The organism is Pseudomonas umsongensis (genome assembly GCF_002236105.1).
Lineage (GTDB): Bacteria > Pseudomonadota > Gammaproteobacteria > Pseudomonadales > Pseudomonadaceae > Aquipseudomonas > Aquipseudomonas umsongensis.
Genome location: NZ_NIWU01000008.1, coordinates 57,672 through 171,175, shown reverse-complemented (window position 1 = coordinate 171,175; position 113,504 = coordinate 57,672). Strand labels below are relative to the sequence as shown.

The window sequence follows — 113,504 nt, the reverse complement described above, 5'->3', positions numbered from 1 at the left end:
CGGCTTCACGAACCCACGCGCCGTCTTCAATCGCCTTGCGGCGGGTGGCGACGCGTTCGGTGTTGCACGGGCCGTTACCCTTGAGCACTTCGTAGAATTCGTCCCACTGGATTTCGCCGAAGTCGTAGTGACCGCGCTCGGCGTTCCACTTCAAGTCCGGGTCGGGGCAGGTGCAGCCCAGCAGTTCCAGCTGCGGGATGGTCTGGTCGATGAAGCGCTGGCGCAGTTCGTCGTTGCTCTGGCGCTTGATTTTCCAGGCCATGGATTGCGCGCTGTTTGGCGAGTGTTCATCGCTTGGGCCGAACATCATCAGCGACGGCCACCACAGGCGGTTGATCGCATCCTGGACCATGTCTTTTTGCGCCTGAGTGCCGTGACGCATCATGGTCAGGAGGATTTCGTAGCCCTGGCGCTGGTGGAAACTCTCTTCCTTGCAGATGCGGATCATCGCCCGGGAATAGGGGCCGTAGGAGGTGCGCTGCAGCACCACCTGGTTGACGATCGCCGCGCCATCCACCAGCCAGCCCACTGCGCCCATGTCGGCCCAGTTCAGCGTCGGGTAATTGAAGATGCTCGAGTACTTGGCCTTGCCGCTGTGCAGCTTGGCGATCTCTTCATCTCGGTCGGCCCCCAGGGTTTCCATGGCGCTGTACAGGTACAGGCCGTGACCGGCTTCGTCCTGGATCTTGGCCATCAATTGCAATTTGCGTTTGAGCGTCGGCGCGCGGGTGACCCAGTTGCCTTCCGGGAGCATGCCGACGATTTCCGAGTGGGCGTGCTGGGAAATCTGCCGGATAAGGGTTTGCCGGTAGGCATCTGGCATCCAGTTCTTAGCTTCGATCTTGATTTCTGAATCGATTTTTTCCTGGAAGGCACGCTCCTCATCGGACATCTCCGAGAGGTCTTTGATGCGCTTTACGCCTGTTTCTACGAGCTGTGCGTACATGGGGGTCTCCCGCCGTGAATCTGTTCGAGGGCATGGAGAACTTTATAAGCGATACAAAAATTAATATCAAACAGAAAATGACGTGTCGCATTTGTTTTTGTATCGCTTTGGGATGAAAGGTTGGTTTTTTGGGGTGAGCCTCTGTGGCGAGGGGATTTATCCCCGTTGGTCGCGGAGCGGCCCAGGAGAATGGGACTGCTGCGCAGTCCAACGGGGATAAATCCCCTCGCCACAGAGGCTCGCTCCCACAGGTGCATGCAGGGCGGTGAAGGGGCAAAAAAAAGCCCCGCATCAGCGGGGCCTAAAGGGGTGCAGCAGTCATGCTTTAGGGCGTTTATCGACGACGTGGCAGGCTTTGCCCTCGGATCGCTTGATCGAATGGAAAGGCTGCAGGACGATTCGCGAACTGATCCCGATGTACGTCTTGATGTGTTTGCCGAGCTCCCCGCAAACAGCCTTCTGCTGTTCTTCGCTCAGGTGCTGGTGCTCGGCCTTCAACTCGACATGCACATCAACGCTGTCCAGGTTGCCATTGCGATACAGATGGATCTCGTAGCACTCGGAAAGCTGTTTGATTTTCAGTACTTGCTCCTCGATCTGCGTCGGGAACACGTTGACCCCGCGGATGATCAGCATGTCGTCGCTGCGCCCGGTGATCTTGTCGATCCGCCGCATCGGCCGCGCAGTGCCCGGCAGCAGGCGCGTCAGGTCGCGGGTGCGATAGCGGATCATCGGCAGCGCTTCTTTGCTCAGGGACGTGAACACCAGTTCGCCCATCTGCCCGTCCGGCAGCACTTCGCCGGTGACCGGGTCGATGATTTCCGGGTAGAAGTGGTCTTCCCAGATGGTCGGGCCGTCCTTGGTCTCGGCGCATTCCATGGCGACACCGGGCCCCATGATTTCCGAGAGGCCGTAGATGTCGAGCGCGGTGATGCCCAGGCGCTGCTCGATGGCACTGCGCAGCTCGGCGGTCCATGGCTCGGCGCCGAAGATGCCCAGGCGCAGGGCCAGTTTGTGCGGGTCGATGCCCTGGCGCTCGATCTCGTCGGCGATATTGAGCATGTAGGACGGCGTGACCATGATGATGTCCGGCTGGAAATCCTTGATCAGCTGCACTTGTTTTTCGGTCTGGCCGCCGGACATCGGGATCACCGTGCAACCCAGGCGTTCGGCGCCGTAGTGCGCACCGAGGCCGCCGGTAAACAGCCCGTAGCCGTAGGAAATGTGCACCTTGTCGCCACGCCGGCCACCCGCCGCGCGGATCGAACGCGCAACCACGTTGGCCCAGGTGTCGATGTCGTTCTGGGTGTAGCCGACCACGGTCGGTTTGCCGGTGGTGCCGCTGGATGCGTGCAGGCGCACGATGTCATGCATCGGCACGGCAAACATGCCGTAGGGGTAGTTGTCGCGCAGGTCGGACTTGGTGGTGAAGGGGCACTTCGCCAGGTCGTCGAGGGACTTGATGTCGTCCGGGTGCACGCCCAGGGCATCGAAACGCTGACGGTATAGCGGCACATTGTTGTAGGCGTGGTTCAGGCTCCAGCGCAGGCGCTCCAGCTGATGTTGGCGCAGCTCGTCGATGCTGGCGGTTTCCAGCGGGTCCAGCACGGGATCTAGCACGGCTCGGGCAATTGGCATGTTCATGTGTTCACTCGAATTGTTTTTGTGTCCAGTCCCTGCAGGCAGGGGCTTTGAGTGCATGCCCCAAGGATACCTCTCGGCACCCCGGGAATCGCGATTCTTTAGTGGGGTAGACGCTCGATGATCAGCGCGATCCCTTGGCCGACGCCGATGCACATGGTGCACAGGGCATAGCGGCCATTGCGCTCCTCCAGTTCATGCAGGGCGGTGGTGACCAGGCGTGCGCCGCTCATGCCCAACGGGTGGCCCAGGGCGATGGCGCCGCCGTTGGGGTTGACCCGTGGGTCGGTGTCGCTCAGGCCCAGTTCGCGCAGGACGGCCAGGCCCTGGGCGGCAAAGGCTTCGTTGAGCTCGATCACGTCCATGTCCGCCAGGCTCAGGTTTGCAACCTCCAGCACCTTGCGGGTGGCCGGGACCGGACCGATACCCATGATGCGCGGCTCGACGCCAGCGGTCGCCATCGCCACCACCCGGCCACGAGCGATCAGGCCGTGGCGTTTGGCAGCTTCGGGGCTTGCCAGCAACAGCGCGCAGGCACCGTCGTTGACGCCCGAGGCATTGCCGGCGGTAACGCTGCCGCCCTCGCGGAATGGCGTGCCCAGTTTGGCCAACTGCTCAAGGGTTGTGTCGCCGCGTGGGTGCTCGTCGTGCTCGACCACTTTGGCCGGGCCTTTGCGCTGGGGAATTTCCACCGCGACGATTTCTTTCGCCAGGCGTCCGTTGGCCTGGGCAGCGGCGGCGCGTTGCTGGCTGCGCAGGGCGAAGGCGTCCTGATCGGCGCGGGAGATATTGAACTGTTCGGCAACGTTCTCTGCCGTTTCCGGCATGGAGTCGATTCCGTACGTCTTTTTCATCAGCGGATTGACGAAACGCCAGCCGATGGTGGTGTCGAAGATCTCGGCCGCGCGGGAAAACGCCTGTTCGGCCTTGCCCATCACCAGTGGGGCGCGGGACATCGATTCAACGCCACCGACCAGCATCAACCCGGTTTCGCCACTGCGAATCGCCCGCGCTGCGGTGCCGACCGCATCCAGCCCGGAGCCGCACAGGCGATTGAGGGTGGTGCCGGGTACGCTGACCGGCAACCCGGCCAGCAGTGCCGACATGCGTGCGACGTTGCGGTTGTCTTCGCCGGCCTGGTTGGCGCAGCCGTAGATCACATCGTCCACCGTGTTCCAGTCCACTTGCGGGTGACGGCGCAGCAGTTCGCGCAGCGGCACCGCGCCGAGGTCGTCGGCGCGCACGCTGCTCAGCACTCCGGCGTAGCGGCCGATCGGGGTGCGAACGGCGTCGATGATCAGGGCGTCATTCATTGGGGGTCTCCTGCGCCAGCACCGAGCCGCGCACTTTGTAGGACTTGCCGTGGAACAGGGCGATCAACTGGCCCTGCTGGTTTTCAATGCGTACGTCGTAGTTGCCGGTGCGCCCGGAGCGGCTTTGCTCGATGCAGTCGGCATTGAGCGTGTCGCCCAGGCGCGCCGGGGCGATGTAGTCGATGCTGCAGCCGATGGCCACGGTGGCTTCGTTGTAGCTGTTGCAGGCAAAGGCAAATGCCGAGTCGGCGAGGGCGAACAGGTAGCCGCCGTGGCAGGTGCCGTGGCCCTGGACCATGTCTTCGCGCACGGTCATGCCCACGCGAGCGGAGCCTGGGCCGGCGGACAGCAGGCGCATGCCCATGGCCTGGCTGGCGTTGTCGCGCTGGAACAACGCTTGCGCGCAGTCGCTGGCCAGGTTCATCGCTTCGTGGTTAGTCATGGAAGTTTCTCCCTTCGGCTACGCGGCGGCGCAGCAGCAACGATGGCCGGTAGCGTTCTTCGCCATAAGCGGCTTGCAGGTTGTCCAGCGTATTGAGGATGTGCGGCAGACCCACGGCATCGGCCCAGGCCAGCGGGCCTTGGGGATAATTGACCCCGGCGCGCATCGCCAGATCGATGTCGGCGGCCGAGGCCACGCCTTGCAACAAGGCGTCGGCGGCCTCGTTGGCGAGCATCGCCACGGTGCGCAGGACGGCGAGGGCCGGGCTGTCGCTGAGCAGGCTGACCTTGAGCCCGGCCCGTTGCAGCAGTGCAACGCCTTGTTCGAGTGCCAGCGGATCAATGCCGGCTGCATGGCTGATAGCGATACGTTGGGCCTTGGCATAGTCGAACGCCAGATCCAGCAGAATCAGGTTACGCAACCCGTCTTCCCGGGCTCGCTGACAGGCCATGCGTCCGTCGCTCAGGGCCAGCACGGCATCACCTACGCGCAGCAAACCGCGGCCATCTCGCTGGAGGACTTCAACGCCTTGCTCTTGCAGGCGCCCGAGCAGGCCTTGGGCGAACCCCAGGTCACCCTCGACAGCGCAAACATCGACGGTCGCCGCACTGCTGATTTCAGCCGCTTGCGGGCGCTCGGCGCCTTGGGCGTAAGCGTAGAAACCCTGTCCGCTCTTGCGCCCCAGTCGTCCACCGTCTACCAGCTCTTTCTGGATCAGCGACGGCTGAAAGCGCGTGTCCTGGTAATAGGCGTCGAACACCGAGCAAGTCACGGCATAGTTGACGTCATGGCCGATCAGGTCGGTGAGCTCGAAGGCGCCCATGGCAAAGCCCCCGGCCTCGCGCATCAGCGCATCCAGGGTTGGGCAATCGGCGGTGCCTTCCTGCAGCAGGCGCAGGCTTTCGGCGTAGAAAGGCCGGGCCACGCGGTTGACGATGAAACCCGGCGTGGAGCGGGTGTGCACCGGTTTTTTGCCCCAGGCCTTGGCGGTGTCGTACAGGCACTCGGCCAAACCCGGATCGCTGGCCAGGCCCGAGACGATTTCCACCAGCGCCATGACGGGCGCCGGGTTGAAGAAGTGCAGGCCGAGCAGGCGTTGCGGGTGTTGCAGCTGCGCTGCAATGCTGGTGATCGACAGCGACGAAGTGTTGCTCGCCAGGATGCACTGCGCGCTGCAGATGCCTTCCAGCTGGCGGAACAGCGCGCGCTTGACCTCGAGGTTCTCGACGATGGCCTCGATGATCAAATCGCAATCGGCCAGGGCTTCGATGGCTTCCACGGCCTGCAGGCGGGCGATGGTTGCGCTGCGCGACTCGGCGGGCAGCTTGCCGTTCTCGACCCGTTTGCCCAGTTGCCGATCGATGCCTTCAATGGCCTGGGCCGCAGCGCCGGGGCGATTGTCCAGCAGCAACACCGGATGCCCGGCCTGCGCCGCGACCTGGGCAATGCCGGCACCCATGGCGCCGGCGCCGATCACGGCGATGCGTGCAGAAGTGTTCAATGCGCTCATGACTCAACGTCCCTTGAAGCTTGGGGTGCGTTTTTCCATGAAGGCGCCGACGCCTTCGCGGTAGTCCTCGCTGCGCCCGGCCAGGCGTTGCAGGTCACGCTCCAGTTCCAGCTGTTCATCAAAGCTGTTGCTCATGCTGGCGTTCAGGCTGCGTTTGATCAGCGCCAGGCCGTATGTCGGTTGGGTGGCCAAGTGTTGCGCCAGTTTCAACGCTTCGTCGCGCAGTTCGGCGTCTTCCACGCAGCGGTAGATCAGCCCCCATTGCTCGGCCTGTTCGGCGCTCAGGCGATTGCCGAGCAGGGCCAGTGCCTTGGCGCGGGCCATGCCGACCAGGCGCGGCAGGGTCCAGGTACCCCCGGAATCAGGGATCAGGCCGATCTTGCAAAAGGCCTGGATGAAGCTGGCCGAGCGCGCTGCCAGCACCAGGTCGCAAGCCAGTGGGATGTTGGCGCCAGCGCCAGCGGCCACGCCGTTGACCGCGCAAATCACCGGCATCGGCAAGTCACGCAGTTGGCGGATCAGCGGGTTGTAGAACTTCTCGATGGACTCGCCCAGGTCCGGCGCGGCACTGCCCGGCGCGACATTGCGGTCGCTCAGGTCTTGCCCTGCGCAGAAGCCACGGCCTTCGCCGGTCAGCAGCAGCACGCGCACGTCGGGGTTTTGCCGCACCTGCTTGAGCGCCTCCTTCACTTCGCCATGCATCTGGGTGTTGAAGCTGTTGAGCTGATCCGGGCGATTAAGGCTGAGCAGGGCGACGCCGGCCTCGATGGAAAACAGGATGTGTTCGAAGTTCATGGTCTTGGCGCTCTCTTGGAATTCGTAAGGCGGGTAACCGGGTTACTGGCCGGTGAAAGTCGGTGTGCGTTTTTCCTGGAAGGCGGCAATGCCTTCGTCGCGGTCGCGGGTGCCGGCCAGCACGGTGAAGGCATGACGCTCGAAGCGCAGGCCGCTTGCCAAATCGGTGTCCATGGCCTTGAGCAGCGCTTCCTTGGCCAAGCGTACCGCCAGCGGTGCCTTGGCGGCGATCTGGCGGGCAACCTGCAGAGCGCGATCGACAGTGAATTCAGGCTGGGTGACTTCGCTGACCAGGCCGGCGCGCTGGGCCTGGCGAGCGTCAATCGGCTCGCCGGTCAGGACCATCTGCATGGCCATGGATTTGCCGACGGCGCGCAGCAGGCGTTGGGTGCCACCCGCGCCGGGCATGATCCCGAGGTTGATTTCCGGCTGGCCGAAGCGCGCATCTTCGCCGGCAATGATGATGTCGGCGTGCATGGCCAGTTCGCAGCCGCCGCCGAGGGCGAAGCCGTTGACGGCGGCGATCAGCGGTTTGTTGAAGCGGGTGATGGCTTGCCATGAGGCCTGGCGCGGGTCATCGAGGATGCCGACCAGATCGCGCTCGGCCATTTCCTTGATGTCGGCACCGGCGGCGAAGGCCTTGCGGCTGCCGGTCATGACCACGGCACGGGTCTTGGGGTCGGCTTGGGCGATGCTCAACTCATCAGCCAGCTCACCCAGCAGCTGGGTGTTCAGGGCGTTCAGCGCTTGGGGGCGCTGCAGGGTAATCAGGCGTACGCCAGGCTCGATGAATTCGACGGCAAGGGTTTGAGGCATGGCGGATGCCCTCACGGTGAACGCTCGGCGCTGAGGCCGGCTTGTTATTGGATCGGCCGCAGGGGCCGGTTTTGCCGGAGTATACCTATAATGTGATACGTAAAATCAACATAAAAAACGTATTAATGTGTCCTATTGTCAGATTTATGATTTCTGAAGGTGGTCTGCATGAAGCAGAAAATTACGCTATGAGCATTGATTTTATTGGTGCTGTCGCGGGCTGTGGCGATTGAAATGCACCCCGTTGGAACGCCGCTATCAAGTGATACGCTTTTTAGTCTTTGTGCTGGTAAAAGCGATGTGATACAAAATAAGTCAATATTTGCATCGCTTTGCCAAGGAACCTCCCATGACCTGCTACAGCCTTGATGGCCTGACCCCGGTGGTTGACCCGAGCGCCTATGTGCATCCGTCCGCCGTGTTGATCGGTGACGTGATCATTGGCCCCCACTGTTATGTAGGGCCGCTGGCCAGCCTGCGCGGTGATTTCGGGCGGATCGTGCTGGAGGAGGGCGCCAACATTCAGGACACCTGCGTGATGCACGGCTTCCCCGACAGCGACACCGTGGTCGAGCGCAATGGCCACATCGGCCACGGTGCCGTGCTGCACGGTTGCCGGATCGGCGCCGACGCGCTGGTGGGGATGAATGCGGTGGTGATGGACAACGCACGTATCGGCCCGCGGTCTTTCGTGTCGGCGGCGGCGTTCGTCAAGGCCGGGTTCGAATGCCCCGAGCAATCATTGGTCATGGGCGCGCCGGCGAGTGTCAAACGCATGCTTAGCGATCAGGAAGTGGCGTGGAAGCAGGCGGGTACTCGTGAGTATCAGGAACTGGCCAAGCGTTGCCTCACGCAAATGCAGGTGTGCGAGCCGTTGGCGGAGCCAGAGCCGGAGCGGCCGCGAATCAGTGACAGAGGCCTTCGACCGAAAGGCAATACCTTGTGAACACAATCCCCCTGTGGGAGCGAGCCTGCTCGCGAATGCGGTCTGACATTCAATATTGATGGTGACTGGTACACCGCTTTTACGAGCAGGCTCGCTCCCACAAGGGGATTTGCGATTAACAGGCAGGTTTTCGGTATATTCCTTTTCTTTTTTCAGCCCGGTACGCCCATGTCGTCCCTGATACCCTTGAACCATCTGATTACGCGCTTTCAAGAGCAGACACCGATCCGTGCCAGTTCCTTGATCATCACACTGTACGGTGATGCCATCGAACCCCACGGCGGGACCGTCTGGCTGGGCAGCCTGATCCAGTTGCTCGAACCGATCGGCATCAACGAGCGGCTGATCCGCACCTCGATTTTTCGCCTGACCAAGGAAGGCTGGCTGACCGCCGAGAAGGTGGGTCGTCGTAGTTACTACAGCCTGACCGGCACCGGTCGCCGGCGTTTCGACAAGGCGTTCAAACGGGTCTACAGCACCAGTATGCCGGCCTGGGATGGTTCCTGGTGCCTGGTGATGCTGTCGCAACTGACCCAGGACAAGCGCAAACAAGTGCGCGAAGAGCTGGAATGGCAAGGTTTTGGTGCGATTTCGCCGGTGGTGCTGGCCTGTCCGCGCAGCGATCGCACGGATGTCAACGCGACGCTGCTGGACCTCGGCGCCCAGGAAGAAACCATCGTCTTCGAAACCACCGCTCAAGACGTACTCGCCTCCAAGGCCCTGCGCCTGCAAGTGCGCGAGAGCTGGAACATCGAGGAGCTTGCAACCCACTACAGCGAATTCATCCAGCTGTTCCGGCCGCTGTGGCAAGCCCTGCGCGAACAGGAAAACCTGCAGCCAGCCGACTGCTTCCTGGCGCGGATCCTGCTTATTCACGAATACCGAAAACTGCTGCTGCGCGACCCGCAATTGCCGGACGAGTTGTTGCCCGGCGACTGGGAAGGGCGAGCAGCCCGGCAGTTGTGCCGCAACATTTACCGTTTGATCTACGCCAAGGCCGAGGAATGGCTGAACAGCGCACTGGAAACCGCCGACGGACCGCTACCGGATGTGGGCGAGAGTTTTTATCGACGGTTTGGCGGGTTGAAATAACCCGTCGACGGTCAGGGAGAGTCGCTGTTCAGGAGAACCTGTTGATTGACGTAGACAATAAAAATAAGCCTGCGTGAGGCCCGACATGATTTCTACAACCGCACAGCGCCAGGATGGGTTCGATCAGTGGATCCACCAGATCAACCAGATCTGTGGCGCCTTCAACGCCCAACCCCTGGGAACCGGCTTTGCCGGGCAGATTCGCGAACACCGCAGCGATGCCCTCAAGCTCAGCTTCGTCGATGCCTGCCAGGCGCGGCTGTACCGCACGCCGCAGGAAGTCGCGGCGGGCGAGGACGGTAAGTACTTTGCGGTGTTCCAGCTCGATGGCACCGCGGGCATGGCCCAGGGCGACGACAGGGTCCTGCTGTCCGCCGGGGACATCACATTGATCGATGCTGCGCGGCCCAGCGACTTCACCTACAGCGAAAACTCCCGACAATTGTCGCTTATCCTGCCGTACCAACTGGTGGAGCAGACGCTGCGCTTCAATCAGGTCAAGTGCGGCCATCGGATTGCCGCGACATCGCCAATCGCCATGCTTTCGCACCGCTTGATCCTCGATGCCACGCGCCAGCAGAACCTCAGTCGCCAGGAAAGCGAGGCGACCCTGGAGGCGATTGTCAGCCTGCTGCGCCCGGCCATCAGCCAGAGCGACGATTGCACGGATCCGCACGAGCGCACCTTCCGCAAGACCCTGAGCGTCATCGACCAGCACATCCGTTGCGAAGAGCTGTGCCCGGAATGGCTGGCGCGGGAAGTTGGCATGTCGACCCGTGGGTTGTACCGGATGTTCGCCAAGAAAGGCCTGGTGGTGGCGCGCTACATCAAGAACCGTCGGTTGGACCTGTGTGCCGAAACCCTGCGTCAATCGGGCAAGGAACAGAAGTTGTCGGTGCTGGGGTATTCGTGGGGTTTTTCCGATTCGAGCTATTTTTCCACGGCATTCAAATCGCGCTTCGGCATTGCGCCGGGGGAATATCGCAAGCGGCATGCCTGAAGATCGCATAACCCTGTAGGAGCAGCCGGTCGACGCTCCTACAGGGGATGCGTCCTGCATTTTATTTCGGCGAGTTGAGATTCAGCGTCGGCGTTTCATCGAAGAAATTCCACGGTTTCAACAGCACATGCACCCACTCGGTCGGCATGATCGGCCATTCTTCGGCCCGGGCGATGTGGGTGGTGCCGGTGGTCAGCCAGACCACGTCGTCGGTGTTCTCGATGGAATGGTTATCCTGGGTGAATTGCCCCAGTCCCGAGTCCTTGTCCGAGCGGTTCGGGTATTTGCCTTCCGGGTACTTTTCCTCAGGGTTGTATTGCGTCACCCACAGCTGCTTGTCCATGAAGCTCAGGCGGTGGTACAGCCATTCGTCCGTGCCGAAGTTGGCGCCCTTGGCCACCGGGTGCGTGCCGCCGGCATAGGGAATCAGCTGGTACGACACCGGGTTGCCGACCTTGTTTTCCTTGCTCAAGTTGCTCAGCAGGCGCACGGTCGAGGGGTCGAACTTCTGCGCGGCCTGTTGTTCGGTGCTGACCACGCGGGTTTCGGTCTGCATGGTGCTGGTGCGCGGCCCGCCACGGTCGTTGGGCAGTACGACGGGGTTCACTTCCACCAGCGAGTTGCTTTCGCCGTCCACGTCCATGTCCAGGCGGAAGTTGTAGATGTGCTGGTGCGTGGTGCCGACGATGTTGTGATCGAGCAGGGTGCCGTAGCGCGTGTCTTCCTTGGCGGTTTCTTCGTGCATGGTTTTGGATTTCACACCCTTGACCGCTTCGATGCCGGTGGCGCCGGCGTCGATGCCGATGGTGCCGTTCTGCTGGAAGACCCAGTCGAAAATGTAGTCATAGTTGCCGACGGTACTGATCCAGCGCACCACCAGCTCACGCCGTTCGGTGCTGAGGTTGGGCTGGCCCATTTCCTGGTGTTTGTATTCCGGGCCGGCATAGCGCTCGAACACCGCCATGGCGCGCGGAATCGACGTCGGTGCGCCGGTGTAGTCGGCGATGGTGGCGTCCAGCAGCACGGCGTTTTCCGGGGCGTCTTTGCCACGGGCGATAGGCGAGGTCAGGGTGCCCATGCCGTAGTCGCCGGAATCCAGGTATGCCTTGAAGTACCAGCCGACATCCGGGTCGCCGTAAGGCACGATCATCCCGCCCAGGGAGCCTTCGTACATGATCTTGCGCTTCTTGCCCTTGTCGTCGTAGGTGACCGTGGACAGGATCGGGCCGACCCGCGAATCGAGGCGAACGTGGAAGTCCCAGTTCTGCCAGTGAATGCTATTGCCGGTGATGGTGTAGTTCTTGCCTTCGGGTTCGATGATTTCCAGCGGCTTGACCGCCACGCCCTTGCGCCCGCGTCCGTCGTAGGGCGTCGGTTTCATCGGGACCGGAACCAGCGCTTCGTCTTCGATCTTGATCAGTTTTTTCTGCTCCAGATCGACAATCGCCACCAGGCCCTCGATCGGATGCGCCCAGTAGTTGCCGTCATCGACATTGAGGTAGCTGACGATCTTCAGCAGGCGCTTGTCCTGGGCCAGCCCGTCCTTGCCGTCGAAGTAACCGACGGTCAGCGGCGTGGCGACGACTTTCTTCACATCGTTGATGCCGCGCTTGGCCAAGGCTTGCGCGTATTCGGGGCTGGTTTCGACAGCGGTTTGCACCGTGGCGAAATCATCCAGCAGCACCATGCCATGGGCGCCTTCGATGGGCTTCCAGGATTGCAACGCCTTGCCGTCGAGATCCACCAGCGCTTCGATCACGTGCTTGCCGTCCAGCACGACGATATTGGCCTGGCGCGGCTGGGTCACGTTTTGCCCGGTGTAGACGAAGTTCCACACCTGATCCTTCGGCGGCGCCTTGACCGAGACTTCGGTGAAGCGAAAGCCCGGCTTGTAGTGTTCCGATTGCTTGACGATGTCCACCGCCGCGGTGATTTCGTCCGCACTCAGGGGGTTGAGCGGGTTAGGACGGGTCTCTACCACAAAGGTCGTGTCCAGGCCGGACTGGAACACCTGGTTGATGAAGTCCTTGGACATGAAGGCGGTCTTGCCCTTGAACACCACGGGCACCGTCAGCTCCATGCGCTTGCCGTTGAGCATGGCCACTTTGCTGTCCGGCTTGACCTTGAGGTAGACACCGTCCTTGGCAATGGTGAACAGGTTCGAGTAGTCGTCCCATTTGACCGTGGCGCCAAATTCCTCGAGGCCTGCCTGCAGCGGCACCATTTCGGCTTGGCCGCCGTGGGCCTGGGCATTGTCCATGCACATGGGCAGGCCGAGGACGCTCAGGGAGATGGCCAGGGCGAGCCGGGCAAGCGGTGATCTTTTTGGCAGTGCTTTGGCGCTGGACATGGGTGCATTCCTGGGGAAAAGCCGGTGACTGGCATGCTTGCACTTTGCAACAGCCAGTCGAAACCTGCATTTGGATTCCTGCCAGATTGCTTTGACTGCCTGCCTGAATCAATTTTCCCCATTGGATCCCCATTGGATCCCGATTGGCAAGCAGCCTTCTATTTATGCATCGCCAGGTACGACTTGCGCAGGTCGCTGGCCCAGCCGTCGAGCACGCCCTTGATGTTTGCCGTGGTGATGACCTGCTTGTCGTTCTCCAGCGGTATCCCCGTGCCCACGCGCACCACTTTGGCGACAAGGGTCCTGGTCTCGCCATCGAGAAAGGCAACCTCGGTGGCAATTTCACTGTCCTGGTCGCGGATCCCGGTGGCGGTGCTGACGCCTGCTGCAACCAGGGTGATCGGTAGCCATTCGTAATAGCGCAGGCCCTGGGTGCTGGCGCTCACTCGGGTGATTGACGGTCGCACGATCAGGGTCTTGGGCCCCGGGGTGGTGACCACGGTCAAGACCTTGCCCATCTCAAACTTGAGCACCGCATCGTAGTACCAGGTCGTGTCGCCGAGCGTGGTCTGTGGCAGGCGCTCGCTGGGTTTGGGCTGCGGGTAGTATTGGCTCGGTTCGATATAAACCTGGGTGTAGCGGTCGAGCTCAAGTTTGGGGTTTACCCAGCTCAGCACCGGTTGGCCTGAAGGTGACTGGTGCTCGGTCAAGGCGCTGTAGTCGTTCAGAAAGCCTGAATAGGTGTCCGGTGTTGCGACTTTTTTGTTGCTGCACGCCGAGAGGACGAGGGTTACAGCGGCCAATAGCGGCAGCGAGAAGCGCTTTCTCATCAAGGGATTCCTGATTGGAGGGTGGAGCCTGGCAGGTCTTCCGAGCATTCGATACGCAGATCGCCGTTGGCCATGATCCACTGGGTAAACTCGGCAATCGGCACGTGATGGATGTATTCCACCCAGTTGCTGGTGGTCGGGCTGTAGCGCTCGAAATAGCGGCGCAGCACGACCTGGGTCCGATCGTCGGTCAGTCCCAGGCACGATTGCTGGAATAGAATCGGCTCGTCTTGCCCTGGCGCACTGGTGCGCTGGTTGAGGATCACCGTGTGAGCGCTGTCGGTTGTCTCGGTTGCGTAGGAGCTGTTCGAACCCTGCATGGAAGACCTCATGAGTTGGAATTCGCGCAGGGTGCCGTAAGTGGGTTGCGACCGTATGTCCGATTGATGTCATGCAAGTAGAAATGTTGCTGGATTGAAATATATGACCCTGGCACCGGAATGGTTTTAGATACGCTCTTTTTTGGCCGTGGATCCCCGAACGTGAGCAGACTGCTGATCGTCGACGACGATGTGGAAATCCTGTCCCTGCTGAAACAGTTTTTTGTTCAGCATGCCTACGAGGTGGACTTGGCCACCCATGGTGAGGCCATGTGGGCGATGATCGAAAAGAACCGCCCGGACATCATCATCCTTGACCTGATGCTACCCGGCGAAGGTGGCCTGAGCCTCTGCCAGAAACTGCGGGCGCGGACGGATATTGCGATCGTCATGTTGACCGCGATGGGTGAACTGAGCGACCGCATTGTCGGCCTGGAACTGGGCGCCGACGATTACCTGACCAAGCCATTCGATCCTCGGGAGCTGCTTGCCAGGCTGCGTGCCGTGCAGCGTCGCGCTGGCGAGAAAAGCCCGGGGCTCGAGCCCTCGCGTCCGATCATCACATTCGCCGATTGGCACCTGGACATCACTTGTCGTGAACTGCGTTCGCCCGAGGGCGTGATGATTCCGTTGTCCGCGGGCGAGTTCGATTTGCTGCGGGTTTTTCTCGAGCATCCACAGCGCATTCTCACCCGGGAACAGCTGATCGACCTGGCGCGTGGCCAGGGGCACGATGCCTATGACCGCAGCATCGATGTGCAAGTCAGTCGACTGCGTCGCAAGATCGAGCCGGACAGCAAGCGCCCGGATCTCATTCGCACCGTGCGTAACGGCGGGTATATGTTCTGCGCCAAGGTGACCCGCTCATGATCCGCCGCCTGGTCGCTCGAATGGTTCCGCGATTAGTCCCGCGAATAGTCCCTCGCGATACCCTCAGGTCGCGCATTGCGCTGACAATCGTCGCGGCGATGCTCGCGTCCCTGGCCCTCAACGGCTTGTTCGTGCAGCTCGCCGGAACCTGGGGCCGTCCGCCCATTGAGCGCACCGGCTTGCTCGAGCAAATGGCCGCGAATGTGCGGGTGATCGAGGCAGCGCCTGTGCCGTTGCGCTCGTCGTTGGTCTCTGCTGCCAGCCATCCGATGCTTGAGGTGGTTTGGCACGAACGGCGGGCCGACTTCCATCTGCCCCTGGGCGGTATGCAGGTGGGGCACGAACATTCGCCGCTGCAGCAATTGCTGGGTGATGTTCCCCGTGACATTCGAGTCTTCAACCCCGGCGACTGGCCGGACGAAAGCCCCCAGGCGCACTACGTGGCACTGGTTGAGCTACGCGATGGCAGCTGGCTGTCGTTCACCCCGCCGGAACGCAGCTGGGGGCTCGACTCCAGCGTACGGATCGCGATCATCATCGCCCTGGGGCTGGTGGCTACCCTGCTGGTCGCCTGGATTGCCACGCGACAACTGGCCAGTCCGCTGCAACGTTTTGCCAGCGCTGCACGGCGCTTTGGCGATGACCTGCGCGCGCCGCCGATCAAGATCGAAGGCCCCCATGAAATACGCCAGGCCACCATTGCCTTCAACACCATGCAGGCGCAGATCCGGCACTTTCTCAGCGAGCGTACGCAGATGCTCGCGGCCATCTCCCACGACTTGCGCGCGCCCCTGACCCGGATGCGTCTGCGCAGCGAATTCATGGACGACCTGGAACAGCAGCGCAAAATGGTGCGCGACATCGAAGAGATGCAAACGATGATCAACGCGGCGCTGGGTTTTTTCCGTGATGAAAGCCACGGGGAGCACGCCACGGCATTCGACCTTTCGGAATTGCTGCAAACGATCGTCGATGACTTTCGCGACCAGGACATCGTCGTCCACTTCACGGGTCCCGCTCACCTGGTGTACGACGGCCGCCCGCTCGGGATCAAGCGCGTGATCGTCAACCTGCTGGAAAACGCCGTGAAATATGCACATGAGCCGGCAATCGAGCTAAGGCGTGAAGGGCACATGGTCTGCATCGAAGTCAGTGACGATGGCCCCGGCATACCCGAGTCCGCCCTCGAACAGGTGTTCGATCCCTTCTACCGTCTGGAGACCTCACGCAACAGGGATACCGGTGGCGTGGGGCTGGGATTGTCTGCTGCGCGGGCGATCGTTCGAGAGCAGGGTGGGGAGCTGACACTGCGCAATCGCACCGGCGCAGGGCTGGTGGCGCGTGTGGAACTGCCGGGTACTCGCGGCGCGAAGGCTAATAAGCGTTAGCCTTCGCGCCGCTCAGCCGCAAACCGTTGCCTTAGGTTAATAGGAAGCATTACTATTCACGTCCTCGTCTCCACAGCACACCGCAATGACCCCCAAGCTGCCCCGCAGACACGGCTTTTTCGAGCATTACGAAGAGTTGATTGGCACCTGGACCCGTCGCCTGAGAAACCGTCAGCAGGCCGAGGACCTGGCCCACGATACCTTCTTGCGCGTGCTCGAGTCGGATTCGGCGGCGGTGCAGCAACCCCGGGCCTATCTGCACCAGACTGCGCGCAACATCGCGGTGGACGGTTATCGACGTGAGGATCGACGGAGTGCCATGGAGTCAGGGGCAATTGATCTCAGTATGTCGTCGTCCGGCGACCCGGAGCATTACATGCAGGCGATCCAGTTGGCTGACTCCATCGAGCGGGCGCTCACCGAGCTGCCGGTCAACTGCCGCAAGGTGTTTGTCTGGCAGAAGATCGAGGGCTTGACCCAGGCTGAAATCGCCGAACGCCTGGGGCTGTCCAGGAACATGGTGGAAAAGTATATGATCCGCACCCTGCGGCATCTGCGCGACCGCCTGGACGGGTTGCAGTCATGATGCGGTGTGGTTATTCATCCCCGGCTCAACAGGAACTTCCATGATGGATACTCGTGATTGTGCGTGCGGGCAAACAACGGTTCGCGATGAAGCGGCGCGCTGGTTCGTGCGTTTGCAGGAGTCCGTCGTCGATGTCGACGCGCAACGCCAATTCGAACGCTGGCTGAATGAACACCCTCAACACCGGGACGAATTCAGGTTGCTCCAGGGCCTGTGGACAGCCGTCGACCTGGTGCCGGCGGCGCGTCTGCGGGCGTTGTGCGAAGAAACACCGTCACGCAGCAAACGTCGACCGATATTGCGCTATGCAGTGGTCGCCAGTGTGTTGGCGGTGGCAGTTGGCTTGGGCCTGTCCAACGGGTTGAAGCAACCGTCGCCTTACACGGCCGAGTTTTCCACAGCCCTGGGCGAGCGTCGCCAGGTAGCCTTGCCCGATGGTTCGATGGTCGACCTGGACAGCCGCAGCCGGATTCAGGTGCGCTTCGAAAAGCATCGCCGCGCCATTGAGCTGAGCGAAGGCGAGGCGATGTTCAGCGTCCAGCATGACAGCCGTCGGCCCTTTGTCGTTGAGGCGGGGAGTGGCAAGGTCACGGTCACCGGAACCCGCTTCGATGTACGCCGGGGCAGCGCCGAAACCCGGGTCGTGGTGGAGCAGGGCGCCGTCAAGGTGCAGGGGCGCGATACCGCCGCCGATGATTTCATCAGCTTGACCGCGGGTCTCGGTACCCATGTCGATGCCGGGGGCAAGGTCGCTGTGGCCTATCCGGTCAACCCGGCTGAACTGACGGCCTGGCGCAACGGCAAACTGGTGTTCAACAACGCCAGCCTGGCCGATGTCGCCGAGCAGGTCTCGCGTTACCGAGACAAGCCGCTCAAGGTCGGTAATGCCGCAATCGGCAATCTGCGCCTGACCAGCGTGTTCAAGTCCGACAACACCGACGCGTTGCTCAAGGCCTTGCCGAGCATCCTTCCGGTGGCCGTGCGCACGCTCGATGACGGCAGTCAGGAAATAATTTCAAAATAAAATTCAGGTTTTTTTCGAGTTCAGCGTCTTCCTGTTCAACTGCAACTGGTTTGCATTAACAAGCGCACACTTTTGCGATCTTCAGGACTACGTTCGACGTGAAAAAAACCATCGCTAAAAACAACAATTCCCCCTGGTTGCCGCTGGCCCTTGCACTGGCGGTCAACCTGGCGCTGCCCCAGGCATTCGCTGGAGAGGCTATCCGCATCCCGGCGCAACCTTTGGGGCAGGCCCTGAGCCAGTTGGGCCAGCAGACTTCGCTGCAGGTTTTTTTCAGTCCGGAACTGGTGGCCGGCAAACAGGCCCCGGCAGTGGATGGCAATATCGCGCCGGAAGAAGCGCTGCGCCAGTTGCTGCAAGGCAGCGGCCTGCAATACCAGATCGATGAAGGCTCGGTGACGCTGCTACCGGCCCCTGCGGCAGACGGCCCGCTGGAGCTAGGCATGACCGACATCAAGGTGGTGGGCGACTGGCTCGGTGATGCCGATGCCGCGGTGGTGCAGAACCACCCCGGCGCCCGTACCGTGATTCGCCGCGAGGCCATGATCGAGCAAGGCGCGATGAACGTCGGCGACGTATTGAAGCGCGTGCCGGGTGTGCAAGTGCAGGAGGCCAACGGTACCGGTGGCAGTGATATCTCGCTGAACGTCGGCGTTCGCGGGCTGACTTCGCGCCTGTCGCCACGCTCGACCGTGTTGATCGATGGCGTGCCAGCGGCCTTCGCCCCCTATGGCCAGCCGCAGTTGTCCATGGCGCCGATTTCCTCTGGTAACCTCGACAGCATCGACGTGGTGCGCGGCGCCGGCTCCGTGCGTTATGGGCCGCAGAACGTGGGTGGGGTGATCAACTTCGTGACCCGTGCGATCCCGGAACAAGCCTCGGCTGAAATCGGCAGCACCCTGGAAACCTCCCAACACGGTGGCTGGAAGCACATCGATACGCTGTTCGCCGGCGGCACCGCCGACAACGGCATGGGCGTGGCGCTGTTGTATTCCGGGGTCAACGGCAACGGTTATCGCAAAAGCAACAATGGCAATGACATCGACGACGTGATTCTCAAGACGCACTGGGCGCCGACCGATGTGGATGACTTCAGCCTCAACTTCCACTATTACGATGCCAAGGCCGACATGCCCGGCGGCCTGACCCAGGCCCAGTATGACGCCGACCCGTTCCAGTCCGACCGCGACCATGACAACTTCAGCGGCCGCCGCAAGGACGTGTCGTTCAAGTGGATTCGTCAACTCGACGACCGCACCCAGGCCGAAGTGCTGACCTACTACTCCGACAGTTTTCGTGGCAGCAACATCGCCGCTCGCGACCAGAAGACCCTGGGTTCGTTTCCGCGCACCTATTACACCTATGGCATCGAACCGCGTGTGTCCCACGTGTTCGACGTCGGCCAGACGACCCAGGAAGTCAGCGTCGGTTATCGCTACCTGAAAGAAGGCATGCACGAAGAAGCCAGCCGCCTGGCGCTGGTCAACAACGAGCCGGTCGCGCGTCCGGGGTCGGACGGCCATGTGTACCAGGACCGTACCGGGGGTACTGAAGCCCACGCGGTGTATGTCGACAACAAAATCGATGTCGGCAACTGGACTGTCACCCCAGGTGTGCGTTTCGAACACATCCAGACCGAGTGGCATGATCGCCCGGTGCTCGACACCGCGGGCAAGCCAGTGCAGGAAAAACGCCGCAGCATCGAGAGTAACGAGCCGCTGCCGGCGCTGAGCGTGATGTATCACATGTCTGATGCCTGGAAACTGTTCGCCAACTACGAAACCTCGTTCGGCTCCCTGCAGTATTTTCAGCTCGGCCAGGGTGGCGCAGGTGACGAAACGGCCAATGGCCTGGAACCGGAAAAGGCCAAGACCTACGAGCTCGGTACGCGTTACAACGATGAGGTGTGGGGCGGTGAAGTGACGCTGTTCTACATCGACTTCGATAAAGAGCTGCAATACATCAGCAACGATGCGGGCTGGACCAACCTCGGCGCTACCACGCACCGGGGCATCGAGGCATCGGTGCACTACGACATGGCGGCGCTGGACCCACGGCTGGCCGGTCTTACCGCCAATGCCGGCTACACCTACACCCGCGCCGTCTATGAAGGAGATATTCCGGACTTCAAGGGGCGTGACCTGCCGTTCTACTCGCGCCAGGTAGCAACCGCTGGCCTGCGCTACGACATCAATCGCTGGACCTACAACCTGGATGCCTTCGCCCAGTCCAAGCAACGCTCCCCCGGCGTGGCGGTGAATGCTGACGGCAGCTTCAGCAACAACTACATCACTGAAGGCACGGCGGATGGGCAGTACGGCGACATTCCGGGCTACGTCACCTGGAACGTGCGCGCCGGCTATGATTTCGGTCCGCAGGTGTCGAACCTGAAGCTGGGGGCCGGGGTGAAAAACATCTTCGACAAGCAGTACTTCACCCGCTCCAGCGACAACAACGCGGGCATGTACGTCGGCACGCCGCGCACGTTCTTCGTGCAGGCCAGTGTCGGTTTTTAAAAGCTGAAGATCAAAAGATCGCAGCCTGCGGCAGCTCCTACAAGCTGCGATCTTTTCGCTTCAAACCTTCAACACTCTCCCGCCAATCGCAACCGCCAGCAGCAACAGCGCCATCAACCCGAAGGCAAAACTCAAGCTGGCGGCATGGGCGACAAATCCGATCACCGCAGGCCCTGCGAGTATCCCCGCGTAACCCAGGGTGGTAATGGCCGGCACGGCGATGCTTTGCGGCATCACGGTCTGCTTGCCCACCGCGGTATACAGCACTGGGACGATGTTCGAGCATCCGGCTCCCAGCAGCGCATAGCCCGCCAGCGCCGCTTCCCAGCTGGGGGCGAACGTGGCCAGCAGCAGACCGGCCGCCGCCGCCGCCCCACCGAAGACAATGACCCGCGTTGCGCCCAGGCGACGCACGATGGCGTCACCGGTCAACCGGCCCACCGTCATGGTCAGTGCGAAAGCCGCGTAACCCAGGCCGGCGTAGGCCTTGTCGATGCCGCGTTCCTGCACCAGGAACACCGCGCTCCAGTCCAGGGCGGCACCTTCGGCGAGGAACACGATGAAACACATCCCGCCGATAAACAGCACGATACCGTGGGGAACAGCGAAGGCCGGCCCCGAACTTTCGCTGCCATAGGGCAGCATGTGCGGGGCAGCCTTGAGCAGTGCGACCAGCAGCAACACGATGACCACCAGCATCGCCCCCAGTGGCGCAAGCCCCAGGCCGAGCAGCGCACTGACGCCCGCCGCGCCGACGATTCCGCCCAGGCTGAACAACCCGTGAAACCCCGACATCATGTTTTTGCCACTGGCGCGCTCGACGATCACCGCCTGCAGGTTCACCGTCGAATCGACGGTGCCCAGGCCCGCGCCGAACATGAACAATGCGCCAATCAAGGCCGGAATCGACGATACCGTGGCCAGCAAAGGCAACGCGGCACAGATCAGCAAGGTGCCACCGGTCGCCACTTTGCGGCACCCGAAGCGCGTGGCCAGGATTCCAGCTATAGGCATCGCCAGTATCGAGCCCACACCGAGGCACAGCAGCAACAAACCCAGGGTGCCTTCGTCCAGCCCGGCCCGCGCCTTGGCATAGGGCACCAGCGGCGCCCACGCGGCGATGCCGAACCCGGCGATGAAAAAGGCGACGCGCGTGGACATCTGTTCCAGGCGCCCTGGCACGAATGAGGTCTGGGTGTTGAGGTTGGTCATATCAATCCTTGGAAAAATCGTCGCGTCTGCAACTGACAGTGATCAGGCCCTGAGGGTTCGCTCAGCGTCCGTGATCTGGCACGCCCACAGGCTGACATCCTTGCACAGCCAGACGGTGTTTCGCGATATGTTGTGCCAGAACCAGATGTCCAACAGGGAGGGCGCCATGGCGCGGATGTACGATGCACGGGGCAATATCTACAACGTGGTGGCGCCCGAGGCGCTGCGCCAACAGGGCATCGACGTGCCCGATCAGGCCGACCGCGTCGCGCAAACTCGCGAGGACTGGGCGCTGGCGGCCATCGAAGCGTGCTGTGCCTGGGCGCCCGGCACGCAACCGCCGGGCAGCAAGGATCATTGCAGCGACGGTTTGCTGGTCGGGCCGTTTCAGTCATCGCCGCCCTTTGACCTGTTGATCGTCAACACCGACGGCACCCTGGCCGAGCGCAGCGGCAACGGGTTGACAATTTTTTCCCAGGCGTTGAGCGATCAGGGACTGTTTCCGAGCGATGAAGCCTGCGTACTCAGGGTACATCACGACAAATCCGACACACCCTCGCCGGGGCAAACATCGGTGAAAGCCGCGCAAGTCGAGGGTGCGCAGGGTTTCTGGCTAGACCTGGGCCAGCCTGGCTTCGGGCCATCGGCGGTCAGTGCCGTTGACGTTGAAGCTGTGCAGTTGAACGGCCGTGAGCTCAGCCACGTGCGTCAGTTGTCAGCACTTAATGGCGCCTGGTCGCGCAGTCAGTTTGCCAGGGTCGGCAATCCGCATTGCGTGACGCTGGTGGACAGTGCCGAGGCCTTGCCGGGCAATGAGCAGATGAGGCAATCGCCATTGGCCGAGGGACTGATGCGGATCGCCTATGCGATGCCTGCAGGTGCAGGTAAACCCTGTCCGGCAGGGATTAATCTGCAATGGGCGATGCGTGAGTCCGAAGGTCATGTTGTCGCGCGGGTGTTCGAGCGCGGGGAAGGGCCGACGGCGTCCTCGGGGACGAGTGCGTCGGCGGTGGCGTGTGCGGCGTGGCGGGTAGGTTGGGTGAGTGCCGGCGAGGTGAAAGTGGTAATGCCGGGTGGTACGGCGCCGATTTTGCTGGAAGAGGAGCAGGGGGAGCTGAGTCGGGTCAGCCTGTTTGGTACAGCTCGATTAGTGAGGTGAATTTGAGATCGCCTTCGCGAGCAGGCTCGCTCCCACAGTAGTTTTTTGTCGTTCACAAAACTGTGGGAGCGAGCCTGCTCGCGAAGGGGTCAGTCCAATCACAGCAACCTTCAGATCTGCTCGCTGGAGAACTCCACCACCGGCATCGTGCGCTTCATCAATACCTTGCCGCCGCGTACCGAATACAGCGGCAAGCCCTGGCTGCGGATCACCTCGTAATCGCTTTCCGCCGAGAGGATCAGCAGATTCGCCGGCCGTCCGGGTTCGAGCCCGTAGCGCTCGCCCAGGGCCATGGCCTTGGCGCTGTTGACGGTGACCAGGTCCAGGGCGTTTTGCAGGTTGCGATACCCGAGCATGTGGCAGATATGCAGGCCGGCTTCGAGCACCCGCAGGATGTTACCGTTGCCCAGCGGGTACCAGGGGTCGACGATCGAGTCCTGGCCGAAACATACGTTCATGCCGGCTTCCAGCAGTTCGTTGACCCGGGTCACGCCCCGGCGTTTCGGGAAATTGTCGAAACGTCCTTGCAGGTGAATGCTTTCGGTAGGGCAGGAGACAAAGCTGATCCCTGCGTGCCCAAGCAGGCGAAACAGCTTGGCGCAGTAGGCGTTGTCGTACGAGCCCATGGCCGTGGTATGGCTGGCGGTGACCCGCGAGCCCATGTCGCGGCTGCGGGCTTCTTCGGCCAGCACTTCAAGGAAGCGTGACTGCGGGTCGTCGGTTTCATCGCAATGCACGTCCACCAGGCAGCCCGTGCGCTCGGCCAGGTCCATGAGGAACTTCACCGAGCTGACGCCCTGGTCGCGGGTGTACTCGAAGTGCGGAATGCCGCCTACCACATCGGCACCCATGCGGATGGCTTCTTCCATCAGCTCGCGGCCATTGCGGTATGACTCGATACCTTCCTGGGGGAATGCGACGATCTGCATGTCGACCAGATGCCGGCTTTCTTCGCGCACCTCGAGCATGGCCTTGAGCGCCGTGAGCTGCGGGTCGGTGACGTCGACGTGGGTGCGCACGTGCTGGATACCATGGGCGGCAAGAGCCTGGAGGGTTTTCCTGGCGCGAACCCTGGTGTCTTCTTCGGTGATGGTGACCTTGCGCTCACCCCAGCACTCAATGCCTTCGAACAGCGTGCCGCTCATGTTCCAGCGCGGCTCGCCAGCGGTCAGGGTGGCGTCGAGGTGGATGTGCGGCTCGACGAAGGGCGGCACCACCAGGTTGCCACCGGCGTCCAGATCGTCGGGGCCCAGGGTCGGCGCTTCGGTCTGCCGGGCGATGTTGCTGATCAGGCCGTTTTCCAGGTGCAGCTCATGCAGGCCTTCCTGGTTGCGCAGCCGGGCGTTGATGATGTGCATCGGGCAGATCCTTTCAGAGAACCGTTTGGACAATAGCTCTACGTTAGCTCGGCAGCGGCGAATGCCGCCAGTGGTCTTTTCGCGGATGTACACTCTCTACTATCAGGCCGTCATATCCAGCGGCAAAAAACGCATCAGCGCAGCGACAACGGCTTCAGGCGCATCCTCCTGCACCAGATGCCCGGCGTTGGCCACCGCATGAAACTGCGCTCCAGGTATCATCTGCTGCAAGGCACGCCCGCGATCGATGGGAATCCATTGGTCGTCCTTTCCCCAGAGAATCTGCACCGGGCAGCGAATCGTCGGGTACAGCCCCTCGGCCTCGCGGGTGTAGCGTTCGTCCATTTGCGCGATCTGCCGATAGAATCCCGCTTGCCCAGGATCACCCAACCACGGTTGCACGTAGGGTGCGAGTTCGTCATCCGGGATGTCTCGCTTGATTGCCCCGCGAATATAAGCCGCCACGATGGCTCGCTGGATATAGTCCGGCACACCACTGAAAGCGGCTTCGTACTGACGGACATGCTGCACGAACGGCGACCCCCAAGGCGTTAGCGCCACCGGATCGATCAATGTCAGGCTGCGGTAATCCTTGCCGTTGAGCAAATGGCTGCGCAGGGCGGTTGCCCCGCCAAAGTCGTGGGCCACCACATCCGGGCGGTCCAGGCCCCAGTGTTCCAGCAATTGGGCCAACAGTTGGTTTTGTACTCCCAGGGAAACATCGCCATCGATCTTTTCCGATTGCCCGTAGCCCAGCAAGTCGAAGTAGTACACCCGGTGGGTGGCGATGAAGTGCGGCGCAATCCGGTGCCAGACAAACGAAGAGAAGGGCGTGCCGTGCACGAACACCAGCGGCGGTCCATCGCCGCGCACGGCGTAGCGAACGTTATGCCCATTGAAACGATAGCTTTGAGCCAGCGGCCAGTCAGTCATTTGCGTGTCCTCTTGGCCGATGCAAGGGCAAAGCATAGGCATAAAAAAACCACCGGTCTCGGTGGTTTTTTTGATCGAATGGCTCACTCGCCGCGATAGATGCACCCACTGGTGCAGGTCTCGTGAATCCGGATGGCGCTCAATTCCGGCAGCAGCGGCTTGAGTTCAGCCCAGATGAATTTGGCCAGCACTTCACTGGTCGGATTCTCCAGGCCAGGAATATCGTTCAGGTAGTTGTGGTCCAGACGCTCGTACAACGGCTTGAAGATCGCCTTGATTTCCGAGAAATCACGAATCCAGCCAGTATGCGGGTCGAGGTCGCCACTGAGGTGAATCGCCACTTTGAACGAGTGACCGTGCAGGCGGCCGCACTTGTGACCGTCCGGGACGTGAGGCAGGCGGTGGGCGGATTCGAAGGTAAATTCTTTGAAGATTTCCACAGTGGTTTCAGCTCTGTTCAGGTGGCGATCGCCGCGGCGATGTGGGCAGATGGCGAGTTTAACAGCTTGTCCTGACTAAAGGGTCAGCAAGCGTTCGGCGAGATGACCGTTGGCCGTCAGTTCGAGAAACTCGTCGCCCAGGCGGCGGCTTTCCTCCATCGTCGTGCGCCAGTATTTCTGGCGGCTCGGGGCGTCGCCCATGAAGCGCTTGAAGTCATTACGATCCGGCAATTTGCCATAAGGCAGGCGCGCCAGGTATTCCTTCGATGGTGCCAGCAACACCACATCCTGCAAGCGCGCAGGGCAGGCGCGGCGCCACGGCAAGGTCTTGTCGAACCAACCGGGAATCACCCGGTCGGTGAAGTGCGGATACAGCACGATGTCATTGCCGCTGTAGGGCAGGTCCAGGTGATAGTCCAGCAGGCCGCCATCGCGGAACGTGCCCGCACCAGCGCCTGGCAGGTGGCGAACGCCTTCCATCACCATCGGGATCGAACCCGAGGCCAGCAGGGCCTGGCGTAGATTGGAGGTGTCCAGTGCGACGAAGCGCGACGGGAAGTCGTTCAGCGCGTTAACCGGTGGTGCCAGGCGCGGGTCGTGGATGATCAGCCGTTCGAAGTGCCGGGCCAGCCGCGCACGACCGCGCAGGTTATCGGCGATCACCGACGACAAGCCCAATCCCAGGCGGCCACGGTGGTCGTCCGCGAGCAAGCCGTGACTTTTGACTACCATGATGTTCAAGCGATAGTAGGGGTTGTCGAGCAGGGTCGCGTCACGACCATCGAGCAGATCATCGAGCATGCGCCGCGAGCTTTGGCTGATCTGCGCCATGGTTACGCCTTTGGCGAAGTTTTGTTCGGTATAGAGGTGGCCAAGGCGCCGCAAGCCTTCGGCAGCATCCGGCAGGCAGGCGCTGGCAAAGCGCCACGAGCCCACCGATGCGCCGATCAACGAGCGCTCGCGCGGTGCCGCCGGCAGCCATTCGCCGAACAATGCCAGGTCCAGCCCCTGAATCCCCAGGGCTTTGGGCCCGCCAGCCGCGCCGGGTAGCGTGCCAACATCCGCAGCGCTCAAGCCACGCTCGCGAATGCGCGCCAGCGCCCTGGCGCCGGCCTTGAGGGTCAGGGAGGGGAACTTGATATGGATAGCGGTCATACCGGTCTCGAATGCGGGCGAACGAGCGGATTATAAGCGTGTAGGTGACGCAATTTCCGTGATGCAATGTCCGCCTTTAGTAGATACCCGCTTCAGCAGTCGGTTTACTGGCGTGACGTGACCTTGTCCGACGAGGCCACCGTGCCGCTGCCGCAATTGATGTACGAAGAGGATTTCAGCCAGCGCTGGTCCGGGTAGTAGGAAAACAACAGCTGCCCATCTTTCATCGAGTCGATCAGGCGGTGAGCGATGGCCGGCCTGACCGCCGGGCAGCCGAGGCTCCTGCCGATCCGGCCGTTGGCGCGGGCCAGTACCGGGCTGACATAGGCCGCGCCGTGAATGACGATTGCCCGGTCGAAGGCGTTATCGTTGAAGCCAGGCTCCAGGCCTTCCATGCGCAACGAATAACCGTTCTGGCCGACATAACTCTGTTGGGTACGGTACAGGCCCAGGCTGGTGGCGAAACTTTCGTTCTGGTTGGAGAACTGGGTCGCCATGTTTTCGCCGCTGTTACGGCCATGGGCAACCAGTTCGTGGAACAGCAGCTTGCGTTTTTTCAGGTCGAACACCCACAGGCGCTGTTCGGTAGAAGGCAGGGAATAATCGATCACTGCTAGTCTCTGTGCCGGTGCTGCACCTTGGGCACGGGTACACTGTGTTGCGCGAACCGCCAGGGCAATGACCTTGGCATTGGCGTTTGGAGCAGCTTTGGCCAGCGCGACTTCGAGCGAATCGGCGTAGGCTGATGGAAGGATAGCCGACGTCAGCAACAGGGCTGTCAGGAAGCCAAAGCGATGTAGCGCCATAAAAATGTCTCATCAGGAATATGTCGAGTCTAGCAGCGAGTTGAACGCTAGCCCTTTGATTACAGGCGATTAAGGATTATCCATGGGTCAATTAACAAGGTTATTCGTCATAAGCCGCGTATTTTTTATGGTCTTTCTGATCAGCGGCACTGCTGTGGGTGAAACTTCGCCGATCGTGCCGGTATCTCCGGCGTCAGTGAGTGTGCTCGGTGCGGCACCCGATGACGAAATCGGCCAGGCGATCCAGGCGCAGCTCGAACCCTTGCAATCGGCATTTCCTCCGCTGCTGACCTCACGCAAACATCAACGGGTGGATGTGGCCCGGGTGGTGCTGGATTTTTATTCGCACCGCAATTTCCGAGCCGCGTGGATGAACGGGCGAGATGTCAGCCAGTTGCTCAAGGGCCTGGATGATACCCAGGCCGATGGCTTGGTTCCTGCCGATTATCGGGCCGGCGAGCTGGCCCAGGCGCAACTGGCGTTGCAGGCCACGGCTCCAACCCCGGCGCAATGGGCGGCTTTCGATATTGCGGCGACCCGCACGTACGTCACGGCGTTGCTGCAATTGCGCCGGGGCAAGGTTGACCCGGCACGCCTGGATTTTCATTGGAACTTCGAACCCGAGGGCATCGATCCTCGCGAAGACATGAACACCTTCTTCACCGCCCTGGATGATCACGACGTGGCTCGTGCGTTCGCCCAAGCGCCGCCCCAGGAAGCCGTTTATCGCCGCCTGCGCGAGAGCCTTGCGCAATTGCGCAAGGTCCGCGATGCCGGTGGTTGGCCGAAAGTCGCCGAAGGGCAGTCGCTCAAGCCCGGCATGGACAATGCTGCTGTCAAGCAGTTGCGCGCGCGCCTGGAGGCCGCCGGGTACCTGGACCCGCACAAGTCCAAGCGTACCGATTACGACGACAGTGTCATTGCCGCGGTGAAGAAATATCAGTTTGAACAATACCTCGGCGCAGATGGCGTGGCGGGCGCAGGAACCCTGGCGGCGCTGAATGTACCGGTCGAGGCGCGAATCGACCAGGTGCGGGTGAACATGGAGCGGGCGCGCTGGTTGCTCTATAAGCTGCAAGGCACTTTTGTCATCGTCGATATCGCTGGCTACAAGGTCGCCCTGTACCGCGACGGTCAGCCGATCTGGCGTTCCCGGGTGCAGGTCGGCAAACCGTTTCGCAGCACGCCGGTGTTCCAGTCCGAAATCACCTACGTCACCTTCAACCCCACCTGGACCGTTCCGCCAACGATTCTCGTCAAGGATATGTTGCCCAAGATCCAGCAGAATCCGGGTTACCTGGCGGCCAACCGGATTCGCGCCCTGGATCGGCAAGGCAATACGCTCGACCCGTCGACCGTCGACTGGTCCAATGCGCGCGGCATCACCCTGCGCCAGGACGCCGGCCCGGATAACTCGCTCGGGCAGGTGGTGATCCGGTTCCCCAACGACTATGCGATCTACCTCCACGATACCCCGCACCGCGAGCTGTTCTCCAAATCCATGCGTGCCACCAGCTCCGGTTGCATCCGGGTGGAGAATCCATTGCAGCTGGTTGAACTGCTGTTCAACGACCCTGTGCGCTGGAACGCGGCGGGTATTCAAAGGCAACTGGCCAACGGCAAGACTCAAAACATCAAGCTTCCCGTCAAGGTGCCCGTGCTGCTGGCCTATTGGACAGTGGATCTGAATAGCGACGGACGGGTGACGTTCAAACCGGACGTTTACGGTTACGATTCGCCAGTGCTTCGACTCTTGAACCAGCCTTCCAAGTTGCCTGCCCTGGAGTTGCAACGAGCAGAGCCGTCACTGGTCGTTACGGGTCAAGACACGCTGTAGCCCTGGCGCCTTGTCGAGAAGCCAGGCCGGGGGGACCCATTGAGAACCATGGACATGAAAATGGGTCACAGTTGATCAGTAAATAGGGATAGGGATAGGGATATTGACGATGGATGTTGCCGACAAAAAAACGACACTCATTTCCCGGGCGCTTCGGGTGCACGACCTGGATGAGTGTCGCAACATTCAAAAGGGGCCCGTGTTCATCGTGGCGTCGGGTAAATCGGCCAAGGATTTCCCGTTGCACAAGTATGCTGGCGTTCCAATGATCAGCATGAACGGTGCCATTTCGAAATTCACGGGTACAGGTATCAAGCCGTACTTTTATGTGTGTACCGACCAGGGTTTTTCCGAGCAGCAGCCGGAATTGTTCACCGAGGCCATGCGCATCAGCGAGCGGGTTGCGCTGTGGGAAAAACATGTCTGGCACACCTCGCTTAAGCCCCAAGGCAAGCTGTACTTGCTGAGCCGGGCACCCAGATTGGTGTGGAGTGATTTTTTCAGGGCTGACAAAGACCTCGTCAGGGTCCGCAAGCTAGGCAGGGGGCGGAGTAAAACCCTGGGTTTCAGCAAGAACCTCAAGCGCGGTTTTTTTGACGCGCGTACCGTCGCCTACCTGGCGCTGCAGCTTGCCTATCACCTGGGATTCAACCGGGTGTTCCTGGTGGGAGTCGACCTGGACCCGACAGCGGGGCGCTTCTATGAAGTCCCAGGCAAATTCGTTTCTCCCTGCGTGCTCGACGACCATTTTCAGACGAGAATCCTGCCGTCGTTCGAGATCCTGTCGAAGCAGGTCATCAACGAGGATTTTCAAGTCTACAACTTGTCCGACGTCTCGAAAATTCCATCGCGACTGATTCCTCGGATGACTCTGGAAGAGCTCGACAGGTTGCTCTGACGGATTGTTCGTCTGCACGACATCAAACATTTCGAATGACTCTCGTGGTGGAACGCGTTCGTGGCTGTGCCAAAGTATCGGCTTTTGACTGGCCCAGTGTCGGTCGATGTTATTTCCAGTTGAGTCACCGCGCAGGAACGTGCCGATGAAAAGACTTTACGCCACGGTCGCGCTGATCGTGTTGACGTTCGCCAGCGTGGGCCCGAGCAGCGCCCGGGATTCAGGGGGCGCCAGGCCGCAATCCGTGGCGGGGGTGTTCGACTACTATCTGTTGGTGCTGTCCTGGTCACCTACCTACTGCCTGACCCATCGTGACGACGCGCAATGTTCCGGCAAAGGCTATGGCTTTGTTCTTCACGGCCTTTGGCCGCAATACGCCCGGGGTGGTTGGCCGAAGTCCTGCGCGCCGAGGGTGAAGCTCTCGCCAGAGGAGCGGGCGAAGGGCTTGATGCTGTTCCCGACCAACAAGCTGCTCGAGCACGAATGGGCCAAGCACGGCACGTGCAGCGGCCTCGGCGCCATCGGTTACCTGGAGGCCTCCGACAAGGCCTTGGGCGCGGTCAGGATTCCCGAGCAACTGCAACCCTTGAATAACACGCTTTATTTTTCAGCCCGGGACATTGAGCAGATGTTTCGCCAGAGCAATCCGGGGTTGCCGGGGGATGGCATTGCGGTGATCTGCAACGGGCCGCAGTTGTCGGAGGTTCGGGTCTGCATGGACAAGGACCTGGCGTTCGCGTCTTGTGGCACAGGAGTGAAGACACGATGCCGCGCCGGGGATATCCGGGTTCCACCTTTGCGGTGATGGTGCTTCACCCGAGCTCCAGTCCTGCCTGGACCACCGACAGCAGATTGTTTTCGGTCAGTGCGACCGCATCCGGTTGCGCTACGGCTTGTTCGATTACTTGTAGCCACCAATGTGTTGCGCCGTGTTCGTCCACGGTGCGCAACAGGGCCAGTTCGTTGCCTTTGCAGTGGATTTCGACCCGCCCCTCTCCATCCGCCGTGAAGCGTGCAACGGGATCGAGCGTGATGCTGTGGTGATTGCCGGTGATCACCAACTGGTCGATGGCATAGTCGAAGGTGTCGCCCTGCGGGTGGCTCTCGAACACGTGAGTGGGGTTGCGCCGCAAGACCAGGCCGGCCTCGGTCAATGGCTGTAACCAGGCCTCGATCCGGTGATACAGCTCGTAGACCTGGCCCGGCCAACTATCGATCGCCTGATCGATGCCGGAGGGCCGGGTCTGTTTCAGTTTTATGGCCAGCTCGTCTGCCTTGCTCATTTCATTTCCCTGTCGTGGTGTAACACTCATCGTAGCTCCTTGATGGTGATGTGGCAGTTGTCCTGCGTCATGTCGCTGACGGTTTCCAGGGGGTGGTTAAACATTTGGTATCTGCTGCGCTTTTCTCGCGGGTAACATCGTAGACTTGGCGCCCAAAACCAGAGGCATGGGGGTGTCGCTCGTGCCTTGTCCTTTCAGGGAGCGCTTTTTGCCAACACGCCTTGATGAGTTGTGTCACGCCCAAGGCATCGCCTTGAAACGCATACCGCTGCGCAACGCCGCAGTGTTGTTTATCGGCGCGGTGTGCCTGTGCCTGTGCGCCTTGCTTTATTTGCAACTGGAGCAGTCCCGGCGCCATGACCTGAGCCAGGCCCAAGTCGCTTCGTCCAACCTGACGCGGGCCATGGCGCAGCAGGCCGAAGACACCTTCATGCAAGCCGATCTGGTGCTGACCAGCCTGGTGGACTGGATTCAGGCCGACGGATTCGGTTCAGCCCAACGTCCACGTTTGCAGAAGACCTTCGTCCGGCGGGTGCAGGCGCTGGATCAATTGCACGGCATCCTGTTGTTCGACCAAAAGGGCCAGTGGGTCGTGACCTCGTTTGAAGCACTGCCTCGCGGCAACGGCGTGGCAGATCGCGAATACTTCAGGTTCCACCAGCAGAACATTTCTTCCGTGGCGCACATCGGCCCGGCCATCCGTAGTCGGGAAAATGGCGAATGGATCATTCCGATCTCCAAGCGGGTCAATGACAGGAAGGGTCAGTTCCAGGGGGTGCTGCTGGCCGGGATCAAGATGTCGTACTTCGAGCAGTTCTTCAAAGGCTTCAGTATCGACGACAACGGCGCGATGTTCCTGGCATTGACCGATGGCACGTTGCTCGCCCGTCGGCCCTATGTGCAAGCGCAGATCGGTACGTCATTGGCCAAGGGTGAAATCTTTCAGAACCTGCTGCCCCGCGCGACTTCCGGCAACGCGATGTTCGCCTCAGAGATGGATTCGATTGTCCGCCTGCATGGTTATCGGCAGCTGGAGGCCTATCCGCTGGTGGTCTCGGCGGCATCGTCGCGGGACTCGATTCTCGCGGACTGGTACGACACGGCATTTCGCTCCAGCGCCATCGTCGTGTTGGTCATTCTGGGCATCGGACTGATCGGCTGGGTGTTCATACGCCAGGTGCGTGTGGGTGAGCAGGTCGAGGCGGACTTACGACAAGCTCAGCAAGCACTTGAGCTGATTGCCACCCACGACAGCCTGACCGGCCTGGCCAATCGCCGGTTGTTCGAGCGGGCCCTCGATATCGAATTCGGGCGCGGTGCCCGCCAACAAAGCCCGCTGAGCCTGATCATGCTCGATATCGATTTTTTCAAGCGGTACAACGATACCTACGGTCATGTGGTGGGCGATCACTGTCTGGCCGAAGTGGCACGTGCCGTGAAAAGTTGCTGCCATCGCAAAGCCGATCTGGCGGTGCGATACGGTGGCGAAGAGTTTGCGGTGTTGCTGCCTGACACCGATATCCAGGGCGCCATGAACCTTGCCGAACAGATTCGCCGCGGCGTAATGGACAAGAACATCAGCCATTCGGGATCGCCCTGCGGATACGTGACCGTCAGCCTCGGTTGCTATTCGTTCGTGCCAACGGGGCGCGATAGCGTGGAAGTGTTCATCCAGCGCGCCGACGCGGCGCTGTATCAGGCCAAGCATTCGGGCAGGAACCGTTCGGCGACGTTGTCGGTGGAGGGCGGGGCGCAGGCACTCGTGCGATCAGACCGCTGACGTGGCTGCGCGACTACCGGTAGCCGATTGTCTGCCTGTCAGAACTTGTGCAATTGATCGTCTAGAGTTCCGATAGCTCTGCCACTCCCGGCAGATCTCCCCATCGCAAGGACGATCGCCACTATGTCGATAACCCAAGCTTTGTCCTCCATAGCCCTTATTGTTGCGTCCAGCGCGGTCTTTCCGCTGGTCAGTCAGGCGCAATCGAAAATCACCGCCGAAGAAGCGCATGCCATTGGCGTGGATGCCTACGTTTACTTTTATCCGCTGTTGACCATGGACATCACCCGCAAGCAATTCACCAACATTGAACCGGGCAAGGAGTTTGGCAAAGGCCCGATGAACATGTTTGTGAGTGTGCCGGAGTACCCGCCTGCAGATTTCAAAGGGGTGGTGCGGTCGAATTTCGACACGTTGTATTCCATTGCCTGGCTCGACCTGACCAAAGAACCGCTGGTCATCGCTGCGCCAGACACAGCCGGACGCTTCTATTTGCTGCCGATGCTCGACATGTGGAGTGACGTATTCGCTTCGCCAGGCTGGCGCACCACCGGAACCGACGCTGCGCAGTTCCTGGTGACCCCTCCGGGATGGACCGGCACAGTGCCTGCGGGACTGAACCATCTGCCGGCGCCGACGCCTTTTGTCTGGGTGATCGGGCGAACCAAGACCGATGGCGCGGGGGACTACGCGGCGGTGCACAAGATCCAGGCCGGCTACACCGTGACGCCGTTGTCTCGGCTGGGCAAAGGTGCTGAACCGGTCAGCGTCAAGATCGACCCGGCCGTGGACATGAAGACCCCGCCGAAAATCCAGGTCGACACAATGTCGGCGGCCGACTACTTCGCCTACGCCGCCGAACTGCTCAAGGTGCATCCGGCCCACGGCACCGATCAGCCGCTACTGGCGCAAATCAAGCGCATCGGCATCGAACCTGGCAAGTCGTTCAGCATGGATGCCCTGGACCCTGAGATAAAAGCTGCCTTGGAGACTGCGCCCAAGGACGCGCAAGCACTGATGGCGTGGAAGGTGCCTACCCTCGCACGGGTGGTCAACGGCTGGTCGATGAACACCGACACCATGGGTGTCTACGGCAACTACTACCTCAAGCGCGCGATCGTGGCGCAGGTGGGGCTCGGCGCGAATCTGCCGGAAGACGCGATCTATCCGTTGAATATCGGTGATACAAATGGCAAATCCCTCGACGGCGCGCACAAATACGTGCTGCATTTCGCCAAGGATGAAGTGCCTCCAGTGAATGCCTTCTGGTCGATCACGCTGTACGACCCTGAAGGTTTCCAGGTAGGGAACGAGCTCAACCGATTCGCGGTCAGCAGCTGGATGCCGTTCAAGAACAACGCTGACGGCTCGCTCGATATCTATTTCCAGAATGAAAACCCTGGCAAGGACCTGGAAGCCAATTGGCTGCCGGCGCCCAAGGGGCCGTTCAACCTGACCATGCGCTTGTACGGTCCGAAGTCCGAGGCCTTGAACGGCAAGTGGAATCCGCCAGCGGTCAAGCAGATGTAGTGCGGGCAATCGAGGCAGCCGACGATGATCCGTCATCGGCTGCCTTTACGCGTTCAGCTGCCCGTCCCGCCGCCAGCCCCGCCAGCCCCGCCGGTCCCTCCGCCAGCCGCCCCGGTGCCCCCTCCGGCACCCGAACCGCTGTTGCTGCCCGCGCTTCCACTTGATGAGCCGGTTGCACCGCCGTCACCGGCGTTGCCGCCCGAGGGCGAGCTCGGCGTGTTGTCCGGTGGCATGACCGGCCCGCTGGTTGCGCCGGATTTAGTGCCCGCCGCCTCAGCACCATCGCCGGCTGCGAAGGTGGCCAGGGAGGCCGTGCAAAGCAATCCAGCGAGAAACAGCGAAGTGATTCTGGTGTTTTTCATGGTCCGTCTCCAAAAGATGGGTCGTTACCTGAAGTTGGTGTGAAGGGCAGGGCGGTTGGTGCCGGTTGCATGACGAGTGGCAGGCTATGGTGGACAGAACACCTGGCAGGCCGTGCGGTCACACCCATGAGACCCAGCCAAACGGGACGGTGGTCATGAAAAAGCTGCGAATTGCGACATTCAACGTCAACGGCATGCGCGCTCGCCTGCCAAATCTGTTGGCCTGGCTTGAGCGCGAACAACCGGATATCGCCTGCCTCCAGGAACTCAAGTCGGCCGACAGTGCGTTTCCCGCCGCGCAGCTAGAGGCCATCGGCTACGGAGCGATCTGGCAGGGGCAGGCGTCGTGGAACGGGGTGGCGATTCTGGCACGCGATGCGCAGCCACTGGAAAGCCGTCGAGGTCTGCCGGGCGATGACGAGGATAATCACAGTCGATACCTGGAAGCTGCCGTACACGGGATTGTGGTGGGTTGTCTGTACTTGCCCAACGGCAACCCGCAACCAGGGCCGAAGTTCGATTACAAACTGGCCTGGTTCGAGCGCCTGATACGTTACGCAAAGGCGCTGCAGGGCAGTGAGCATCCGGTGGTACTGGCGGGTGACTACAATGTGGTTCCCACCGACCTCGACATCTATAACCCACGTTCCTGGCTCAAGGATGCCTTGCTGCAACCCGAGAGCCGCGAGTGTTATCAGCGTCTGCTGGACCAGGGTTGGACCGATGCTCTGCGACACCTGTATCCGAACGAGCGGGTCTACACCTTCTGGGATTATTTTCGCCAGCACTGGCAGAAGAACTCAGGGTTACGCATCGATCACCTGTTGCTCAACCCGGCCTTGAGTCCATACCTGGAGGACGCGGGTGTCGATGCCTGGGTGCGCAACGAACCCCATGCCAGCGACCATGCGCCCACCTGGATTCAGTTGAGCTCGCGTAAGCGCCGTTGAGTGTTCTTGCCGGCCGATTGGCTAAATCAATTGTCGGCCGTACCCCTTCATCCCTTATACATAGCGTCCACAGCTTGCGTGCATAAGGATCAAGCGATGAGCGAGCCAAGTCTGGCAAACACTGTTTCCTATCTAAAGCGCCTGGGATTCGACGCTCCCCCGGCACCTACGCTTGAAACCCTGCGCCTGCTTCAATTGCGTCACACCGGCGCCTTCGCGTTTGAAAACCTCACCACGCTGGCGGGCGAGCCGGTGCGCATCGACTTGGCGTCGATCGAGCATAAGGTCCTGCAGGATGGGCGCGGCGGTTACTGCTACGAACTCAACTATCTGTTTCTGGTCTTGCTCCAGGCGCTCGGCTTCGACGCGCGGGGTATCAGCGGGCGCGTGGTCATGGGCCAGCCGGAGGGCGCCTGGACCGCGCGTACGCACCGCTTGAGCCTGGTGACGCTCGATGGCGTGCGCTACATCACTGACGTCGGCTTCGGCGGCATGGTGCCCACGGCACCGCTGTTGCTCGACAGCCGCGGTGAACAATGGACTCCCCACGAGCCGTATCGCATTGAGCAGCACGTTGACGGCTACACCCTTCGCGCCAAGGTCGCGAATGAATGGCGGCCCATGTACATCTTCGACCTGCAGCGCCAGGAGGACATCGATTACGCCGTTGGCAACTGGTATGTCTCGACCCACCCCGAATCATCGTTCACCAGGCAACTGATGGTGGCTCGAACCGGGGAAGGGTGGCGACGGACCCTCAATAACGGCAGCTTTGCAATCCATCGTACAGGGCAGGACAGTGAACGCCGGGAAGTGACCAACCTACAGGAGTTGATTGGCGTGCTGGAAAGAGAGTTCGAGATTCGGGTGCCCACGCATGCGTCGTTGATGCGCACACTTGAGCGATTGATAGCGCCGCAATAGTCGACGCATCGTGCACACAAAAAAAGTGCGGATTGGATCAATTTGCACCTTTTCCGTGCTTTTCTAAGGCCGGGCATCAGGCTCCATCACCCGCTGAATTTCGCTGAGGGCTTGCGCGAGCTTTTTTTCCAGGTTTTTCAACTCAGAGGCGGTGATCCCCTTTTTCAGGTGCCTGCCAGTGCTGCCTTCTGTTTTGTCATGCCCGGTCAGCAACGCCCTGCGCAGCGTGTTGTTGATCGCGGTCTGGTAGCCATAACCCTCGCTCTCCGCGAGCGCGCGTGCCGCTTCGATGACGACGTCATCGAGCATGATGGTGATACGGGTCTTGCCTTTGCTGGAGGCAACTGCCCCACGCCTGGCATGGCTGAAGTCGTACTCGTCTTTCATGGGTCAAGCCTCCAGATACTGGCGGCGCTCGTTTTTGCTGGCGAGGCGCGCGGAAATGATTCGAACGAAATTCGGGTCACGATGGGTGTACGCCACGACCAGCAAACGACCTTTGCCGTCCAGCCCCATGATGATCCAGCGCTGTTCATCATGATGATTGTCCTCAAGGGTCAGCGCCCGTTCATCATGGAACACTGGCTCCGTCTCTGCGAGGCTGATACCCAGGTGCTTGAGTTTATTGGCTGCGTTCTTCGCCCTGTGATACTGAATTTCGAATGACTTCATTATGCATACTTTATATGTATATGAAAGAGGGCGATCACTACCGATGGTCACCAGGAATTCAAAAGACTAGTGGGCGCGGGAGAATGGGGCGCGCGGATGTATTTCAAGGTTTTTTACGATGTGATGCGCGATGGCACACAGCCTGCATGAACGACCGTTCATAATTTGACTGGCAAGTTGTATACAACTCTATAGACATTTGTCCTGGATCTTGAATACAGTGTGCGCATAACAAAAACCAGGGAACCCCCTAACATGAAAACGCCCCATGTTTCACACCAACGGCCTGAAGATGAAAATCTCGGGATCGGCGCGAATATGGCTTACGGCCTGCAACATGTTCTGACCATGTACGGTGGCATCGTCGCGGTGCCCTTGATCATTGGGCAGGCGGCCGGGCTGTCGCCGGCGGACATCGGTTTGTTGATTGCTGCTTCATTGTTTGCGGGGGGGCTGGCCACGTTGCTGCAAACCCTGGGTCTACCGTTTTTCGGTTGTCAGTTGCCGCTGGTGCAGGGCGTGTCGTTTTCCGGCGTCGCGACCATGGTGGCGATTGTCAGCAGTGGCGGCGAGGGCGGGTTTCAGTCGATCCTGGGGGCGGTCATAGCCGCTTCCCTGATCGGATTGCTGATCACGCCGGTGTTCTCGCGAATTACCAAGTTCTTCCCGCCGCTGGTCACGGGCATCGTGATCACCACCATCGGTCTAACGCTGATGCCGGTGGCGGCACGCTGGGCCATGGGTGGCAACAGTCACGCCCCTGACTTTGGCAGCATGGCCAACATCGGGTTGGCAGCGGTGACGCTGGTGCTGGTGCTGTTGCTGAGCAAGATCGGCAGCGCCACCATCTCAAGGTTATCGATCCTGCTGGCGATGGTCATCGGTACGGTCATCGCGGTGTTCCTTGGCATGGCGGATTTCTCGTCCGTCGGCCAGGGGCCAATGTTCGGTTTCCCGACACCTTTTCACTTTGGTATGCCGACCTTCCACTTCGCGGCAATCCTGTCGATGTGCATCGTGGTCATGGTGACCCTGGTGGAGACTTCGGCGGATATCCTGGCCGTGGGTGAAATCATCGACACCAAGGTCGATTCCAAGCGCCTGGGCAACGGTTTGCGCGCGGACATGCTGTCGAGCATGATCGCCCCGATCTTCGGCTCCTTCACCCAAAGCGCCTTCGCCCAGAACGTCGGGCTGGTGGCGGTGACCGGCATCAAGAGCCGTTATGTGGTGGCCACCGGCGGCCTGTTCCTGGTGATCCTCGGCCTGCTACCGTTCATGGGGCGTGTGATTGCCGCCGTGCCGACCTCCGTCCTCGGCGGTGCCGGTATCGTGCTGTTCGGCACCGTTGCGGCCAGCGGCATTCGCACGCTGTCCAAGGTCGACTACCGCAATAACGTCAACCTGATCATCGTCGCGACCTCCATCGGTTTCGGCATGATCCCGATCGCCGCGCCGAACTTCTACGATCACTTCCCAAGCTGGTTCGCCACGATCTTCCATTCGGGCATCAGCTCTTCGGCAATCATGGCCATCGTGCTCAACCTGGCCTTCAACCACCTGACCGCCGGTAACTCCGACCAGCAGTCGGTGTTTGCGGCGGGCACCGAGCGGGTGTTGCGCTACCAGGACCTGGCGGCGTTGCGCGAAGGGGATTACTTCAGCGACGGCAAGTTGCACGACTGCGATGGCAAGGAGATTCCAGTGGTGGAATCGGCACATGGGGCGGTGGACCCGCGACCGGTGCTGGCCAAGAGCAGTGAGCATGTCTGACGCAAGGCGTCACTGAAAAGGGCCGATCTGTTGAATAGACAGGTCGGCTTTTTTCTTTTGAAATAAAAAACAACGACCACAAAAAAGCCCCTGAATCTTTCGATTCAGGGGCTTTTCGATATTGCTGTCTGGCTCCACGACCTGGACTCGAACCAGGGACCCAGTGATTAACAGTCACTTGCTCTACCAACTGAGCTATCGCGGAATGGCGCCTATGTTACTGATTCAAAAAGAGAAGTCAAGCACCTGATAGTAAAATCAGGGTTTCATCGGGACGGACGGTGATTTATCGCTGATTGGCGGTTACCGGAATCGCTGGCGAGGGCTACCATGGCAACCCGGAAGTGGTTCCACGCGCTGCCGGCCATTCGCCGATAAGGTACGTGCCATGACTTGCTTGACCGTCACAAAGCTTCGACACAATGGGGTATTCCCATGAGCATCGCGCAAATCAGCCTGCCCAAGGGGGTCGGCCCGCACGCCGAAAAACTATTCGATGCAATCACCCAGGCCAGCAGCGCCGATGAGTTGAACCGTGCAGGGGGCAAGGCCGAGGGTTTTGTCCTGGGCCTGGAAAGCACCAAGGCGATCAAGAGCCAGGTCGCGGAATCGCTATATGTCGCCTATGACGATGCCGCCAGCCAGCGCGCGACCGAACTGGCCTAGCCGCCGAAGGTAATGGTGCCAAGCATCAGTTTGGCGTAGAGCGCCGTTGCACCCAGTTGCACCAGCCACAGGGCCAGGCCGCCGAGAAACACGCCGCCAGCGACTTGCATCACCAGGTTGTTGCCGCGTTGTCTGGCCGGGGTGCGGGGGATGAAGTCGTCCAGGTCATCGCGATCAGCGCGTAGGTCATCGTTTTTCATATCGGCTCTCGTAAGAAATCTCGGGTGTACACCACACCTTGTAGGAGCGAGCATGCTCGCGAGGAACCTGAGGGCACCGCGGGGCGTCAGGTTTCCCGAGTCATCGCTAACGACCATCGCGAGCATGCTCGCTCCTGCAGTGGATGGATGTGTGCAGTTTAGAGGGCTCGCTCTGGTTGCTGAAAATTATCTGCGCCAAACAAAAAACGGGAAGCCAGTGGCTTCCCGTTTTTCGTATCAGCAGACCAATCAGATCACCTGAACGATCGCATCCGTCACAACCTTGATGTTGCTCTGGTTCAGGGCAGCCACGCAGATACGGCCGGTGTCCAGGGCGTAGATGCCGAACTCATTGCGCAGGCGATGCACTTGTTCAACGCTCAGGCCAGAGTACGAGAACATGCCGCGCTGGCGACCGACGAAGCTGAAGTCACGCTGCGGCGCGTTTTTCGCCAGGGTCTCGACCATTTGCGTGCGCATGCCACGAATGCGCAGGCGCATCTCGGCAAGCTCCGCTTCCCACTGGGCGCGCAGCTCCGGGCTGTTGAGTACGGCGGCGACGATGCTTGCACCGTGGGTTGGCGGGTTGGAGTAGTTGGTGCGGATCACGCGCTTGACTTGCGACAGTACGCGCGCGCTTTCTTCTTTCGATTCGCTGACGATCGACAGGGCGCCAACGCGCTCGCCGTACAGCGAGAACGATTTGGAGAACGAGCTGGAAACAAAGAAGGTCAGGCCCGATTCGGCGAACAGGCGCACGGCAGCGGCGTCTTCATCGATGCCGTCGCCGAAACCTTGATATGCCATGTCGAGGAACGGCACGTGACCCTTGGCTTTTACCACTTCCAGGACGTTGTTCCAGTCCGCTGGGCTCAGGTCCACACCGGTCGGGTTGTGGCAGCAAGCGTGCAACACAATGATCGAGCCGGACGGCAGGGCGTTCAGGTCTTCCAGCAAACCAGCACGGTTCACGTCATGGGTGGCGGCATCGTAGTAGCGATAGTTCTGCACCGGGAAGCCGGCGGTTTCAAACAGCGCGCGGTGGTTTTCCCAGCTTGGGTCGCTGATCGCCACGACGGCGTTCGGCAGCAGTTGCTTGAGGAAGTCGGCACCGATTTTCAGTGCGCCAGTACCGCCAACGGCCTGGGTGGTGATGACTCGGCCAGCGGCGATCAGTGGCGAATCATTGCCAAACAGCAATTTTTGCACGGCCTGGTCGTAGGCGGCGATGCCGTCGATTGGCAGGTAGCCACGGGAAGCGTGTTGAGCGACGCGAATGGTTTCGGCTTCGACAACGGCGCGCAGGAGTGGGATTTTCCCCTCCTCGTTGCAATAAACACCGACTCCCAGGTTGACCTTGTTGGTACGGGTGTCGGCGTTGAATGCTTCGTTGAGGCCCAGGATTGGATCGCGTGGTGCCATTTCGACAGCGGAGAACAGGCTCATTTTTGCGGCGGCTCTGAATGGAGAATGGAGGGACGTGTCGCGCTCCAGCCGAATGCACTAGAGCGGTGCACAAACGGGGAGCTAGTATAGAGGCCATCCGCGAGAGATGGCGACAGACGAATCGGCTTTTAAGGTAAGTTTTTTCTATTATTTTTCGACCATTAGTCGATTAGCGCCGTCAAAGGCTTTACGCGTTGTAGGACGTTTACCTTGAAAGCGCCGGCAATCGGCTCCACATTGAGCGCAATCCAGTTTTTTCCTCGGGCGACATCGGTCGTTTGCGGTCTTTCTCGTTCGTGCCGGTTTTACTGGCAAGAGTGATCCCAGAGGTTTTACATGTCTGAATTCCAGCTAGTCACCCGCTTCGAGCCTGCCGGCGATCAACCAGAGGCCATCCGCCTGATGGTCGAGGGCATTGAGGCCGGGCTGGCGCACCAGACTTTGCTCGGTGTGACAGGTTCCGGCAAGACCTTCAGCATCGCCAACGTGATCGCCCAGGTACAGCGCCCGACCCTGGTACTGGCGCCGAACAAGACCCTGGCGGCGCAGTTGTACGGTGAATTCAAGGCGTTCTTCCCGAACAATGCCGTCGAATACTTCGTTTCCTACTACGACTACTACCAGCCTGAAGCGTACGTGCCGTCTTCGGACACCTTCATCGAGAAAGACGCTTCGATCAATGACCATATCGAGCAGATGCGGCTGTCCGCGACCAAGGCTTTGCTGGAGCGCAAGGACGCGATCATCGTCACCACGGTGTCGTGCATCTACGGTCTGGGCAGCCCGGAAACCTACCTGAAGATGGTTTTGCACGTGGATCGTGGCGACAAGCTTGACCAGCGTGAATTGCTGCGCCGCCTGGCTGACCTGCAATACACCCGCAACGACATGGAATTTGCCCGTGCGACGTTCCGGGTGCGCGGCGATGTGATCGATATCCACCCGGCGGAATCAGATTTCGAAGCGATCCGCATCGAGCTCTTCGATGACGAAGTGGAGAGCCTGTCGGCCTTCGATCCGTTGACCGGTGAAGTCATTCGCAAGCTGCCGCGCTTCACCTTCTACCCGAAAAGCCACTACGTGACACCTCGGGAAACCTTGCTGGATGCCGTCGAAGGGATCAAGGTCGAGTTGCAGGAGCGCCTGGACTACCTGCGTTCCAACAACAAGCTGGTGGAGGCGCAGCGCCTGGAGCAGCGCACCCGGTTTGACCTGGAGATGATTCTGGAACTGGGTTATTGCAATGGTATCGAGAACTACTCGCGCTACCTGTCCGGTCGCGAAGCCGGGGCGCCGCCGCCGACCCTGTACGATTACCTGCCAGCCGACGCTTTGCTGGTGATCGACGAATCCCACGTCAGCGTGCCGCAAGTAGGCGCCATGTACAAAGGCGACCGCTCGCGTAAAGAGACGTTGGTGGAATATGGCTTCCGCCTGCCATCGGCGCTGGACAATCGGCCGATGCGTTTCGATGAGTGGGAAAGCATCAGCCCGCAGACGATTTTTGTCTCGGCGACGCCAGGCAATTATGAGGCCGAACACGCTGGGCGCGTCATTGACATGGTGGTGCGTCCGACCGGTCTGGTGGACCCGCAGATCGAGATCCGCCCGGCACTGACCCAGGTCGACGATTTGCTGTCGGAAATCACCAAGCGCGTCGCCCTGGAAGAGCGAGTGCTGGTCACGACGCTGACCAAGCGCATGGCCGAGGACTTGACTGACTACCTGGCCGATCACGGCGTGCGCGTACGCTATCTGCACTCGGACATCGACACCGTGGAGCGGGTGGAGATCATCCGCGACTTGCGCCTTGGCACCTTCGATGTGCTGGTGGGGATCAACCTGCTGCGCGAGGGCCTGGACATGCCGGAAGTGTCGCTGGTGGCGATCCTCGATGCCGACAAGGAAGGCTTCCTGCGTTCCGAGCGTTCGCTGATCCAGACCATCGGTCGGGCGGCGCGTAACCTCAATGGCCGGGCGATTCTGTATGCCGACCGGATCACTGGCTCCATGGAGCGGGCGATCGGCGAAACCGAGCGTCGCCGCGACAAGCAGATCGCCTTCAACCTGGCCAACGGCATCACGCCCAAGGGCGTGTTCAAGGACGTTGCCGATATCATGGAAGGCGCCACCGTGCCGGGTTCGCGCAGCAAGAAGCGCAAGGGCATGGCCAAGGCCGCCGAGGAAAACGCCCGGTACGAAGCCGAGTTGCGCTCGCCGGGTGAGATCGCCAAGCGTATCAAGGCGTTGGAAGAGAAGATGTACCAGTTGGCGCGTGACCTGGAATTCGAAGCGGCGGCGCAGATGCGTGACGAGATTGCCAAGTTGCGCGAGCGCTTGATTACAGTCTGAGATTTGCGTTGCGTGCGCGGGCCTCTTCGCGAGCAGGCTCGCTCCCACAAGGTTTAGCGTAATTCCAGTGGGAGCGAGCCTGCTCGCGAAGGCCGCGACTCGGTCTCAATGTGCTTCCCCAGCCTTCAACCCTGCCGGCAATGTCCTCGTCAGCAACACCGCCAACATGCTGATCCCCAGCGCAATCCCGACAAAATGAAACGCATCGTTGTAGGCCATGATCGACGCCTGCTGATGGGCGATCTCACTGAGTTTGCCCAAAGCCGCTGTTTCGTTGCCCAGCGTGTTGGTCAATGAAGCCAGGCGTTCGGCCACCTGTGGATTGCTTGGCACGATGGACTCGCGCAAATAATCAAAATAGGTCTTGGTCCGCGCATCCAGCAGGGTGGCGAGGAGGGCGATGCCAATGGCGCCGCCGAGGTTACGCAGGATGTTGAACAGGCTCGAAGCCGACCCCGCATCCTGGGGCAGGATGTACGCTGTGGCGATCAGCGAAATGGTGACCATGATCAGCGGCTGGCCCAATGCCCGAATGATCTGGATCTGGTTGAACTGTGGCCCGGCGAAGTCCGGGTTGAGCACGCCGGAGTAAAAGCTTGCCAGGCCGAACAAGCCGAAGCCAATCGTGCACAGCCATTTCGGCGAGACAACCTTCATCAGCTTGGGCACCAGCGGGATCAGGAACAGCTGCGGCACGCCCATCCACATGATCACTTCGCCGATCTGCAGGGCGTTGTAGTTCTGGATCTGCGCCAGATACAGCGGCAACAGGTAGATCGACCCGTACAGGCCAACCCCCATCCCGATGCTGGAAATGCTCGATAGACCGAAGTTGCGGTTGCCCAGGATGCCGAGGTTGATCAGCGGATTGGGCTTGGAAAACTGTACGATCACAAAAGTGATCAAGCTAATTAGCGCGATGCTGCCCAGGGCCACGATCAGGTTGGACTCGAGCCAGTCCTTGCGATGCCCTTCCTCCAGGAATACCTGCAAACAGCCAAGGCCGACGCCCAGGGTAACGATGCCGGCGTAGTCGGTGCTTTTAAGCAATTCCCAGTGGGCCGCTTTCTTTTCCAGGCCGTACATCAGCCCGGCGATCATGAGCAGGCCAGGCGGTATGTTGATGTAGAAAATGTATTCCCAGCCCCAGTTTTCCGTCAGCCAGCCACCGAGCGTCGGGCCGATCGATGGCGCGAAGGTTGCCGTCATCGCAAACATGGCCATGCCTTTGGCGCGGTGATGTTCGGGAAGTTTGATCAGGGTCAGGGTGAAGGCCAGCGGAATCAGCGCGCCGCCCGTGAAGCCCTGCAGTGCACGAAAGACGATCATGCTCTCCAGGCTCCAGGCCATGGAGCACAGCAGCGAGGCAACGAGAAAACCCAGGGAAACCCACACCGCGAGGCGTCGCGCTGATAACAGCTGAACCAGCCATGCGGTCAACGGGATCATGATGATTTCCGCCACCAGGTACGAGGTGGAAATCCACGAGCCTTCTTCCAGGGTGGCTGACAGCGCCCCCTGAATATCCTTGAGCGATGAATTGGTGATCTGAATGTCGAGCACCGCCATGAAGGCGCCGAGCATCACGCTCATCACCGCGATCCAGTCCCGCCGGGTCGGTTCCCCGACCGGGCGAATCAGTTGATCACCGGCCATCGTCAAGTGTGTCTTTGCTGCTCACTTTGGTGGTGAGATCTTCCGGGGCGTCCTTGATATTCACCTTGGCGGTCACCGACATGCCCGGGCGGATCTTGCCGCGCAACGGGTTATCGGCGGCGAAGGTCAGCTTCACGGGGATCCGTTGCACGACTTTGGTGAAGTTGCCCGTGGCATTGTCTGGCGGCAACAGGCTGAACTGCGCGCCCGAGGCGGCGAACAGGCTGTCGACCCGGGCTTCGATCGGCGTGTCGCCGTAGGCGTCGAAGGTCAGCTCGGCTATCTGTCCGGGCTGCATGTGGCCAATCTGGGTTTCCTTGAAGTTGGCCTGAATCCAGATGTCTTCATCGGGCACCACCGACAGCAGATAGGCGCCGGCCTGCACGAATTGGCCATTGCGCGCGGCACGCTGGCCGATCAGGCCGCTGATCGGTGCATGGATTTCACTGCGGGAGAGGTTCAGCTCGGCCTGGGCCAGGTCGGCCCTGGCATTGGCGATCTGCGCGTCGAGGCGTTTGATTTCGGCACTCAACGCGTTGATTTGCTGGCGCTGGCCCTGGGCGTCCGCCTGGGCCTTGAGCAGCTGTGAGCGGGCAATGTGGTTGTCGGCCGAGAGCGTGGTCACGCGTTCTTCCGAGACATAACCGGGCTTGCGCAAGGTTTCGGCGCGGGTCAGGTCTATCTGTGAACGGCCCAGGCTCGCCTGGCTGGACGCGACTTGCGCGTCGCTGGCGGCAATCAGGCTGGCCTGCTGGGTCAGTTTGCTCTGGGCTTGCAGGCGTTCGGCCTGACGGGTGGCGAGCGTTGCATTGGCGCGGTCGACGGCGAGGCGGAAATCATCGCCTTCGAGTCTTATCAGCAACTGGCCTTTCTCGACGTGCTGGTTGTCCTGCACCAACACCTCATCGATGCGCGCCCCCAACTGGCTCGACACGCGGGTGATTTCGCCCTGGACATAGGCGTTATCGGTGCTTTCATAAAACCGCCCGTTGAAAAACCAATGGGCGAAAAAGCCCCCGGCGATCAGCAGGACAAGCAACAGGAAGAGGGACAGGCGACGCTTGAGTTGGGCAGGCATGGGGCAAACTGTAGTCGAGAATATGTAAGGAAAGTTATCAGCTGGTGAATCTGGCACACAGCCGATAAACGGTAAATGCCATCGGCTGATATTCGGCCATTCACCACGGCATACAGGCGTTGTAGACGCAAACTTGGCTTAAATGCCCTGTTCACTGGAGCGGGGCGGGTGTCGCCTGTTACCATTCGCCCTTTGTTTGATCTTCTTTTCGAGACTTGCCATGACCACCGTCCGCACGCGCATCGCGCCATCGCCTACCGGGGACCCCCACGTAGGTACCGCTTACATCGCATTGTTCAACTACTGCTTTGCCAAGCAGCACGGCGGTGAGTTCATCCTGCGGATCGAAGACACCGACCAGCTGCGTTCGACCCGCGAGTCCGAGCAGCAGATTTTCGACGCCCTGCGCTGGTTGGGTATCGACTGGAGCGAAGGCCCGGACGTCGGCGGCCCCCACGGCCCGTATCGTCAAAGCGAGCGCGGCGAGATCTATCAGAAGTACTGCCAGCAGCTCGTAGACATGGGCCATGCCTTCCCGTGCTTCTGCACCGCCGAAGAGCTGGACCAGATGCGTGCCGAACAAATGGCCCGTGGCGAAACCCCACGATACGACGGCCGAGCGCTGTTGCTGTCCAAGGAAGAAGTGGCGCGCCGCCTGGCCGCTGGTGAACCGCACGTGATCCGCATGAAGGTCCCGAGCGAAGGCGTGTGCGTAGTGCCGGACATGCTGCGTGGCGACGTTGAAATCCCGTGGGACCGCATGGACATGCAAGTTCTGATGAAGACCGACGGCCTGCCGACGTACTTCCTGGCCAACGTGGTCGATGACCATCTGATGGGCATCACCCACGTATTGCGCGGCGAAGAGTGGCTGCCGTCAGCGCCGAAACTGATCCTCTTGTACGAATACTTCGGCTGGGAACAACCGGAGCTGTGCTATATGCCGCTGCTGCGTAACCCGGACAAGAGCAAGCTGTCCAAGCGCAAGAACCCGACTTCGGTGACGTTCTACGAGCGCATGGGCTTTATGCCCGAAGCAATGCTCAACTACCTGGGCCGGATGGGCTGGTCGATGCCGGACGAGCGCGAGAAGTTCTCGCTGCAGGAAATGGTCGATAACTTCGACCTCAAGCGCGTCTCCCTTGGCGGGCCGATTTTCGACATCGAGAAACTGTCCTGGCTCAACGGCCAGTGGCTGCGTGACCTGCCGGTGGAAGAGTTCGCTGCGCGCGTGCAGAAGTGGGCATTCAATGCCGAATACATGATGAAGATCGCGCCGCACGTGCAGGGCCGCGTCGAGACATTCAGCCAGGTTGCACCGCTGGCCGGATTCTTCTTTGCCGGTGGCGTGAATCCGGACGCCAGGCTGTTCGAATCGAAGAAGCTCTCGGGCGATCAGGTTCGCCAGTTGATGCAGTTGATCCTGTGGAAGCTCGAAAGCCTGCGCCAGTGGGAGAAGGACAGCATCACCGCGACCATTCAGGCAGTGGTCGAATCCCTGGAGTTGAAGCTGCGTGATGCCATGCCGCTGATGTTCGCCGCGATCACCGGCCAGGCCAGCTCGGTGTCGGTGCTCGATGCGATGGAAATCCTCGGGCCGGACCTGACCCGGTTCCGCCTGCGCCAGGCGATCGATCTGCTGGGTGGCGTGTCGAAGAAAGAAAACAAGGAGTGGGAAAAGTTGTTGGGCGCTATCGCCTGATTCCCACTGTAGGAGCTGCCGCAGGCTGCGATCTTTTGATCTTGCTTCTAAAAGCCAACGTCAAAAGATCGCAGCCTTCGGCAGCTCCTACGGGTCTGCGTTCCTCGCAAACAGCCTGTTGTTTCGGGGGGAGGGCGGTAAGTGATTGTTATGTCGGCAAAAAATTTTATTTTTTTTGAAAAATAAGTTTGACAGGCTTTCGATACGCCCTTAAGATTCGCCCCGTCCTCAGCGATGAAGCCAACGGCAACATCAACGATGAGGGGCTATAGCTCAGCTGGGAGAGCGCTTGCATGGCATGCAAGAGGTCGACGGTTCGATCCCGTCTAGCTCCACCAATTTACACTTCGAGGTCTGGCCACACCGGCCTCGAAGCGATCAACACTCAGCGTTGATCAGTTGTATAGAAGGGTTTGCGTCCCCTTCGTCTAGTGGCCTAGGACACCGCCCTTTCACGGCGGTAACAGGGGTTCGAGTCCCCTAGGGGACGCCAGTTTTACAGAAGCGATGTTGCAAGATGTCGCTCCGCCGAGAGGCGAAAAATCCGGGGCTATAGCTCAGCTGGGAGAGCGCCTGCATGGCATGCAGGAGGTCAGCGGTTCGATCCCGCTTAGCTCCACCAATTTTACAGTTCAAGGTCTGGCCACACCGGCCTTGAATCGATCAGTTCTCAGCGCTGATCATTGTATAGAAGGGTTTGCGTCCCCTTCGTCTAGTGGCCTAGGACACCGCCCTTTCACGGCGGTAACAGGGGTTCGAGTCCCCTAGGGGACGCCACGATTACCCGCTCTGCGGGATTTTATAAGGGTCATTCAATTATTGAATGGCCCTTTTGTTTGTCTGGCGTTTGGCCAAATCTCCCTCTTTCTCCCAAACTGTTCTTCAGACCAGCGGTCACATCCACGACTTGCAGAAAATTATTATGAGAATAATATTCTAGTCGTAATATTCGGAGGCAACGATGAACGATAAAAAAGCTCAAACCCGCGAACGCATTCTCAAGGCAGCCAGCGCCGCGCTGATCCAGCGTGGTCCGGCCGAGCCAAGCGTTGGCGAAGTGATGGGCGCGGCCGGCCTGACCGTCGGCGGCTTTTATGCGCACTTCGAAAGCAAGGACGCGATGATGCTGGAAGCGTTCAAGCAGTTGCTGGGTCACCGCCGTGACCTGATTGCCGACATGGATGCCGAGTTGACCGGTGAAGAGCGTCGCGCGTTGGTTGCAGCGTTTTATCTGTCACGCAAACACCGCGATTCCAGCGAGTCTGCGTGCCCGATCCCGGCCTCGATCGGTGAGCTCGGACGCCTGCCCGAGGCGTTTCGAATTGCACTGAATGAACACATGGAGCTGATGGTCGCGCAATTGGCGGCCAGTCCTGAAGACACCGACAAAGCCCTGGCTGATCTGGCCTTGATGGTGGGCGGCCTGGCGCTGGCACGGGCGCTGGGACCCGGTGATTTATCCGATCGTTTGCTGCGCGCGGCCAAGTCGGCGGTGCGTTGACCTGAAGGCTGCGGCCTGGGGAGAATGCGATGAGCACGTTGAAGTGGGTTCGTGGCGTTAATGGCACCTTGGGTTGGTTCGCCCCGAAGCTGGTGGCGAGCAAAATGCGATTGGCATTCATGACGCCGCGCGATTTTCCACCGCGTGATTGGGAATTGCCGCTGCTGGCCAAATCCGAACGAATCACTTTGCGTTTCGGCCTTTCAGCGTTGCGCTGGGGGCAAGGCCCGGCAGTGCTTTTGATGCACGGCTGGGAAGGTCGGCCCACACAGTTTGCCAGCCTGATCACGGCGCTGGTCGATGCCGGGTATTCGGTTGTCGCTTTGGACGGCCCGGCGCACGGTCGCTCGCCCGGGCGCGAGGCGAATGTCGTGCTGTTCGCCCGAGCCCTGCTGGAAGCGGCCGCCGAATTGCCGCCGCTGCAAGCAGTTATCGGCCACTCCATGGGCGGCGCCAGTGCCATGCTTGCCGTGCAAATGGGCCTGCGCACCGAAACCCTGGTCAGCATTGCCGCCCCGGCGCGGATTCTCGGGGTATTGCGCGGTTTCGCCCGCTATGTGGGGTTGCCCCCGAAAGCCCGCTCGGCGTTCATCCGCCAGGTCGAGTCTGACGTCGGCATGCGCGCGGCGATGCTGGATGTCGCGCACTACCAGCTCGACATGCCTGGCCTGATCGTGCACGCCGAGGACGACACCCATGTCCCGGTCAAGGAATCACAACTGATCCACGAAGCCTGGTTCGACAGTCGTCTGCTGCGTTTGCAGGAAGGCGGTCATCAGCGGGTGCTGGCTGACCCGCGGGTGATTGATGGCGTGTTATCACTGCTGGCCGGTCGCAGCCTGCAATCGCGCCAATCGGCTTGAGCATCCGTTACACTGCCCCGGTCGAATCAATCTGACCGGGGAGTGGGGCATGGGCTGGGATCGGGCAACGCCGTTTATCATTGATCTGCAAGTGGGCGCCGAAGACATCGACGGGCTGGGGCACGCCAATAACGCGGTGTACGTGACCTGGCTCGAACGTTGTGCCTGGCGCCACTCCCAGCGCCTCGGCCTGGATCTGGTCGAATACCGTCGGCTGGACCGAGCAATGGCGGTGGTGCGCCACGAAATCGATTACCTGGCGGCCGCCTATGAAGGCGATGAGCTGCAACTGGCGACCTGGATCGTCGATTGGGACCAGCGCCTGAAAATGACCCGGCATTTCCAGTTGAAGCGGCCCAGCGATAATTCGACCTTGCTGCGCGCGCAAACCACGTTCGTTTGCATCGAGCTGTCCACCGGCAAGCCCAAGCGCATGCCTGCCGAGTTCATCGAAGGCTACGGCCCGGCGCTGCAAGCCCCCGCCTGCCCCCCCCTGTAGGAGCGAGCATGCTCGCGATGGTCGTCAACGATTACGCTGGGAACCTGACACCCCGCAGCGCTCTCAGGTTCATCGCGAGCAGGCTCGCTCCTACAGGGTTCTGCGATTTCTCGCGATATCCAGTAAACTGCCGCACGTTTTTCGTTGAGTGTGTTTTTCATGCAAATTGCCTTGGCGCCCATGGAGGGGTTGGTCGACGATATCCTGCGCGACGTGCTGACCCGAGTGGGCGGTATCGATTGGTGCGTGACCGAGTTCATTCGGGTCAACGATCAACTGCTCACGCCTGCTTATTTCCATAAATTCGGCCCGGAACTGCTGAACGGCGCCCGGACTGCTTCTGGTGTGCCGCTGCGCGTCCAGTTGCTGGGTTCGGACCCTGTGTGCCTGGCGGAAAACGCCGCGCTGGCCTGCGAGCTGGGTTCCGAGGTGATCGACCTCAATTTCGGCTGCCCGGCCAAGACGGTCAACAAGTCCCGGGGCGGCGCGGTACTGCTCAAGGAGCCTGAGCTGCTCAATCAGATCGTCGAGCATGTCCGTCGCGCCGTTCCGGCGCACATTCCGGTAACGGCCAAGATGCGCCTGGGCTTCGATAGTCCGGACGGTGCGCTGGTGTGCGCCACGGCCCTGGCTGAAGGCGGTGCCGAGCATATCGTGGTCCACGCCCGGACCAAGACTGACGGCTACAAGCCACCTGCCCACTGGGAGTGGATCCCGCGGGTACAGGACGTGGTCAAGGTGCCGGTGTTCGCCAACGGTGATATCTGGAGCGTCGAAGACTGGCGCCGTTGCCGCGAAATCAGCGGCGTGGAAGACATCATGCTCGGTCGCGGCCTGGTTTCGCGCCCCGATCTGGCCCGGCAAATCGCGGCGGCGAAGGCCGGTGAAGAGGTCGTTGAAATGACCTGGGCCGAGTTGCTGCCGTTGATCCAGGATTTCTGGCTGCAAGCCAAGGCGCAGATGACTGCGCGCCAATCGCCGGGCCGCTTGAAGCAGTGGCTGGCAATGTTGACCCGCAATTATCCCGAGGCGGTCGAGTTGTTCAGCGTCCTGCGCCGTGAAACCGAGCTGGACCAAGTCTCGCGTTTGTTGGGGTTGCAGGTGGCTGAAGCGGCCTGAAAAAAGTCAAAAAAAATCTGAAAAAAATCTCTTGAAAAGCAAACAGCGATCCCTATCTAAGGATTACGCGATGCCGAATTCGGGTCGCGGAGACAAAAAAACTTGCTGATCTGTTTTCAGGAGATTTGAATCATGAGTACTGCATTTTCCATGGCACCACTGTTCCGTTCCTCGGTTGGCTTCGACCGTTTCAATGACCTGTTCGAAACCGCCCTGCGCAACGAGCCAGGCAGCACCTACCCACCTTATAACGTGGAAAAGCACGGCGACGACCAATACCGCATCGTCGTAGCGGCCGCCGGCTTCCAGGAAGAAGACCTGGAGCTGCAAGTGGAAAAAGGTGTGCTGACCATCAGTGGGGGCGGCAAACGTGAAGTGAACGAGGGCGTCACTTACCTGTACCAGGGTATCGCACAGCGGGCCTTCAAACTGTCCTTCCGCCTGGCGGACCATATCCAGATCAAGGCCGCCGACCTGAGCAACGGTTTGTTGAGTATCGACCTGTTGCGGGTGATTCCCGAAGAAGACAAAGCCAAGCGCATCCCGATCAACGGGACACAAAAACCGGCTCTGCAGCATTGAGTCGGACCGGGCAGGGTTGTCTGAGGACGACTTGACCGGCTGAAGCAAAAGACCCCGACTTGTCGGGGTCTTTTTTTTTCGGGGCCGGTTCCTGCGATCAGGTCCACCCATACCGGACCAGATGAAAGAAAATCGGCGCGGCAAAACACACCGAATCCAGGCGATCGAGCATGCCACCATGACCTTCGATCATATGCCCCCAGTCCTTCACGCCACGGTCGCGCTTGATCGCCGACATCACGATGCCACCGGCGAATCCCAGCAGGTTGATCAGCAGGGCGATGAGCAGCGACTGCCAGGCAGTGAACGGCGTGATCCACCACAAGGCGCAGCCGATCAGTGAGGCCAGCAGGATGCCGCCGACAAAACCTTCCACGGTCTTGGACGGCGACAGGTTCGGCGCAATCTTGCGTTTGCCGAACAATTTGCCGCACACGTACTGCAGCACATCCGACATCTGCACCACGATCACCAGATAGGCGATCAACAGCAGGTTTCGCCCCTCATAACCGGCGATGTCCAGGGTCAGCAGGGCGGGTACATGGGATACGCAGAACACCGCAATCATCAGGCCCCACTGGACTTTCGAGGCTCGCTCGAGGAAGTGCGTACTGTCGCCGCCCAGGGACGCCAGGATCGGCAGCAGCAGGAATACGTAGACTGGAATGAAGATCGAGAACAGCCCGTACCAGTCGTAGTAAATCAGCAGGTACTGCAGCGGCAGGGCCAGGTAGAAGGCCGCGACCAAAGCCGGATAGTCGCTGCGGCGAGTGGGCGTGAGCGTCATGAATTCGCGCAGGGCGTAGAAGGACACCGTGTAGAACAGCACGATCACGGCGGTGGTGCCGAGCAAAAAGGCGATCCCGATGACCAGTACCATCACCCACCAGGCGTTGATCCGTGCGTTGAGGTTGTCGATCACCGGGTTGGGGCTGCCGTGGCTGCGGCGCTTGAGCACGAAACCAATTGCCGAGGCCAGCAATAGAAACGCGCCAATCGCTCCAAACAACATCAAGGTCTGTCTATCCATGTCAGGCATGCTCTCCGGCCAGGCTCAGTAGCGCTTCGCGACTGCGTTCGAGAAAGTGCGTCTTGCTTTCATCTTCGTCCAGGGTCAACGCGGCGCCAAAGCTGATGGTGCATAAAAGCGGCAGCGGCAGGACCCGCCCCTTGGGCATGACGCGGTTGAGGTTGGCGATCCACACCGGGATCAACTGCGCCTGGGGATATTGCCTTGCCAGGTGGTAAAGCCCGCTCTTGAACGGCAATAAACCCTCATCGGGGTTACGCGTGCCTTCGGGAAAAATGATCAGCGAGTCGCCGTTTTCCAGGGCATCGAGCATCGGTTGCAAGGGATTGTCGGCGGGTTCCTTGCGTTCACGGTCAACCAGTACGCCGTTGAACACCTGGTTGATGATGTAGCGCCGCAACGGGCTTTTCAGCCAGTAGTCCGAGCCTGCCACGGGCCGGGTGATGGTGCGCAGGGTCGGCGGCAGCGAGGCCCACAGCAGGACGAAATCGCCATGGCTGCTGTGGTTGGCAAAGTAGATACGCTGTACAGGTTCCGGTGCGCAGCCGAGCCACAGGCTGCGCGCGCCGGTCAGTATGCGCGCGGCCGAGGTGATGAGGGTGGCAACCACGGGTTCGAGCATGGGAACTCCTTATCCGGCAAAGTTCAGCCAAGGGTCGGCCAGAATGAAAAACAGGGTCAACAGCACCTGTGCCGCCACCAGCAGCGCCTGGTTGCGCAACAGCTTCAGGGCGCCGGTGATACGTTCGCTCCAGGGGCGCCCGCCATGCTCGGCGGGCTGCAGATTCAGCGTTGTCAGGGCTTGATCCAGGGACAGGGTGTGCTCCGGAAGGTTTTCAGCTCGCTCGGCAAGGCGTTGGAACAGATCGGCATCGAATGCCACCCGCAGCGCCCAGTATTTTTGCCCCAGGCCGAGCAACAGCAGCCCACCGCTGCAGGTCGCGCTCCAGAACCCCTGGCCGTCCAGGAGGGACTGGCTCAGGCCGAACAAGGCGCCCAACAAGGTAAGCCCGTTGGACAGTCGATCCAGCATGTCGCCACGACGCAACAGACTGGCTGTCACCTGTAATTGCATATCAATGGACACCGCGTGCCTCCATGTGGGTCGCCAGCGGCTCTAGCGCCTCTCGGTGAAAGGACCCCAGGACAATTCCCGGGCGCGCGCGCTGGATCAACAAAAAGGCTTCGGCGACACTACTGGCCCTCCCGGTGTGCAACAGCCAGGCGGCTACGGCCGTGGCGCTGCGCGAATAGCCCAAGGCGCAACAGACCAGGAGCGGTCCGTGCTGGCGCAGGCTTTCGATGGCCAGTGCGGCTTCCCGGCATTGCGCGGTGGTGGGGGCGGTCAAATCCAGGACAGGCAGTGTGCGGTAGGCGACAGTCCCCGGATCAAGCGACAGCTCGGCGCACAGATCGAACACTGCGGTAAAGGTGCTGCCCTTGAGTTCCCGACGGGTCGGTATGCGCCCGAGCCAGACGTCATCGAGCACTTGGTCGGGCTGCGGATTGTTGCGGGTCCACAGGCGCGAGTTGAGCCAGGCGGCAGCCACGTAGGGCGTCAGCAACCAGCGCGCGGCGGGGGACAGGCGTCCATCGGCACGCTTTTGAAAACCTCCTGCGTCGAGTACGGCGTAATTGAGCGATACCAACAGCAAGGCCATCGCCGGCCAAGCCAGCCACAGCCAGGCTCCCCCTAAGTAGAAGGCCGGGGCGGCGAACACGGCAGCTCCCGACAGGTAATACAACGCCAGTCTCCAGCGTTTTTTTACGGCCGCCAGCCGGGCACCGTGCAGAGGCCCTGGTCCCTCCAGCGGCCATAGCCAGACACACAGCCAGCCCAGCAGCGCTCCGCTTGGCAGATCAATGAAGTGGTGCTGGTAAGTGGTCAGCACCGAGAGCCCGATCAGGGTAAACCAGACATGCATCAATCCGCGCCACAGGCCCTGCAAGTGCTTGTGATAGCAGGTCCACAGGATGACCAACAGCGCAATGTGCAGCGATGGCGCCTGATTGAACGGCTTGTCGAAACCGGCCAGTACGTCGAACAGCCAACCAAATACACCGTCCAGTTCCGGTCGGGCGAAGGTGAAGCGCAACGGCCAGATCAGAAAGCAACTGACCGCAATGAGTTGCGCGGTCAACAGGCGCAAGGCGTGCCGCTTGAGTTCTTCGCGACTGTTGGGCAACAACAGGGACAACCCGTACAGCAAGTCGATAGACCAGTACGGGACGATGCTCCAGGCCCAGAACGGCATGTGGTTTTCCCAGCCGAACACCAGGCTGCCAACATCGTCGCGCTGGGTGGTGAACCAGGTGGCGAAACCGTAGGTGCCGAAGAACAACGGCGCCAGGAGCAGCAGCCAGAGCACCGCAGGTTTGAGCAGACCAGGCTCGCGTGCCGTCGTTGCACTGCGCAGCATCAAGACACCCGTTGCGCGAGAGCCACGCTGAAAATACCCCATTCGTCGACGCGCATGCCGACCTTGCGAAAGCCGGCCACCTCCACCAGTTGGTCCATTTCCGCCTGGGTGCGTCGGCGCATGACCCAGGCCTGGCCTTCACGGTGGCTGGTCAAGGCTCGGGCGATCAGTTCCAGTTGCGGGTGCCAGGGTTGGCCGGTGTAGACCAGGTATCCGCCAGGTTCCACCGCGTCCCCCAAGCCCGCCAGGGAAGCACTGACCATCTGATTGTCGGCGAACAGCTCGTACAGTCCGGAGACCACCGCCAGGCTAGGTTTGGGATCCAGCGCGGCCAGGTCGGCACGGTCGAAGGCGTCGCCCTTGACGAACCGAGCGATCCCTTCCAGGCCTTTTTCGCGGATCAACGCGCTTCCGTCACGCACGTTGATGTCGCTGTAGTCGCGCAACAGGATCGATTCGGGAAGCGGGCTGACGCCCTGCAAGGCTTCGAGAATGTAGCGCCCGTGTCCGGCGGCGATGTCGACGATGCGCACTTCGCGGCCCTGGTCGCGTAATTGCTGCATCGCCAGGCGCAGCAGTTCTTCGACGTGCAGCTTGCGTTGGCGAATGCCGCGCCAGCCGATGGAGTCGAGGTAGTTGCGATCGATCATGCGGCCGACAGCCGACGTGCCCGTGGGGGTGTTGCGATAGACGTAGTCCAGTGTGCTGCCGGAGTCGAAACCGGTGTCGAAGCCTAGCTTGATCCCGGACGACAATTGGCTGCCCAGGCGCATGCTGGCGCGGGTCATGCGCCAATACAGATCGCGCAGGGAGTTGCGCGGCAGCGGCGCGGCCAATGATTCGGATTCGGCGCAAGTCAGGCCCAGTCGATCGGCGGCCAGCAAGCCAGGGCGTTCAATGGGTTGCGCGAAGTTCTGCAGGATGAAGCGTCGTGCGCTGGCGACGGCGTGTCCACGGTTCTTTTCACCCAAGGTGTCGTGGAAGAACCCCGGCAGCACATGTTTTTCCTTGTGCAGAGTGCCCAGGCGCTCGAAAAACTGTTCCTGGGGTTGGCGATGCACGACGAAGTCGGCCCCGGAGATCAACAACTGAGTGGGTATCATTATGGCCTGGGCATCGGCCACCACGCGATCGGCGGCCTCGTACAGGCCGAGCAGGACATTCACTGAAATGGCCTTGGTGATCAGCGGGTCGTTGTCGTAGCTGGCGACGCGCTGCGGGTCATGGCTGAGAAAGCGCGCCTTGACGTAGCTGTTGACGAAAAAGTTACCGCGCCACCGGCGCATCAGTGCCAAGCCCTGGCGAGCGAAGGGCACATAGAGCTTGACCTTGAACGCCGGAGACGCCAGCACCAGCGCCCGTATGTGCGGTGCGTAATCGTGGGCCCAAGTGGCGACGATCACTGCGCCGACGCTCTGGGCGATCACCGCGAGGTTTTCCTCAAGGATCTGGTAGGACGCGCTCAGGTGCTCGCAGAAGGTCTGCACGTCCCGCACGCTGGTGGCAAAGCTGGGGCTGTCGCCCCGAGCGCCCGGTGAAAGGCCATGGCCCCGGGCATCCCAGGCGAAAAAATCGAAGCCGGGCAGGTCCAGCTCATCCACCAGGTGGGCAATACGCCCGGAATGCTCGTGGCCGCGGTGGAACAGCAGTACGGCCTTGCGTGGGGTTCCCGGTTCTGGGGTGCCGGGCCAGTGGCGGTAAAACAATTGCACACCGTCGTGGGTGGTGAAGGTCTGTTCCTGTGCTTCGCGCATTGCCATTTCCTTAGGCTGAAGAGCTGTCGATTTGTGCTTCCCTGAGGCCCTGGCGGACCCGGTTGACCAAGGTAAAAGCCAGCAGCATCGCGATGATCGCGAACACCGCGTTGATCCAGAATGGGCTGATCCAGCCCGGTACGATGCCGGCGGCCACGACCCCCAGCACGAAAGCCCGGTCACTTTTGCCCATGGGCCCGTCATAGCGCCGCGAAGCACCAACCATCGGCCCCAGCACGCCGCTGTACTCGCTGAACAAGGCGAGCAAGGTCACCAGCAGCACCAGCCACAGGCTGACGCCGGGCAGCAGGGCAAAGGGCAGGATCAAGGCGCAGTCGGCGGTGATATCGCACAACTCGTTGAGATAGGCCCCCAAGTGCGACTGCTGGCCGAACTCTCGAGCCAGCATGCCGTCGATGGCGTTGAGCGCCATGCGCACCAGCATCCAGATCGGCACCAGCACGAATATCCAGGGGTGATGCACGAAACCGGCGATCAGCACGCCCACCAGGATTGAGCCGATGCCGGCGATCAAAGTGATCTGGTTGGCGGTGGTGCCCTTGGCGAACAAGCGCCGGACCAGGGGGCGCAGGAGATTTTGGAATGCGGGTTTGATCTGGTAGATGCTGGGCACGTTGGTGAGGTCTCGGGAGAGGCGGTTTGGTTACTGAGTGTAGATGGCATCCGGGGATGGATTTGGCGACAGTGCCTGGAATGCTGAAAGCGTGATTTGTCGCGATAAAGGCCAATCAGGGATTCGTCCAAGGCGTGGCCAGTGACAGCTTGATGAGGTAGCGCTCTTCGGTGGGGTGCCTGTAATCCTTGAAGCGATTGACCACTAGCATCACTTGGTACTGGGTGCCCGCGTGCCAGTAGGATTTTCCACCTTTGTTTACATCACGCAGTTGAGCACGCCATTGCGGGGTGTCGGCGAACGAGGGGAAGTCCTTGACCCGGATGGGTGTCCAGCCAGCATTGCGCCATTGCTCCTGCAGATCCAGCACGACCTTGAGGGTATCGTCGAGTAGCAGGGGTTCGATTTGCGGGGACATATTGACACCGTTGATTGACTCGTCACGGTTGAACGTAACCGTGAAGTAGCGAGCCAGCGGAGTTATGAACCCATATTGAGGACCGATGAAACGAAGGCGGGCATCCGACTTAGGCAAACGACCCCAAAAATGGCCAGGAATAGCTGGATCAATGGTTGCACTGGATCGACGGCGCATATCCTCCCAAGGCTCGCCAATCAATAGGGCGATTTCGGGCTCTTCCGACAGGACCTCAATCGACGCAAGCGTCAGGAGGGCCGCGACGGCCAGCGCCAACACGCCGCGTCGCCAGCCTATACGTTGCAGCAGGCTCATCGCACGCCACCACCCAGGGCAATATCCCGAATCGAATGCTCAAGCAGCTTGCGCTGGTCGCTGTGCAGCAGATCGTCAAACTGCTTCGCGGCCCTCAGCACGAAGGGCATACGCTGATTGATATCGGCCAGGTTGGCATTGAGGTTGTTGCTGAAACCAATGGTGCGTCCGTCGTCCACGCGGCGGCACTGACTGGCGAGGGACAGCTCGACGGCTTCGGCGGCGCCGGACGGGATACCGATGACGTAGGAAAAATGGTTACTGCGCAACAGTGAGTTGAGCCGCCAGTCGCTGTACATCGCCGGTTGCAGAATATTCCGTTGCTCGTGCCAGGCTAGATGCTCAACGCTTTCGGCGATATAACCGGCCTCAATCGCCTCGAAGGCCAGGAGAATTTCCTTGTGGTCAATCCCGAATTCCAGCGTTTCCTGTCCGACCGGCCACAGCACCGGATGTTGGCCATTCCCATAAATGTTGCTACGTGATTCCAGGCAATCCCTCAGCGCTTCCAATCCCCGCTCCTGGTAGAACACATGCAACGGATACACATCCAGGAACAGCGTGGTATTACCCATCGCCAGCATCTCGTACACAAACCGGTACATCCGTTGCGAGTATGACAAGGGAAGGTCGGCACCCCATTGGGTGAAGCCCCACACCGGGTTGTCCCGGTTGGCCTCTTCGTACTCGCGTTGACGCTGCTCAAACGCCCGAATGGTCGCGCGCTTTTCCCGCTCACTGGGGCTGAGCAAACCTCTCAATCCTTGTCTGGCACTGTCCCTCAGTTGCTGTATCGTTTCCTCTTCCGTCTGAATTTTCTCGATCGTGTCAGCCGCGTGCAGCAAGCCACAGCCCACCTGCTTGGAGGCGAAGGCTGCCAACCCGGCCCACTGGAATCGCGGATCGTGGCGCCACAGCTGGGCGTAGGCCGCATTGATCGCCTTGTTGCGCGCCTTCGGGTCGGCGATCAACTTGCCGCCGGGTGCCACGACGTTTTCGACCCTTTGCTGGTAGCCGCGCCACAGGTTTTCACAAATCGTCCCTGGCCGTTCGCTGAGCGTCGGTGTGGGCGCCCGCGCTGAAGTGGAAGTGGAAGTGGAAGTGGATTGTCGCGGCGCGACCGGGTTGTTGGGAGCAACGGGCGCGGCTTCCTGTTGAGGGGCGCTCCTCAAGGCTTGCGGCGCAGCACCCTGTCTGGATTCATAGGTGGCGGTGGTAAACGAGGGGATAAGCCCGGCCTTGCAGGGACAGCCGCTGCGGCTGTCCAGCGAGCCCGCCACCAGGCCCCCGTGACTGCCAAAGAACGCGATGCCACCCTCGATTTCGTAGGTTTCATCATTTTTGCCACAGGACACCGGGTCCCCTGCGCGAGCATGGGCGAAGCCAAACATCATGACGCGGGTATCGGCGTCCAGCACCTCGCCACCACAGCTGGTCTTGTCACCCTTGCGAATGAAATATCCCTTAGCCATAGCTGCAACTCCTTGTCTGTTGACCATCAAATTGCGCCTGCCTCCGAAGGATTGGAGACAGGGCAAAGTGCAGAGCAAGGGTTCTATACGAAGCTGTCAGGCGTAAATCAGACGTTTCCGGAATGTATGTAGGAAAGGGGGATTGAATCGAAGGTGGGGATTTTTGTAGGAGCGAGCATGCTCGCGATGAACCTGAGAGCGCCACGGGGTGTCAGGTTTCCCGCATCATCGTTGACGACCATCGTCGGAACGCCGCCCGGAGCATGCTCGCTCCTACAACAGAAGCTTTTGCAGTTCCTCCACCGGCAGCGGCCGGCTATGCAGGTACCCCTGATAGAGATGGCAGCCCAGCCCCTGCAGGAATTCCAGCTGTTCCGAGGTCTCCACCCCTTCGGCGATGATTTTCAGCCCGAGGCTGCGGGCCATGGCGACGATGGCGCGGATGATCTCGGCGTCGTTGGGGTCGGTGGTAGCGTCGCGAATGAATGACTGGTCGATTTTCAGGGTGTCGACCGGCAGGCGCTTGAGGTAGGTCAGCGAGGAATAACCGGTGCCGAAATCGTCCATGGCAAAGCTCACGCCGAGCTTTTTCAGGCGCAGCATCTTGTTGATGGTGTCTTCCAGGTTCTGGATGACGATGCCTTCGGTGATTTCCAGTTTCAGCAGCGAACTGGGCAGGCCGTAGGTGGCGAGGCTGTTTTCGATGCGCTCGACGAAGTCATTCTGGCGGAACTGGCGCGGGCTGATGTTGACGCATAGGCTGAATTTCAGCGGGTCCACCCGGCCATCGGCGATCAGTTGCCTGAAGGCCTGGCAGGCTTCGTCGACGATCCAGGTGCCAACTTCCAGGATTAACCCGCTGTCTTCCAGCACCTTGATGAACTCGGTGGGCGACTGCGCGCCGAGCTCCGGATGGTTCCAGCGCACCAGCGCTTCGGCACCGACAATGCGGTTATCCCGGGCGTCCACCTGGGGTTGGTAATGCACGCGAAATTCACCGCGCGAAAGCGCCAGGCGCAAATCGGTTTCCATGCGCAGGCGCTCGCTCGCCGCTTTCTGCATGGTGTTGTGGTACATCTGCGCGGTATTGCGTCCTGAATCCTTGGCGCGATACAGGGCGATATCGGCACGCTTTAGCAGGTCGGTCGGCGTGGACCCATGGTCGGGAATCAACGCAATGCCGATACTCGGTGTCACCTGCAGGCGCTGACCGTCGAGGAACATCGGTTCAGACAGCAGCTCACGAATGGTATCGGCCAGTTCGCAGACCTGAGCGCTGACCTCGTTGCGCGAGCCTTCGAGGCCGCTGAGCAGCACCACGAATTCATCGCCGCCCAGGCGCGCGACGGTGTCTTCCATGCGCACGCTGGCTTCCAGGCGTGCGGTGATGATTTTCAGCACCGTATCGCCCACCGGATGACCGAGGGAATCGTTGATGTGCTTGAAGTGGTCGAGGTCGAGGAACATCAAGGCGCCGCGCAGGTTGTGGCGCTTGAGCAGGGCGATCTGCTGGCTCAGGCGATCCATCAGCAGTGCGCGGTTGGGCAGGTTGGTCAGCGGGTCGTGGTAGGCCAGGTGGCGGATCTGCGCCTCGGCATTTTTCAGCAGGCTGACGTCCCGCGCGGTCAATAGTAGGCACGCGGTTTCGTTGAGGGTGATCGGCTCTACCGACACTTCTACCGTCAGCAATTCGCCGCGCTTGTTGCGCCCGAGCATTTCCTGGTGATGTACCCGGCCCTTGATCTGCAGTTCGGCCAGCAACGCCGAGCGTTGTTTTTCTTCGGCCCAGATTCCTACCTGATACACGGTACGGCCGATCACTTCATCGGCACGGTAGCCGGTCAGGCGGCAAAAGCCGTCGTTGACCTCCAGATAGCGTCCGGTATCGCGTTCGGTGATGGTGATGGCGTCGGGGCTTGAGTGGAAGGCCTTGGCGAACTTCTCTTCGCTGGCCTTGAGCGCCGCTTCCGAGCGTTGCTGCTGGGTGATGTCGCGCAAGGTGGTGACGATGCAGGGCTGTTCGCTGACGCTGATCTGACGGCTGGAAATCACGCAAGTCAGCGACTGCCCATCCTTGTGCTGGACGAGGATTGCCACATTGTTCAGGCCTTGTTCGCGGATCACCTGTTCGATCCGCTGCAGGCTTTTTGCCGAAGCGTCCCACAGGCCGATTTCGTCGGCACTGCGGCCGATCACGTCGGCGGCGCTCCAGCCAAAGGTCTGGGTGAAGCTGGAGTTGATCTCGATGAATTGCCCGGTGTCCTGGCGCGTCACGCAGATCGGGTCCGGGCTGACCTGGAACAGGGTAGCGAATTTCTCTTCGGAAGCTATCAGGCGCTGTTCGCGCTCGACCTGGTCGGTGATGTCGAGCAAGGTGCCGGCCATGCGCAGGGGGACACCGTTTTCATCGCGGTAGAGGCGGGCGCGGCTCTCCAGGTAGCGAGAGCTGCCATCCGGCATTTGCACCCGATAGGTCAGCTGATAGTTGCCGGCGGGGCCTTCGCGCAGGCTGCGGTAGGCATCGCGCATGGTGTCGCGTTCTTCGCCGGGCACGCCTTCGAAAAAGTCGTCGAAGGATTCATGGAATGGAATGGGCTCCATGCCGTGTAACTGGGCGGCGCGCGCCGAGCCATACAGCATGCCGCTGGGGATGTGCCAGTCCCAGGTGCCCAGTTGTGCCGAGTCCAGGGCCAGGTCGAGGCGCTCCTGGCTGTCTTTGAGGGCGTGTTCGGCCGCTTTGCGTTCGGTGGTGTCGAGGAAAGTGCTCAGCAGGTAGGGCTGGCCTTCGAGTTCGACCTTTTGCGCACTGAGGATGCCATCGTGGACCTGCCCGTTGCTGGCGCGAAACTGCACCTCCATATTGGTCAGCTCGCCCTTGGCCTTGGTCGCCTTGACCAGTTGCGCGCGTTGCTCGGGGTGCACCCAGAGGCCCAGTTCCAGCGTGGTGCGGCCGATCGCGTCCTGCACCGGCCAGCCGAACAGGCTTTCGAAATACTGGTTGGCTTCGGTGATCAGGCCGTCTTCCTGGCGCGTCAGCAGGACCATGTTCGGACACAAGTGAAACAGCGTCGCGAAGCGTTTTTCCGAACTGCTCAGCGCCTGTTCGCGCAGACGCTGGTGGGTGATTTCGCGGATCACGCCAATCATTCGGGGACGGCCGAGCTTGTCCGGCAGCAGGCTGCCGCTGATCTCCAGCCAATGCAGGCTGCCGTCGGGCCAGCGAACGCGGTGGTGCATCGCTTGCTCGAGCGGTGCGCCTGCGATCACGGCATGGAAGGCGCGAAGGGTCTTTGCCCGATCTTCGGCAGGCAACAAGTCGAGGTATTCCAGGTCGGCCGGCAACGGTTGCCGGGGGTCGAAGCCAAACAGCGCCTGCGTGCCCCGGGACCAACTGATCTGCCCACGCTCGATATCCCAATACCACGCGCCCAGCCGCGCGCCATTGAGCGCGGCCAGCAATTGCGAGGCACTTTCCCAGCTTTGTTCGGAGCTTTTCGGGTCAAGCGCCTGGATGCGCGGCATCGGCGGAATACGGTCAACAGATTTCGGCATTGGCAAGCCTTGAGCTGAATTGGGTCTCGGGTACAGAAATTCGGGCTCTATAGGAGTAGCACAAGTTAGCCTTGAGTCCCTGGCAGATCGATCTGGGCATCCAGTAAGGCCATGAAGGCCCGCGCTGCATTCGATAGCGTCCTTTCTGTGTGCAGGATATAGCCTAGCTGGCGAGTCAGTTGTATGCCCGGTAAAGGTATTCGCGCAACCTGGTCGTCGAGCATGGTGCGTGGCAAGACACTCCAGGCCAGGCCGATCGACACCATCATCTTGATGGTTTCGAGGTAATTGGTACTCATGGCGATGTTCGGCGTCAGGCCTTGGGCCTCGAACAGGCGTTGGACAATGTGATGGGTGAACGTGTTGCCGCCGGGGAACACCGCCGGGTGTCGGGCGATGTCCGCGAGGCTGACCTTGCCGTTGCCGAGCAACGAATGCTCCGGGGCGACCACAAAGTCCAGCGGGTCGTCCCACACCGGTGTGGCCTTGACCAGGGCATGGGGCTCCGGCGCCAGGGTGATGACCGCCAGTTCAGCCCGACCATGGAGGATTTCTTCGTAGGCCACTTCCGAATCGAGAAACTGGATATCCAGCGCCACCTCGGGATAACGCCGAGTGAACTCTCTCAATAAAGGCGGCAAACGGTGCAGGCCGATATGGTGACTGGTGGCCAAGGTCAGACGACCGGTCACCTCCCCGGTGAGGTTGGTCAGGGCGCGGCGCGTATCATCAAGGACATTCAGGATCTGATAGGCCCGGGGCAGCAGGGCGCGGCCGGCCTCGGTCAGGCCGACTTCGCGGCCCAGCCGATCGAACAGGCGCACCTTCAATTGCTGCTCCAGGCCAGCGATGCGCTTGCTGATCGCCGGTTGGGTCAGATGCAGTCGCTCGCCGGCGCCGGAGAAGCTTCCGGTCTCGGCGATGGCAATAAAGGCATTGAGATTGGCGAGGTCCATTGCTGTATTCCAGTTGGTTATCCAAAGCATAAAAAATATGAATTTGAGTTATTTAATCTAACCCCATAGGATCAGCCTCACAAGCCAAAGGGTTATTGAACCACTCAAGACCCAGGGCATAGAAACAAGCTGATGAGGAAACCGTCTGATGGCCGGCAAAACGCTCTACGACAAGCTCTGGGATTCGCATTTGGTCAAACAGCGCGACGATGGCTCGGCGCTGATCTATATCGATCGTCACATCATCCACGAAGTGACTTCGCCGCAAGCTTTCGAAGGGCTGCGACTGGCCGGGCGCAAGCCATGGCGCATCGATGCCAACATCGCGACCCCGGACCACAACGTACCGACCACCCCGGAGCGCAAGGGCGGCATCGCAGCCATTGCCGACCAGGTCTCGCGTTTGCAGGTCCAGACCCTCGACGATAACTGCGATGAATACGGCATCGTCGAATTCAAGATGAATGACGTCCGCCAAGGCATCGTCCACGTCATCGGCCCGGAGCAGGGCGCTACTTTGCCGGGCATGACCGTGGTCTGCGGCGACTCCCATACCTCGACCCACGGCGCGTTCGGTGCCCTGGCCCATGGTATCGGCACTTCCGAGGTCGAGCACGTGCTCGCCACCCAGTGCCTGGTCGCCAAGAAAATGAAGAACATGCTGGTTCGCGTCGAAGGCCAATTGCCGTTTGGCGTGACTGCCAAGGACATCGTGCTCGCCGTGATTGGCAAGATCGGTACCGCCGGTGGTAACGGCCACGCCATCGAATTCGCCGGCAGCGCGATTCGCGACCTGTCCGTTGAAGGCCGCATGACCATCTGCAACATGTCCATCGAGGCCGGTGCTCGCGTTGGCCTGGTAGCCGCCGATGAAAAAACCGTGGCTTACGTGAAGGGCCGTCCATTCGCCCCGAAAGGCGCGGAATGGGATTTGGCCGTCGAAGCCTGGAAAGACCTGGTATCCGATGCCGACGCGGTGTTCGACACGGTTGTCGAACTCGACGCGACCCAGATCAAGCCGCAAGTCAGCTGGGGCACTTCGCCCGAGATGGTCCTGGCGGTCGACCAGCACGTTCCGGATCCTGCGAAGGAAATGGACCTGGTCAAGCGCGGTTCCATCGAGCGCGCCCTGAAGTACATGGGTTTGACCGCCAATCAGGCGATCACCGACATTCAGTTGGACCGTGTGTTCATCGGCTCCTGCACCAACTCGCGGATCGAAGACCTGCGCGCAGCGGCGGTGATCGCCAAGGGCCGCAAGGTGGCCTCCACCATCAAGCAGGCCATCGTGGTGCCGGGTTCGGGCCTGGTGAAAGCACAGGCCGAATCGGAAGGCCTGGACAAGATTTTCCTCGAAGCCGGTTTCGAATGGCGCGAGCCGGGTTGCTCGATGTGCCTGGCGATGAACCCGGACCGCTTGGAGTCTGGCGAGCATTGCGCTTCCACGTCGAACCGCAACTTCGAAGGCCGCCAGGGTGCCGGTGGTCGTACCCACCTCGTGAGCCCGGCCATGGCCGCCGCCGCCGCGGTGAACGGTCGTTTCGTCGACGTCCGTGAATTGATCTAAAGGAGCGCAGCATGAAAGCTTTTACCCAGCACACTGGACTTGTCGCGCCTCTGGATCGTGCCAACGTCGACACCGACCAGATTATCCCGAAGCAATTCTTGAAGTCGATCAAGCGCACCGGTTTCGGTCCGAACCTGTTCGACGAATGGCGTTACCTGGACGTGGGTCAGCCCTATCAGGACAACTCCAAGCGCCCATTGAACAAGGACTTCGTCCTCAACGCCGAGCGTTACCAAGGCGCCAGCGTGCTGCTGGCCCGCGAGAACTTTGGCTGCGGCTCCAGCCGCGAGCACGCGCCATGGGCGCTGGAAGAGTACGGTTTCCGCAGCATCATCGCGCCGAGCTATGCCGACATTTTCTTCAACAACAGCTTCAAGAACGGCTTGCTGCCGATCATCTTGAGCGACGCTGAAGTCGACGAGCTGTTCCAGCAGGTCGAGGCCAACCCGGGCTACCAGCTGCAGATCGACCTGCAGGCCCAGACTGTGACCCGCCCGGACGGCAAAGTGCTGAGCTTTGAAATCGACGCGTTCCGCAAGCACTGCCTGCTCAATGGCCTGGACGATATCGGTTTGACCTTGCAAGACGGTGATGCGATCGCGGCGTTCGAGGCCAAGCACCGGGCGAGCCAGCCGTGGTTGTTTCGCGACGCTTGATTTTGCGTAGGACGTGATGACGCCTTCGCGAGCAGGCTCGCTCCCACATTTGAAATGCATTCCACTGTGGGAGCGAGCCTGCTCGCGAAGAGGCCCGAACAAACACCACAAGACTCAACCCCAAAAAGGAAGTCCCCCATGACCAGCACCGCCCAGCACAGCCAGGTAGTCCAAAAGCAATTCGGTGAACAGGCCGCGGCCTACCTGAGCAGCGCCGTACACGCTCAAGGCACCGAATTTGCGCTGCTACAGGCCGAACTGGCGGGGCAGGGCGAGGCGCGGGTCCTGGACCTGGGCTGCGGTGCCGGTCACGTGAGTTTTCAGGTGGCCTCGCTGGTCAAGGAAGTGGTGGCCTACGACCTGTCGCAGCAAATGCTCGACGTGGTCGCCGCCGCCGCCATTGATCGGGGTTTGAACAATGTGACCACGGTCAACGGCGCCGCCGAGCGACTGCCGTTCGCCGATGGCGAGTTCGATTTCGTTTTCAGCCGCTATTCGGCGCACCATTGGAGCGATCTCGGCCTGGCCTTGCGGGAAGTGCGCCGGGTGCTGAAACCGGGTGGCGTAGCGGCTTTCATCGACGTGTTGTCACCAGGCAGCCCATTGTTCGACACTTACCTGCAAAGCGTCGAAGTGCTGCGCGACACCAGCCATGTGCGCGACTATAGCGCCGGTGAGTGGTTGCGCCAGGTCAGTGAGGCGGGGCTGCATACCCGCAGCACCAGCCGCCAGCGGCTGCGATTGGAGTACAGCTCCTGGGTCGAGCGCATGCGCACGCCACAGGTGATGCGCGCGGCGATCCGCGAGTTGCAGCAGTCGATGGGTAACGAAGTGCGCGAATATTTTGAGATTGAAGCCGATGGATCGTTCAGTACCGATGTGTTGGTGCTGATGGCTGAAAGATAAGCGACTAACAGACTTTTTCCGGGAGCGCCCGAGGGCGCACCGACTGATGACATGAGGAACGCATGAGCAAGCAGATTCTGATTCTCCCAGGTGACGGTATTGGCCCGGAAATCATGGCCGAAGCGGTCAAGGTGCTGGAACTGGCCAACGACAAGTTCGCCCTGGGCTTCGAGCTGAGTCACGACGTGATCGGTGGCGCGGCCATCGACAAGCACGGCGTGCCTTTGGCCGATGAAACCCTGGAGCGTGCCCGCGCGGCGGACGCCGTACTGTTGGGCGCGGTGGGCGGCCCGAAATGGGACACCATCGAGCGTGACATCCGTCCTGAACGCGGCCTGCTGAAAATTCGTGCGCAACTGGGCTTGTTCGGCAACCTGCGTCCGGCGATCCTGTACCCGCAACTGGCCGAGGCTTCCAGCCTGAAACCGGAAATCGTTGCCGGCCTGGACATCCTGATCGTTCGCGAGCTGACCGGCGGTATCTACTTCGGCGCGCCACGTGGCACCCGGACCCTGGAAAACGGCGAGCGTCAGTCCTACGACACCCTGCCATACAGCGAAAGCGAAATCCGCCGCATCGCCCGTGTCGGTTTCGACATGGCCATGGTCCGCGGCAAGAAGCTCTGCTCGGTGGACAAGGCCAACGTGCTGGCCTCCAGCCAGCTGTGGCGTGAAATCGTCGAGGAAGTGGCCAAGGATTACCCACAAGTCGAGCTGAGCCACATGTACGTCGACAACGCTGCCATGCAACTGGTGCGGGCACCGAAGCAGTTCGACGTGATCGTCACCGACAACATGTTCGGCGATATCCTGTCCGACCAGGCGTCGATGCTCACCGGTTCCATCGGCATGCTGCCGTCGGCATCCCTGGACACCAATAACAAAGGCATGTACGAGCCGTGCCACGGTTCGGCACCGGACATCGCAGGTAAAGGCATCGCCAACCCGTTGGCGACCATTTTGTCGGTGTCGATGATGTTGCGCTACAGCTTCAACCAGCAGGCCGCCGCCGATGCCATCGAAAAAGCGGTAAGCCTGGTATTGGACCAGGGCTTGCGCACCGGTGACATCTGGTCGAACGGTTGCACTAAAGTCGGTACGCAGGAAATGGGCGACGCAGTAGTCGCCGCGCTGCGGAATCTGTAATCTCTCGGGCCCGCTGCCTGATTTCACCCCCTAAAGCAGCGGCCCACATTTCAAGAAGGTGTAGTTGCGATGAAACGTGTAGGTCTGATCGGTTGGCGCGGTATGGTCGGTTCCGTGCTCATGCAGCGGATGCTGGAAGAGCAGGATTTCGATCTTATCGAGCCGGTGTTTTTCACCACTTCCAATGTCGGTGGCCAAGGCCCGTCCGTGGGCAAGGACATTGCTCCGCTCAAGGACGCTTACAGCATTGAAGAGCTGAAGACCCTCGACGTGATCCTGACCTGCCAGGGTGGCGACTACACCAGCGAAGTCTTCCCGAAACTGCGCGAAGCCGGCTGGCAGGGTTACTGGATCGATGCCGCCTCCAGCCTGCGCATGCAGGATGACGCCGTCATCGTGCTGGACCCGGTGAACCGCAAGGTCATCGATCAGCAGTTGGACGCGGGCACCAAGAACTACATCGGTGGCAACTGCACCGTCAGCCTGATGCTGATGGGCCTGGGCGGCCTGTTCGAGGCTGGCCTGGTGGAGTGGATGAGCGCCATGACTTATCAGGCGGCCTCCGGTGCCGGCGCGCAGAACATGCGTGAACTGATCAAGCAAATGGGTGCGACCCATGCCGCTGTTGCCGATCAACTGGCCGATCCGGCCAGTGCGATCCTCGACATCGATCGTCGTGTGGCGGAAGCCATGCGCAGCGACGCGTACCCGACCGAAAACTTCGGCGTACCGCTGGCTGGCAGCCTGATCCCGTGGATCGACAAGGAACTGCCGAACGGTCAAAGCCGTGAAGAGTGGAAGGCCCAGGCCGAGACCAACAAAATCCTCGGTCGCTTCAAGAGCCCGATCCCGGTGGATGGCATCTGCGTGCGCATCGGCGCCATGCGCTGCCACAGCCAGGCGCTGACCATCAAGCTGAACAAAGATGTACCGATCGCCGATATCGAAGGGTTGATCAGCCAGCACAACCCTTGGGTCAAGCTGGTGCCGAACAGCCGTGAGACCAGCATTCAGGAACTGAGCCCGAACAAGGTTACCGGCACCCTGAACATCCCGGTTGGCCGCCTGCGCAAGCTGAACATGGGCTCGCAGTTCGTCGGCGCGTTCACCGTCGGCGACCAGCTGTTGTGGGGCGCGGCCGAGCCGCTGCGTCGCATGCTGCGGATCTTGCTCGAGCGTTGATCGATTGAAGCCATTAAAGAACCCGCGCCTTGAAAGAGGTGCGGGTTTTTTTATTCCGGCAATCTGATGTTGATGGGGTGTTTATACCGACCCCTTCGCGAGCAGGCTCGCTTCCACATCAGACCGCAATCAACTGTGGGAGCGAGGCCTGCTCGCGAAGGGGTCGGTACAGCCACAGCAAATATCCGGCAGAATTGCCTGCATGCCCCCCACCCGGTAAAGTGCCGCTCCCCCCGTTTCGCCAGAGGTAAAACCATGAGCCAGACCCTTGATATTGCCGTGATCGGCGCCACCGGTACTGTCGGCGAAACGCTGGTGCAGATCCTCGAAGAACGTGATTTTCCGATCGGCAGCCTGCATCTGCTGGCCAGCAGTGAATCCGCCGGCAGTTCGGTGCCGTACCGCGGCAAGAACGTACGGGTGCGTGAAGTCGATGAGTTCGATTTTGGCAAGGTCCAGTTAGTATTTTTTGCCGCCGGTCCAGCGGTGACATTGAGTTACACCGCGCGTGCCACGGCGGCCGGTTGCTCGATCATCGATCTGTCTGGCGCCTTGCCGGCCGAGCAAGCGCCACAGGTGGTCCCGGAAGCGAATGCTTCAGTGCTGGCCGGCCTGAAAAAGCCCTTCCAGGTCAGCAGCCCGAGCCCGGCGGCCAGCACCCTGGCGGTGCTGCTCGCACCCCTGCTGGGGCTGCTCGATTTGCAACGCATCAACCTGACCGCCTGCCTGGCAGTATCGGCCCAGGGCCGCGAAGCCGTGACAGAGCTGGCCCGGCAAACCGCCGAATTGCTGAACGTTCGCCCACTGGAGCCAACCTTCTTTGACCGGCAGATGGCTTTTAACCTGCTGGCCCAGGTCGGCAAGCCGGACGAACAGGGCCATACCCTGCTGGAAAAGCGCCTGGTGCGTGAACTGCGTCAAGTCATGGCGTTGCCTTCATTGAAGATTTCCGTCACTTGCATTCAAGCCCCGGTGTTTTTTGGCGATAGCTATAGCGTGACCTTGCAGTGTGCGAGCGATATCGACCTGGCAAAGGTCAACGCCGCGCTCGAGGACGCTCCCGGCATCGAGTTGGTGGAAGCCGGCGATTACCCGACGGCGGTCGGCGATGCGGTAGGGCAGGATGTGGTCTACGTTGGTCGGGTGCGCTTGGGGATCGACGAACCGTCGGAACTTAATGTGTGGCTGACGTCAGATAACGTACGCAAAGGCGCGGCGCTCAATGCTGTGCAGGTCGCCGAGTTGTTGATAAAAGACCTGCTGTAAAAGATACTTCCAAACGAGCGTCATGCTTGGCCGTAATGTCGAAGGCGAGCCGCCCTGAAGGGCTTTGCAGGGCATGCATGAAACGATCGCGCGCGGCGACCTTCGCCCGCGCGCAATGCCTTACGGCAGCGGCTATCTGCCTCGCTGGCCGAGGAATGTGAAAACTAAGGATAAGCTATGGTTCAAGTTCGCAAACTGGTGTTAGCAATAGCGGCCGCCTCGGCGCTGTCCTCCGGTATGGCGCATGCCCTCGGGCTCGGGGAACTGACCCTGAAGTCGACGCTGAACCAGCCGCTGGTGGCGGAAATCGAGTTGCTCGACGTTAAGGAACTCACCGCTGCCGAAGTGGTGCCGAGCCTGGCTTCTCCTGACGATTTCGCCAAGGCCGGTGTCGACCGCCAGGCGTTTCTCAACGACCTGACCTTTACTCCGGTACTCAACGCCAGCGGCAAAAGCATCCTGCGCGTCACCTCCAGCAAACCCCTGACCGAACCGATGGTGAAATTCCTGGTTCAGGTGATGTGGCCCAACGGTCGACTGCTGCGCGATTACAGCGTGCTGCTCGATCCGTCCAAATTCTCGCCGCAGACCGCTGACGCGGCTGCGCAAGCTGCACCTGTTCAAACCGGTACCACGCCCGTCACTGGCGCGACCAAACCGTCCGAATACACCACCACGCGGCGCGACACCCTGTGGGAAATCGCCGCGAAGGCGCGTAATGGCGGTTCGATTCAACAAACCATGCTGGCCATCCAGGCGCTGAACCCGGATGCCTTCATCGATGGCAACATCAACCGACTCAAAACCGGCCAGGTATTGCGTCTGCCCGATCAGGCGCAAAGCACGAGCTTGCCGCAATCGAAGGCCATCGCCGAAGTGGCTGCACAAAATACCGCCTGGCGTCAGGGGCGTCGTTATGTCGCCAAGCCTGGAGCAGGCCAGCAGCAGCTTGACGCCACCAATCGGGGTCGCGGTGAAGCCACTTCATCGCAAGCTGGCCTGGATAAGCTGAGCCTGGTTTCCGCCGAATCCGGAAAAGCCAAGGGCAAGGGCGTCGCAGGCGATGCCAAGGCCTTGAACAACCAGTTGGCGGTAACCCAGGAAAGTCTCGATACCAAGCGCCGCGACAGTGCTGAGCTGAAAAGCCGCATGACCGATCTGCAAAGCCAGATGGACAAGCTGCAACGCCTCATTGAGCTGAAGAACAACCAACTGGCCAAATTGCAGGCCGAAGGTGCGGCAGGAGCGCCTGCGACAACTGCGACCGCTGCGGCGATCCCGGCTGAGCTGCCCGCTGATCCTGCGGCAACGCCTGCCGAAGCGCCGGCTCCGGTTCCGGCCGAAGCAACGGCCCCCGCGCCTGTTCCGGCTGAAGCGACGCCTGCTGCGGCTCCGGCAGAAACACCGATCGAATCGAAACCTGCAGCCTCCGATGAGCAGAAATTCAATGAGTTGCTGACCAATCCGTGGCTGCTGGGTCTGGCGGGTGGCGGGGCAGTGGTGGTGTTGCTGTTGCTGCTGTTACTGGCCCGTCGCCGCAAAGCCCAGCAGGAAGCCGAGAAACATCTGCGCATGGCCCGCGCCCTGGCCGAAGAGCAGGCGTTTTCCTCCGAGCTTGACCTGTCAAAAGGCATCTTCGATGACCTGGAGGATGCGCCACCGAGCCCGAAACTGGCCACTGCACCGACTCCAGCGCCAGCTCCCGCCCCCGCCCCCGCTCCGGTGATTGCTCCGGTCGTGGTCACGCCGCCGATTGCCGCGCCACTGGTATCGCCCGCCGCCGAGCATTCCGACGATGTGTTGGGTCGCGCGCAGTCGCACATCGACGGCGGTCGGTTGAACCAGGCTGCCGCGCTGCTTGAAGAGGGCGTCAAGCAGGAGCCTCAACGCAGCGATTTGCGCCTCAAGCTGATGGAAGTCTACGGTTTGCAGGGTGATCGCGACGCGTTCGTGGTCCAGGAGCGGCAGTTGGTCGCCAATGGCGACAATTATGCCCAGGTGGAAAAACTCAAGAGCCGCTTCCCGGCCATGGCGCTGGTCGCTGCGGGCGGTATCGCCGCTGCCGCCGCTGCTGCCGAGCTGGACGCACAGTACGTCAAGGACCTGTTGCTCGACGAGCCTCAGGCGCCGGCTGCATTCGATGACGATTTTGACAGCGCGTTCGACTTGAGTCTGGATGACCTGGAAAATGTCACGCCGGTAACGCCGGTCGCGGTTGAGCCGGCACCCGTACCAGCGCCTGAGCCTGAGCCTGAGCCGGAAACAACCCTGGCCGATCTGGAAGATTTCCCGCTGGACGATGACCTGAGCTTCGAGTCGGTCTTGCAGCAGCAGACTGAAATCAAGGAAAACCTCGATGACCTGTCGGAGTTCGATCTGGATATGGACCTCGGTGGCGAGCCAACGCCCGCGATCCTGGCCGAGGACGACTTCCTGCTGAGCCTGGATGAAGATGTCAAGGACCTGCCGGCGGCGCCAGCGCCGGACGTGCCACAAGTGACCCTGGACGATCTGGACCTGCCGGCGGATTTCGATTTGTCGCTGGCCGATGAGATGGACGTTCCGGCGCCTGAGCAGGCATTTGGTACTGAGCTGGATGACGTCAGCGCCGAATTGGAAAGCCTGTCCCAGAGCATCAGTGAGCCAAGCTTCACGGTGGATGACGCCCTGGCAACCGTGGATGATGAGCCGGAATTCGATTTCCTGTCCGGTACCGACGAGGTCGCCACCAAGCTCGATCTGGCCCAGGCCTACATCGACATGGGCGATAACGATGGCGCGCGTGACATCCTCAACGAGGTGGTGACCGAAGGCGACGACGGGCAGAAGAGCGAAGCGAAGGAGATGCTTGCGCGCCTGGCTTGAGTGATTGAGCGGTCGGTTGTAAGCAAAGCGGCAGCCCATTGAGGCTGCCGTTTTTGTTTGCCGCGGTGATGCGATGGCGTCTGCGAGGCCGCTTTCGCGAGCAGGCTCGCTCCCACAGACACCAATCCCCCTGTGGGAGCGAGCCTGCTCGCGAAGGCGACAGCCGATTCGCCACAGTACCTGCTGTTGTACTGGCGTCCCCGCTCGGCAGCCTTATAATGCCCCCCTTTGCGTACATCAGCAGGCTGTCACTCCTTGGCAAACATAGATAACCCGGCCGCCGAAATGGCGGCCGACGGCTTTTTCCGGATCGCGTTGGGCGTTGAATACAAGGGCTCGCGTTATCGTGGCTGGCAGCGCCAGGCCTCCGGCGTGCTCACGGTGCAGGAAACCCTCGAAAACGCCTTGTCGAAGGTGGCCGACTCTCCCGTTTCGCTGCTGTGCGCCGGGCGTACCGATGCCGGCGTGCATGCGTGTGGCCAAGTGGTGCACTTCGATACGCAAGTCGAGCGTTCGATGAAAGCCTGGGTCATGGGCGCCAATATCAATTTGCCGCACGATGTCAGCGTCAGTTGGGCCAAGGTCATGCCGGCGCATTTTCATGCCCGGTTCAAGGCCATTGCCCGGCGATATCGGTATGTGATCTACAACGACCAGATCCGTCCGGCGCACCTGAACGAGGAAATCACCTGGAACCACCGTCCACTGGACGTCGAGCGCATGGCCGAAGCGGCCCGGTACCTGGTGGGCACGCACGATTTCAGCGCTTTCCGAGCCGGCCAGTGCCAGGCCAAGTCGCCGATCAAAGAGCTGCATCACCTGCGCGTCACGCGCCACGGCAAGATGATCGTGCTGGATATTCGCGCCAGCGCCTTCCTGCACCACATGGTGCGCAACATCGCCGGCGTGCTGATGACCATCGGTGCTGGCGAGCGTCCGGTGGAGTGGATGAAGGAAGTGCTGGAGAGCCGGATTCGCCGTTCCGGCGGGGTGACGGCGCATCCGTTCGGCCTGTATCTGGTGCAGGTCGAGTACCGCGACGAGTTCCAGTTGCCCGAGCGTTACATCGGCCCACATTTCCTTACCGGTTTCAGCGAACTTGACGGCTGACGCCTTCGAACGCTTTTGTTACCATCCGGGACTTTCCCGGATTTACCGTGAGGATTTATCGACATGCCAGCCGTTCGCAGCAAGATTTGCGGGATTACCCGCATAGAAGATGCGTTGGCGGCGGTCGAGGCCGGGGCCGATGCCATCGGCTTTGTGTTCTACGCCAAGAGCCCGCGGGGCGTGACGTTCCAGCAGGCGCGCGCGATCATCAAGGCGTTGCCGCCGTTCGTCACCACCGTGGGCTTGTTCGTCAACGCCAGCCGCTGCGAGCTGGGAGAAATCCTCGACGCCGTGCCACTGGACCTGCTGCAGTTCCATGGCGATGAAAGTGCAGCGGATTGCGAGGGCTGGCATCGTCCTTACATCAAGGCGCTGCGGGTCAAGGCGGGGGATGATATCGCGGCCGCTTGCGCTGCTTATCCGAGTGCCAGCGGTATTTTGCTCGACGCCTATGTCGAAGGTGTTCCCGGTGGAACCGGCCAGGCGTTCGACTGGTCATTGATACCGCAAGGCTTGAACAAGCCGATTATCCTGGCGGGCGGCCTGACTCCGGAAAACGTCGCCGAGGCGGTGGCGCGGGTTCGACCTTATGCCGTGGATGTGAGTGGCGGGGTAGAGTCGAGCAAGGGCATCAAGGATCACGCAAAGATTCAGGCGTTTATCAAGGCAGTCCGTGGCAGCTTGATGTGACGGCTGGCAGACTGCCGCCGTCCACTGCACTGTACAAAACGGCTGAGGATTGATGGGTTGTACGCAGGTCACGCTGCACTGACCCGGCACCCATCGAACATCGCCGCACACATGAATTTAGCTCAAGGGCATACGCGGGGCTGCGAACCAGAGCGTTCGGGCCGCCGGTACTGGAGAAAGAAAGCATGAGCAACTGGTTAGTAGACAAACTGATCCCTTCGATCATGCGTTCCGAGGTCAAGAAGAGCTCGGTGCCTGAAGGTCTTTGGCACAAATGCCCGTCTTGCGAGGCTGTGCTGTATCGTCCGGAGCTGGAAAAAACCCTGGACGTTTGCCCCAAGTGCAATCATCACATGCGCATCGGCGCGCGCGCGCGCATCGACATTTTCCTCGACGCCGAAGGTCGTACCGAGCTGGGCGCTGACCTGGAGCCGGTTGACCGCCTGAAGTTCCGCGACGGCAAGAAGTACAAGGATCGCCTGACCGCGGCGCAGAAGCAGACTGGCGAAAAAGACGCGCTGATCTCGATGAGCGGCACCCTGCTGGGCATGCCTGTCGTGGTATCGGCGTTCGAATTCTCGTTCATGGGCGGCTCGATGGGCGCCATCGTCGGTGAGCGCTTTGTGCGCGCGGCCAACTACGCGCTGGAAAAACGCTGCCCGATGATCTGCTTCTCCGCCTCCGGTGGCGCGCGGATGCAGGAAGCCCTGATCTCGCTGATGCAAATGGCCAAGACCTCCGCGGTGCTGGCGCGTCTGCGTGAAGAAGGCATTCCGTTCATTTCCGTGCTGACCGATCCGGTCTACGGCGGTGTTTCCGCCAGCCTGGCGATGCTGGGCGACGTGATCGTCGGCGAGCCCAAGGCCCTGATCGGCTTTGCCGGTCCGCGCGTGATCGAACAAACCGTTCGCGAAAAACTGCCCGAAGGCTTCCAGCGCAGCGAGTTCCTGCTGGAGCACGGCGCGATCGACATGATCATTCACCGTCAGGAGCTGCGTCCGCGCCTGGGTAACCTGCTGGCGCAAATGATGGGCCTGCCGACGCCGAAGTTCGTCGCTGCGCCAATCGAGCCAGTCGTGGTTCCACCGGTACCTGCCAACCTATGATCGAACGTACCCTTGGCGAGTGGCTCGCCTACCTTGAGCAGTTGCACCCTTCGGCCATCGACATGGGGCTTGAGCGCTCGCAGCAGGTAGCGTCCCGAATGGGATTGGGCAAGCCGGCGCCTCGGGTGATCACGGTCACCGGCACCAATGGCAAGGGCTCTACCTGTGCGTTCGTGGCTTCATTGCTGCGGGCGCAGGGCCTGCGCGTCGGTGTCTACAGCTCTCCGCACCTGCTGCGTTACAACGAGCGGGTGCAGGTCAATGGCGTCGAAGCCACTGACGCCGAGCTTTGCCAGGCTTTTGCTGCGGTCGAAGCCGGTCGCGGCGATACCTCCCTGACCTATTTCGAGATGGGGACCCTGGCGGCGTTCTGGCTGTTTCAACAGTCCGGGCTTGACGCCGTGGTCCTGGAAGTGGGTCTGGGCGGGCGCCTGGATACCGTCAATGTGGTAGACGCCGACATGGCGTTGGTCACCAGTATTGGCGTGGATCATGCGGATTACCTGGGTGATACCCGCGAGTCCGTGGCCTTCGAAAAGGCCGGCATCTTCCGTCAGGGCGCGCCTGCGCTCTGCGGCGACTTGAATCCTCCGCAACCCTTGCTGGACAAGGCGCGCGAGCTCAATTGCCCGTTTTTCCTGCGTGGGCGCGATTTCGACCTGGGTGTTACCGATCAGCATTGGCAATGGCGCGGCGTCGATGCCAGGGGGCAAGTGGTCGAATTGCACGACCTGCCGCTGCTCGACCTGCCGATGGAAAACGCCGCCCTGGCGCTGCAAGCCTATCTGTTGCTCGGGTTGCCTTGGGTAAACGCGCAGATTGTCCAGGCGCTGCAAGCGACGCGGATAGTGGGTCGACTCGATCGCCGGCAGTTCGACTGGCAGGGTAAGCGCCTCAATTTGTTGCTGGATGTGGGGCATAACCCCCATGCCGCAGAGTATCTGGCCCGGCGCCTGGCCAGTCGTCCACCGGCGGGCAAGCGTCTGGCGGTATTCGGGTTGCTGGCTGACAAGGATCTGGAGGGTGTCATTGGCGAATTGAGTGCTAGTGTCGAGCATTGGGCAGTCGCGCCGCTGGATTCGCCCCGGGCGCGACCGGTGACCGACTTGCGTGAAGCGCTGGACAAGCGCGGTGCTTCGGTGACGTCGTATGATAGTGTGGCCACCGCTCTGGAAGGGCAGTGTGCGCAGGCGACGAGTGACGACGAGATTCTGTTGTTCGGATCATTCTATTGTGTTGCCGAGGCCCTTGAGTGGTTGGCCCGGCACTCCACGGAGGAAGCGGCAAATGGCATTGCTGGATAAGGCTTACAAGCAACGCATGGTCGGTGCCCTGGTCCTGGTCGCCCTGGCCGTGATTTTCCTGCCGATGCTGTTTTCTCGCCAGGATGAACAGCGCCAGGTGGAGGTCCAGGCTCCGGCCGCGCCACAAGCGCCGGCGATGCCGCAAGTGCAGGTGGAGTCCGTGGTGGTGCCTGTGCCCCAGGCCCTGCCGCAGGAACCTGTGCCGAGCGACGAAGAAATCGCCCAGCAGGAAGCGCCGGTTGCACCGGTTGCGCCTGTCGCTCCGGCACCCGCCGCCAAGCCGGTCACGCCGCCCCCTGCGCCAGCCCCTGTTCCGGCGCTGGCGGCCAAGCCCGCCACGCCACCGTCGCAACCGATCAGCGCCGCACCCGGCAAGCCGGATACCAGCCAAAGCCGCGTCGACGCCAATGGCCTGTCGGTCAGTTGGTCGGTGCAATTGGCCAGCCTGGCCAATCGCGAAAGCGCGGAAAAGCTGCAAAAAAACCTGCGCAGCCAGGGTTATAATGCCTATATCCGCACAGCCGACGGCAAGAATCGCGTGTTTGTCGGGCCACTGATCGAGCGTGCAGAGGCTGATCGCCTGCGTGACCTGTTGAACCGCCAGCAGAACCTCAAGGGGTTTGTCGTGCGCTTTCAACCAGAGCGTGGCTAAATCTATCGCCGCGATTTGAAATGCACTGACAATCGCAGCTTACCGATAAGCATGGGCTCTGCTAAAATGCGCCGCCTTATCCGTCTGTAGGCTGCACTGTGCCATTTACCTGGGTTGACTGGGCGATCGTTGCAATCGTCGCCATCTCCGCTTTGATCAGTCTGAGCCGCGGCTTCGTCAAGGAAGCACTGTCGCTGGTGACCTGGATCATCGCAGGAGCCGTTGCCTGGATGTTCGGTGGCTCATTGTCCGAGTATCTCGTCGGATATATCCAGACCCCATCGGCTCGTATAATCACGGGCTGTGCCATCATGTTTGTCGCCACGCTGATCGTAGGCGCAATGATCAATTATCTTATCGGCGAGTTGGTTCGCGTCACCGGGTTGTCCGGGACCGATCGATTCCTCGGCATGGCTTTCGGCGCAGCGCGTGGCGTGCTGCTGGTGGTCGTGGCGGTCGGGCTGTTGAGCCTGGGGCCGGTACAACAGGACGAGTGGTGGAAACAGTCGCAGCTCGTGCCAAAATTTCTATTGGTCGCAGATTGGTCCAAAAACCTGATTCTCGGGTGGAGCAGTCAGTGGCTTGCCAGCGGTATCAGCGTACCCGCTGATATTCCGTTCAAGGAGCAGCTCTTGCCGATGGCCAAAACGCCTCAGTGAGTGTTGTTCAGTTCAGATCCATTAAGTAGGGGTTGCGTCGCATGTGTGGCATCGTCGGTATCGTCGGTAAGTCGAACGTCAATCAGGCGCTGTATGACGCGCTAACCGTCCTCCAGCACCGCGGCCAGGACGCTGCCGGTATCGTGACCAGCCATGATGGCCGGTTATTCCTGCGCAAGGACAATGGCCTGGTGCGTGACGTGTTCCATCAGCGTCACATGCAGCGCCTGGTCGGCCACATGGGCATTGGCCATGTGCGCTACCCGACCGCGGGCAGCTCGACCTCGGCCGAAGCTCAACCGTTTTACGTCAACTCGCCTTACGGCATCACCCTGGCGCATAACGGTAACCTGACCAACGTTGAACAACTGGCCAAGGAGATTTACGAATCTGACCTGCGCCACGTCAACACCAGTTCCGATTCGGAAGTACTGCTGAACGTGTTCGCGCACGAGCTGGCCCAGCGCGGCAAGCTGCAGCCGACTGAAGAAGACGTATTTGCTGCCGTCACCGACGTGCACAATCGTTGCGTCGGTGGCTATGCGGTCGTGGCCATGGTGACCGGTTACGGCATCGTCGGTTTCCGTGACCCCCACGGCATCCGTCCGATCGTGTTCGGCCAGCGTCACACCGACGAAGGCGTCGAATACATGATCGCCTCCGAGAGCGTGTCCCTGGACGTGCTCGGTTTCACGCTGATTCGCGACCTGGCACCGGGCGAAGCGGTCTACATCACCGAAGACGGCAAGCTGCACACTCGTCAGTGCGCAACCAACCCGTCCCTGACCCCTTGCATCTTCGAGCACGTCTACCTGGCGCGTCCGGACTCGATCATCGACGGCGTGTCGGTGTACAAGGCCCGCCTGCGCATGGGTGAGAAGCTCGCCGAGAAGATCCTGCGCGAGCGTCCGGATCACGACATCGACGTGGTCATCCCGATCCCGGACACCAGCCGCACCGCGGCCCTGGAGCTGGCGAACCACCTGGGCGTGAAGTTCCGCGAAGGTTTCGTGAAGAACCGCTACATCGGCCGCACCTTCATCATGCCGGGCCAGGCGGCACGGAAAAAATCCGTACGCCAGAAGCTCAACGCCATCGAGCTGGAATTCCGCGGCAAGAACGTGATGCTGGTGGACGATTCCATCGTGCGCGGCACCACCTGCAAGCAGATCATCCAGATGGCACGCGAAGCAGGCGCCAAGAACGTTTACTTCTGCTCCGCAGCCCCGGCCGTGCGTTTCCCGAACGTCTACGGCATCGACATGCCGAGCGCCCACGAGCTGATCGCCCACAACCGTTCGACCCAGGACGTTGCGGACCTGATCGGTGCCGACTGGCTGATCTATCAGGACTTGCCTGACTTGATCGAAGCGGTCGGTGGCGGCAAGATCAAAATCGACAAGTTCGATTGCGCGGTGTTCGACGGCCAGTACGTCACCGGCGACGTCGACGAGGCTTACCTGAACAAGATCGAGCAGGCGCGTAACGATGCCTCCAAGGTCAAGACCCAGGCAGTCAGCGCGATCATCGATCTGTACAACAACTGAGTAACTACCGGCCCTGAGGGGCCGGTTTTGTATCTGGCTTTTAATTTACGAGAATAGGGAAAGGAGTGACAGCATGAGTCAGGATTGGGATGCCGGTCGGTTGGACAGCGACCTCGAAGGCGTAGCGTTCGATACCCTGGCCGTTCGTGCCGGTCAGCACCGTACGCCGGAAGGCGAACACGGTGATCCGATGTTCTTCACTTCGAGCTATGTATTCCGTACCGCCGCCGATGCGGCCGCGCGTTTTGCCGGGGAAGTGCCGGGTAACGTTTATTCGCGCTACACCAACCCCACCGTACGCGCCTTCGAAGAGCGTATTGCCGCCCTGGAAAATGCCGAGCAGGCCGTGGCAACTGCCACCGGCATGGCTGCGATCATGGCGGTTGTGATGAGCCTGTGCAGTGCCGGCGATCACGTGCTGGTGTCGCGTAGCGTGTTCGGCTCGACCATCAGCCTGTTCGAGAAGTACTTCAAGCGTTTCGGCATCGAAGTCGACTACGTACCCCTGGCGGATTTGTCCGGCTGGGATGCGTCGATCAAGGCCAACACCAAATTGCTGTTCGTCGAATCGCCGTCCAACCCGTTGGCTGAGCTGGTGGATATCGCCGAACTGGCGAAAATCGCTCACGCCAAGGGCGCGATGCTGGTGGTCGACAACTGCTTCTGCACCCCGGCGCTGCAACAGCCGTTGAAAATGGGTGCGGACATCGTCGTGCACTCGGCAACCAAGTTCATCGACGGCCAGGGCCGTTGCATGGGCGGTGTCGTGGCCGGACGCAGCGAGCAGATGAAAGAAGTGGTCGGCTTCCTGCGCACCGCCGGGCCGACTTTGAGCCCGTTCAACGCCTGGATCTTCCTCAAGGGCCTGGAAACCCTCAATCTGCGGATGAAGGCCCATTGCGCCAACGCCCAGCAACTGGCCGAATGGCTGGAGCAGCAGGACGGCATCGAGAAAGTCCATTACGCCGGCCTCAAGAGCCATCCACAGCACGAGCTGGCCCTGCGTCAGCAAAAGGGCTTCGGTGCGGTGGTGAGTTTCGAGGTCAAGGGCGGTAAAGAGGGCGCCTGGCGCTTTATCGATGCGACCCGCCTGATTTCGATCACTGCCAACCTGGGCGACAGCAAGACCACCATCACCCACCCGAGCACCACCTCCCACGGCCGCCTGGCGCCGCAAGAGCGTGAGGCTGCGGGCATTCGTGACAGCCTGATCCGCATTGCGGTCGGCCTGGAAGACGTGGCAGACCTGCAAGCCGACCTGGCGCGCGGTTTGGCTGCCCTGTGATCGAGTTGTCCACGCCATCGGGCACCAATGGCCGCGTGGCACTGGTGACTGGTGCGGCGCGGGGCATTGGCCTGGGAATTGCGGCCTGGTTGATCAGCGAAGGCTGGCAGGTGGTGCTGACGGACCTGGACCGGGTGCGCGGGTCGAAAGTGGCGAAGGTACTGGGCGACAACGCCTGGTTCATCGCCATGGACGTCTCGAACGAAGGGCAGGTGGCGCTGGGTGTTGCCGAGGTGCTGGGGCAGTTCGGGCGCCTGGACGCGCTGGTGTGCAATGCCGCGGTTGCCGATCCGCACAACATAACCCTGGAAAGCCTCGACCTGGCTTACTGGAACCGGGTACTGGCGGTGAACCTCAGTGGGCCGATGCTGTTGGCCAAGCACTGTGCGCCGTACCTGCGGGCCCATAGCGGGGCGATCGTCAACCTGGCCTCGACCCGTGCCGCACAGTCGGAGCCCGATACCGAGGCCTACGCCGCGAGCAAGGGCGGCCTGCTGGCCTTGACTCACGCGCTGGCCATCAGCCTTGGCCCGGAGATTCGGGTCAATGCGGTCAGCCCTGGCTGGATCGATGCGCGGGACCCGTCGGTGCGCCGTGCCGAGCCGCTGACCGATGCCGACCATGCCCAGCATCCGGCGGGCAGGGTAGGGACAGTCGAGGACGTGGCGGCGATGGTGGCCTGGCTGCTGTCGAAGAACGCCGGGTTTGTTACCGGCCAGGAGTTCGTGGTCGATGGCGGCATGACCAAGAAAATGATCTACAGCGAGTAGGGCGAGCCGGGCATTGATGTTGAGTGCGCCATCGTCTTCGCGAGCAGGCTCGCTCCCACATTGCAAGTGCTATCCACTGTGGGAGCGGGCCTGCTCGCGAAAGCGGTCGACACGGTATCGATTGAAAGAATTTTGTCTTTTTCAGAAAAACTTCAATCCTGCTATTGACTTAGGTTCGCTACCTGCGTAAATTTCGCGGCCTCGGAGATGCAAACGGGTGATTAGCTCAGCTGGGAGAGCGTCTGCCTTACAAGCAGAATGTCGGCGGTTCGATCCCGTCATCACCCACCACTCCCGAGAAACTTGCGAAAGCAAGAGGTAGGCTGAGATGCCTCCACCGACGCGCAGCGGTAGTTCAGTCGGTTAGAATACCGGCCTGTCACGCCGGGGGTCGCGGGTTCGAGTCCCGTCCGCTGCGCCATATTCAACGAATCGGATTCATCCGGTTCGCGGTTGAAAAGCACCGAAGCTTTCGACCAAACGAGTTACTTGGACGCAAGTCCACAGCGATACGCAGCGGTAGTTCAGTCGGTTAGAATACCGGCCTGTCACGCCGGGGGTCGCGGGTTCGAGTCCCGTCCGCTGCGCCATATCTGCCCCGAGGCCCACTGAACGCCTTGGAGCTACGAAGAAAGCCACTGCTTTACTTCGCGTCGATAGCAAAGACCCTGGTCGAAAGGCCGGGGTTTTTTGTGTCTGAAATTTGAGCGGAAGCCCGTACCCGCAAGGGTTGAGTGTTGTTCATTGAATCAATGTAAAAATACAGATCCAATGGGGGAACGGGCTTGCTTGCGAAGGCGGCATCAGCAGCACCGCCCGATTTTCAGCCTTGCAGATACACCGCGTGGGTATGGGTGTACTCATACAACCCATGCTTGCCATCCGCACCGCCGATCCCGGATTTACGCACCCCGGCATGGAAACCCTGCATCGCTTCGAAGTTCTCGCGGTTGACGTAGGTTTCGCCAAAATCCAGCTCGCGCATGGCGTGCAGGGTCTTGCTCAGGTCACGGGTGTAGATCGACGAGGTCAGGCCATAGTCGCAGTCGTTGGCCAGGGCGATGGCTTCATCCAGGTCGTCGACGATCTGGATTGGCAGCACGGGACCGAAGATCTCCTCGCGCATGATCTCCATATCGGCGTGGCAGCCGGCCAGAACGGTAGGCTGAAAGTGAAAGCCGTGTGGGAGGTCGGCAATCTGCCCGCCACTGATCAGGCTCGCGCCCTGGCTCAATGCCGTACGGACTTTTCGATTGACGCTGTCCAGGCCCTGGCGATTGATCAGCGGGCCCATCTCCACATCAGGTTGCGCAACCGGGTCGCCATAACGGGTGGCATTCATGGCGGTGGCGATGCGCTCGATGAATTGATCGGCCACCTTGCGCTCGACATAGACCCGCTCGGCGCAATTGCACACCTGGCCGCTGTTGATGATGCGCGAATCACGAATGGCCTTTACCGCCAACTCCAGGTCGGCATCCGCCAAAACAATGGCCGGGGCCTTGCCACCCAGTTCCAGATTGAGCTTGGTGATATTCGGCGCCGCGGCGGCCATGATCCGTGAACCGGTGGCGACGCTACCGGTGAAACTGATCATGTCCACGCGCTTGTGCGCGCTCAGTGCGGCACCGACCTGACCATCGCCACAGACCACATTGAACACGCCGGGTGGCAAGTCGGTTTGCGCGACCAATCGTGCGAATTCGAAGCAGTTGTTGGGTGTTTCTTCGCTGGGCTTGATGACGATGGTGTTGCCGGTGAGCAGCGCTGGGGCCATCTTGCGAGCGATCAGGAAGAACGGGAAATTCCACGGCAGGATCCCGGCCACCACGCCCAGCGGTTTGCGGAACAGGAAGATGTTTTCATCCTGGCGGTCGCTGGTGATGATTTCACCTTCGATGCGCCGCGCCCACTCGGCCATGTAGTCGAGATAGTCGGCGGTGAAGTTGACTTCGACTTCGGCCAGGGCGCTGATCTTGCCTTGTTCCAGGGTGATGGTGCGCGCCAGGTGCGCCACGTTTTCCCGCAGTTTGGCAGCGATGCGGCGCAAGTAGCCGGCGCGGTCATTCGCCGGTTTGCGCGCCCAGTCCTTTTGCGCGGTGCGTGCAGCAGCGAGTGCGCGATCGACATCTTCGGCATTCGACGCTGGCACCTTCGACAGCAGGGCGCCGGTGGCCGGGTTGATCACATCGAGGTGGGCAGCGCTGGCCACGAACTGGCCGTTGATGAAGTTTTGGTAAACAGGCACGGATGACATGGAGCGACTCCTGGGCTGATCAGTAGGTGCGCGACGGCGCTTGTTCGGTAGCCGGTGTGCGGTAACGGGCGAGGGTGGCCATGGCGCTGTGGCGCAACAGGCTGATATCGATCGCCACGGCGATGAACTGGCAGCCCCAGTCCTGATAGCGGCGCGCGTCTGCTTCATTCGGCGCGAGGATGCCGCAGGCCTTGCCGGCCGCCAGCGTCGCGTCGACCGCGTATTGAATGCGCTCCTGAACGTCCGGATGGCCGGGATCGCCGGCATGGCCCAAGCCAATGGACAGATCCGCCGGCCCGATGAATACCGCATCGACGCCTTCGACGGCGGCAATGGCGGCGACGTTTTCCACGCCGAGCCGCGATTCCACTTGCACGATCAGGCATAGCTGTTCGTGGGCGGTAGCCAGATAGTCCGGCACGCCGTCCCAGCGCGTGGCGCGGGTCAGGCCACCGCCGACGCCACGAATGCCGTGGGGCGGATAACGCATGGCGCGAACCAGGGCCTGGGCTTGCTCGGCGGTCTCGACCATCGGGATCATCAGCGTTTGCGCGCCGATATCCAGCAATTGCTTGATCAGGCTGGCATCGCCATTCACGGCGCGCACGATGGGTGCGGTGGCATAGGGCGCCACAGCCTGTAACTGGGCGAGTACGCCGGGCACGGTGTTCGGCGCGTGTTCGCCGTCGATCAACATCCAGTCATAACCGGTGGTGGCGACGATCTCGGCGGCGTAGCCCGTGGCGAACCCGGCCCAGATGCCATATTGGGGCGCATTTTTTTTCAGTGCGGCCTTGAAAGTGTTGTGCGGCATGTTCATCACGAACTCCTGGCTCAGCGGCTATACGGCCGATGCAGTTGGCATTCCGGGTTGAGGGTCACGCCGAATCCGGGCTGGTCGAGTGCCGACAGGCGCATGCGCCCGTTGACCGGTACCGGTTCGCCGAGCAATTGCGGATGGAACATCGGCACCACTTCGTCCGCCTTGGGCGCCATCATCAGGAATTCGGCGAACGGGCTGTTATGCCGGGTGGCAACGAAGTGATAGCTGTACACCGACGAGCCGTGGGGAATGACCAAGGCATTGTGGGCGTCGGCCAGGGCCGAGATCTTCACCAGTTCGGTGAGGCCGCCGCACCAGCCGACATCCGGCTGGATGATGTCGCAGCAACCCATCTCCAGCAGCATGCGGAAGCCCCAGCGGGTTGCTTCGTGTTCGCCGGTGGTCACCAGCATGCCTTTGGGCACGTTGTTGCGCAGGGCGGCGTAGCCCCAGTAATCGTCTGGCGGAAGGGCTTCTTCGATCCACTTCAAGCCGTGTTTGTGGGCGCCGACCGCCAGTTTGGTGGCGTAGTTGAGGTCCAGGCTCATCCAGCAGTCGAGCATCAACCAGAAGTCCGGGCCGACCCGTTCGCGCATGGTCGCCAGTTCTTCGAGGTTCTTGCGCAGGCCTTCCTCGCCTTCGGCCGGGCCGTGGTGCAACGGCATCTTGCCGCCGATGAAGCCCATTTTCTGGGCCAGGTCCGGGCGGGCGCCGGTGGCGTAGAACTGCAATTCATCGCGTACCGCACCGCCGAGCAACTGGTGCACCGGTTCCTGGCGGATCTTGCCGAGCAAGTCCCACAGCGCCAGGTCGACGCCGGAGATCGTATTGATCACGATGCCCTTGCGCCCGTAATACAGGGTCGATTGGTACATCTGGTCCCAGATCTTTTCGATGTCGGTGACTTTCGCGCCCTCGAGGAACCGCGCCAGGTGTTTCTCGACGATGTAGGCAGCCGGTTCGCCGCCCGTGGTCACGGCGAAACCGACAGTGCCGTCGCTGGCTTCAATCTCCACCACCAGGGTGCCGAGTACGTTGATGCCAAAGGTGCGACGGCTTTGGCGGTACTCCGGATATTTGCTCATTGGAGTGGCAATGTGATCGTCGATCCAGTGGCCGTCCGCCTGATCGTGATAATCCGCGCCACCGCCTCGCAGGGTGAAAGCGCGTACGTGTTTGATGGTTGGAATGCCCATGGTGTGACTCCTCAGGTTTAAACAGTGGCCGGTTTATTCGAAGCTTCATGGCCGGGCGAACGCACGCCCAGCACCAGCAACGCGGCGATGACGGTAGTAGCGGACAGCAGGTACAGGCCGGCTGCCGGAGAGTGGAAGGCGCCTTCGGCCCAGTTCTTCAGCACCGGGGCGATGAAGCCGCCGAGGGCGCCGAACGAGTTGATCAGGGCGATCCCGGCCGCCGCGGCGCTACCAGCGAGGTAGCTGGAAGGGAAGGTCCAGAACACCGGTTGCACGGCGATGAAACCGGATGCGGCGAAGCACAGGGCGACGATGCCGAGGAACGGACTGCTGAAGGTTACCGAGCAGGCGATACCGGCGGCGGCCATCAGCAGGGTCAGGCTGGCAGTGCGGCGGCGTTCGCCGGTGCGGTCGCTGTAGCCAGGAATCAGATAAGCCGCCACCAGTGCGCAAATCCAGGGAATCGCCGAGACCAGCCCGACCATCAGCCCGACCTTGGTGCCCAGCAACCCGCCGACCTGGGTGGGCAGGTAGAACACCACGCCGTAGACGCTGGCCTGGATCAGCAGGTAGATCAGGCACAGGTACAGCACCGACGGCTGGCAGATCACGTTGAGCAGGCTGCGGCCGTGGTTCTGTTTGTGGCTGTCTTCCTGGTCGAGGAGGCTCTGTACTTGTTGGCGTTCCTCGACGGTCAACCATTTGGCGTCCGCCGGGCGATTGTCCAGGTAAAAGTAGGCCCAGATGCCCACCGCCGTGGCCATCAGGCCTTCCACGGCAAATAGCCACTGCCAACCGTGGAAACCGGCAAAGCCGTCCAGTTCCAGCAGCAGGCCGGACAACGGACTGCCGAAGATGAAGGCCAGCGGCGCGCCGAAGTAGAAAAATCCCATGGCCTTGCCGCGCACGGCGCTGGGGAACCAGTAGGTGAGGTACAGGATCACGCCGGGGAAGAATCCGGCTTCGGCCACGCCCAACAGGAATCGCAGGATGTAGAAGCTGGTTTCAGTGTGAGCGAAGACCATGGCCGCGGAGACCAGGCCCCAGGTGACCATGATTCGGCACATCCACAGACGGGCGCCGACGCGGTGCAGGATCAGGTTGCTCGGCACTTCGAGCAGCGCGTAACCGACGAAGAACACCCCGGCACCGAAGGCGAAGGCGGCGTCGCTGATATTGGTGTCGGCCTGGAAGGCTTGCTTGGCGAACCCGACGTTGGCGCGGTCGAGGAAGGCCATGATGTACATCAGCAGGAGGAACGGGAGCAGCCGCCAGGAAATCTTGGCGAGCAGGGGCGCGGGTAGAGTCTTCATCGCGGTTTTCCTTTGGTAGGGCATTTGTTCTTATGGGGAAGACTGTACGGCCGCTTATCGATGCGTTACAAATCGAATCTAGCTCACAGCTGATACCTTCAAGGTATCGATAACAAGGCCCTCCATGACCACGCCAACCATCTCGCGCAGTCTGCTCAACCGCCTGCGCTACAAGCACCTGCACATGCTGGTGACGCTCAATTCGAGCCAGAACCTGCATCGTGCCTCGCAAAGCCTGAACATGTCGCAACCGGCTGCCACCCGTATGCTCCATGAAATCGAAGACATGTTCGGTTGCGACCTGTTCGAGCGGTTACCCAGGGGCATGCGACCGACAGCGCTGGGCCAGGAGCTGGTTCGCTTTGCCGAATCGGCCCTCAGTGGCCTCGACCGCTGCGCCGAGGATCTGATAGCGCGGCAACAGGGCGGTTACGGCTATCTTTCGATCGGTACCATCATGGGCGCGGCGCCGGACCTGGTGATGGATTCGATTGCCGAGATCAAGGCGCTTAACCCGCAGCTGCGCATTCGCATCATGGGCGACACCAGCGACCAGGTGATCCAATTGCTGGAGCAGGGCCGCATTGACCTCGCCATCGCCCGGCGCAATGCCGCCACCGACAGCGAGCATTACGTTTTCGAACAACTGGGCAACGAACGCTTGCTGGTGGTGGTGCATGCCGGCCACCCGTTGGCCCGGCGCAAGAAACTGCAGATGGCGGAGCTGGTCAGCGGCTGGCCGTGGATCCTGCAACCGGAAACCAGCCCGGCGCGTATTGGTCTTGATCAGGCCCTGCAGCGCCTGGCCTTGCCGTTGCCGGCCGACATCATCGAATGCAGCTCGGTGTATTCGATGCAGCAGCTGATTCAACTGACCGACGCGATCATGGTCCTGTCGGAGACCGCGTTACGCGACTACCTGAAAATGGGCCTGGTGGTGGCGCTACCGGTTGAGCTCGATGTGCAACTGGCTCCGTTCGGCTTGCTGCTGCGCAAGGGTGAGCACATCAGTCGGGAGCTGGGGGTGTTCATCGATCTGCTGCGTCGAAAAGTCGCGGTTTTTTGATTTCCTGGTCAGTTTTTTGTTTTCCGCGAGCGAATAAACCTTTAAAGTTAACCTTTCGGTCAGCTTCGCATTGTCATCACGGCCCCTTGCATCGTCAAAAGGGGCTTCTGCACGACTCGAGATTTCCAGAACATAACCAGAAGGGTGGCCTCCATGACCGCCCATAGGATGATCCATGTCCAACCGTGAAATATCCCGGCGCTCGTTCCTTCAGGGCGGGCTGGTGGCGGGTGTGAGCGTGACGCTTGCACCGCTGAGCAGTCAGGCGCTGGCAGCCTTAATGGAAAACAGCGTCACCGTGCCGTCCGAGCAATGGCTTGGTAACAACGGCAAGGCGCGGGCCCGTAACGATGCCTTGTCCAAGGTTTGCGGCAGCAAGGTCTTTGCCCGCGACATCCGTGCCAAGGACATGCCGGGCTGGCCGCAGCAGCAAGGCCACGCCATGCTGCTGAAAACCATCAAGGCCGACCGTATCTATGACGGCTATGACCTGTCGTGGCTTGGTGCCGACCTGCAGCCTGATCGCATCGTCACCGCCGACGACCTGGTCAAGGACGGCATCGTCTTCCCCGAAGAGCACGCCCCCGACCCCCTGTTGCCGGCCGGCAAGGTGCCGATGTTCATCGGTCACCCGGTGGCGATCCTGATCTGGAACGACTTCGAACGTTTCCGCCAGGCCAAGGCTCAGCTCAAGTTCAATGACAAAGCAATTCGTTACGGTGCCCAGGTACCGTTCTACGAGGGCGATCCCTACGGCAGCTTTCGCTACGTGCGCGTCGGCGGCGCTACCTCGGCGGACGAAGACGAATTCGCCAGCCTCAAGGACTCGATCCTGTTTCCGATGCTGAAAAACCGTCGCCCGGTGTGGAATTCCCAGCCCAACCTGCACGGCAACCTGACCGAGCGCGGCCTGTTCTACGCCGACCGCATGAAGCAGCAGATCGATACGCCGCCAGACAACTGGCTGGTGTTCGACGAGCGCTACAAGACCCCGTCGATCGAACCCGCGGCGATGGAACCGGACAACGGCAACGGCTGGTACGACCCAGCGACCAAGACCCTGCACTTTGTCGTTGCGACACAGTGCCCGCTGGAGACCGCAACCGAGACCGCGAAGATGATCGCGCCGTCGCGTTTCGGCCTGGCGAACCTGAACATGCACCCTGGCTACACCGTCGGCTACGGCTCGAAAGACCACAACATTTTCGTCTACTACGCGGCCTTGGCGGCGTTGTACGGCGCCGGCGTCCCGGTACGCCTGGCCAACGACCGCTACGAGCAATTCCAGAGCGGCATCAAGCGTCACCCGTTCGATATCCGCTATCAGTTGGCGGTGGACAAGACCGACCACAGCTTCAAGATCTTCCGCGCCGAGATGAGCGTCGACGGCGGCGGGCGGGTCAACTACAGCCCGTCGGTAGCGGCAGTAGGCGCCACGGCGGCGCAGTCGATCTACTACATGCCGCAGAACGATCTGCAGGTCACCGCCTATCATTCGCGCGCGGTGGAAGCCGGGTCGATGCGCGGCTACGGCACGTTGCAGAGCATGGCGGCCACCGAAATGATGGTCGATGAAATTGCCGATCGCCTCGGGGTCGATGCCATTGAACTGCGGCGCAAGAACGCCCTGCGTTCGGGCATGAAAAACACCCAGGGCGCGATCCCGGCCGGTGCCCTGCGCCTGCACGAGATTCTCGACAAGGCCGCGGTCAACGAAGTCTGGAAAAACCGTCACGCGATCAAGCAACAACGCGAATCGGCGGACCCGGACCACTGGTATGGCGTCGGTTTCGCCATTTGCCAGAAAGACTTCGGCACCGGCTCCGAAGCGCCGATGGCCAGCATCGAATACACCGTTGACGGTCGCATCACCCTGCGCCACATCGGTATCGAAATCGGTACCGGCATGTCCACCTCGCAGGCGATGGTAGTGGCCGATTTCCTCGGCAGCCCGGCGCACGAAGTGAAGACCGGTGAAACCGAATGGGAAGAATTGCAGCTGATCAGCGGCGGCAACCCGTACATCATGAGCCAGGCCGAGCAGGACAACTTCCTGCGCAACCCGCGCTGGGTCGGCAAGGTCGCGTCGGCGTCGTCGGCGACCAACTCCGCCTATTACTTCAGCCACGCCACCCGTGAAGCGGCGCGCGTGCTGTTCAATCACGGCCTGTGGCCGGCGGCGCTGGAGATCTGGCGCCAAGGCCCCTACGGCGGCCAGGCCAACCCTTACGTGGTGCGCCGCGAGGACGCCCATTGGGTCGACGGCAAGCTCACCGCCAACGGCATGGAACCCTTGCCGTTCGCAGTATTGGCCAAGCGTGCCCACGAACGGGGCCTGGTCACCGGTGCCACGGTGCACGGCTTCAACCGCTGGAGCTGGGCTGAGGCCGAGTACAGCATCGACGGTGTGCGTGAGCGTTTGCCGCTCGATGGCCTGGCGGTCAAGTACGGCGACGGTGCGCCGAAGGCGAAGAAAGCGCAGATGAGCAGCGCCGGTTTCCATCTGCTGGATCGGCAGAACATCGCCTATCCGCCAACCCAGTTGAACAACGCGGCGGTGACTTACTACAGCCCCGTGGCGACGCTGGTGGAAGTGAAGGTGAACAAGGGTTCGAACGAAGTGTCGGTGCTCAATCACCACTCGTGGGTCGAGTGCGGTCGGGTGCTGGTGGAAGAGTTGGTCAAGGGCCAGGTCGAAGGTGGCATCGCCATGGGCATCGGCCACGCGCTGATGGAAGAAATGCCGCTGTACGAAGGCGGACCGGGGGAGGGCGACTGGAACTTCAACCGTTACCGCTTGCCGATGGCGCGGCACGTGGCGGTGTGGAAACAGACCGCGGAGATCCTGCCGCCGCTGTCGCCGAGCGATCCGTCCAAGGGCATCGCCGAGGTGGTGATGATCCCGGTGGTCGGTGCCATTGGCAACGCCGTGGCCCACGCCATTGGCAAACGTGTCCGCGACCTGCCTATCACTTCTGCACGCATCAAGGAGGCCCTCAATGGCTAACCGTCCGCTTCAACTGACCCTCAACGGTCAATCCGTCGGCCCGGTGGACATCCCTGATGACCTGCCGATGATCGACTACCTGCACGAGTACAAGAACCTCACTGGCTCGCGCCTGGGCTGCGGCCAAGGCATTTGCCACGCCTGCGTGGTGATCGTCGACAACCCCGACGGCACCAGTGAAGAAGTGCGCACCTGCATCACCGGCGCACACTATTTCGAAGGCAAGAAAGTTCGGACCATCGAAGGTCATGCCACCCGTGACGACGAGGGCAAGGTCACCGAGTTGAACCCGATCCAGCAGCGCTTCGTCGATGAGTTCGCCTTCCAGTGCAGTTACTGCGCGCCAGGTTTCGTGAATGCCGCGACGGTGCTGGTGGAAAAGCTGCAGCGTCAGCCGATCGTCAAGAGCCAGCTGGAAAAAGTCATCGAGGACAGCCTCGGTCATCACATCTGCCGTTGCACCGGATACGTGCGCTACTACAGCGCCACGCGCAACGTGCTGACCGATCTCGGCCTGGTCAAGGAGGGCTAAGCATGAAGCAATTACTTACCCGCCTGACCCTGGCGGTCGGCCTGGCTGCGCCCGTGTTGCTGGCGCAGGCGGATGATCAGGTCAAGCGCGGCGAATACCTCGCCCGCGCGGCTGACTGCATGGCTTGCCACACCGCACCGGGTGGCGCGCCCTATGCAGGCGGCCTGCCGATCGTCTCGCCGTTCGGTACGATCTACGGCACCAACATCACCCCGAGCAAAGAGCACGGCATCGGCTTGTACAGCGATGATGAATTCTTCGCGGCGCTCACCGAAGGCAAGCGACGTGATGGCGCCAACCTGTACCCGGCGATGCCCTACACCTCGTATCACCTGGTGCCGCGTGAGGATTCCGACGCGATCCACGCCTACCTGAAAACCGTCGAGCCGATTGAGCGCGCCGCGCCGGTCACAAGCCTGAGTTTTCCGTTCAACGTGCGCCTGGGCCTGATGGGCTGGAACATGATGTACGGCAAGGACGTGAAGCTGGCTCCGACCGAAGGCAAAAGCGAAGCCTGGAAGCGCGGCCAGTACATGGTCGACGTGCTCGGTCACTGTGGCGAATGCCACACCCCACGCGGTCTGCCGGGTGCGATGCAGCAGGATAAACGCATGACCGGCGGTATTCTCAACGGCTACCTGGCGCCAAGTCTCTTGGCCACTGACCTGGCGGCCCGTGGCTGGAATCACCAGGACCTGAGCTCGTTCCTCAAGCACGGCATGAGCGCCCAGGGCACCATGTTCAACGAGATGTTCCCGGTGTTCCACAACAGTACCCAGGGCCTCAGCGATCCGGACCTGGCGGCGATGGCAACCTTCCTCCTCGGCGACCAGCCGCCAGCGGCGAAAGTCTTGACCGACGTCCCGCTGGACCAGCTCAGTGCCAGCGCACAGCGCGGTCGGCAGGACTACCTGAACGTCTGTGCCGGTTGCCACGCGCCGGGTGGCGAAGGCAAACCGCATATTGCCGTCGCCATGCGCGGCAATACCACCCTGCGCCTGGAAGATCCGCGCAACCTGGTTCGGGTGATCGACGATGGCATCGGCGAGCAGAAATTCGCCGGCTTCGAACACATGCAACCCATGCCCGGTTTCGCGCAAAAGCTCACCGACGAGCAGCTTGCGGACCTGTTGAACTACCTGCGCCAGGCGTGGGGCGGTCAACCGGGTGACCTGGCCTTGAACGATGTGCAGAAGCTGCGGGCTGACGCGCCGCCGCTCGAGCACAAGGCGCACTGACATGCAGCATCTGGATCTGCAGGTAGTGCGGCGCGCGCTGGCATGGTCGGCGGCCGGACAGCGTGTGTGGCTGTGCAGCGTACTGGCCACCTACGGCTCGGCGCCTCGAGCGCCGGGTTCGTTGCTGGCGGTGAATGCTGACGGGCAGTGGATCGGATCGCTGTCCGGTGGGTGTGTCGAGGAGGACTTCCTCGAACGCGTCGCCGAAGGTGCATTCGAGCAAGCGGTCAGCGTCGTGCGCTACGGCGAAGGCGATGACCCGCGCTCGCGGGTCAGCCTGCCCTGCGGTGGAGTGCTCGATGTGCTGGTGGAAAAGCTTGAGCCTGTCTGTGAGGTGCAGGCGCATCTGCGGGAGCTGGAGTCGGCGCTATTGGGCCGGCGCCGGCTGATCCGTGAAGTCGACCTGGCCAGCGGCGTGCGCAGTCTGTTCGATGATCGCGAGCAGGGTGTGCGCGTCGAGCGCGAGATTGATCGCGTCAGGCTGCGCATCGGCGCGGCACAGCGCCTGTTGCTGGCCGGGTACTCCAGTGTCGCGCAGGCCTGCGCGGAGTTCGCCGTGGGCCTGGGCTTCGAGGTGATTCTTTGCGATCCGCGGGACGAAGTGCTGGAAGGCGTGGTGCTGGATAACGTGGAGATTCGTCGTCAATTGCCCTCGGTGTTCATCGCCGACGGGGGCTGCCACAGCGACACGGCGGTGGTGGCGCTGACCCACGATCCGCGCATCGATGACCTGGCGATGATGGAAGCGGTGCGTACCGACGCGTTCTACATCGGCGTGATGGGATCACTGCAGACTTCGCAAAAGCGCTTCGAGCGCTTGCGGCGCATTGGTGGGCTGGGTGAAGCGCAACTGGCGCGGATCCATGCGCCCATCGGGCTGAACCTGGGCAGCAAGACCCCGGCGGAAATCGCCCTGGCGGTACTTGCCGATATCCTGCGAATTCGCAGCGGGATCCCTCGCGATCGGCTGTGATGCAGTCCCTGTCAGGGCTAAGGCTTGTTCGAAAGGAGGCTCGTCGCTTGATTGGACGAGCCTTTTTTGTTGTGCGTCATTCTTGACACTGTCCGGTCAGCTTCTCTAGGATGCTGCCCATGCGCCGATTTAAACAGCTACTTGCGGGGCGCCAGGTAACTCATTGAGTTACCGACAGAAGCTTGAAGCAGGCTTCGAAATACCGCTAAAGCGCTGGTTCGGTGTTGCCTCTCACCTGCCATGCAGACTTTTTGAGGCTGAGACACGACTCGATGAATGCACTAAGCCCTGTTGTACGTCCCGCGCCGATCACGGCACATCTCACCCAGCGCAATCCAAAAATCCTGCTTGGCGGTAAACATCAGCCGACGCTCCTGCGTTATCTCGATGGTTGGCCACGTCGTACCGGTGGGCCAGCAGCTTTCCTGATCCAGTTTGTCGAAGACGGTGAATCCCTGGCGCGCTTTGCCGCGGACAGTTTTGACCTGGCAGTGATTCAGTCGCCAAGCGTCGAAGACGCCCCGGAAATGATCAGGCAACTGACCCGCGTCGCCCGGCAAGGGCTGATTACCCGTCGCTGAGGCCCGTTGAAGCCTCAGGGATAGTCGATCTCGACGATGTACACACACTGCTCACCCGTCGGTGTCTGGACCCGTACTTCGGCGTCCAGGGCCTTGCCGATCAGGGCGCGGGCCAAGGGCGAGTCGATGCTGATCAAGCCCTGTTTCAGGTCCAGTTCATCCGGTCCGACGATGCGATAGCGTGATTGCTTGCCATCCTCGTCTTCAATCGTGACCCAAGCGCCAAAATAAACTTTGTTCGGATCGCTGGGCTTTTCGCTGACGACCTTGAGGGCTTCCAGGCGTTTGGTCAGGAAGCGCACGCGACTGTCGATTTCGCGCAGCATTTTCTTGCCATAGGTGTATTAGCACTCCTACCAAATACATACTATTTCCCCCGAGTCCCTCTCAAAAGGGGGGTGGCTTTCTGCATTTCTCCACCGTAGGCTATACGTAATATCCACATAATAAATACTAAATACTATGACCGCGTGAGAGACGCTGGGGATGGAAGACGATGGCTTACGTAACCAAAGTGAAGGTTCGGTATCGAAACGACGATACGGGGCGTGAGATCCAGCTGCCCGGTGTGCTGACGCAGGGGGGGGTGTTGATCTCGCACCTGAGATATCTGGCAAGCGAGCCAACTAAGAGTGCGTCGTGGAGGGAAAGGAGCGGGTTCGCGGTGAGGATTCTGATCCAGTACCTCAATGCGAATGCGGGCAGGTTCGAGGAGACGAGAGAGCTGTTGGCTGCCTTCGCTCAAGCGATTGAATTTGGGACGATCAACTCCGAGACCTTGAACGACCCGAGTGGCCTGTACTGGGTACCTCGAAAGCCCGATGACTTCCGCACGCTTTTGTACCACCTGACCAAATACACGGATTGGTTGGCTGAGCGTCCGGAGTACCACACCAAACGCGCGAATCCTTTCCGCAAGGCGAACTCTGCAGAGGAGAGGTTGAATTGGTGCGCCTATTACAACAAGGAGGCCGGCGTCTTCCTATCTCACTTGAGCGATCCCGATGAGGCGGCCAGGAGGAACGAATTGGTTCGAGGTATTCGGACGAGCAGGACACCGAAGTCAAGTGGGCGCGTGATTAAGCGTTTTCCAGAGAATGAGATCCACAACCTATTGGTCAATGGTTGGGTGCGCCGTAGTGAAAACCCTGATGCCGGTAAGCACGCCTTCATCGATTACAAAGGGCGAGCGCTAACCTTACTGATGCACTATGGGGGTATCAGAAAAAGTGAGGCGTTCCAGCTTTACCTGCAGGACATCATTGCCGACAAAAAACGAGGTGAGGCGGTTGTCAGGATTTACCACCCCTCATTTGGGGCGTCTCCTGACGAACGATATGGCTCTAGGAGAGAGTTCCTAGCGCGCCGGTATCGATTAAAACCTAGAACTGATTATCCGAGATCTGAAGCACTGCATGCGGGTTGGAAAGCCCCTTTATTGAATGACGCCACTCAAAAGTATTTTCAGGTGCAGTTTTCGCCCGTTTCGATGGCAAAAGAATTTCTGCATACCTTCGAGCACTACTTGGCGTATCAGCGAGTCAATGCGCCTGTAGGTGCGGAACATCCCTACGCCTTTACCAATAGCAAAGGTGAGCCTGAGACCCTGAAAAATTTTACGCGGCAGCATAAGAGTGCGGTAAATCGGATCGGTCTGGAGCATGAAAAGCAGTTGGGTACTACGGAGCATGGCCATCGGCATGCCTATGGGTTTCGATTGCACGCTTATGGTTTATCGCAAATCGAGATTCAGAAAGCTTTGCATCAAAAACATCCGGATTCATGTTTGGTCTATATCAACCAAACGGATGAGGAGTCAAGGGCTAGCTTTGAGCATGCTGAGAAAATTAAAGATAGATTTTTAAAGTATAAAAAATAAATCAGTAAAAATAAGCTTTAAAAGTTGTGGCGTATCCTGGCGAGAGTGAGTGTGGTGTGGTAAAGAATACTAATAAATTTCTAAGTTATACAGAAGCTTCAGCGATTGTCTCGAAAATGGGCATTGCGTCCTATGAAGATTACTTGGAAATATATAAACAGTATCCAGGGCTTCCGAGTAACCCGGCCAAAACTTACAAGGGTGAGTATAAGGGGTGGGTTGATTATAAAGGTGGTTTACGAATCTATTTGACCTTTGACGAAGCCAGAGACGCAGTTATTAAACTTGGTATAAAAACTTGGCCAGAATATAAAAGCCGTTACAAAGAGGATCCACAACTCCCTTGCAGCCCAATTCGCCAGTACGGCGAAGCATATCGAGGGTTTGCCGAGTACAGCGGCCAGACTAAGTCAGACCGATATGCCACGATGGCGGAAGCTTCTGAGGCCGCCGTGCGCTTGGCAATGAAAAGTAGGACTGATTACAAAGCGCGTTATCACCAAGATCCATTACTTCAAAAAAGTCCCGAGTATCACTACTCAGACGAGTGGAAGGGGTGGGCATTTTTTTTGAAAGTCGACAATTCTCCAAGGACTGGTAAAGGCAAGTATGATACCTATGAAGAATTTGTGGGGGCTGTACGTAATCTGAATATTACTGGTCAAGTTGAATACAAAGCCCGTTACAAAGAAGACCTCAAGCTTCCCGGAAATCCCCATGAGGTTTACAAAAAAGATTGGATCAGTTGGCCTGAGGCATTTGGGGTTAGCCCTTATCTTAAAAGATGCTCAACTTGGCAGGAAGCCAAGGCTGTGGCTGCGCCTTATCGATTTACCACCAGTACTGAGTATCAAGACGGCTGTTCGGCTGATGACCGGTTGCCCAAATATCCTACTGCTAAATACAAGGATTTTCCGGGTTGGAACACTTTTCTTTTACCTGACAATTACAACTGTTTGGATGACGTCCGCTGTGCAGTGAAGATCATCGGCACTAAGAATAGTACAGGATATAGAAATATTCGTTCGAAATATCCTATGTTGCCGGCGCATCCGGATCGGATGTTTGCTGAAGAGTGGGTCGACTGGTACGATCTGTGCAATATTGCGCGCCACTACAATTACGAGGAACTTCAGGAGCTCGTCAGGTCGCACGATTGTACGACGATCAGAGAGTATAAGGAGCTAATGGCAACGCTCAAAGATCCGAGAATGCCCAGTAGCCCTGAAGAGGTTTATCCGGAGTGGAAGAATTGGCATGTATTTTTGGATAAGCCAGAGCCCTATACGTTTGAGTTCATTAAAGGTTGTGGTGTAGGTTGGATCCCAAGTGTCCAGAACTGGTTGAAAAGTGTGAAAGCTCAACCGGGCAAGGAGACGAATATTTGCCGGTTTATACGTCATTTTATAGAGCCCTATGATTTGGGCAGAACACCTCGAGATTTTCTGACAAGAAAAAGTACAGATATCAAACCTTTTAAAGCGCTGATGGAAAGTCAGGCGAATAGGCAAATTGGCAGGTCTCTCTTGCTGGCCGTCAATGCCTATCTGGATTCAGTGTTGAAAAAAGAACTCACTATTGAGGATGAGGACACGGGTGAGTTGGTCAGGGTAGATGGCGCGAGTAACCCATTCGCAACGTTGGAGTATAAGGGGGATGGTACACCTGGGCCTAGCGAGTCGACAAAGCCTGCATTAGCATTTCAGTATGTTGATACAATGAAGAAGTGGATGGTTTCTGAAAGCGCTACCACTTTTTCTGAGTTGGCAGGAATTCACCAGTTTGATGCCGACTATTTTGAAGTAGATGAAAGTTTAATTGATCGCTCTGACCCGGATTGTGTTTTTAAAACGCAAGGCGACAAGTTCCTGTTGTGGTATCCGGGATACTGGATGCATGCCTATGCACTTGTTTCAATTCCTGCGCGTGGACGCCAGATTGCCTACAACGACTCTGGTGAGTCCGACGAGTACATTGCTGATATCGAAGGCGACAAGATTGTATGGGTTAAGAATAAAAACCCGCTAGCCAAACGTAAAAACAAGCATGCGTTTATTCAACGCTGCGACGATGACGCCTGGGGCATGCATTTCACTTCCAACAAGACCAGCTTTATGGGCAAGGGATACGACGTTCCTTGGGTGCCTGAGAAGCTGGTTTACTGGATGATCAAGCTGCGTAAGTGGCAAGAAAAGTACAACCCTATCAAGCGTGCCATGCCGTGGTTGGAATGCAGGCGAACGAATCTAAACGAGGTGCAGCTCAAGCGTAAGGGGGCTAACTGTTTTCTGTTCAGGTCTTTCAAGGAGGAGGAGCCGCCTGCTTACTCCGCGCGTCTCGCTGAGCGGTTGGCTGCAGCACTGTACTTTACCCAGCCAAAAAAGATGACTTTGGCCACCTTTGTTCAGGGGGGAAGCTACAGCACGTTGTCCCGTTACGATTCCAAGTACACACCGCATAGCATGCGTGTCAGCCTGATTACTGCCTATGTGATGGACTTCGGTCTTCCGATTGAGGTGATCATGAAGCTGGCTGGGCATGCGTCGATTGTCATGAGTATCTACTACGTGAAGGTGGGAGCTGCCGTCCTACGTCGTCGAATGGATGAGGGGGAAAAACTGGCGTTGAGGGAACAGGCTTATGCGACGCAGGACATGCTCGCGCAAAATAGGCTTGATGAGCTGACTCATCAAATGGTCGCCAACAGTGAGCAAGCGTTGATGGCGCTGCGAGCGGGGAACGCTGGCAGTACCTTGGTTCGTGACTACGGATTATGTCCTTATGCAGCGTCGCGTTGCGATGACGGCGGGCCAGCTGTAGGTGCGACGCAGGTATGGCATGCGACTCCGGCGGGCTATCTTGGAATGCAGAACTGCATTCGTTGCAGGCACTTCATTACGGGGCCGATGTTCCTTGGCGGCTTGCTTTCGCTATGGAATGAAATTTCCCTTCGCCTCAATTTTCTGTCGGAGCACTATTTTGACTTCGAGAAGGAAATCGAAGGCTGCGATGAAAAAATCGCGGAGCAAGACGATCTTGAGTACGACATGGAGCAGATCGGTGGCTTCTTTGACGAAAGCGTGCGCGACCGCATTGAACTCGAGAAGGGCAAGTTGCAGTCTGAGAAGGAGAGTGTGGCCAAAAAAATGGACATGTTTCTGTGCGACATGCAGATGCTGACTAAGCAGATCAATGAATGCAAAGCGATGATTGCTGAACAGGACAGTGGACGCGATGGCCAGGTACAGCTTGTTGTGCATGATCAGAACGAATTCAAAGTCGAGATTGAACAAACGTCGTTGTTCCAGCAACTGAATGAAGTCTGCGTCAATGCCAGTATTTTCCAGTCCGCCTCTGCTGACTTCGCAGCACCCCGTAGGTCACAGATGATTGACAACATGTCCCTGATCAACAGGATTCGGCCAGCGATGTGCAGCCTGAGTGAAAAGGAACAATTGGTGGTGGGGAACCAGGTGGCGAAGTTCTTGCTGCAGCGGTTGAAGACTTGGGATCGCGTCGACCAAGTGGTAGCAGGACAGGTTCTGCTGGAAGACTTGGGTGATGACGAGAGGATTACGAACGATGAGTTTATCGGGCTGTTGGCTTCGAAGACTCCACGACTGTTGGATTTGAGAGAGGTGATGGTGTGACACCTGAAGAGATGTTGGCCCATTTAAAGGAAAAGGCGCCACGGCAGCAGGAGACTCTTGATGCTGTGTTCGCTGTGTGCCAGGAGCAAGTCGAACGGAAAGTGGCAGACTTTTCCTTTGCCACCATTGCTCGGCTAGGGGCTGGGCGGGGCGTTCCGAAGGTACAAAGCATCCGGAACAAGACCGGTGATAATTACCGGACGCTGATCAAGTGTTTTGAAGGTAGTAAAGGCGTGCGCAAGCGTGTACCAAAGGCGAAGTCTGCTGATGCTTGGGTAGATGAAATTGAAGACCCAAGACTGCGACTCATGGCGAACATCACACTCTCCAAGCTCGCGGAAGCGGAACGCCTGAATAAGGAGCTTATACCGCCCGGGATGGAGATTCGTATCGACGACAGAGTCGGTAGTCAGTCGGAGTATCGACTTACGCCTGTGGAGCGTCGTGCGATAGAGCATCTGATGTCAGAAGACTTCCTCACAGCTTGGCATCTCAAGGTCGGCGGTAAGGGGACAGTGGTCGATGAGCAAGGGAAAGTTGTGTTCAAACCGGGAACGCTGGATGCGTTGACAAAGATCCTGAAGCATCACTGATTTCGCATGATGTAGGCTCAGTGCGCATAGAACCTAGGGCGGTTGTCAAAGAGAGTGGAGCACCGATTCATAAAGGAGCCGTGCCCATTCTGTCCAGCTGTCTTGAACCACGCGTAGCTATGACTTTGCACTTCGGATTTTCGTCCTCACGGCTGTGGAAGCCACAGCTAGAGCTAAGCCGCGAGGTACATAGATTCAATGACTGGCGGCGGATCCAGAATCTGAATGCCAAATTTTATGAACGGTTGAAGCAGCCATCCCTAGTTTCAAAGATGTCTGCTTCTGCGTCATTCCTTCAGCTTTGCAGGCAAGCACGGCCTGAACTCTCTCTACCGGTATCGGTCGCTTGCCGGCTTTACCTGTTACTAAATCACCGCCTTCAAAATGGCTCGGTAAACCAGCGAGAACCCCTAGCGCTTCAAGCTTTTTCATCTCTGCCAGCAGACGGGCATTGAACGAAGTGAAGGATTCTTGGCGCTCGTAAATGGATGCCATCGCCAATAAAGCAATGGGGTCGACATCCAGTCGCGCGCTGATGCGCTCGAGCATGTCGAGTGTGATGTTGGTCTTCGCGTGCTCGACATTGTGCAAATGCCGCGCTTCCACCGCGCCACCTAGTTGCTCTTGAGACAGACCTCGAGCAGTTCTGATCGAGCGTAGGATCGCTGCCAGCGTTGATCGCGAAGGCATGGGTGCTTCCCGTAAAGGGAAGGATAAGGCCACATTGATCAATTCCTATCCATGCAATATAGTGCGTCATTGTGAATTGCAGGTGAGTGGCTACGGCCGCACTGCACTCGAGCCGAAGGTTGGGCTCCGTCGTCAGCAGCGGTTTAGTCCAGATTTGTCAATTTATAGGAATTATCGCTGAAAGAGGTTGCTTGCGACTTGGCGCGCCGCCTTTCGAACTACAGCACCGCAAACGAGGAAACCTGCACCATGTTTATTTCAGATGAGTATTGCATGGTCGGCCTACCGGGATTTCCCGGGCCTGGCCGCACGGCTTGGCGGATGGTCGAGCGAGACTCGGAAGATTTTTGGTATCACGTACGCTTTCGTATTTGTGAAGGAGCAAGGGCTCGGTTCAAAAAATTGATGCCATCAGACCCTTCGATGCTGACACACCTACTCACGCAGCGGAGCCCAGAGCACAAGATTGAGGTGGTTCAGGTTGTGACTTCCCCTTGCATGAATGGGAGTCCTTTAGAACGTATGGAAAAGTTGATCAGTGCAATCGTCGGCTACGACAGAAACGGTGAGTGCGTACTGCTTCATAAAGTCGATAGTGGAACAATCTATAGCAGCTCGCCCGGCGTGATCGACGCAGGCTTGCTCAGAAATATTCGAACGATCTACGACGCCATGACTGCTGCCGGAAAGCATTTCCATTGCACCAGCTATCAGACCCCGAATCGCTCTGCCACTACAACGGCAGAAGGTTAATCAATGAAGCTCCAAATCTATTCAGATCTGCACCTCGGCTTCGCTCGATTCAAGCCCGCCCCAAGCGAAGCGGACGTAGTCATTCTCGCTGGTGACATTGATATCAAATCGCGCGGAGTGGTTTGGGCGAACGACACATTCCAGTGCCCGGTGATCTACGTCTGCGGAAACCATGAGTACTACGGCGGCCACATTGATCACACGCTGCGAAAAATGAAAGAGGCGGCTGCTGCTCACGTGCACGTCCTCGAAAACGAAGTATTGATCATCAACCAAACTAGGTTTTTGGTCACGACTGCATGGACAGATTACTCGTCGACCGGAGATGTCGTTGCCGCGAAACGAGTCGCTTGGGACTGGATGAACGATTTCACCGTGATCAGAACCGATGAAAATTTCCGACGTTTGCGTCCTGATGACTTGATCGCTAAATCACAGGTGGCGTACGCCTGGCTTACTGGAGAATTGAACAGGCCCTTCGCCGGTAAAACTGTTGTCGTCACGCACCATGCTCCTACGTCGGAATACGTAAGTGGGGATTTTCCAACCCACCTCATTGCTGCGTACGCAAACAATTGGCCCGAGCTTCTAGAGAAGGCCGATCTGTGGATTTATGGACATACCCACATCGCAACGGATTTCGTTATAGGAGGATGCCGAGTTGTGTCAAATCCTCGCGGATATCCGAATGAAGACACCGGGTTTGATCAGGATTTTTTGCTCGAGATTTGATGAGCTGCGATTCAGCGATAAACCTAAGCAATCTGAGTATTTCCCTACGTTGTGGCGCTGGGATGAATTCCATTTGTGCGATCTAAACCTACATCGATCGAGAAATTCACATGGTTACGTTAGAAGAGATTTCCCAGCTCCTTTACGGCGCCGGCGAAGAGGTGGCTGGCTGGCAAGGAACCCAAGACGAGCTGATTGCATTGGCAGCAAAGACATTCCCAGGCAAAGCATTCTGCGTGGTGAAACAGTGGATCCTGATCGACCTTACGGTTAACCCTGATGAGAAAGAAAAGCTAAGCGGGCTTGGTCTACTTCCCGCGACGCTTTTTGCTCATGAGATAGCCCTAGACAGCAAGGGCCGCTTCCAGCCGAGTATGTGGGTTCGTAGCAATTTCGGTGTCTCTTTCACTGAAGGCTGTATGTTTGAAACCAACAATACCGTCTACCTCCTCTTGGGATCCGGATTGAAAAAAGAGGCTAGCATTGGTGCTGCTTTTTCGATGAAAGTAGGGTGAGCGATGCTCGCCGACAATTTATACAGAGTCGTTTTGGAGCTTGGATTGGATGCCTGAAGTAATTGAGCTGGAGTTTCATAGTAAAGATTTCAGCGATTTTCAGCTGAGCCGTTTGGTGCGAGCAAGCCTTCGCAAATACACGGTGCCTGTCACGGCATTCATCAGCGACGCTTTTATTTCGGATGACACATGCGTAGGGATTTCATTCGATCACTCTGATAAAGATGATGCCTACTACAGAGGTGATGGTTCCATCGTCCGCACAGGTAAAATTCAGTCGGCGAGGAAAGAAGGGCGGTTTTGGCTACTCGAAACTCAGGACGGTAATTACGTCATCGCTAGCTTCAAGCGGGGCCTCGGCAGAGCGAGTTTTCTGAAGCTTCTCGAATCCGCCGACCATTTCTAAATGATGGTGAGACGTCCGCTTTTTCCTCTCGAAAAGGGCCAACCAGTCACATGGCGGAAGAACGATGGTCAGTTGCTCAAGCAGCAACCCACTTTGACGAGTTACTCGATCAGGTGATCACGACTCGTAAACCGATTTTCATCGATGGTGAGCGAAGGAGCGCTGTGCTGATCTCGATCGAAGAGTGGAATGCTATCCAGGGCGAGCTCCGCCTCCGCGTTCTGTCAAACCTCTGAAAAATCGCTTGCTAGGCCTCTTACGGTTTTAATCAGGAGCACTCCGAGTTAGCCGTGCGGAGCGCTTCAAACTGCCTCTATTCTGTGATGCTCATTTTTGCCGTCGTAGGGAACACAGCCCGCCTTGGCTCAATAGCCGTACTCGTTCAGCAACCGCTGCAAAAACTCACGCCGTCGTTGCACGATGCTCAAGACTAGATAGTCGCGCTCGGTGTCTCTCGTCGACAAGTGTCCCGCGTCCACAAGACCATGAATGTAGCCTTCGGCTCGGCCTCTTGCTTCAAGCAGCGCCTCTTTAGATGTGCTTTTGATGATGTCTTCAGCGATGAGCTGCCACCGCTTTTTCTGCCAGTGCCCAACTGGGTCGTCGGAAAATTTCGGTGCGTTGATCAGGGTGTTGAAATCGGCATGCGCATTAGGTGTGTTCAAAGCGGGGTCTCGCAACAGTTACGTCTGTGCCGGAGGCTATCATGCGCACACTTAATCGCCTGTTGCTGGCTGGCTTATCGGTTTCAATTTTCTGTAGGAGGCATCGCGACCACAAGGCTAGGCGCTTACGCGAAGAAGCGATCGCCCTAGCGCGGCATGCACATCGGAATGCATTAGTGATTTAGCTCTCATTGCCTCGGCACGGCACGAGTTTTCGCTATCGACGGAGGCGATCGAGGAAGCGGCAAAACTGAATTATCCCAAATTATGGATCAGCCATAATTATTGCTGAGCCATAATTTTTGCCTTCTCCGTGTCGGTTCGGTTATCGCAAGCCGCGCCTGTAGCGATGATCGATTTGCAATATACTGTTAGGCAACTATCTAAAAGAGATCCGTCATGTCTAAGCTCGCTGAATTCCGCCAGCTCGAAAAACACCTTGCCGAACAACTCCAAGCTCTGGAAGCGCTGAAGGGGGATGCTGGCCTCAAGCAGGAAATCGAATTTGAAACCAAGCTGCGCGCTCTGCTTGCCGAGTACAGCTACAGCCTTCCGAACGTGATCAACCTGCTTGATCCGAAGTCTGGTCGTCGCGCACCAGCGGCCGAGTCCAAAACCGGCACCCGCAAGCCGCGCCAGGTAAAAGTCTACAAGAATCCGCACACTGGCGAAGTCGTCGAAACCAAAGGTGGCAATCACAAGACTTTGAAAGAGTGGAAGGGCGAATACGGCTCTGACAAGGTAGAGTCCTGGCTGGCCAAGTGATCTTGGTTTGAGTACAAGAGAGGGCCCTGCGCAGACTTTGTGAAAACACACTGACAGGCCCTAGACCAACCACCCCGACTTGTTCGGGGCGTTTGTTTTTGTGCTGAAAAAAGGGCACTTCAGCCCATCAGTTGCATCATTTTCTTGGCACCTAGTACGCAGATCGCCCGCTTGGCTGTGCCGATGGTGTAGACCGCGAAAATTAGTGCTAAGTGATGTAAATCGGCGGGCATAGGTTCCCCAGTTGGAGGTCTCGCAAAACCAGAGTGTACATAGCATCAGGCCGGATCAGATGGTGTAAGAAGCGCTGAAAAGAATGTAGGGGCACTCCCCGTGATTGAGGGCGGGCGGGTGGGTGGTTGGGGTCATCAGCGAGCGCGATTACGCACGAAAGGGCGTTCTCCAAGCGCGATCTTCCGTCGGTACGCCGGTCAGGGCCATCATGAGCGCACCCGTTGTGATGGCAGAACGTCAGCAGAGTATTGAGTGTTGCATGGAGGTGATGACCGATAGACATCTGCGCCATTTACCGGTGGTGGAAGGGGATCAACTCATTGGGCTCTTCTCGATCGATGATCTGGTGAAAGAGGCCATCATCGAGCAGGCTGACCTGATCCGGCAACTGGAACACTACATTCGCGGGTACTAAGCGACCGAGTGTGCTTCGGATGTAGGGCTCATGGGTCTTGTAGTTATGAAAGCGGATGCCCATCGGGCAGGAATAAATCAGGGTGAGTGGGCAGCGATTGCTTCACGACCGCAGTCCACACAGCTTGGGCCCGCGCCAGAAATATGGCTGCCTGTGCTCCAGGCAATGCGAAATCCAGGCCAGCGTCATTGAATACGATGTTGGCCAACTCATCTTCCAGTTCCATGTCAGTAGGGATGCACCGCTGACCCGATTCACACATCAGAACTCAACGAATCTGGATATCGCGAATCTTGGGAATACCCAAGATCATCAAAACCGATACAAGCCAAAATATGCTGCTCAAGCCGATCAATCCACTAAAGGATCCAGCGACTATTGGCACAAGAAAGTTCGAAGCATTGAGTGCCGTAAGCCTGATTCCAAAAGCCTCACCCTGACGATGCAATGGCGTTACTTGAACAAGCATTGTCAATATCATAGGTTGGACACATCCCAATGCGGCGCCCAGCACAGTAGAGCACGAGAACATCAACGCCGGGGAGTACGCAAATGGGTAGAGAGAAAATACAATAACTGCCACCATACATGAGCAGGCAATGATTTGCTTTTCTGAAAAACGCTTGCTCAACATTGGTAACGTCAGTCTTATAGCCGCTGCAGCAAAAGCAAAACCACCCAATATTATCCCTATGGTTGAAGCAGTATAGCCGGCCTTAAAACCTATAACGGGCACGACGAACGAGTGCACATCCCAGACCGTAGATTGCAGCCAGTTAATAAATAGAATATTCCTGAAGTTGGCAGATCGCAAAAGATCCCACGATGGCGCCTTAGGTGTAACCGGAGAATCTACGCTTCGCGTCGCGTCAACTTTACGGGTAAACACCCAAGATGCGCAGGACAAAACTGCCAAGAATAAAAAACAATATTGGAATGCGACATAGTCGCCTTTCGCTGGGGTCAGCAAATCGATGATGAGTCCAGCACCCAAAGGGCCCAGCGAGCTCGATAACGCGGGCGATATCGCGAGCCAGCCAAAATAATTTCGACGAGACTCATCGCTCAAATCAGCCCGACCGACATGACACTGCATGACAATTAGCGTCACGCAGTTTGCAGCCCCCAACGCAACGGCAACCACTGAAATGATCACAATCTCCGGATGTAAAGCTCCTAAGAAAAGCATTCCACTGGATACCGCTACAGCATAGGCCATTGGAGCGTGCAGCCCCTTTTTGTCGGAATATCGGCCAATTGGGATGGCAAGAAATATCTGGCTTGCGGCGAACAGCGCCACAAGCGCCCCTACCGCTCCTTCACTTATGCCTAGCGAAAGCGCATACAGAGGCGCTGCTAGTTTCAGCCCTTGAAAGGACGCTAACATTAGGGTTTGAGCACAAAGAACTAAAAGCAACTGGGAGCGTGACATGTTATGCACTCGCTACGGAAACGTGAAGCACATTAACTATTCCCTCGAAAACGAAAAAAATCCCTGAGCCACGGAGGGCTCAAGGAAAAATGCAAAGGATTAAATCATCTTGCCCTTGCGTCTAAGGGTGAGAACAAGAGCAAGAGGCAACAATGAAGTGAGTAACTTACGACCACACCGCATTACAGTGCTCAATTCTGGCATCATCCACCAACTTAGAAAAATAAAAAAATGCAATTGCCCTATAAGGCAATTTGATGGATCGACCCTTAGTAGAGACAAGAGCAGCGCTGAATCGACACGATAAAATATCGTGCATTAGCACCAGTTACGCCCCGCTCAGACCGTTGCCCCCTGTATCGGTGCGTTAAGCTACAGCCACACGAGCCAATAATCCTTCCATAGACTCCGACTCAAGCTTCAGCCCCTCAATCAGATCGTTTTCGTTAGAAAAACCGTCTGGCAGCAGAAGGCCCGACACTTCAACAATGCTTCGGGTGACCGGCATCGATACATTGGCTATCCGCCCCAACGCCAAGGTGAATTCCAGCCCGTATGGTACGTCTTCGCAAATGTATCGGGTGTCAACTTCAATAGGCCCGGGTGGCCCACCTCGCTTCTGATGCAATTCTTCCGCAATTTCCTTCAGGCCTTCGGAACGGATACCGAACGACTGTTGCAGTTTCTGCCCCAGCGTTTTTAGTTGCCATCCGAATGCAGAAGCCAGGCTCAAGCGCTCAGCATCAAGCTGACCAATGACTTTTGACACATAAGACGTCATGTAATGATACTGAGGCCAGCTTTCTTTTCGCTCAATGCGCGTCCAATTAAGGATCGCAAGCGGCGCGTGAAAGACCGCATTAGTATTATTCAATGTAGACATCAGCGGATTTTCATCCACGACAAAGTTACTACTGAACAAAGTATTGCAAACACACAGTGCGTCTTCAATCTTGGAGGCTGGCAAGCAGGAGACACCCAGCGATGGGCGACGCACCATAATATTGACCTTATCTTTCAGAACCCTCCGCGCGGTGAGCGCCGTTGTACCAAAGCTGGCGACGACAAGGTCTACATCCAAGTCTCTAGCGCGCTCACGAAGATAGAGTGCCGACAGAGAGCCCATTGAACTGACGATCACCGTCTGGCCACTTTTCAAACTGGGGAGTGCAGCATCAATTGCATAGCGGTGCGCATTCACGGGCAAGCAGATAATCACTACGTCAGCCTCTGAGACAACGTCCCTCGCATTGGTTACGCGATCAATGTCCACGCTCCCTTCGAACACACCAGTTGCTTGCAACTTGATGCGTCCCAACGAAGGCTCATCTGAGGAGCGACCATTCCATATAGTGACTGCGTGCCCACGATTTGCAATCCATGCCGCGTAAGCAAGGCCAATACCACCAGCTCCGACAATACCTACTTTGTATAACTTCATTTCCAGATCCTAGGTAAAGCAGTGCCGCCCAGCGTTTAGAGATAAACACCGAGAAGCAGCACTGCGTTTCGTTATTGAATGTTGGTTTAGCCCGCCAAGTCTCTAGTTCAGACTCAGCACCATTCACCTTCGGGCTCCATATAAAAGTGGCCCTCGCTGGCTTGGTGATACACCCGTGCCGGAGGAATAAAATCATGAGGCTTATATGGGGTTCTCAAGGTGCCGCCAGAAACTCGCTGTACCTGCTTGCGTGCAGGGTCAGGGATAGGTACTGCATCAATCAAACGGCGCGTGTAGGGATGCTTGGGATTATTAAAGATTGCTGCCCGAGGCCCAATTTCGACCACTTCTCCCATATACATAACCGCAACACGGTGGCTGACGCGTTCAACTACTGCCATGTCATGGCTAATGAATATGAAGCCCAGCCCGAACTCCTGTTGCAATTCAAGCAACAGATTCACAATTTGGACTTTTACCGACACATCCAAGGCAGAAACCGCCTCGTCGGCGACAATCGTTCCTGGTCTCAATGCCAAAGCCCGCGCTATGCACACACGTTGGCGCTGTCCGCCAGAAAACTCGTGCGGCAAGCGCGAGGCAGCATCGGCTGGAAGCCCCACTTTTACGAGCAATTCAATGGCAACCTCTTCACACCGCTTGGCATCGTAGAGCCCGTGCACTCTGAGCGGCTCTATGATTGATTGTGCTACGGTCTGTCGTGGATTCAGACTTGAATAAGGATCTTGGAAGACCATCTGGATCTTCCTGGCACGCTCCATTGGTGTAATAGACCCGAGCTCTACACCCTCTAATTTGACTGACCCATGGGTTGGATCAAGCAATCCCGTAATGAGTCGTCCGGTCGTGGATTTACCGCAGCCAGACTCTCCAACAATCGCAAGTGTTTCACCCTGGCTAAGATTGAAACTTACGTTTTCGACCGCATGCACCCGGCCAGTGACTCGCTTGAAAAAGCCAGACCGCACATCAAACCGGGTTGTCAGGCCAGACACCTCTAGTAGATAAGGTTTGGTATGGCGCACACTGTCTTTCATCTCGGGAGCGAAGACATTGGTTCCGGTCGCGATGTCATATATCGGGAACGGCTTAGGCGATGGTTCAGCTGCCATTGATCCGAGTTCGGGCACTGCAGACAACAACGCTTTCGTATACGGTTTTTGAGGCGCCGAAAAAATCTCCGATGTGGAAGCCGTTTCTACCAGGTCGCCGCGATACATGACCAGCGTACGATCCGCGATCTGTGCAACCACGCCCATATCATGAGTGATGAAGACCACCGCCATATGCTCTTGCGCTTGCAATTCCTTGATCAACTCCAGGATTTGCGCCTGGATGGTCACATCAAGCGCTGTGGTCGGCTCGTCGGCTATCAAAACTGCAGGATTACAGGCCAACGCCATCGCGATCATGACGCGTTGACGCATCCCGCCGGAAAATTGATGCGGGTAGTCGTTATAACGCTCCTGAGCAGCTGGAATGCGAACCCGCTCCATCAGCCTCAGCGCTTCTTCTTTTGCCTGGATTGCATCGAGCCCTCGGTGTAACCGCAATGGCTCAGCAATCTGTTCACCGATGGTCATAACTGGATTCAGCGAAGTCATCGGCTCCTGGAAGATCATTGCAATCCGGTTTCCACGTACATCTGCCATTTCCTTCTCAGGTAGGCTCAGCAATTCCTGCCCCTGCAGCCGGATGCTCCCAGTCACCTGCGACGTATTAGCTGGGAGCAGTCCTAGGATGGACATAGCAGAAACGCTTTTCCCGGAGCCCGATTCGCCTACGATTGCCAGCGTCTCGCCTCGCGCCACACGGAAGCTGAGGTCTTTAACAACTGGCGACCATCCACCTCCTCGCCGGAATGCGACGTTCAACCCTGTAACTTCAAGAACAGTTTCTTGGTTTAACGGAAGCGATCCGTTCATAGATGAGGCCTCGCTGATGC

100 protein-coding genes, 8 tRNA genes and 2 pseudogenes (2 of these 110 cut by a window edge) are annotated in these 113,504 nt (G+C 59.6%); 64 read left to right on the top strand and 46 right to left on the bottom strand.

Translation table 11 applies throughout. The annotated features are described in order from the left end of the window. The 7 genes from paaA to paaF form a co-directional block, all read right to left on the bottom strand. Positions 1 to 946, bottom strand: the 5' portion of a protein-coding gene (gene paaA, locus PSUM_RS28035) for a 1,2-phenylacetyl-CoA epoxidase subunit PaaA (RefSeq protein ID WP_020795550.1). The gene continues 44 nt to the left of window position 1, outside the view; the window shows 946 of its 990 coding nt (coding positions 1–946); it begins with the start codon at positions 944 to 946; the stop codon falls past the left edge of the window. Between the two features lie 318 nt (positions 947 to 1,264). Further along, positions 1,265 to 2,590: a phenylacetate--CoA ligase PaaK gene (paaK, locus tag PSUM_RS28030; protein ID WP_033044171.1), complete on the bottom strand. Its 1,326-nt coding sequence runs from the start codon at positions 2,588 to 2,590 to the stop codon at positions 1,265 to 1,267. 98 nt (positions 2,591 to 2,688) lie between these two features. Further along, positions 2,689 to 3,900, bottom strand: coding sequence for a 3-oxoadipyl-CoA thiolase (gene pcaF / locus PSUM_RS28025; RefSeq protein WP_083349518.1), 1,212 nt, complete (start codon positions 3,898 to 3,900; stop codon positions 2,689 to 2,691). Beyond that, positions 3,893 to 4,342 (bottom strand): hydroxyphenylacetyl-CoA thioesterase PaaI, encoded by a 450-nt coding sequence (gene paaI, locus PSUM_RS28020; RefSeq protein ID WP_083349517.1) that lies wholly within the window; start codon positions 4,340 to 4,342, stop codon positions 3,893 to 3,895. Before paaI ends, pcaF begins: the two co-directional genes overlap by 8 nt. Continuing rightward, positions 4,335 to 5,852 carry a 3-hydroxyacyl-CoA dehydrogenase PaaH gene (gene paaH / locus PSUM_RS28015; protein WP_083349516.1) on the bottom strand — a complete coding sequence of 506 codons (1,518 nt, stop codon included), beginning with the start codon at positions 5,850 to 5,852 and terminating at the stop codon, positions 4,335 to 4,337. Before paaH ends, paaI begins: the two co-directional genes overlap by 8 nt. Before the next feature lie 3 nt (positions 5,853 to 5,855). Then, positions 5,856 to 6,647: a 2-(1,2-epoxy-1,2-dihydrophenyl)acetyl-CoA isomerase PaaG gene (gene paaG / locus PSUM_RS28010; RefSeq protein WP_083349515.1), complete on the bottom strand. Its 792-nt coding sequence runs from the start codon at positions 6,645 to 6,647 to the stop codon at positions 5,856 to 5,858. A 42-nt stretch (positions 6,648 to 6,689) separates the two neighbouring features. Continuing rightward, on the bottom strand, positions 6,690 to 7,463 hold the full coding sequence (paaF, locus tag PSUM_RS28005) for a 2,3-dehydroadipyl-CoA hydratase PaaF (RefSeq protein WP_083349514.1): 774 nt from the start codon (positions 7,461 to 7,463) through the stop codon (positions 6,690 to 6,692). 349 nt (positions 7,464 to 7,812) lie between these two features. Here paaF and paaY point away from each other — a divergent pair, with 349 nt between their 5' ends. The 3 genes from paaY to feaR all read left to right on the top strand — a co-directional run bounded on the left by paaY (position 7,813) and on the right by feaR (position 10,501). Next, entirely contained in the window at positions 7,813 to 8,409 is a 597-nt protein-coding gene (gene paaY, locus PSUM_RS28000) for a phenylacetic acid degradation protein PaaY (RefSeq protein ID WP_020795542.1), read from the top strand. A 168-nt stretch (positions 8,410 to 8,577) separates the two neighbouring features. Next, positions 8,578 to 9,501 carry a phenylacetic acid degradation operon negative regulatory protein PaaX gene (gene paaX, locus PSUM_RS27995; protein ID WP_020795541.1) on the top strand — a complete coding sequence of 308 codons (924 nt, stop codon included), beginning with the start codon at positions 8,578 to 8,580 and terminating at the stop codon, positions 9,499 to 9,501. An 85-nt stretch (positions 9,502 to 9,586) separates the two neighbouring features. Next, a complete protein-coding gene (gene feaR / locus PSUM_RS27990) occupies positions 9,587 to 10,501 on the top strand; it encodes a transcriptional regulator FeaR (protein ID WP_033044167.1) in 915 nt (304 codons plus the stop codon). Positions 10,502 to 10,562: 61 nt separating this feature from the next. Here feaR and tynA read toward each other — a convergent pair whose 3' ends face one another. The 3 genes from tynA to PSUM_RS27975 form a co-directional block, all read right to left on the bottom strand. Further along, positions 10,563 to 12,851, bottom strand: a complete 2,289-nt coding sequence (gene tynA, locus PSUM_RS27985) for a primary-amine oxidase (protein ID WP_020795539.1) — start codon at positions 12,849 to 12,851, stop codon at positions 10,563 to 10,565. A 158-nt stretch (positions 12,852 to 13,009) separates the two neighbouring features. Continuing rightward, positions 13,010 to 13,681 (bottom strand): DUF3313 domain-containing protein, encoded by a 672-nt coding sequence (locus tag PSUM_RS27980; protein WP_083349513.1) that lies wholly within the window; start codon positions 13,679 to 13,681, stop codon positions 13,010 to 13,012. After that, entirely contained in the window at positions 13,681 to 14,001 is a 321-nt protein-coding gene (locus PSUM_RS27975) for a hypothetical protein (RefSeq protein ID WP_020795537.1), read from the bottom strand. The genes PSUM_RS27980 and PSUM_RS27975 overlap by 1 nt, the downstream gene beginning before the upstream one ends. 120 nt (positions 14,002 to 14,121) lie before the next feature. Between PSUM_RS27975 and PSUM_RS27970 the strand changes: the two genes are divergently transcribed. The 5 genes from PSUM_RS27970 (at position 14,122) to PSUM_RS27950 (ending at position 20,385) form a co-directional block, all read left to right on the top strand. Next, on the top strand, positions 14,122 to 14,871 hold the full coding sequence (locus tag PSUM_RS27970; RefSeq protein ID WP_050511638.1) for a response regulator: 750 nt from the start codon (positions 14,122 to 14,124) through the stop codon (positions 14,869 to 14,871). Continuing rightward, entirely contained in the window at positions 14,868 to 16,259 is a 1,392-nt protein-coding gene (locus PSUM_RS27965) for an ATP-binding protein (RefSeq protein ID WP_083349512.1), read from the top strand. Before PSUM_RS27970 ends, PSUM_RS27965 begins: the two co-directional genes overlap by 4 nt. A gap of 85 nt (positions 16,260 to 16,344) precedes the next feature. Further along, on the top strand, positions 16,345 to 16,845 hold the full coding sequence (locus tag PSUM_RS27960; protein WP_083349511.1) for a sigma-70 family RNA polymerase sigma factor: 501 nt from the start codon (positions 16,345 to 16,347) through the stop codon (positions 16,843 to 16,845). A gap of 40 nt (positions 16,846 to 16,885) precedes the next feature. Beyond that, positions 16,886 to 17,869, top strand: a complete 984-nt coding sequence (locus tag PSUM_RS27955; RefSeq protein WP_033044163.1) for a FecR family protein — start codon at positions 16,886 to 16,888, stop codon at positions 17,867 to 17,869. Positions 17,870 to 17,967: 98 nt separating this feature from the next. Further along, positions 17,968 to 20,385 (top strand): TonB-dependent siderophore receptor, encoded by a 2,418-nt coding sequence (locus PSUM_RS27950; protein ID WP_033044162.1) that lies wholly within the window; start codon positions 17,968 to 17,970, stop codon positions 20,383 to 20,385. A gap of 60 nt (positions 20,386 to 20,445) precedes the next feature. Here the strand turns inward: PSUM_RS27950 and PSUM_RS27945 are convergent, their stop codons facing one another. After that, positions 20,446 to 21,597, bottom strand: coding sequence for an MFS transporter (locus PSUM_RS27945; RefSeq protein ID WP_020795531.1), 1,152 nt, complete (start codon positions 21,595 to 21,597; stop codon positions 20,446 to 20,448). A 166-nt stretch (positions 21,598 to 21,763) separates the two neighbouring features. Here PSUM_RS27945 and PSUM_RS27940 point away from each other — a divergent pair, with 166 nt between their 5' ends. Next, the gene (locus tag PSUM_RS27940) at positions 21,764 to 22,756 is read left to right on the top strand and encodes a diaminopimelate epimerase (protein WP_033044161.1); all 993 of its coding nucleotides are present in this window, start codon (positions 21,764 to 21,766) and stop codon (positions 22,754 to 22,756) included. Positions 22,757 to 22,866: 110 nt separating this feature from the next. On the opposite strand, the gene codA is transcribed toward PSUM_RS27940, so the two are convergent. The 5 genes from codA to PSUM_RS27915 form a co-directional block, all read right to left on the bottom strand. Beyond that, positions 22,867 to 24,114 (bottom strand): cytosine deaminase, encoded by a 1,248-nt coding sequence (gene codA, locus PSUM_RS27935; protein ID WP_020795529.1) that lies wholly within the window; start codon positions 24,112 to 24,114, stop codon positions 22,867 to 22,869. A gap of 102 nt (positions 24,115 to 24,216) precedes the next feature. After that, a complete protein-coding gene (locus PSUM_RS27930) occupies positions 24,217 to 25,047 on the bottom strand; it encodes an alpha/beta fold hydrolase (protein ID WP_083350180.1) in 831 nt (276 codons plus the stop codon). Positions 25,048 to 25,130: 83 nt separating this feature from the next. Continuing rightward, positions 25,131 to 25,487: a 6-carboxytetrahydropterin synthase QueD gene (gene queD, locus PSUM_RS27925; protein WP_008056290.1), complete on the bottom strand. Its 357-nt coding sequence runs from the start codon at positions 25,485 to 25,487 to the stop codon at positions 25,131 to 25,133. 75 nt (positions 25,488 to 25,562) lie between these two features. Continuing rightward, a complete protein-coding gene (locus PSUM_RS27920) occupies positions 25,563 to 26,642 on the bottom strand; it encodes a hypothetical protein (protein WP_020795527.1) in 1,080 nt (359 codons plus the stop codon). 104 nt (positions 26,643 to 26,746) lie between these two features. After that, positions 26,747 to 27,448, bottom strand: coding sequence for a murein L,D-transpeptidase catalytic domain family protein (locus PSUM_RS27915; RefSeq protein ID WP_083349510.1), 702 nt, complete (start codon positions 27,446 to 27,448; stop codon positions 26,747 to 26,749). Positions 27,449 to 27,530: 82 nt separating this feature from the next. On the opposite strand from PSUM_RS27915, the gene PSUM_RS27910 reads away from it, so the two are divergent. From PSUM_RS27910 to PSUM_RS27900, 3 genes are all read left to right on the top strand, one after another. Next, positions 27,531 to 29,285 carry a L,D-transpeptidase family protein gene (locus PSUM_RS27910; RefSeq protein ID WP_083349509.1) on the top strand — a complete coding sequence of 585 codons (1,755 nt, stop codon included), beginning with the start codon at positions 27,531 to 27,533 and terminating at the stop codon, positions 29,283 to 29,285. A gap of 109 nt (positions 29,286 to 29,394) precedes the next feature. Beyond that, a complete protein-coding gene (locus tag PSUM_RS27905) occupies positions 29,395 to 30,183 on the top strand; it encodes a 6-hydroxymethylpterin diphosphokinase MptE-like protein (RefSeq protein WP_020795524.1) in 789 nt (262 codons plus the stop codon). A 145-nt stretch (positions 30,184 to 30,328) separates the two neighbouring features. Beyond that, on the top strand, positions 30,329 to 30,988 hold the full coding sequence (locus PSUM_RS27900; RefSeq protein ID WP_083349508.1) for a ribonuclease T2 family protein: 660 nt from the start codon (positions 30,329 to 30,331) through the stop codon (positions 30,986 to 30,988). A 7-nt stretch (positions 30,989 to 30,995) separates the two neighbouring features. Here the strand turns inward: PSUM_RS27900 and PSUM_RS27895 are convergent, their stop codons facing one another. Next, complete coding sequence (locus PSUM_RS27895) at positions 30,996 to 31,466, bottom strand: hypothetical protein (protein ID WP_033044156.1); 471 nt, start codon at positions 31,464 to 31,466, stop codon at positions 30,996 to 30,998. A 208-nt stretch (positions 31,467 to 31,674) separates the two neighbouring features. Here PSUM_RS27895 and PSUM_RS27890 point away from each other — a divergent pair, with 208 nt between their 5' ends. Both PSUM_RS27890 and PSUM_RS27885 read left to right on the top strand, forming a co-directional pair. Then, positions 31,675 to 33,246: a sensor domain-containing diguanylate cyclase gene (locus PSUM_RS27890; RefSeq protein ID WP_083349507.1), complete on the top strand. Its 1,572-nt coding sequence runs from the start codon at positions 31,675 to 31,677 to the stop codon at positions 33,244 to 33,246. Between the two features lie 123 nt (positions 33,247 to 33,369). After that, positions 33,370 to 34,776, top strand: a complete 1,407-nt coding sequence (locus PSUM_RS27885; protein ID WP_083349506.1) for a DUF1254 domain-containing protein — start codon at positions 33,370 to 33,372, stop codon at positions 34,774 to 34,776. 53 nt (positions 34,777 to 34,829) lie between these two features. Here PSUM_RS27885 and PSUM_RS27880 read toward each other — a convergent pair whose 3' ends face one another. Continuing rightward, complete coding sequence (locus PSUM_RS27880) at positions 34,830 to 35,138, bottom strand: hypothetical protein (protein WP_083349505.1); 309 nt, start codon at positions 35,136 to 35,138, stop codon at positions 34,830 to 34,832. Positions 35,139 to 35,293: 155 nt separating this feature from the next. Here PSUM_RS27880 and PSUM_RS27875 point away from each other — a divergent pair, with 155 nt between their 5' ends. Both PSUM_RS27875 and PSUM_RS27870 read left to right on the top strand, forming a co-directional pair. Then, positions 35,294 to 36,088 carry an exodeoxyribonuclease III gene (locus PSUM_RS27875; RefSeq protein ID WP_020795518.1) on the top strand — a complete coding sequence of 265 codons (795 nt, stop codon included), beginning with the start codon at positions 35,294 to 35,296 and terminating at the stop codon, positions 36,086 to 36,088. Between the two features lie 96 nt (positions 36,089 to 36,184). After that, entirely contained in the window at positions 36,185 to 37,012 is an 828-nt protein-coding gene (locus PSUM_RS27870; protein WP_083349504.1) for an arylamine N-acetyltransferase family protein, read from the top strand. Positions 37,013 to 37,075: 63 nt separating this feature from the next. On the opposite strand, the gene PSUM_RS27865 is transcribed toward PSUM_RS27870, so the two are convergent. Both PSUM_RS27865 and PSUM_RS27860 read right to left on the bottom strand, forming a co-directional pair. Continuing rightward, on the bottom strand, positions 37,076 to 37,399 hold the full coding sequence (locus PSUM_RS27865; protein ID WP_020795516.1) for a BrnA antitoxin family protein: 324 nt from the start codon (positions 37,397 to 37,399) through the stop codon (positions 37,076 to 37,078). A 3-nt stretch (positions 37,400 to 37,402) separates the two neighbouring features. Then, the gene (locus PSUM_RS27860; RefSeq protein ID WP_020795515.1) at positions 37,403 to 37,684 is read right to left on the bottom strand and encodes a BrnT family toxin; all 282 of its coding nucleotides are present in this window, start codon (positions 37,682 to 37,684) and stop codon (positions 37,403 to 37,405) included. A 255-nt stretch (positions 37,685 to 37,939) separates the two neighbouring features. On the opposite strand from PSUM_RS27860, the gene PSUM_RS27855 reads away from it, so the two are divergent. Beyond that, positions 37,940 to 39,457, top strand: coding sequence for a nucleobase:cation symporter-2 family protein (locus PSUM_RS27855; RefSeq protein WP_020795514.1), 1,518 nt, complete (start codon positions 37,940 to 37,942; stop codon positions 39,455 to 39,457). Between the two features lie 129 nt (positions 39,458 to 39,586). Here PSUM_RS27855 and PSUM_RS27850 read toward each other — a convergent pair. Next, positions 39,587 to 39,662 (bottom strand) — tRNA-Asn (locus PSUM_RS27850). Between the two features lie 230 nt (positions 39,663 to 39,892). Between PSUM_RS27850 and PSUM_RS27845 the strand changes: the two genes are divergently transcribed. Continuing rightward, entirely contained in the window at positions 39,893 to 40,123 is a 231-nt protein-coding gene (locus tag PSUM_RS27845) for a hypothetical protein (protein WP_020795513.1), read from the top strand. Here the strand turns inward: PSUM_RS27845 and PSUM_RS27840 are convergent. Both PSUM_RS27840 and PSUM_RS27835 read right to left on the bottom strand, forming a co-directional pair. Continuing rightward, positions 40,120 to 40,323, bottom strand: a complete 204-nt coding sequence (locus PSUM_RS27840) for a hypothetical protein (RefSeq protein ID WP_083350179.1) — start codon at positions 40,321 to 40,323, stop codon at positions 40,120 to 40,122. The genes PSUM_RS27845 and PSUM_RS27840 overlap by 4 nt on opposite strands. A 249-nt stretch (positions 40,324 to 40,572) precedes the next feature. Continuing rightward, the gene (locus PSUM_RS27835; RefSeq protein WP_033042130.1) at positions 40,573 to 41,769 is read right to left on the bottom strand and encodes an amino acid aminotransferase; all 1,197 of its coding nucleotides are present in this window, start codon (positions 41,767 to 41,769) and stop codon (positions 40,573 to 40,575) included. 336 nt (positions 41,770 to 42,105) lie between these two features. Between PSUM_RS27835 and uvrB the strand changes: the two genes are divergently transcribed. After that, entirely contained in the window at positions 42,106 to 44,121 is a 2,016-nt protein-coding gene (gene uvrB, locus PSUM_RS27830) for an excinuclease ABC subunit UvrB (protein WP_033042129.1), read from the top strand. Between the two features lie 105 nt (positions 44,122 to 44,226). Here uvrB and PSUM_RS27825 read toward each other — a convergent pair whose 3' ends face one another. Beyond that, positions 44,227 to 45,777, bottom strand: coding sequence for an MDR family MFS transporter (locus PSUM_RS27825; protein ID WP_083349503.1), 1,551 nt, complete (start codon positions 45,775 to 45,777; stop codon positions 44,227 to 44,229). Then, a complete protein-coding gene (locus tag PSUM_RS27820; protein ID WP_020795508.1) occupies positions 45,767 to 46,855 on the bottom strand; it encodes an HlyD family secretion protein in 1,089 nt (362 codons plus the stop codon). Before PSUM_RS27820 ends, PSUM_RS27825 begins: the two co-directional genes overlap by 11 nt. Before the next feature lie 220 nt (positions 46,856 to 47,075). Here PSUM_RS27820 and gltX point away from each other — a divergent pair, with 220 nt between their 5' ends. The 10 genes from gltX to PSUM_RS27770 all read left to right on the top strand — a co-directional run bounded on the left by gltX (position 47,076) and on the right by PSUM_RS27770 (position 53,121). Further along, the gene (gltX, locus tag PSUM_RS27815) at positions 47,076 to 48,557 is read left to right on the top strand and encodes a glutamate--tRNA ligase (protein ID WP_020795507.1); all 1,482 of its coding nucleotides are present in this window, start codon (positions 47,076 to 47,078) and stop codon (positions 48,555 to 48,557) included. A gap of 262 nt (positions 48,558 to 48,819) precedes the next feature. Further along, positions 48,820 to 48,895, top strand: a tRNA-Ala gene (locus PSUM_RS27810). Positions 48,896 to 48,974: 79 nt separating this feature from the next. After that, positions 48,975 to 49,050, top strand: a tRNA-Glu gene (locus tag PSUM_RS27805). Positions 49,051 to 49,103: 53 nt separating this feature from the next. Continuing rightward, positions 49,104 to 49,179: transfer RNA gene (locus PSUM_RS27800), tRNA-Ala, on the top strand. A 79-nt stretch (positions 49,180 to 49,258) separates the two neighbouring features. Then, positions 49,259 to 49,334, top strand: a tRNA-Glu gene (locus PSUM_RS27795). 184 nt (positions 49,335 to 49,518) lie between these two features. Then, positions 49,519 to 50,058: a TetR/AcrR family transcriptional regulator gene (locus PSUM_RS27790; protein WP_020795506.1), complete on the top strand. Its 540-nt coding sequence runs from the start codon at positions 49,519 to 49,521 to the stop codon at positions 50,056 to 50,058. Between the two features lie 29 nt (positions 50,059 to 50,087). Continuing rightward, on the top strand, positions 50,088 to 50,921 hold the full coding sequence (locus PSUM_RS27785; RefSeq protein ID WP_020795505.1) for an alpha/beta fold hydrolase: 834 nt from the start codon (positions 50,088 to 50,090) through the stop codon (positions 50,919 to 50,921). A 49-nt stretch (positions 50,922 to 50,970) separates the two neighbouring features. Then, positions 50,971 to 51,420: an acyl-CoA thioesterase gene (locus PSUM_RS27780; RefSeq protein ID WP_020795504.1), complete on the top strand. Its 450-nt coding sequence runs from the start codon at positions 50,971 to 50,973 to the stop codon at positions 51,418 to 51,420. Positions 51,421 to 51,579: 159 nt separating this feature from the next. Then, positions 51,580 to 52,539 (top strand): tRNA dihydrouridine synthase, encoded by a 960-nt coding sequence (locus PSUM_RS27775; protein WP_033041345.1) that lies wholly within the window; start codon positions 51,580 to 51,582, stop codon positions 52,537 to 52,539. A gap of 132 nt (positions 52,540 to 52,671) precedes the next feature. Further along, positions 52,672 to 53,121 (top strand): Hsp20 family protein, encoded by a 450-nt coding sequence (locus tag PSUM_RS27770; RefSeq protein ID WP_020795502.1) that lies wholly within the window; start codon positions 52,672 to 52,674, stop codon positions 53,119 to 53,121. A 97-nt stretch (positions 53,122 to 53,218) separates the two neighbouring features. Here PSUM_RS27770 and PSUM_RS27765 read toward each other — a convergent pair whose 3' ends face one another. The 10 genes from PSUM_RS27765 to PSUM_RS27720 all read right to left on the bottom strand — a co-directional run bounded on the left by PSUM_RS27765 (position 53,219) and on the right by PSUM_RS27720 (position 65,672). Continuing rightward, positions 53,219 to 54,151 carry a phosphatidate cytidylyltransferase gene (locus PSUM_RS27765; RefSeq protein WP_033041346.1) on the bottom strand — a complete coding sequence of 311 codons (933 nt, stop codon included), beginning with the start codon at positions 54,149 to 54,151 and terminating at the stop codon, positions 53,219 to 53,221. 1 nt (position 54,152) lies between these two features. Then, complete coding sequence (locus tag PSUM_RS27760; RefSeq protein ID WP_020795500.1) at positions 54,153 to 54,773, bottom strand: lysophospholipid acyltransferase family protein; 621 nt, start codon at positions 54,771 to 54,773, stop codon at positions 54,153 to 54,155. Positions 54,774 to 54,782: 9 nt separating this feature from the next. Then, positions 54,783 to 55,238 (bottom strand): hypothetical protein, encoded by a 456-nt coding sequence (locus PSUM_RS27755; RefSeq protein ID WP_033042383.1) that lies wholly within the window; start codon positions 55,236 to 55,238, stop codon positions 54,783 to 54,785. Further along, positions 55,228 to 56,571 (bottom strand): phosphatase PAP2/dual specificity phosphatase family protein, encoded by a 1,344-nt coding sequence (locus PSUM_RS27750; RefSeq protein WP_020795498.1) that lies wholly within the window; start codon positions 56,569 to 56,571, stop codon positions 55,228 to 55,230. Before PSUM_RS27750 ends, PSUM_RS27755 begins: the two co-directional genes overlap by 11 nt. Next, positions 56,571 to 58,325: a bifunctional alpha/beta hydrolase/class I SAM-dependent methyltransferase gene (locus PSUM_RS27745; protein WP_083349502.1), complete on the bottom strand. Its 1,755-nt coding sequence runs from the start codon at positions 58,323 to 58,325 to the stop codon at positions 56,571 to 56,573. Before PSUM_RS27745 ends, PSUM_RS27750 begins: the two co-directional genes overlap by 1 nt. 10 nt (positions 58,326 to 58,335) lie before the next feature. Then, entirely contained in the window at positions 58,336 to 58,959 is a 624-nt protein-coding gene (locus tag PSUM_RS27740) for a CDP-alcohol phosphatidyltransferase family protein (protein WP_083349501.1), read from the bottom strand. 115 nt (positions 58,960 to 59,074) lie between these two features. Continuing rightward, positions 59,075 to 59,692 carry a hypothetical protein gene (locus PSUM_RS27735; RefSeq protein ID WP_083349500.1) on the bottom strand — a complete coding sequence of 206 codons (618 nt, stop codon included), beginning with the start codon at positions 59,690 to 59,692 and terminating at the stop codon, positions 59,075 to 59,077. Continuing rightward, positions 59,689 to 61,164: a PAAR domain-containing protein gene (locus tag PSUM_RS27730; protein ID WP_020795494.1), complete on the bottom strand. Its 1,476-nt coding sequence runs from the start codon at positions 61,162 to 61,164 to the stop codon at positions 59,689 to 59,691. The genes PSUM_RS27735 and PSUM_RS27730 overlap by 4 nt, the downstream gene beginning before the upstream one ends. Positions 61,165 to 61,437: 273 nt before the next feature. Continuing rightward, positions 61,438 to 64,716 carry a PAS domain S-box protein gene (locus tag PSUM_RS27725; RefSeq protein WP_020795492.1) on the bottom strand — a complete coding sequence of 1,093 codons (3,279 nt, stop codon included), beginning with the start codon at positions 64,714 to 64,716 and terminating at the stop codon, positions 61,438 to 61,440. A gap of 65 nt (positions 64,717 to 64,781) precedes the next feature. Further along, positions 64,782 to 65,672, bottom strand: coding sequence for a LysR family transcriptional regulator (locus PSUM_RS27720; RefSeq protein WP_020795491.1), 891 nt, complete (start codon positions 65,670 to 65,672; stop codon positions 64,782 to 64,784). A gap of 148 nt (positions 65,673 to 65,820) precedes the next feature. Here PSUM_RS27720 and leuC point away from each other — a divergent pair, with 148 nt between their 5' ends. From leuC to PSUM_RS27625, 19 genes are all read left to right on the top strand, one after another. Further along, positions 65,821 to 67,239, top strand: a complete 1,419-nt coding sequence (leuC, locus tag PSUM_RS27715; protein ID WP_020795490.1) for a 3-isopropylmalate dehydratase large subunit — start codon at positions 65,821 to 65,823, stop codon at positions 67,237 to 67,239. A gap of 11 nt (positions 67,240 to 67,250) precedes the next feature. Beyond that, positions 67,251 to 67,895 (top strand): 3-isopropylmalate dehydratase small subunit, encoded by a 645-nt coding sequence (gene leuD, locus PSUM_RS27710; protein ID WP_008056361.1) that lies wholly within the window; start codon positions 67,251 to 67,253, stop codon positions 67,893 to 67,895. 138 nt (positions 67,896 to 68,033) lie between these two features. Beyond that, complete coding sequence (locus tag PSUM_RS27705; RefSeq protein WP_083349499.1) at positions 68,034 to 68,801, top strand: class I SAM-dependent methyltransferase; 768 nt, start codon at positions 68,034 to 68,036, stop codon at positions 68,799 to 68,801. 62 nt (positions 68,802 to 68,863) lie between these two features. Next, positions 68,864 to 69,946: a 3-isopropylmalate dehydrogenase gene (gene leuB / locus PSUM_RS27700; protein WP_083349498.1), complete on the top strand. Its 1,083-nt coding sequence runs from the start codon at positions 68,864 to 68,866 to the stop codon at positions 69,944 to 69,946. 69 nt (positions 69,947 to 70,015) lie between these two features. Next, the gene (gene asd / locus PSUM_RS27695; RefSeq protein ID WP_007975660.1) at positions 70,016 to 71,128 is read left to right on the top strand and encodes an aspartate-semialdehyde dehydrogenase; all 1,113 of its coding nucleotides are present in this window, start codon (positions 70,016 to 70,018) and stop codon (positions 71,126 to 71,128) included. A gap of 255 nt (positions 71,129 to 71,383) precedes the next feature. After that, on the top strand, positions 71,384 to 72,394 hold the full coding sequence (locus PSUM_RS27690) for an aspartate-semialdehyde dehydrogenase (protein ID WP_020795487.1): 1,011 nt from the start codon (positions 71,384 to 71,386) through the stop codon (positions 72,392 to 72,394). Positions 72,395 to 72,571: 177 nt separating this feature from the next. Continuing rightward, positions 72,572 to 75,259 (top strand): motility hub landmark protein FimV, encoded by a 2,688-nt coding sequence (locus PSUM_RS27685; RefSeq protein ID WP_083349497.1) that lies wholly within the window; start codon positions 72,572 to 72,574, stop codon positions 75,257 to 75,259. A 285-nt stretch (positions 75,260 to 75,544) separates the two neighbouring features. Continuing rightward, on the top strand, positions 75,545 to 76,369 hold the full coding sequence (gene truA / locus PSUM_RS27680; RefSeq protein ID WP_033039317.1) for a tRNA pseudouridine(38-40) synthase TruA: 825 nt from the start codon (positions 75,545 to 75,547) through the stop codon (positions 76,367 to 76,369). 63 nt (positions 76,370 to 76,432) lie between these two features. After that, entirely contained in the window at positions 76,433 to 77,059 is a 627-nt protein-coding gene (locus PSUM_RS27675) for a phosphoribosylanthranilate isomerase (RefSeq protein ID WP_020795484.1), read from the top strand. Positions 77,060 to 77,244: 185 nt separating this feature from the next. Further along, a complete protein-coding gene (gene accD / locus PSUM_RS27670) occupies positions 77,245 to 78,165 on the top strand; it encodes an acetyl-CoA carboxylase, carboxyltransferase subunit beta (RefSeq protein WP_020795483.1) in 921 nt (306 codons plus the stop codon). After that, the gene (gene folC, locus PSUM_RS27665; protein ID WP_033039311.1) at positions 78,162 to 79,469 is read left to right on the top strand and encodes a bifunctional tetrahydrofolate synthase/dihydrofolate synthase; all 1,308 of its coding nucleotides are present in this window, start codon (positions 78,162 to 78,164) and stop codon (positions 79,467 to 79,469) included. The genes accD and folC overlap by 4 nt, the downstream gene beginning before the upstream one ends. Beyond that, positions 79,453 to 80,121: an SPOR domain-containing protein gene (locus PSUM_RS27660; RefSeq protein WP_083349496.1), complete on the top strand. Its 669-nt coding sequence runs from the start codon at positions 79,453 to 79,455 to the stop codon at positions 80,119 to 80,121. The genes folC and PSUM_RS27660 overlap by 17 nt, the downstream gene beginning before the upstream one ends. A 98-nt stretch (positions 80,122 to 80,219) precedes the next feature. After that, the gene (locus PSUM_RS27655) at positions 80,220 to 80,780 is read left to right on the top strand and encodes a CvpA family protein (RefSeq protein WP_020795480.1); all 561 of its coding nucleotides are present in this window, start codon (positions 80,220 to 80,222) and stop codon (positions 80,778 to 80,780) included. 41 nt (positions 80,781 to 80,821) lie between these two features. Next, positions 80,822 to 82,327: an amidophosphoribosyltransferase gene (purF, locus tag PSUM_RS27650; protein ID WP_020795479.1), complete on the top strand. Its 1,506-nt coding sequence runs from the start codon at positions 80,822 to 80,824 to the stop codon at positions 82,325 to 82,327. 73 nt (positions 82,328 to 82,400) lie between these two features. Continuing rightward, complete coding sequence (locus tag PSUM_RS27645) at positions 82,401 to 83,612, top strand: O-succinylhomoserine sulfhydrylase (RefSeq protein WP_020795478.1); 1,212 nt, start codon at positions 82,401 to 82,403, stop codon at positions 83,610 to 83,612. Then, on the top strand, positions 83,609 to 84,382 hold the full coding sequence (locus tag PSUM_RS27640; RefSeq protein WP_020795477.1) for an SDR family oxidoreductase: 774 nt from the start codon (positions 83,609 to 83,611) through the stop codon (positions 84,380 to 84,382). The genes PSUM_RS27645 and PSUM_RS27640 overlap by 4 nt, the downstream gene beginning before the upstream one ends. 215 nt (positions 84,383 to 84,597) lie before the next feature. After that, positions 84,598 to 84,673, top strand: a tRNA-Val gene (locus PSUM_RS27635). Between the two features lie 53 nt (positions 84,674 to 84,726). Beyond that, a tRNA-Asp gene (locus PSUM_RS27630) sits at positions 84,727 to 84,803 on the top strand. A gap of 92 nt (positions 84,804 to 84,895) precedes the next feature. Continuing rightward, positions 84,896 to 84,972, top strand: a tRNA-Asp gene (locus PSUM_RS27625). Between the two features lie 233 nt (positions 84,973 to 85,205). Here PSUM_RS27625 and aldA read toward each other — a convergent pair. From aldA to PSUM_RS27605, 4 genes are read right to left on the bottom strand one after another with little or no spacing between them, the layout of a single operon-like run. Beyond that, complete coding sequence (aldA, locus tag PSUM_RS27620) at positions 85,206 to 86,639, bottom strand: aldehyde dehydrogenase (RefSeq protein WP_020795476.1); 1,434 nt, start codon at positions 86,637 to 86,639, stop codon at positions 85,206 to 85,208. Between the two features lie 19 nt (positions 86,640 to 86,658). After that, complete coding sequence (locus tag PSUM_RS27615) at positions 86,659 to 87,459, bottom strand: HpcH/HpaI aldolase family protein (RefSeq protein WP_020795475.1); 801 nt, start codon at positions 87,457 to 87,459, stop codon at positions 86,659 to 86,661. Positions 87,460 to 87,473: 14 nt separating this feature from the next. Then, on the bottom strand, positions 87,474 to 88,658 hold the full coding sequence (rhmD, locus tag PSUM_RS27610) for an L-rhamnonate dehydratase (RefSeq protein WP_083349495.1): 1,185 nt from the start codon (positions 88,656 to 88,658) through the stop codon (positions 87,474 to 87,476). Between the two features lie 17 nt (positions 88,659 to 88,675). Next, positions 88,676 to 89,971, bottom strand: coding sequence for an MFS transporter (locus PSUM_RS27605; RefSeq protein WP_020795473.1), 1,296 nt, complete (start codon positions 89,969 to 89,971; stop codon positions 88,676 to 88,678). Between the two features lie 124 nt (positions 89,972 to 90,095). On the opposite strand from PSUM_RS27605, the gene PSUM_RS27600 reads away from it, so the two are divergent. The 6 genes from PSUM_RS27600 (at position 90,096) to PSUM_RS27575 (ending at position 97,368) form a co-directional block, all read left to right on the top strand. Continuing rightward, positions 90,096 to 91,037: a LysR family transcriptional regulator gene (locus PSUM_RS27600; RefSeq protein WP_020795472.1), complete on the top strand. Its 942-nt coding sequence runs from the start codon at positions 90,096 to 90,098 to the stop codon at positions 91,035 to 91,037. Between the two features lie 175 nt (positions 91,038 to 91,212). Then, entirely contained in the window at positions 91,213 to 94,044 is a 2,832-nt protein-coding gene (locus tag PSUM_RS27595) for a xanthine dehydrogenase family protein molybdopterin-binding subunit (protein WP_020795471.1), read from the top strand. After that, positions 94,037 to 94,576, top strand: coding sequence for a (2Fe-2S)-binding protein (locus PSUM_RS27590; protein ID WP_020795470.1), 540 nt, complete (start codon positions 94,037 to 94,039; stop codon positions 94,574 to 94,576). Before PSUM_RS27595 ends, PSUM_RS27590 begins: the two co-directional genes overlap by 8 nt. Positions 94,577 to 94,578: 2 nt before the next feature. After that, a complete protein-coding gene (locus PSUM_RS27585) occupies positions 94,579 to 95,814 on the top strand; it encodes a c-type cytochrome (RefSeq protein WP_020795469.1) in 1,236 nt (411 codons plus the stop codon). 1 nt (position 95,815) lies between these two features. Then, the gene (locus tag PSUM_RS27580) at positions 95,816 to 96,787 is read left to right on the top strand and encodes an XdhC family protein (protein WP_083349494.1); all 972 of its coding nucleotides are present in this window, start codon (positions 95,816 to 95,818) and stop codon (positions 96,785 to 96,787) included. A 272-nt stretch (positions 96,788 to 97,059) separates the two neighbouring features. Continuing rightward, entirely contained in the window at positions 97,060 to 97,368 is a 309-nt protein-coding gene (locus tag PSUM_RS27575; protein WP_020795467.1) for a hypothetical protein, read from the top strand. 14 nt (positions 97,369 to 97,382) lie between these two features. Here PSUM_RS27575 and greB read toward each other — a convergent pair. Continuing rightward, a pseudogene (gene greB, locus PSUM_RS27570) lies at positions 97,383 to 97,712 on the bottom strand (transcription elongation factor GreB); the annotation flags it as partial. 152 nt (positions 97,713 to 97,864) lie between these two features. Here greB and gmtY point away from each other — a divergent pair. The 3 genes from gmtY to gmtX are packed head-to-tail and all read left to right on the top strand — an operon-like array spanning position 97,865 to position 103,490. Then, the gene (gene gmtY / locus PSUM_RS27565) at positions 97,865 to 99,247 is read left to right on the top strand and encodes a gamma-mobile-trio recombinase GmtY (protein WP_083349492.1); all 1,383 of its coding nucleotides are present in this window, start codon (positions 97,865 to 97,867) and stop codon (positions 99,245 to 99,247) included. A gap of 56 nt (positions 99,248 to 99,303) precedes the next feature. Next, positions 99,304 to 102,897, top strand: coding sequence for a gamma-mobile-trio integrase GmtZ (gene gmtZ, locus PSUM_RS27560; RefSeq protein ID WP_141195524.1), 3,594 nt, complete (start codon positions 99,304 to 99,306; stop codon positions 102,895 to 102,897). Further along, a complete protein-coding gene (gene gmtX, locus PSUM_RS27555) occupies positions 102,894 to 103,490 on the top strand; it encodes a gamma-mobile-trio protein GmtX (RefSeq protein WP_083349490.1) in 597 nt (198 codons plus the stop codon). The genes gmtZ and gmtX overlap by 4 nt, the downstream gene beginning before the upstream one ends. 195 nt (positions 103,491 to 103,685) lie before the next feature. On the opposite strand, the gene PSUM_RS27550 is transcribed toward gmtX, so the two are convergent. Next, a complete protein-coding gene (locus PSUM_RS27550; protein ID WP_141195523.1) occupies positions 103,686 to 104,180 on the bottom strand; it encodes a helix-turn-helix domain-containing protein in 495 nt (164 codons plus the stop codon). A gap of 249 nt (positions 104,181 to 104,429) precedes the next feature. Here PSUM_RS27550 and PSUM_RS27545 point away from each other — a divergent pair, with 249 nt between their 5' ends. The 5 genes from PSUM_RS27545 (at position 104,430) to PSUM_RS32740 (ending at position 106,822) form a co-directional block, all read left to right on the top strand. Beyond that, complete coding sequence (locus tag PSUM_RS27545; RefSeq protein ID WP_083349489.1) at positions 104,430 to 104,933, top strand: hypothetical protein; 504 nt, start codon at positions 104,430 to 104,432, stop codon at positions 104,931 to 104,933. Positions 104,934 to 104,936: 3 nt separating this feature from the next. Next, on the top strand, positions 104,937 to 105,665 hold the full coding sequence (locus PSUM_RS27540) for a metallophosphoesterase family protein (RefSeq protein ID WP_083349488.1): 729 nt from the start codon (positions 104,937 to 104,939) through the stop codon (positions 105,663 to 105,665). Positions 105,666 to 105,775: 110 nt separating this feature from the next. Next, on the top strand, positions 105,776 to 106,180 hold the full coding sequence (locus PSUM_RS27535) for a DUF6957 family protein (RefSeq protein WP_083349487.1): 405 nt from the start codon (positions 105,776 to 105,778) through the stop codon (positions 106,178 to 106,180). 49 nt (positions 106,181 to 106,229) lie between these two features. After that, complete coding sequence (locus PSUM_RS27530) at positions 106,230 to 106,586, top strand: hypothetical protein (protein ID WP_083349486.1); 357 nt, start codon at positions 106,230 to 106,232, stop codon at positions 106,584 to 106,586. Positions 106,587 to 106,636: 50 nt separating this feature from the next. Then, positions 106,637 to 106,822, top strand: a complete 186-nt coding sequence (locus PSUM_RS32740) for a type II toxin-antitoxin system prevent-host-death family antitoxin (protein ID WP_083349485.1) — start codon at positions 106,637 to 106,639, stop codon at positions 106,820 to 106,822. A gap of 129 nt (positions 106,823 to 106,951) precedes the next feature. Here PSUM_RS32740 and PSUM_RS27520 read toward each other — a convergent pair whose 3' ends face one another. Beyond that, positions 106,952 to 107,251 (bottom strand): hypothetical protein, encoded by a 300-nt coding sequence (locus PSUM_RS27520; RefSeq protein ID WP_083350177.1) that lies wholly within the window; start codon positions 107,249 to 107,251, stop codon positions 106,952 to 106,954. Between the two features lie 399 nt (positions 107,252 to 107,650). Here PSUM_RS27520 and PSUM_RS27515 point away from each other — a divergent pair, with 399 nt between their 5' ends. Both PSUM_RS27515 and PSUM_RS32505 read left to right on the top strand, forming a co-directional pair. Then, positions 107,651 to 108,016 (top strand): histone-like nucleoid-structuring protein, MvaT/MvaU family, encoded by a 366-nt coding sequence (locus PSUM_RS27515; RefSeq protein ID WP_083349484.1) that lies wholly within the window; start codon positions 107,651 to 107,653, stop codon positions 108,014 to 108,016. Between the two features lie 244 nt (positions 108,017 to 108,260). Beyond that, positions 108,261 to 108,665 (top strand): annotated as a pseudogene (locus PSUM_RS32505) (CBS domain-containing protein). 43 nt (positions 108,666 to 108,708) lie between these two features. On the opposite strand, the gene PSUM_RS27505 reads toward PSUM_RS32505, so the two are convergent. The 4 genes from PSUM_RS27505 to PSUM_RS27490 form a co-directional block, all read right to left on the bottom strand. After that, positions 108,709 to 108,891 carry a hypothetical protein gene (locus tag PSUM_RS27505; protein WP_141195522.1) on the bottom strand — a complete coding sequence of 61 codons (183 nt, stop codon included), beginning with the start codon at positions 108,889 to 108,891 and terminating at the stop codon, positions 108,709 to 108,711. Between the two features lie 42 nt (positions 108,892 to 108,933). After that, positions 108,934 to 110,097: an MFS transporter gene (locus PSUM_RS27500; protein ID WP_083349482.1), complete on the bottom strand. Its 1,164-nt coding sequence runs from the start codon at positions 110,095 to 110,097 to the stop codon at positions 108,934 to 108,936. Between the two features lie 367 nt (positions 110,098 to 110,464). Next, positions 110,465 to 111,538: an NAD/NADP octopine/nopaline dehydrogenase family protein gene (locus PSUM_RS27495; RefSeq protein WP_169840450.1), complete on the bottom strand. Its 1,074-nt coding sequence runs from the start codon at positions 111,536 to 111,538 to the stop codon at positions 110,465 to 110,467. 113 nt (positions 111,539 to 111,651) lie between these two features. Beyond that, positions 111,652 to 113,504 carry the 3' portion of an ABC transporter ATP-binding protein gene (locus PSUM_RS27490; RefSeq protein WP_231989883.1) on the bottom strand. 49 nt of this gene lie beyond the right edge of the window, so only the last 1,853 of its 1,902 coding nucleotides appear in the window; its start codon lies beyond the right edge, outside the window — the gene reads right to left on this strand; the stop codon is at positions 111,652 to 111,654.

Excerpts from the sequence above, each read along its gene's own strand:
- paaK (WP_033044171.1), bottom strand. The coding sequence starts at position 2,590 with ATGAACATGCCAATTGCCCGAGCCGTGCTAGATCCCGTGCTGGACCCG.
- pcaF (WP_083349518.1), bottom strand. The coding sequence starts at position 3,900 with ATGAATGACGCCCTGATCATCGACGCCGTTCGCACCCCGATCGGCCGC.
- paaI (WP_083349517.1), bottom strand. The coding sequence starts at position 4,342 with ATGACTAACCACGAAGCGATGAACCTGGCCAGCGACTGCGCGCAAGCG.
- paaH (WP_083349516.1), bottom strand. The coding sequence starts at position 5,852 with ATGAGCGCATTGAACACTTCTGCACGCATCGCCGTGATCGGCGCCGGC.
- paaG (WP_083349515.1), bottom strand. The coding sequence starts at position 6,647 with ATGAACTTCGAACACATCCTGTTTTCCATCGAGGCCGGCGTCGCCCTG.
- paaF (WP_083349514.1), bottom strand. The coding sequence starts at position 7,463 with ATGCCTCAAACCCTTGCCGTCGAATTCATCGAGCCTGGCGTACGCCTG.
- paaY (WP_020795542.1), top strand. The coding sequence starts at position 7,813 with ATGACCTGCTACAGCCTTGATGGCCTGACCCCGGTGGTTGACCCGAGC.
- paaX (WP_020795541.1), top strand. The coding sequence starts at position 8,578 with ATGTCGTCCCTGATACCCTTGAACCATCTGATTACGCGCTTTCAAGAG.
- feaR (WP_033044167.1), top strand. The coding sequence starts at position 9,587 with ATGATTTCTACAACCGCACAGCGCCAGGATGGGTTCGATCAGTGGATC.
- tynA (WP_020795539.1), bottom strand. The coding sequence starts at position 12,851 with ATGTCCAGCGCCAAAGCACTGCCAAAAAGATCACCGCTTGCCCGGCTC.
- PSUM_RS27980 (WP_083349513.1), bottom strand. The coding sequence starts at position 13,681 with ATGAGAAAGCGCTTCTCGCTGCCGCTATTGGCCGCTGTAACCCTCGTC.
- PSUM_RS27975 (WP_020795537.1), bottom strand. The coding sequence starts at position 14,001 with ATGCAGGGTTCGAACAGCTCCTACGCAACCGAGACAACCGACAGCGCT.
- PSUM_RS27970 (WP_050511638.1), top strand. The coding sequence starts at position 14,122 with ATGGTTTTAGATACGCTCTTTTTTGGCCGTGGATCCCCGAACGTGAGC.
- PSUM_RS27965 (WP_083349512.1), top strand. The coding sequence starts at position 14,868 with ATGATCCGCCGCCTGGTCGCTCGAATGGTTCCGCGATTAGTCCCGCGA.
- PSUM_RS27960 (WP_083349511.1), top strand. The coding sequence starts at position 16,345 with ATGACCCCCAAGCTGCCCCGCAGACACGGCTTTTTCGAGCATTACGAA.
- PSUM_RS27955 (WP_033044163.1), top strand. The coding sequence starts at position 16,886 with ATGATGGATACTCGTGATTGTGCGTGCGGGCAAACAACGGTTCGCGAT.
- PSUM_RS27945 (WP_020795531.1), bottom strand. The coding sequence starts at position 21,597 with ATGACCAACCTCAACACCCAGACCTCATTCGTGCCAGGGCGCCTGGAA.
- PSUM_RS27940 (WP_033044161.1), top strand. The coding sequence starts at position 21,764 with ATGGCGCGGATGTACGATGCACGGGGCAATATCTACAACGTGGTGGCG.
- codA (WP_020795529.1), bottom strand. The coding sequence starts at position 24,114 with ATGCACATCATCAACGCCCGGCTGCGCAACCAGGAAGGCCTGCATGAG.
- PSUM_RS27930 (WP_083350180.1), bottom strand. The coding sequence starts at position 25,047 with ATGACTGACTGGCCGCTGGCTCAAAGCTATCGTTTCAATGGGCATAAC.
- PSUM_RS27920 (WP_020795527.1), bottom strand. The coding sequence starts at position 26,642 with ATGACCGCTATCCATATCAAGTTCCCCTCCCTGACCCTCAAGGCCGGC.
- PSUM_RS27915 (WP_083349510.1), bottom strand. The coding sequence starts at position 27,448 with ATGGCGCTACATCGCTTTGGCTTCCTGACAGCCCTGTTGCTGACGTCG.
- PSUM_RS27910 (WP_083349509.1), top strand. The coding sequence starts at position 27,531 with ATGGGTCAATTAACAAGGTTATTCGTCATAAGCCGCGTATTTTTTATG.
- PSUM_RS27905 (WP_020795524.1), top strand. The coding sequence starts at position 29,395 with ATGGATGTTGCCGACAAAAAAACGACACTCATTTCCCGGGCGCTTCGG.
- PSUM_RS27900 (WP_083349508.1), top strand. The coding sequence starts at position 30,329 with ATGAAAAGACTTTACGCCACGGTCGCGCTGATCGTGTTGACGTTCGCC.
- PSUM_RS27895 (WP_033044156.1), bottom strand. The coding sequence starts at position 31,466 with ATGAGCAAGGCAGACGAGCTGGCCATAAAACTGAAACAGACCCGGCCC.
- PSUM_RS27885 (WP_083349506.1), top strand. The coding sequence starts at position 33,370 with ATGTCGATAACCCAAGCTTTGTCCTCCATAGCCCTTATTGTTGCGTCC.
- PSUM_RS27880 (WP_083349505.1), bottom strand. The coding sequence starts at position 35,138 with ATGAAAAACACCAGAATCACTTCGCTGTTTCTCGCTGGATTGCTTTGC.
- PSUM_RS27875 (WP_020795518.1), top strand. The coding sequence starts at position 35,294 with ATGAAAAAGCTGCGAATTGCGACATTCAACGTCAACGGCATGCGCGCT.
- PSUM_RS27870 (WP_083349504.1), top strand. The coding sequence starts at position 36,185 with ATGAGCGAGCCAAGTCTGGCAAACACTGTTTCCTATCTAAAGCGCCTG.
- PSUM_RS27865 (WP_020795516.1), bottom strand. The coding sequence starts at position 37,399 with ATGAAAGACGAGTACGACTTCAGCCATGCCAGGCGTGGGGCAGTTGCC.
- PSUM_RS27860 (WP_020795515.1), bottom strand. The coding sequence starts at position 37,684 with ATGAAGTCATTCGAAATTCAGTATCACAGGGCGAAGAACGCAGCCAAT.
- PSUM_RS27855 (WP_020795514.1), top strand. The coding sequence starts at position 37,940 with ATGAAAACGCCCCATGTTTCACACCAACGGCCTGAAGATGAAAATCTC.
- PSUM_RS27845 (WP_020795513.1), top strand. The coding sequence starts at position 39,893 with ATGAGCATCGCGCAAATCAGCCTGCCCAAGGGGGTCGGCCCGCACGCC.
- PSUM_RS27840 (WP_083350179.1), bottom strand. The coding sequence starts at position 40,323 with ATGAAAAACGATGACCTACGCGCTGATCGCGATGACCTGGACGACTTC.
- PSUM_RS27835 (WP_033042130.1), bottom strand. The coding sequence starts at position 41,769 with ATGAGCCTGTTCTCCGCTGTCGAAATGGCACCACGCGATCCAATCCTG.
- uvrB (WP_033042129.1), top strand. The coding sequence starts at position 42,106 with ATGTCTGAATTCCAGCTAGTCACCCGCTTCGAGCCTGCCGGCGATCAA.
- PSUM_RS27825 (WP_083349503.1), bottom strand. The coding sequence starts at position 45,777 with ATGGCCGGTGATCAACTGATTCGCCCGGTCGGGGAACCGACCCGGCGG.
- PSUM_RS27820 (WP_020795508.1), bottom strand. The coding sequence starts at position 46,855 with ATGCCTGCCCAACTCAAGCGTCGCCTGTCCCTCTTCCTGTTGCTTGTC.
- gltX (WP_020795507.1), top strand. The coding sequence starts at position 47,076 with ATGACCACCGTCCGCACGCGCATCGCGCCATCGCCTACCGGGGACCCC.
- PSUM_RS27790 (WP_020795506.1), top strand. The coding sequence starts at position 49,519 with ATGAACGATAAAAAAGCTCAAACCCGCGAACGCATTCTCAAGGCAGCC.
- PSUM_RS27785 (WP_020795505.1), top strand. The coding sequence starts at position 50,088 with ATGAGCACGTTGAAGTGGGTTCGTGGCGTTAATGGCACCTTGGGTTGG.
- PSUM_RS27780 (WP_020795504.1), top strand. The coding sequence starts at position 50,971 with ATGGGCTGGGATCGGGCAACGCCGTTTATCATTGATCTGCAAGTGGGC.
- PSUM_RS27775 (WP_033041345.1), top strand. The coding sequence starts at position 51,580 with ATGCAAATTGCCTTGGCGCCCATGGAGGGGTTGGTCGACGATATCCTG.
- PSUM_RS27770 (WP_020795502.1), top strand. The coding sequence starts at position 52,672 with ATGAGTACTGCATTTTCCATGGCACCACTGTTCCGTTCCTCGGTTGGC.
- PSUM_RS27765 (WP_033041346.1), bottom strand. The coding sequence starts at position 54,151 with ATGGATAGACAGACCTTGATGTTGTTTGGAGCGATTGGCGCGTTTCTA.
- PSUM_RS27760 (WP_020795500.1), bottom strand. The coding sequence starts at position 54,773 with ATGCTCGAACCCGTGGTTGCCACCCTCATCACCTCGGCCGCGCGCATA.
- PSUM_RS27750 (WP_020795498.1), bottom strand. The coding sequence starts at position 56,571 with ATGCTGCGCAGTGCAACGACGGCACGCGAGCCTGGTCTGCTCAAACCT.
- PSUM_RS27745 (WP_083349502.1), bottom strand. The coding sequence starts at position 58,325 with ATGCGCGAAGCACAGGAACAGACCTTCACCACCCACGACGGTGTGCAA.
- PSUM_RS27735 (WP_083349500.1), bottom strand. The coding sequence starts at position 59,692 with ATGAGCCTGCTGCAACGTATAGGCTGGCGACGCGGCGTGTTGGCGCTG.
- PSUM_RS27730 (WP_020795494.1), bottom strand. The coding sequence starts at position 61,164 with ATGGCTAAGGGATATTTCATTCGCAAGGGTGACAAGACCAGCTGTGGT.
- PSUM_RS27725 (WP_020795492.1), bottom strand. The coding sequence starts at position 64,716 with ATGCCGAAATCTGTTGACCGTATTCCGCCGATGCCGCGCATCCAGGCG.
- PSUM_RS27720 (WP_020795491.1), bottom strand. The coding sequence starts at position 65,672 with ATGGACCTCGCCAATCTCAATGCCTTTATTGCCATCGCCGAGACCGGA.
- leuC (WP_020795490.1), top strand. The coding sequence starts at position 65,821 with ATGGCCGGCAAAACGCTCTACGACAAGCTCTGGGATTCGCATTTGGTC.
- leuD (WP_008056361.1), top strand. The coding sequence starts at position 67,251 with ATGAAAGCTTTTACCCAGCACACTGGACTTGTCGCGCCTCTGGATCGT.
- PSUM_RS27705 (WP_083349499.1), top strand. The coding sequence starts at position 68,034 with ATGACCAGCACCGCCCAGCACAGCCAGGTAGTCCAAAAGCAATTCGGT.
- leuB (WP_083349498.1), top strand. The coding sequence starts at position 68,864 with ATGAGCAAGCAGATTCTGATTCTCCCAGGTGACGGTATTGGCCCGGAA.
- asd (WP_007975660.1), top strand. The coding sequence starts at position 70,016 with ATGAAACGTGTAGGTCTGATCGGTTGGCGCGGTATGGTCGGTTCCGTG.
- PSUM_RS27690 (WP_020795487.1), top strand. The coding sequence starts at position 71,384 with ATGAGCCAGACCCTTGATATTGCCGTGATCGGCGCCACCGGTACTGTC.
- PSUM_RS27685 (WP_083349497.1), top strand. The coding sequence starts at position 72,572 with ATGGTTCAAGTTCGCAAACTGGTGTTAGCAATAGCGGCCGCCTCGGCG.
- truA (WP_033039317.1), top strand. The coding sequence starts at position 75,545 with ATGGCGGCCGACGGCTTTTTCCGGATCGCGTTGGGCGTTGAATACAAG.
- PSUM_RS27675 (WP_020795484.1), top strand. The coding sequence starts at position 76,433 with ATGCCAGCCGTTCGCAGCAAGATTTGCGGGATTACCCGCATAGAAGAT.
- accD (WP_020795483.1), top strand. The coding sequence starts at position 77,245 with ATGAGCAACTGGTTAGTAGACAAACTGATCCCTTCGATCATGCGTTCC.
- folC (WP_033039311.1), top strand. The coding sequence starts at position 78,162 with ATGATCGAACGTACCCTTGGCGAGTGGCTCGCCTACCTTGAGCAGTTG.
- PSUM_RS27660 (WP_083349496.1), top strand. The coding sequence starts at position 79,453 with ATGGCATTGCTGGATAAGGCTTACAAGCAACGCATGGTCGGTGCCCTG.
- purF (WP_020795479.1), top strand. The coding sequence starts at position 80,822 with ATGTGTGGCATCGTCGGTATCGTCGGTAAGTCGAACGTCAATCAGGCG.
- PSUM_RS27645 (WP_020795478.1), top strand. The coding sequence starts at position 82,401 with ATGAGTCAGGATTGGGATGCCGGTCGGTTGGACAGCGACCTCGAAGGC.
- aldA (WP_020795476.1), bottom strand. The coding sequence starts at position 86,639 with ATGTCATCCGTGCCTGTTTACCAAAACTTCATCAACGGCCAGTTCGTG.
- PSUM_RS27615 (WP_020795475.1), bottom strand. The coding sequence starts at position 87,459 with ATGAACATGCCGCACAACACTTTCAAGGCCGCACTGAAAAAAAATGCG.
- rhmD (WP_083349495.1), bottom strand. The coding sequence starts at position 88,658 with ATGGGCATTCCAACCATCAAACACGTACGCGCTTTCACCCTGCGAGGC.
- PSUM_RS27605 (WP_020795473.1), bottom strand. The coding sequence starts at position 89,971 with ATGAAGACTCTACCCGCGCCCCTGCTCGCCAAGATTTCCTGGCGGCTG.
- PSUM_RS27600 (WP_020795472.1), top strand. The coding sequence starts at position 90,096 with ATGACCACGCCAACCATCTCGCGCAGTCTGCTCAACCGCCTGCGCTAC.
- PSUM_RS27595 (WP_020795471.1), top strand. The coding sequence starts at position 91,213 with ATGTCCAACCGTGAAATATCCCGGCGCTCGTTCCTTCAGGGCGGGCTG.
- PSUM_RS27590 (WP_020795470.1), top strand. The coding sequence starts at position 94,037 with ATGGCTAACCGTCCGCTTCAACTGACCCTCAACGGTCAATCCGTCGGC.
- PSUM_RS27585 (WP_020795469.1), top strand. The coding sequence starts at position 94,579 with ATGAAGCAATTACTTACCCGCCTGACCCTGGCGGTCGGCCTGGCTGCG.
- PSUM_RS27580 (WP_083349494.1), top strand. The coding sequence starts at position 95,816 with ATGCAGCATCTGGATCTGCAGGTAGTGCGGCGCGCGCTGGCATGGTCG.
- PSUM_RS27575 (WP_020795467.1), top strand. The coding sequence starts at position 97,060 with ATGAATGCACTAAGCCCTGTTGTACGTCCCGCGCCGATCACGGCACAT.
- gmtY (WP_083349492.1), top strand. The coding sequence starts at position 97,865 with ATGGCTTACGTAACCAAAGTGAAGGTTCGGTATCGAAACGACGATACG.
- PSUM_RS27550 (WP_141195523.1), bottom strand. The coding sequence starts at position 104,180 with ATGCCTTCGCGATCAACGCTGGCAGCGATCCTACGCTCGATCAGAACT.
- PSUM_RS27545 (WP_083349489.1), top strand. The coding sequence starts at position 104,430 with ATGTTTATTTCAGATGAGTATTGCATGGTCGGCCTACCGGGATTTCCC.
- PSUM_RS27540 (WP_083349488.1), top strand. The coding sequence starts at position 104,937 with ATGAAGCTCCAAATCTATTCAGATCTGCACCTCGGCTTCGCTCGATTC.
- PSUM_RS27535 (WP_083349487.1), top strand. The coding sequence starts at position 105,776 with ATGGTTACGTTAGAAGAGATTTCCCAGCTCCTTTACGGCGCCGGCGAA.
- PSUM_RS27530 (WP_083349486.1), top strand. The coding sequence starts at position 106,230 with ATGCCTGAAGTAATTGAGCTGGAGTTTCATAGTAAAGATTTCAGCGAT.
- PSUM_RS32740 (WP_083349485.1), top strand. The coding sequence starts at position 106,637 with ATGGCGGAAGAACGATGGTCAGTTGCTCAAGCAGCAACCCACTTTGAC.
- PSUM_RS27515 (WP_083349484.1), top strand. The coding sequence starts at position 107,651 with ATGTCTAAGCTCGCTGAATTCCGCCAGCTCGAAAAACACCTTGCCGAA.
- PSUM_RS27505 (WP_141195522.1), bottom strand. The coding sequence starts at position 108,891 with ATGGAACTGGAAGATGAGTTGGCCAACATCGTATTCAATGACGCTGGC.
- PSUM_RS27500 (WP_083349482.1), bottom strand. The coding sequence starts at position 110,097 with ATGTCACGCTCCCAGTTGCTTTTAGTTCTTTGTGCTCAAACCCTAATG.
- PSUM_RS27495 (WP_169840450.1), bottom strand. The coding sequence starts at position 111,538 with ATGAAGTTATACAAAGTAGGTATTGTCGGAGCTGGTGGTATTGGCCTT.